Genomic DNA, 115,343 nt, shown 5'->3' with positions numbered 1-115,343 from the left:
TTTACAAGCCTTAAGAATTGATGTAAATTAAAAGGTCTTTCCAATTCTTCATCGTCATTATATCTATTGACAGCCATCAAGCATTCACCTCCTGCAATAAATTATCCATTGCTTTTTCACTCATCATCGTTCTATATTGTTCGATAAAATTATGGTAATATATGCCTTTCATTTTTAATAATTCTTTATGTGTTCCTCTTTCAACTATATATCCATTATCGAGTACGATTATCTCATCTGCATCTTTTACTGATGAGATTCTGTGGGCTATAATGAATGTTGTTTTGCCATAGGCTATATTTTTTATATTTTCTTGTATGAGCGATTCTGTCTCCATATCTACACTTGATGTAGCATCATCAAGTATTAGTATGGAAGGCTCTTTAAGTATTGCCCGCGCCAAAGATATCCTTTGCTTTTGGCCTCCAGACAAACCTACACCCCGTTCACCGACAATTGTGTTGTAACCATTTGGCATTTCTAATATAAAGTCATGGGCTTTTGCAGCTTTTGCAGCTTCAATTATTTCATCCATAGTAGCGTCAGGTCTTCCAAAAGCAATATTATTTTTTATGGTGTCTGAAAACAAGAATGTATCTTGCATGACAATTCCAATGCTACTTCGCAGTTTATATAAATCTATTTGCTTTATATCTATACCGTCAATTTTTATTTTTCCTTCAGTAGCATCATAATAGCGGCCAATTAAGTTAATAAGGGAGGTTTTTCCTGCACCTGTAGCACCCATTATAGCAATTTTTTTGCCTCTTTTGACATTTAAGTTTATATTTTTAAGTACATATTCTTCATCGTATTTCATAGATACGTTTTCAAAAACAATATTGCCATAAATTTTATCTACAGTGATTGGATTTTCTGGATTTTTAATTTGTGGTTCTTGGCTTAAAAGGTCAAAAATTCTTTCTCCTGATGTGTTTGCTTGCTCAAACATATTTAAAATATTTGGAAGGGCTCTAAGAGGCCAAATCATTGCCCAAAGGTAACCGTTGAATTGTACAAGTTCTCCAAGTGACATTTCATGTTGTTGAACCAAAAATCCACCAAACCAAATAAGAATTACAAAACTTATGTCACCTATGAACCACATTATAGGCGCATATTTACCTGATATGTATCCTACTTTTATATTTTTTACCATATTTTCTTTGTTGATGTTTTTAAATTTGTTTATTTCTGATAGCTCTTGTACAAATGCTTTTACTACCTTAATGCCAGTTATATTTTCCTGAATGGTCGTATTTAAAACAGCATATTCTTGCCTTATATCCTTAAAAGCACTTCTTAACTTTTTATTAAATATACCGGAAATATATATAAGAAATGGAGATAGACACAATGATAAAAGCGTTAATTTATAATTTATGGTAAACAATATTATAAGTGCTATTAAGAATGTTACAATGCTATTTATAAATTGCAAAAATCCCCCTGGTATAAAAACCCTAATGCCTTCAAGATCACCTGTAAGTCTTGACATAAGTTCGCCTGTTCGTGCTTTGTCGTAAAAACTAAAAGATAGCTCTTCTAAGTGTCTGTATAATTCTTGTCTTATAGAGGATACGGTTTTTTGAGAGGAAAACTCTACGAGCAATGTAAAAAGATAATTGAATAATGAAGTAATTAACGACAAAAAAATCATTAAGCTTACAAGTTTTATTAGCAAGGTTGTATCCTTTTTTAATAGCACTTTGTCAACGAGAAGCCTTTGTAAATATGGATTTATCATGCCTAAAATGATATTTGTGATAAGCAATGAAAGACTTAGATAAAAAAACTTACTTTGTGGCTTCATATACATGAAAAGCCTTTTGATGATATTCATAACCATGCTCCCTTCGTTTGATAGTTAAAATTATAAAAAATGTTTTAGCAAATTACCACTTCCTTTCTGTCTTTACTGAATTATACCACCGTATTAAAATCTATCAAGCTTTAAATATTAAAATTAATGTTTATGACAGCTAAATAGTGGTAATAAACTTTCATATTCTTTTATTTTAATTAATTTAAGTAAGTTTTCGCTATTGACTGGGAAGTTGTATATTTATAAAGTTTTGCAATGTTTATTTCACAATGTTTAACTGATGAATCATTTAACTTTAAAAATCTATTTCTCTTTTTTGTTTATTTTCTCAAAAATGATATAATATAGTTAATGAGGTAACCGTCTGCAAAATGCGGTTGCCCAAATGAGTTAAGGTTTAAACCATAACCGCTCTAAGCTTACAGGGCGGTTATTTTTTTAACTGTGCAATTTTCATATTTTCATCCTATATGGTATAATCATAGTAAAAAGCAAAATTAGGAGTGGATTAGATGATAGATAATAAAGAAATCAGGGAGGTCATACCCCACAGGTATCCGTTTTTGATGATTGATAAAGTGTTGGAGATTGAAGATGGTAAAAAAGCCGTAGGCATAAAAAACGTATCTGCAAATGAACCTTATTTTCAAGGGCATTTTCCGGGAAACCCCATTATGCCGGGGGTTTTGATTGTAGAGGCTATGGCGCAGCTTGGTGGAATAACCGTTATGCACGGGAAAGACAATAATAACATGATAGGGCTTTTTACAGGCATCAATAAGTGCAAATTCAAAAGAGTAGTAGTGCCTGGAGATCAGTTAAAGATAGAAGTTGAGATAATCTCGTCAAAATTAAATCTCATAAAGGCGAAAGGCGTTGCAACGGTGGATGGTGACTTAGCAGCCGAAGCTGAGATATCGTTTATGCTGGTGGAGAAAAATTAAATTGAAGGTGCGTTAAATGTCAACAGTCAAAAAAACTGCTAAAGCTGCAGGGCTTGTGATGGCTATAACATTGATAAGCAAAATAACTGGCTTTTTGAGAGAGGTAGTCATAGGATCAAAATTTGGTACAACAAAATACGTAGATGCTTACAATATGGCTCAGAACATACCGATGGTTTTGTTTGCTGCAATTGCGGCATCTATCGGTACTACAGTCATACCCCTTTTTTCCGAATACCTTACAAAGAAAGGAAAGGACAAGGCTTTTGACTTTATAAACAACCTTTTAAATGCTTTGATTTTATTGACAGTTATCTTTGCGTCAGTAGGCATAGTGATGGCGCCGATTTTAGTCAAAATAATGGCACCGGGATTTAAAGGTGATGTCTACCACGCTACATTGAAGCTTACGATGATTTTGATGCCTGTGATGGTATTTGTGTTAGTGTCAAATATCATAACAGGTGTTTTGCAATCACTTGACCATTTTTCTGTACCTGCAATGATAGGCATACCGTACAACATCATCATAATAGGTGTAGCACTTTTATACGGGGCTAAATACGGCATATATGGTGTAGCTGTGGCAACTGTGGCAGGTTCTGTCATTCAGGTTATAATGCAGCTTCCGGTCCTTTACAAGTTTGGCTTTAGGTACAGATTTGTGCTGGATTTGAAAGATGAAGGGGTAAAAAGAGTAATCATATTGGCAATGCCTGTTCTCATTGGAACATCAATACAAGTCATAAACACCTACGTTGACAGGATGATAGCGTCATACTTGCCATCAGGCAGCATTGCAGCCTTAAACTATGCAAATAGGCTTATAGGTTTTGACATATTTTCGATGGCAATAGCAATTGTAATATATCCGATGCTCTCAAAGCACTTTGCGGCTAACAACGTAGATGAGTTTAAAAAAGGCATAAAAATAGCAGTTAAAGCAATACTCTACATCATGATTCCAGTAACGGTAGGTGCTATAATATTTAGGTACCCTATTATAAGGATCTTGTTTGAGAGAGGGGCCTTTAACGAAAGATCAACTTATCTTACATCCATCGCCTTCATGTTTTTAAGTTTAGGTATGACAGCCAATGGGCTTAGAAATGTTCTAAGCAGAGGCTTTTATTCTTTAAAAGATACCAAGACGCCGATGGTAAATGGTGCAATTGCTGTTTTAGTGAATATAGGACTTAATCTCATCATCGTAAGGTACCTTGGATTAGGAGGACTTGCATTGTCTACGTCCATTGCAGCAACTTTAACATCGTTGATGCTTATGTATTCCTTGAAAAAGAAGATAGGTGCTATTGGTGGATATGAAATTTTAGCCTCCTTTTTAAAAGCAGTTATAGGCTCTGCTATAATGGGAGGATTTGCATATTTGACATTCAATCTTGTTATGAGACATTTGCCGGATACAAAAATTTACGAAGCTGTATCATTGGGAGCTGCCATTTTTGCAGGTTTTGTCGTCTATCTTGCAATTATAATGTTATCGGACAACTCCATGTTAGGCTATGTGAGAAAAGGGGCAAAAATGTTAAAAGGAAAATTAGCTGGTGATTAAAGGAGTGGTTTTACATGAAATCAAAGGTATACTATTACAACATGAGGTCTTTAAAGCCGTCAGGAAGTATCACATCAAAAGTATCAAGGCTTTTTGATGTAGCAGGATTTAAAAGCATTTTTAAAAAGGATGATTTGGTGGCGATAAAACTCCATTTTGGAGAAAGAGGAAATAATGCATACATAAATCCCATATTTGTAAGGCAAGTGGTAGACAAGGTTAAGGCCAACGGCGGTAAACCGTTTTTGACTGATTCTAATACACTTTACAAGGGAAGCCGCTCCAATGCAGTAGACCATTTGATTACAGCCATAGAAAATGGCTTTGCTTACGCTGTTGTCAATGCACCACTTATAATAGCGGATGGCTTGTTGAGCAAAGATGCAGATGAAGTAGAGATAAACAAGAAGCACTTTAAGACGGTAAAAATTTCGTCTAACATAGTCAATGCCAATTCCATGATCGTGCTTTCGCATTTTAAAGCGCATGAGATTGCTGGATTTGGAGGTGCTATAAAAAACCTTGCGATGGGATGTGCACCAAGGGCAGGAAAGCAGCAGCAGCATTCTACAGTAAGCCCAAAAGTAGGCAAAAAATGCACCGCCTGTCAAACTTGCATCAAAAATTGCCCGGAAGACGCTATATCACTAGTAGATGGCAAGGCTTACATAGATCCTGAAAAATGCATCGGATGTGGAGAATGTATTACAATGTGCCAGTACGACGCCATAAATCCACAATGGGGAACAGACATGGATGAGTTTGTGGAGAGGATGACGGAGTACGCCTATGGAGCCTATATGAATAAAAAAGGCAAAATAGCCTTTATGAACTTTGTAATGAATGTGACGCCATTGTGTGACTGCACACCGTGGAGCGATGCACCTATTGTACAGGATATAGGAATATTGGCGTCATTTGACCCTGTTGCAATAGATAAAGCCAGCTTTGACCTTGTAAACAGGCAAGCAGGAAATCCACATTCTGCATTAGGAGATGTAGGCAGAGGGCTTAATGAAGGTGATGACAAATTTGCCGCTATTCATCCTGAGACGAGAGGAGACATACAATTTAAGTACGGTGAAGAGCTTGGAATGGGTACCACAGATTATGAGCTGGTAGAATTAAAATAATGCAGATTTTCTGCATTATTTTTTTAAAAAAGTAAACAAATTTGTATACGATTATAGTATAATGTATATATAAGGTTAAAAAGGGAGAGGTCAATGATGGAAAAGTACATTATTATAATACCGGTTGCAGGGGTGCTGACGGTAGCATTGCTTTTTTTAATAATGCTTTCAATGATCAAGTTTTCTGACAAGTACATAAATAAAAAAGAAGAAAAAAAGAAAAAGGCAAGCTGAATTGAGGACAGTGATGTCCTTTTTTTATACAATAATAATATAGAAAGGTTTGATTAAGGTGAATATAGGATTTAAAAGAAATGAAATAGATGGCGTCGTCTTTTACACGATACCCGCATTTGAAAATACAGGAAAAGTGAAACATCTTTTTTCCACAAGAATAGGTGGTGTAAGTGGTGGACCTTACAGCTCTCTTAACTTAAGCCTTACAAGGTACGATGATAAAGAAAGCGTGTATGAAAATTTTAATCGTATATGCCATGTTGCAAATATCAATTACAACGATATGGTGTTTTCAAATCAAATCCATTCAGATGGCATTAGAATTGTCAATGAATCTGACAAAGGTAAAAACTTTGGGGAAAGCGATATAAAAAACGCGGATGCTTTGATGACCAATGAAAGAGGCATACCAATTGTGACATTTTATGCTGATTGCACACCTCTTTATTTTTTAGATCCTGTAAAGAACGTCATCGCATTAGCGCATGCTGGATGGAGAGGCACGGTGAAAGAAATTGGCCCTAAAACTGTCAAGACGATGGTAACTGCTTTTGGCTCTGATAAAAAAGACATACTCGCTGCTGTAGGTCCAGCTATAGGCTTTTGCTGTTATGAGGTAGGGAAAGATGTGGCAGACGAAATATCAAGATTAAATATCAACATAGATGATGTATTGTTGGACAAAGGCGATGGAAAGTGGATGTTAAACCTTGAGATGACAAACTACTATGAGCTTATAAACTGTGGGATAAAAGATGAGAACATAACTATATCAGGCCTTTGCACATCTTGCAATATCGACGAGTTTTACTCTTACAGGAGGGACAAAGGTATAACAGGCAGCATGGCGGCATTTATGGAATTGATATGAGAAAAAATACAAAAAAGGCTTAAGATTATTGTTAAAATAGCCGATAAACAATTTACGAGCAAAATTAATACATGAGGTGATAAGGCAGTGAAAAGTATAAGGATCAAGATTTTCTCATTGGTTACCCTGTTTATCGTCGTACCGCTTCTCATTACAGGCTATTTTTCTGTAAATGAAGCGCAGACAATTTTAAAAAGCAGAATAGACAAATCAAATCAAGCGGCTCTTTCAGTGCTTGACAATTACGTTGGAATGGTGAAGCAAAACGCGGAGATTTCACTTAATGATATTGCCAATTCCAGCGACCTTAAAAACTACATCAAAACCGGCGATTCAAGTAGCTTGTTGGATAAATTAAAAGGTGTAGAAGACAACAATTCGATCATATTAAACGCTTATTTTACAGCTAAAGACGGTAAGACCATCATCTACCCTGTTCAAGATGTAAGTGGCGTAGATCTCACTAAAAGGCCTTGGTATCAAGCTGCTTTAGATGCAGGAGGTGCTATTGCTTCTACTGAGCCTTACAAGGACATCCTGTCTGGCAAACCTGAGATAACCATGTCAAAAGCCATATTTGATGAAAACCAAAACTTAGCAGGAGTTGTCGGAATAGACATAGACCTATCGAAGCTTTCGGATGCCATAAGCAGCATAAAGATAGGAAATTCAGGATACTTTTACTTGATGACAAGTGATGGCACTGTCATATCCCATCCTGACAAAACTATGATGTTTACAAAGATTACAAAGTACAGCTTTGGCAAACAGCTTTTGTCCCTTAATAATAAGACGATGGAGTACACTTTTAACAACCAGTTGAAGTTTGCCAGCGTCAAGAAGCTAAGCGAATTTGGATGGATCGGCGTCGTTTCGACGACTATTCAGGAGCTAAATGTTGATACAAGCTCCATAAGGAATACGATGATCACTGTAATGATTATCTGCCTCATATTTGGGCTCATTTTGGCATTTATCTTTATTTCTACTTTGACAGGCGGCATCAGGAAAATATCAAAGACGATGGAGAAAGCGTCAAAAGGTGAGCTTGTGCTTAGCACTGATATAAAATCAAGAGATGAAGTAGGACTGCTTTCTAAAAGCTACAATGACATGATTGAAGGAATACGGTCATTGGTCATAAAGATAAAAAATGTTGCTGAATCTGTAAACAACATATCCAATAACATTGCATCGTCGTCAGAGCAAGTTTCGTCCACAATGCAAGATGTGGCCAGGGCGATAGAGCAGATAGCTGAAGGTTCATCGAATCAGGCTGAAAGTGCTCAAAGCAGCGCAAAAGCAACACTGGAGCTTGGAAAGCTTATAGATACGGCTATGAACGACTCCAACAATATTTTGGACGAAGTCACAAACATAAACATGATTTCGGAAAGCAGCAATGAGATAATTGAAAGCCTTTTAGCTAAGACGCAGCAAAGCATCGAATCCAACAACAAAGTAAGAGAGTCTACCCTTTTCTTAAGAGATAAATCAAACCAGATAGGAAAGATAGTTGATACAATAAGGCAGATAGCGGATCAGACTAATTTGCTGTCTTTAAACGCAGCTATAGAAGCTGCAAGGGCGGGAGAGGCCGGAAAAGGCTTTGCTGTCGTTGCTGATGAAGTGAGAAAATTGGCTGATGAGTCAAGCCTTGCTGCTAAAAGCATATCAGAGCTTATATCTGAGATACAAAATGACGTAAATGAAACGGTGGCAACGGTGGAAAATGCCAATAATATCGTCATGGAGCAAAGCAATTCCGTCAATAACACGAAAGAGATATTTGAAGGCATTATACAAGCCTTGAAGTTTGTGACAGACATGATAAACAGCCTGAACGACTCTTTAAAAGATATAGAAGCCAATAAGAACAAGATCGTTGATGCTGTGCAGGATATAGCTGCTGTATCTGAGGAAACTGCGGCGTCTACTGAGGAGATTTCGGCATCATCACAAGAGCAAACAGCTATAATTGAGGAGCTTTCAAGTACGGCAAATGAGCTTAAAGGGTATGCAGAGGAGCTTATGGAATCACTTAAGATGTTTAAAATAGAGTAAGTTTAAAAAAGAACAGGTGAGTAAAAAGACCTGTTCTTTTTATAATATGCTTTCTAAAAATGCTTTGTTTTGAAGTACCATAGGATTATTTGGGTCATACTTTCTCGCTTCTTCATTATGCATATATGATTTTTCTATGTCACCTAATCTGTAATAGCATATGCACAACTGAATATGTGGAAGCCATGTTGAACATGCTATATTTACAAAGCCTTGATTAGGTTTTTCGACTTTTGTCGCAAGCTCATACCAGAAAATAGATTGCTTTATCTTGTTTTCTTGTAAAAATTTATATCCTAATCTGCAACAGAATTCAGGCCTTGGCACGTCGTATTCAAAAGATTTAAAAAGCACTTTATCCCTTTTGTCTAAGTCTCCTAAAGCTTCATAGCAATCAGCAAGCTTTCCGAGAGAATACAGTATATCTTCCATCCATCCTTTCTTGGAGTCTATAAACATGTTGTAGTATTGGATGGCTTCAGTATATCTTTTGTGTTCGGCTAATTCATTTGCATAGTAAAACATGTCTCTTGGTGAAAAGTCTTTTTTGCTTTCAATCATCTTTTCGTAAATTTCAATGTTTCTATTCGGTGTATTTTTTACTTTACCATGCATAATTTGTATATCGCTATCGTAAATTTTTCCGTAGACCTCAAGGCATTCATGCACTGCGCCAATCCATTTGAAGTCCTTTGCTCTTTTTATAAGGCGATTTCTAATGCTTACAAAAGATGGACTGCCATTTGATGTTTTAGTCAAGACGTATTTCATCGTCACTGAGTCGATAGATGCGTTAAAATTGTTTTTAAGATTTATAAGTTTTTCTAAATCGCCTGGTTCTACATAATCATCTGCATCAAGCCATAATATATAATCCATTGTCGCTTTGCTAAATGAAAAATTTCTTGCTGCGCTAAAATCGTCTATCCACTTAAAATCAAATATTTTATCAGTAAATTTCTTTGCAATGTTTTTTGTTAAGTCAGTAGAACCTGTATCAACTATGATTATTTCATCTACCGCATCTTTTATGGATGTTAAGCACCTATCCAATGTCAGTTCTTCATTTTTTACTATCATGCACAGACTTATAGTTATACTTTGGAACATAGACATTCTCCTTATCTGATTTCAATAAATTTACATCTAAGGGGTGGCAAAACCAAACCCTTAGATGTCTTTTAATATCAGTCAAGCTTTAGCAATGTGATAGAAGCATTTACGACTCCAGAAGCTAAAGTCAAGGCGACGCCTGTGTTTCTCAAAGTCAAGACATCTCCAGCGGATACTGTTATTATAGCTTCACCTACTAATTCTGTCGCATTGATGATTGTGGAATACTGTGTTTGAGGTAATGGAGTGCCGTTTAATGTCAATACCATTGAATTCAAAATAGCTACTGAAGCTGTCGTAGTATATCCAATTCTATAGGTTCCGCCGACATCAAATGTTATAGGTGCGGTTCCTGCTGTGTGAGAGATGCCTACTAATGGTCCATTGCTATCAAATGTTACATCTCCACCAAGAATGACGGTGTTACCAGTTGTGTTGTAAATATATCCGTAAGCTGCTATTCCTGCACCAGTAGGACCAGTCGGGCCGGTAGGACCAGTAGGGCCAGTCGGGCCAGTAGGACCAGTAGGACCAGTCGGACCAGTAGGACCGGTTGGACCGGTAGGGCCAGTTGGGCCAGTCGGGCCAGTTGGACCGGTAGGACCAGTCGGGCCAGTAGGACCAGTAGGACATACAGGACATGGTTCATAAGTTATTTCAAGATATGGCTTATTTACATTGTTAGTTGATTCATATCCTATTATAGTGTCAACTACATTTTCTATTCCCTTTATGGTTATGCCAAAGTTTAAAGATGGTGTTAAGACCCATTTATATGCTAAGTTTGTTATATCAATTCCTATATAGCTTCCTACCATGCTGTCGGTAACAGTAAAACTATAAGGAGTTACGACGGTAAAAGGTGCCGTATTCCAAGTTACCGTCGATTGACTGAAGTTATTTAAGTTTTCATAGATTGTAATATTCTGTGGATACAGTACGCTGTCAGGCATATCTTTTCTGTTTACATAAAGATACAGTTTAGCATCTGTCATCACATTACCAGACGGTATAGCTCCTGATAAGTCAAACTTTAATAGAGTTCTGTAAGCATCTGGCATATTTCCAAACCTTAAATATTCGCCAGTAAATAGTGAAATAGAATTGCCGAAATTTTGAGTAGGAAAATACTGCGATATATAAGCATCGTCAGTAGGGTTAATTTGAATAGTTGGCAAAACAACCACCTCGTTTGGAATATTTTGAGCACGATTAAATATGATCGTGTTCTAAAACTAATATATGAAGTTGTATATTAGTTGTTACATATCAAATGTTATCGTAGTGTACTATCAAAATATGTTTTTCAAAAAACCAGTGGTATAATTATTTCAAAAGAAAAATTAAAAAGAGGGTGTGATTTTATGAACAATTTTGATTTTGTTTGTCCGACAAAGATCATCTTTGGCAAAGGGACTGAAAATAGAGTAGGCCAAGAGACAAAAAAATATTCAAAAAAAGTATTGTTTGTCTACGGCAGTGGCAGCATAAAAAAGACAGGTCTTTACGACAAAGTCGTAAAATCTCTAAAAGACAATGGTGTTGATTACATAGAATTATCAGGAGTAAAACCAAATCCAAGGCTTAGCTTGGTTTATGAAGGGATAAAGATTTGCAAAGAAAACGGCATTGACTTTATATTGGCTGTAGGTGGAGGTAGTGCCATAGACACTGCAAAGGCTATTGCTGTTGGTGCGCTTTATGATGGCGATGTGTGGGATTTCTTTGTAAGCAAAGCTGAGATTGAAAAGGCATTGCCATTAGGTGTAATATTGACATTGGCTGCAACAGGAAGTGAAGCCAGCGACAGTGCAGTCATAACAAATGAAGATGGTTGGTACAAGAAAGGTATACATTCTGATCTCATAAGGCCTCAATTTGCCATAATGAATCCAGAGCTTTTGTACACACTTCCTCGGTATCAGACGGCTGCAGGTGCAGCGGATATAATGGCTCATATAATGGAAAGGTACTTTACAAATGTCCGCAATGTAGATCTTACAGATAGGCTTTGTGAAGCAACGCTTAAGACAATGATAAACAATGTTCCAAGGCTTATTGAAAATCCTGAAGACTATGATGCGAGAGCTGAAGTGATGTGGGCAGGTACTATTGCACATAATGGACTGCTGGATACGGGAAGAATCGGTGATTGGGCATCACACAGGATTGAGCATGAACTAAGCGCAATCTACGATATAGCACACGGCGCAGGACTTGCTATAATATTCCCAGCATGGATGAAATACGTGTATAAACACGACTTGGACAGATTTGTCCAGTTTGCCGTTAAAGTTTGGGATGTAGACTTGACATTTACCGACAGAGAAGCGATAGCGCTGGAAGGTATAAAAAGACTTGAGGATTTCTTTAGAAACATTGGTCTTCCTGTCACACTGAAGGAGGCTAATATACCTTATGACAGGTTTGAGGAGATGGCTGACAAATGCACGTCAAATGGGACGGCAACCGTCGGGCAGTTTGTTAAACTTACGAAAGAAGACATAATAAACATATACAATCTTGCAAAATAACCCAATATATGTAAATATATCCTGATTATGCTATAAAAATAGCTATTCAGGATATATTTTTTTATATATTTGCGATTTTTTAATAAAATATTAATAATTTTCTTGTATAATAGAATATGTGTAAAATTATAAGGTGTTAAAATGGGAGAGAGAAATTGTATGAAAAAGATAATAGCTTATGTAATATTTCAAGTATTTTTGGCTGTTATAGTTATACCGATGTCCATATTTTACGGTCCTTTTACAAATATCAGAAATACTTTGGTAGCGACAGCTATGACTACATTTAGCCATAAGTACATTGCCACATTATTTTTGCCTCAAAGCAAAATTGACGCTATAATGAAGGAAATGACAAATATATCTACAGACAGCAGCAAAAGTAGTCTATTGAATTTCAAAAACAACCACGACACGACGATTGAAGTGAACGACATAAGCAGCAGCAGATTCAAAGGAAAGGTGATTTTAATTCACGATCCTACGAGAGTTGAAGTAGGCATATCAAGCAAGCTTCCTAAAGAAGGAGAGACAGTCAGTGAGATAGCGAAAGAAAATGGGGCTATAGCTGCTATAAACGCTGGAGGCTTTATTGGATACGTTGATGGTGCGTGGACTGGAAGTGGAGGAACGCCAGGCGGAATCATCATACACAATGGAAAGCTAATATACAACAATGCTTACAGCAAAGACGGTAAAATCGACCTTGCAGGATTTACAACAGACGGCAAACTGCTGGTGGGCAAATACACGTTGGACGAGATAAAAAAATTAAATTTAAAAGAAGCTGTAAGCTTTGGTCCTGCTCTCGTAGTCAATGGAAAGCCTATGATAAAGACTGGTGACGGTGGATGGGGTATTGCCCCAAGGACTGCAATAGGACAGAGGGCCGATGGCACAGTCATATTTTTAGTCATAGACGGAAGGGCAATATCCAGCGTCGGAGCCACATTAAAGGATGTGCAAAACATAATGCTGGATTATGGTGCCGTAAATGCCACAAATCTTGACGGAGGATCCTCAACCACCATGTACTACAAAGGAAAAGTCATAAACAATCCGTCAAATCCTTTAGGCGAGAGAATGGTTCCTACAATATTTTATGCAAAATAAGATGGAGGTATTATGAAAGCTATAAGAAGAATTTTTACGTGGATAGTGTTTCCATTGATAATAGAGATGGGAGTGCTTTTCTATATAAATAATGTATATCTATCTACAACAACTACGTTTCACATACAAAAAGTCAATACTGAGTCAGATACAAACGCGATGCAAAAGACCATGAAAGTTGCGGTACCTAACGATGGAGAAAGTGTGGAGGCTTCTTATGACGGAAGTTACGTTTCATATCTTTTAAACCATCAGATAATAGTCGTCGACACTAAGACGCAAGGCATAAAGAAGGTAATCGCAGCCAGCAACTATATACAGTACTACACATGGCTTAACGATAGAAACAGAATCATATATTTTTATAAGACGTATAGCCGTGGCAGTGAAGCGATACAGCTTGAGGCTTATGACCTTGATATAAACAACAAGATAAAGATAGACAAGCTTATATATGCTCCAAGAAACAGCCGTATAGAAAATGTCACATTGTCGCCTCTTACAAACATGATCTATATAAATGTGGTTGATGCCAATGGTTATAGCTATCTGTACCGTGTAGATATAATGGGCCAGATTACAAACTTTAGACTGCCAGTTAAGAGGATTACAAGAATGTACGAGCTTCAGAGAAAAGATGTCCTTTTATATGAGTCATCAAACGGGATAATAAGGGTCATCAAGAATGGCAGTGGCTACACATTTTTAAGTGGTGGTTTCTCGCTTATTGGCACTGACAACAATGACAATGTGTACGTAGGTAAATTAGACAGCGACAATAAAGTTGTGGAAATATACTACGGAACAATTGATAAAAGCTTCAAAAACTGGAGTCACATAAAGCTGAATCATGCAATTGATCCAAATCAGGTGTATATACTGCCTAAGGACAATGCTTTGACTGTCACTTTTGACGGTAAAGATTTGATTGACGTAAATACAGGTGAGACCATAACGGGAAGCGGCGATATACTGGGTATCAACGCAAATTATATAATCTACAAAAAGGATAATGATGTAATATTGAAATTGGAATAATGCCGAATGTTTCGGCATTTTTTTTTGTTAATAAATATGTTAATTTGTGGTATAATAGATTAAAAGGTTAGGGAGGCTAAATGATGGAGATGTTGAACATAAAAGAAAATTACAACTTTCTTGTGTGCGGAGATTCCATATCCAAAGGCGTGGTTCTCGATAAAATTAGGAACAAATATGTGGTTTTGAAGGATTCTTATGCAAATCTTTTAAATGGATGCTTAAAAGGAACTGTTGAAAACATATCGAAGTTTGGCAGCACCATATTAAGAGGCAAAGACAGGCTTAAAAAAGAGTTAGACAAGGTAAATCCTGATATTGTACTTTTAGAGTTTGGGGGGAATGATTGCGATTTTAATTGGGATGAGGTAGCTAAAGACCCTTACAAAGAACATCTGCCAAACACTGATTTCAATGTGTTTAAAGAGACATTAAGAGAACTCATAGATTCGCTTAAAAATGCCAACATAGCACCGGTTTTGCTTACGCTTCCTCCATTGGATGCAGACAGATACTTTAGCTGGATTAGCAAAGGCAATAAAGAAATGGCAAAAAACATATTGACGTGGCTTGGAAGCGTCACAAAGATATACTGGTGGCAGGAAAGATACAATTCTGCCATATTGAGCATAGCCTCAAGCACCGATACGAAGATAATAGATGTGAGAAGTGCGTTTTTAGATAGGCCTGATTACAGAAAGCTTTTATGTGAAGATGGAATACACCCGAATGAGGATGGTCACAAAGCGATTGCAGATAGGATAAAAGACTACGTTATGACATATTATGGTTTCCTTTTAAAATAACATCCTTATTTTACACTGCAAATGAAATCTATAAACTTCTTATGAAGATCTGACAAGTATTTGTCTTTATGATATATGATATTGAATTTTCTCGTGAATTTTATTCCTTCTATTTCTATTTTTATAAGCTTTGAACTTTTTAATTCTTCATTTAGAGCTAACTTTGATATTACTGAAACACCTAAGTTTGCTTCGACTGCCTTCTTTATTGCCTCGATGCTGTTTAGTTCCAGTTTAATGTCGTATTCTATGTTGTGGGATTTCATTGTATTTTCAAATATTTCTCTCGTGCCGCTGCCAACTTCCCTCATAATGAAATCAGCTTTTGACAAATCATCCATCTGGATGATATTCTTTTTTGCCCATTGATGTTCTTTTGAGCATATAAGGTATAGTTCATCATCTAACAAATGTTTTTTTTCGATGCTATCGGAGTGTATTGGACCTTCTACTATTCCAAGATCTATTTCGCTATTAAGTATCATATTTACTATTTCCGTTGTATTGCTTATGCAAAATGGCAATTCCACATTTGCATATAGTTTCAAAAATTTGCCGATTATTTTAGGCAACAAGTATGTGCCGACGGTTCTGCTGGCACCCAGCTTAAGCTTTCCTGCCTTGGTATCGGATATATTCTGTAATGTGTTTTCAGTTTCCATCAACAAGAGATTGATTTTTTTTCCGTAATCTCTTAAAATTTCGCCTGCATGTGTCAATACAAGCTTTTTGCCTATCCTATCAAAAAGCTTCACATTGTACTCTTCTTCCAGCTCGGAAATTGCCTGACTTATAGCTGGCTGTGTCATGTAAAGGTGTTTTGCGGCTTCAGACATGCTGCCGTACTCACATACAGATAAGAATATATTCAATTCTCTAAAATTCATAATAAATCACCAGCCATAAGCAATAACTTATATATTTTATAATATTATATTATTTTACTTATATAAAAGCAAGCATTACAATAAGATTTAGATGTAATGGCATTAAAAAGATAAAAGGAAGTGCGTTATCATGGTTTTAAAAGAAGGTAAAATAGGAAATATAAGATTGAAAAACAGATTTGTCATGCTGCCAACTGTCACAAATTTATCAAATGATGGATTTGTCAGTGAAAAAGAGATAGGCTATTACGACAGAAGGTCGAAAGATGTTGCTTTAGTCATAGTTGAGGCATCGTATGTAAATAAGTTTGGCAAGTTTTTCAAAAACCAGTTAGGGATAGACGACGATGATAAGATTGATGGGCTTAAAAAATTAGCAGATGTCATTCATGGCAACGGTGCAAAAGCTGCGGTGCAGATTGCTATGCACAACCCTAAATACAAGCCATCAGATTTTACTGTAGAAGACATAAAAGGGTTTGTGAAGGACTTTGTGAATGCTGCAAAAAGAGCGAAGAAAGCAGGGTTTGATGCTGTTGAGCTTCATTTTGCACATGGATGGTTTGTAAATCAATTCTTATCGCCAAATGTAAACACGAGAGATGATGAATACGGTGGAGATTTCGATGGAAGGGCCAAATTTGCATTGGAGATATTAAAGAGTGTAAAAAGTGAAGTTCAAGACATGGCAGTAATTTGCCGTATAAATGGAAGCGACTATACAAATGGCGGATTTGATATAGAAGAAAGTCTAAAACTTGCGAAGCTTTTAGAAAATTATGGTGCAGATGCAATAAATGTTTCATCAGGTGTAGGTTCTACGTCAGAATACCACATATCGCCAATGGGTATAGATGATAAACCACTTATAGACTACGCGAAGAAAATAAGAGATAGTGTTTCGATTCCTGTAATTGCTGCCGATAAGCTGGGTGCAGCAGACGATTGGGAAGCCATCATAAGAGATGGTTATGCTGACTTTATAGGCATTGCAAGAGGCCTTATAGGAGATCCTGATTGCGTTTCTAAATATATCAATGGGAAAGCTGATGAGATAAAATACTGTATCCACTGTAATCAGGCATGTATCGCATATATACAGAAAGGTCTTCCTGTATCATGCATGATGAACCCTGCTGTAGGCAGAGAAAAAGAGTTTGATGCGATCGCAGAAAATAAGCTTAATGTGGCTGTAATAGGCGGTGGTCCTGCTGGCATGTCCGCTGCTTTGTACTTGGCGAAAAAAGGACACAATGTGGAGCTATTTGAGAAGTCGGATGCACTGGGAGGACAGTTAAAAGTGGCAAAGGTGCCTCCGCACAAGTCTGAAATAGGAAAAGTAGTAGATTATCTTGAAACTGATTTAAAAAAGTACGGTGTAAAAGTCAATCTGAATCGAGAAGTTTCGTGCGATGAACTGAAAAATATGAATTATGACAAGGTAATAATTGCAACAGGCTCAATTCCAAAGGAATTGACGATTAAAACGGATGTAGTGCCTTATAAAGCCATAGATGTTTTAAGTGGTAAAATACCACAAGGGACGAAAATAGCTGTAATAGGCGGAGGTTTGACAGGGCTGGAGACGGCAGAATACCTTGCAACAATAGGTAAAAGCGTTACAGTATTAGAAGAGCTTGATGAAGTAGGTAAAGACATATACGCCATGAATAAGAAGCTTTTGATGGAAAGGTTGAAAAATCTCGGTGTAAGAATCGTAACAAACGCAAAAGTAGATGTGATAAACAATGGGAAAATTGTATACAATAATGGCGCTGAAGTCGCATCAGACGATGTGGTGATTGCAATAGGCAATAGCCCTGATGAAACATTTAAAAACTGCATAAGCGACAACATGATTTTTATAGGCGACTGCAAAGAAGTAGCAACAGCAGTAGAGGCAATAAGGGATGGCGCAGAAGTGTCACTTATAATTTGAAAAAGAAGGTGACGATTATGACGGTAGATAAAACCTGATGTATTTACTGATGAATTAATTAAGTTTTTGAATCAAGATTAAGTATGCAAAAATAAAGAAGTAATCATATGAAATAAATTTATTGTCATAAGAAGCTTTAAAATTTAAACCGCTTTGGATTGGGTTATACCAGAGCGGTCATTTTTTTTAAAATTTTTTTTGTTTTAAAGAAGGATTTTTTAAATTTGTGTAGAATATATAATATATAATGTTTGTTGGACAGACAAACGAATAGAAGGAGGAAATTTTATGAATAAATATTTTGAGAATGTATCTAAAATAAAATATGAAGGGCCAAAATCAAACAATCCCTATTCTTTTAAATTTTACAATCCTGAGGAAGTAATCGATGGCAAGACGATGGAAGAGCATCTCCGCTTTTCTATAGCTTATTGGCATACTTTTACTGCTGATGGAACAGATCAATTTGGCAAAGCTACCATGCAAAGACCATGGAACCACTATACAGATCCTATGGACATAGCAAAGGCTAGAGTAGAAGCAGCATTTGAATTTTTTGATAAGATAAATGCACCTTTCTTCTGCTTCCATGACAGGGATATTGCACCTGAAGGGGACACTCTTAGAGAGACGAACAAAAACTTAGATACAATAGTTGCCATGATAAAGGACTACTTGAAGACCAGCAAGACGAAAGTTTTGTGGGGTACTGCAAATCTTTTCTCAAATCCGAGATTTGTGCATGGTGCATCAACATCGTGCAATGCTGATGTTTTCGCATATTCCGCAGCGCAAGTCAAAAAAGCCCTCGAGATTACTAAGGAGCTTGGCGGCGAAAACTACGTATTCTGGGGTGGAAGAGAAGGATATGAAACACTTCTCAATACAGACATGGAGTTTGAGCTTGACAACTTTGCGAGATTTTTGCACATGGCTGTTGACTATGCAAAAGAAATCGGCTTTGAAGGCCAGTTCTTGATTGAGCCGAAGCCAAAGGAGCCTACAAAACACCAATACGATTTTGATGTGGCAAATGTATTGGCATTCTTGAGGAAATACGATCTTGACAAATATTTCAAAGTGAATATAGAGGCAAACCATGCGACATTGGCATTCCATGACTTCCAACATGAGCTAAGATATGCAAGAATAAACGGTGTATTAGGATCAATTGACGCAAATACAGGTGATATGCTTTTAGGATGGGATACAGACCAGTTCCCTACAGATATACGCATGACCACACTTGCCATGTATGAAGTCATAAAGATGGGCGGATTTGACAAAGGCGGCCTTAACTTCGATGCAAAAGTAAGACGTGCTTCATTTGAGCCAGAAGATCTTTTCTTAGGTCACATAGCTGGAATGGATGCTTTTGCAAAAGGCTTCAAGGTTGCTTACAAGCTTGTGAAAGATGGCGTTTTCGACAAGTTTATCGAGGAAAGATACGCAAGCTACAAAGATGGCATTGGCGCTGATATTGTAAGCGGAAAGGCTGACTTCAAGAGCCTTGAGAAGTATGCATTAGAGCACAGCCAGATTGTCAACAAATCAGGAAGACAAGAGCTATTGGAGTCAATCCTAAATCAGTATTTGTTTGCAGAATAATGAAACATGAGGGCAGCTTCATGCTTCATTAAAGCTGCCCTTAACAAAATCATGGAGGTAAATGTATGTATTTTTTAGGGATAGATTTAGGAACATCATCAGTTAAAATAATACTGATGAATGAAAGCGGTAATGTGATATCAAGCGTTTCAAAAGAATATCCTGTGTACTATCCAGAACCAGGCTGGGCAGAACAAAATCCAGAAGATTGGTGGAGTAGCACAAGGGATGGAATAAGAGAGATTATTGTAAAAAGCGGCGTAAATGGCTATGACATAAAAGGCATCGGCTTAAGCGGACAGATGCATGGATTGGTGCTTCTGGATAAAGACAATAACGTTTTAACACCGGCCATACTTTGGTGTGATCAAAGGACACAGGAAGAATGCGACTACATCACCGAAAAAATAGGGAAAGAAGGTCTTCTGAAGTACACTGGAAATAAAGCATTGACAGGCTTTACTGCACCAAAGATATTGTGGGTAAAGAAACACCTTCCGGATGTATATGAAAGAATCGCTCATATCCTTTTACCTAAGGACTATATAAGGTTTAAATTGACGGGTGAGTACGCTACAGAAGTTTCAGATGCATCAGGTACACTTCTCTTCGATGTGGAAAATAGAAGATGGTCAAAAGAAATGATAGACATATTCGAAATACCGGAAAAAGCCCTTCCTAAGTGCTATGAATCGACAGATGTCACAGGGTATGTCACAAAAGAAGTATCAGATTTGACAGGGCTTCATGAAGGTACTATCGTCGTAGGTGGTGGTGGTGACCAAGCCAGCGGCGCTGTTGGAACCGGTACAGTGAAAAGTGGCATAGTGTCCATCGCATTGGGTACTTCAGGCGTCGTATTTGCATCACAGGATAAGTACGCAGCAGATGATGAGCTTAGGCTTCACTCATTCTGTCATGCGAACGGCAAATGGCATGTGATGGGTGTAATGCTTTCGGCTGCATCATGCCTTAAATGGTGGGTGGATGATGTAAATAATTACAAGACTGATGTTATGACATTTGACGGACTCTTAGAAGAAGCAGAAAAGGTGAAACCAGGCAGTGATGGACTAATATTCTTGCCTTACCTTATGGGTGAGAGGACGCCATACAGCGATCCTTATGCGAGAGGTAGCTTTGTAGGTTTAACTATTACTCACAATAGAAGCCACATGACGAGATCTATATTAGAAGGTGTAGCATTTGGACTTAGGGATTCGCTGGAGCTTATAAAGGCTTTAAATATACCTGTAAATGAAGCCAGGGTAAGTGGTGGTGGCGCTAAAAGCAGGCTTTGGAGGCAAATACTTGCCGACATATTCAATGTAAGAATCGACATGATAAATGCTACAGAAGGACCTTCATTCGGTGCAGCCATAATGGCATCTGTAGGATATGGTCTTTACAAAAATGTAGATGACGCTTGCAATAGTTTAATAAAAGTTACAGATAGCGTATACCCAATCCAAGAAAACGTCGAAAAGTACAACAAGCTGTATCCAATCTACGTAAGCTTATATTCGAGGCTTAAAGGTGCATTTGAAGAAATTGGGAAGCTGAATTTGTAAAGTTTGACTTAAAATTGACAACTAAATTGTTGAAATAACAGATAAAATCGTCTCCCATCTTTAGATGGGAGACAATTGCTATTGGAGTATATATTTTAGAATTGAATAAAGTCATTGAAAATTCGTCAAATTGTTAAACTTTTGTACGTGTTTTTCGATTATTATGTTAAGGCCGTATCATTGAGAAAGCACATTTTAATATGGTATAATATGCTGGTGAAAACGAAGTATTGCAAGGTGATTAAATGATAACAGGTGATCAATTGCTGATAAAACAAATTAATAAATCCATCGTCTTAAACACTATCCGCAAAAAAGGCATAATATCCAGGGCTGACTTAGCAAATATTACAGGGCTTAATAAATCAACAGTTTCTTCTTTGGTTGATGAACTTATAAAAGAAGGCTTTGTAGAGGAAGAAGGGCCCGGAGAGTCAAAAGGCGGCAGAAAGCCTATAATGCTTATGATAAATAGCCTTGCTGGTTGCGTCATTGGTGTCGATCTTGATGTGAATTATATTCTCGTCATTTTGACAGACATACTTGCAAACATATTGTGGCAAAAGCGGATACATTTAAAGATCGGCGAAAGCAAGGAAGACATCATATCTAAGATGCTGGAACTTATAGATGAGGCTATAAAAAATTCGCCAAATACGGTGAAGGGAATATTAGGCATAGGCATCGGTGTGCCTGGTATTACAGATTATAAAAGAGGCGTTGTGCTAAAAGCTCCAAACTTGAATTGGGAAAATGTGGAGCTTAAAAAGATGGTAGAAGAGAGATTCAACTTAAAAGTGTATATAGACAATGAAGCTAATACAGGTGCTATAGGTGAGAAGTGGTTTGGAGGAGGCAGAAACGCCAAAAATTTTGTCTATGTCAGTGCAGGCATTGGCATAGGTACAGGAATCATAATCAATAATGAGCTCTATAGAGGCTCCAGTGGGTTAGCAGGCGAGATAGGGCACATGACAATTGATATAAATGACCACATGTGCAGTTGTGGAAACAGAGGTTGCTGGGAAAACTACGCATCCGAAAAATCTCTTTTCAGATATATAAAAGAAAAGCTTGAATCAGGACAGGAAGATGACTTTATAGACAGTGAAAATATTGATTCTCTTGATATAAACGATATTGCAGGTTATGCAGAGTTAGGAAGCAAGCTTGCTATCGATGCTATAAACGAAATTTCTAAGAATTTAAGCGTTGGAATTGTAAATATAGTTAATACATTTAATCCAGACTTGGTGCTTATAGGCAATACATTATCTGCTATTGGCGATATGTTGATAGACGCTGTCAAAGAGTACGTGAGAGAAAAATGTCTTGTATCAAGGTACAATGATGTTGCCATCGAGATATCAAAGCTTGGAATGCTGGAAAGAGCTATAGGCGCTGTTACACTTGTCATATCTGAAGTGTTTTCATATCCCGGATTGTAAAAGCGAGGTAAGGCATGTAAGTTCTTCCTCGCTTTTTTTGTTAATTATAGTATAATATTATTAAGACTATTGATAAAATCTTGAATATTTTTATCAATTGCGAGAGGAGAGATATGATGAAGATCACTTTTTTAGGTGCTGCGAAGGAAGTAACAGGTTCGTGCTATCTTGTGGAGACTGAAAAATCAAAATTTCTGATAGACTGTGGCATGTTTCAAGGAAGCGAAATAGAAGATGAGTACAACTATCAAGAGTTTGCATTTGATATTGAAGACATTGATTTCATGCTTTTGACACACGCTCATATAGATCACAGTGGAAGGATTCCACTTCTATATAAAAGAGGATATAGAAAAAAGATATACGCAACTAAAGGCACGGTAGATCTTTGTGAATACATGCTGCAGGACAGTGGGCATATACAGCAGATTGAAAACGAATGGAAAAACCGCAAAAGAAAGAGGGCGGGAAAAACGCTTAGGATGCCGCTTTACACTGCTGACGATGGAAAAGCGGCAATGCAGCTTTTTTACGGTGTCAATTATGATGAGATAATAGAGCCATCAGATGATGTAAAAGTAAAGTTCAATGATGCAGGACATATGCTGGGTTCATCTATATTGGAGATTTGGGTAAAAGAAGGTGGAAAAGAGACGAAGGTGGTTTTTTCGGGGGATCTGGGAAACAAAAATATACCGATTTTGAGAGATCCTGCGATAATAGATGAGGCAGATTATCTTGTGTGTGAATCCACATACGGTGATAGGCTGCATGAAGACGTAGGCGACAAAGCCAAAAAGCTTATGGAGATAATAAAAAAGACTATATCAAGAGGAGGCAATGTGATAATCCCATCATTTGCCGTAGGAAGGACACAAGAACTGTTATATGAGATACACAAAGATGAGGAACTTTACAAAAATGAGATAGAGTATATAAGTAAAGTGCCTGTGTACGTAGACAGTCCCCTTGCTACATCTGTCACAGACGTCTTTAGAAAGCATCTTGACTATTTCGATGATGAAGCCAGAAGATATGTGGAAAATGGTGATTATCCATTGGATTTTCCAAATTTGCATTTTACACATTCGGCAGAAGAATCAAAGGCGCTTAATGACCTTAAAGAGCCTGTCATAATTATTTCAGCCAGTGGCATGTGTGAAGCTGGCCGCATAAAGCATCACTTAAAGCACAATCTTTGGAGATCTGACAGCACAATAGTGTTTGTAGGTTACCAGGCTAAAGGTACCCTTGGCAGGAGAATATTAGAAGGTGAAAAGACTGTGAATATATTTGGAGAGGAAATAACAGTCAATGCGGAAATCCAAAACATAGAAAGCTTCTCTGGGCATGCTGATCAAAAGGGTATTATGGATTGGATATCGTCATTTAAGAAAAAGCCTAAGAAAATATTTATTGTTCACGGCGAAGATAGTGCTCAAAAAGTACTTTCAGAGAAGATAAAAGATGTGTTTGACATTGAAACGATCATTCCATCAAAGTACGATACGTATGACTTTGAGTCCGATGAAGTAAATGTAGCAGAGATTGCATTGCCTTCAGATGAGGAGATATTGAAGCAGATAGAAGAATTGAGGGCGGAAAATGATAAGATTCTGTCAAGGCTTAAAGACATCATAAGTCAAAATAGAGGAAAGGTGAAAGAAGTCGGCAGCGATTTGGCAGCAATGTCAGATGTATTGTCCAGATTAAAAAGAAGATTTAGCTAATTATTGTGCGCCATAGTGCGCACTTTTTTTATAGAAATAAATTTGTTTACATTAAATAAAAAAAGAAGGATTTTTAAATTTAATGTAGAATATATTATATATACCGGTTTCGTAAACTGGTTTCTAAAAAACAAATGTTGGTGATGACATGAGCAATGATAACTTTAAAATCACGATCGATTATGTGGCGAAAAAAGCAGGTGTCTCAAAGACGACTATCTCCCGGTTTTTAAACGGCCGATTTGAGTACATGTCAGATGCTACAAGGGAAAACATCAAAAAGGTCATAGATGAGCTTAACTATAGGCCCAATAATCTGGCTCGCAGCTTAAAATTGAATAGGTCGAATCTCATAGGCGTACTTGTGTCAGACATAGGTAACCATTTTTCGTCAATCCTTGTGAAAGGCATAGAAAAAGTCTTAAAAGAAGACGGATATAATTTAATAATAGCCAGCACAGATAATGATGCCACAAAAGAGCGAGAGTACATCTTATCACTTTTAGATAACAATATAGATGGGCTTATAATAAACACAGCAGGTGGTAATGACGAGTTTTTGATAGAACTGTCTAAAAAAGGCTTGCCTGTAGTATTAGCTGATAGAAGCATAAAAAATATGGTATTTGATACCGTTGTTGTCAACAACTACGAAGTTACGTCTGAGCTTATTTTGCACCTTATAAAAAATGGATATGAAAGAATAGGATTTTTTACTGAAAGGATAGGCGATATTAGCACCAGAACCGAAAGAAAGCAGGCATTTACAGATGTCTCAAAAAAATACGGAATAGATAACAACAATTTGATATTTGAAGTAGACGATGATTTAAGCAAAATTGAAGAAAATATAGTATCAATGATGAGAGACTATAGGAAGTGCAGGACGGCATTATTTGCCGTAAATGGTGTTGTGCTTTTAAATGTACTGCAAGTCATAAATAAGATTAATTTAAAGGTACCTGGTGATGTTGCCGTATGTGGTTACGACGATTGGGGATGGGCGTCCCTTATACCGCCAGGAATTACTACCATATCGCAGCCTACCTATGAAGTTGGCGTGGAATCAGCTAAAATGCTTATTGACAGGATAAGTAGAGGCGATGAATTTGAACCTAAGAAGGTTGTTTTGAAGGCAGAGCTTGTAATAAGGGGATCTACAAGATCTCATTAAATAAATATAAAGAAAGGATGATTTCTGTGAGTTTTAAGGAAATAAAAGAGAAAACAAAAGGCGGGATATTTTCAGTCATAAGGTGCAAAGATTATGAATTGGGGCTTAAAATGGCAGAGAAAGTCATAGAAAGCGGCATAAACATAATAGAGATAACCTACACTGTGGAAGGTGCAGGAAAGCTTATTAAGGAGCTTAAAAGGAAATACCCTGATAAGATAATAGGTGCAGGGACGGTATTGGAGTTAAGTCAGGCAGAGGAAGCTGTAGGAAATGGTGCAGATTTTGTGGTGACACCCTGCATTGTTGAGGAAGTTGCAGCATATTGCAAGGAAAATGATGTATTTTTCTCGATGGCAGCAGCTACAACTACGGAGATGTATAAAGCTTACAAAATAGGCTCAGAAGTCATTAAGCTTTTCCCTGGAGAATTTGTCGATTCAAAGATAATAAAATCTCTCAAAGGACCATTTCCATTTCTGGAGTTCATGCCTACAGGCGGCGTAAATGACGAGAATATAAATGAGTGGTTTGAAAACGGCGCATATGCAGTTGGCGTAGGCGGTTATCTGACAAAGGGAATAAACTTTGACAATTTGGATCTTTTAGAGGAAAGAGCAAAAAGGCTCGTAAATGCATTGAAGCAAATTGGATAAGTAGGTGATACATTTTGGCAAAGGTTTTATTGGCAGGAGAACCTATGGCATTGTTCATTGCAGATGAAGAAGGTACCCTTGACAATGTCAGCAAGTTTACGAAGGCATTGGCAGGTGCAGAAGCAAATGTGGCCATAGGTTTAAGCAGGCTGGGGCATAATGTTAAATACATTACGAAGCTTGGAAACGATCCTTTTGGCAAGTACATTTATAATAAATTGTTGGAAGAAAAAATCGACGTTTCATCGGTAAAATTTACTGATGAGTACCCGACAGGTTTTATGCTTAAATCAAAGACATCAAAAGGAGATCCAGACATATTTTACTTTAGAAAGGGTTCTGCAGCATCCCACATGACACCAAATGACATTGATTGTGATGCGAGTGAGATCAATCACATACACATTACAGGCATAACAGCAGCTCTTTCAAAAGACACATTGAATACTGTCTACAAAATGATTCAGATTGGAAAAGAAAATGGCATAAGGATTTCATTTGATCCTAATATACGAAAGAGCCTTTGGAAAAGTGAAGATGAGATGGTGGCAACGTTAAACGACATCGCATCTAATTGCGATATTGTAATGCCAGGCATAAAAGAAGGCTTGATTTTGACAGGTTCAGATGATGTTGATGTCATAGCTGATTTTTACTTAAGGCGAGGAGTTGATGCTGTCATTATAAAGATTGGCGACAGAGGAGCATATGTCAAGACAAAAGATGAGAGCTTTACTGTAAGTGGGTATAAAGTTGAAAAAGTAGTTGACACAGTTGGTGCTGGAGATGGATTTGCAACAGGTGTAATAAGCGGGCTGTTAGAAGGGCTTACGCTAAAAGATGCAGTAAAAAGAGGCAATGCAATAGGTGCGATAATAATTATGTCGCCAGGTGACAACGATGGACTTCCATATAGAGATACATTGGAAAAATTTATGAATGAAAATTAAATGTGAGTGTTATCAGATAGATAAATATACCGTCAAGACTAAAAGTCGAGGCGGTATTTTTGTTTTTAAAGATACAGTATAATATATAGTGCAAATTTGCCATAATTGATTTGAAAAATGTTAAGCTTTTCAAGCAAGACAAATGATAATATAATTGATAATGAAAGAGGTGATAATTATCATACTCAATGAAAGATGCACACATATACTAATAAAGCTTGTTAATTCAAGCCTCCCGGTCAAGATCACTGAACTGGCCAGTTCATTTAAGGTAAGCTCAAGGACGATAAGATACGACCTTGATGCAATTGATGAATTTTTAAAGTACAATAGTTTGCCACAATTGATAAGAAAACCAAATGTAGGTGTGAAATTTTCTGAATCATTGGAAGACAGAAAAAAAGCATTAGAGATTTTAGACGACGTAAGTATTTACCATTATGCGCTTTCGCAGAAAGAAAGGGTTAACATTATTTTAAGCAGCCTTATGGGACAGAAAGATTATACGACGATAAATACGCTGGCAGACAAATTATTGGTGTCAAGAAGCACTATAATAAATGACCTTGATAAGGTGAGGGAATGGCTTTTAGAGCATGGGCTTGAGCTTAAGTCAGTGCCAAAGTATGGATTGAAAGTCATAGGTGATGAAAAGAAACTTAGAAAAGCCGCTATAGAGCTTCTTACGGAAACGGTAGATATAGAAAAGGTGCTTGACATCGTAAAATCGCCTATGTACACGAAGATAAACGTAGGCATGGACAACGAAATAAAAAGGCTTTTTCAAAATATTGATATATCGTACATTGAGGAATGCATAAGAATTGCGGAAAATGAATTGGAGACGGTATTTTCTGATGCAGCCTTTACAGGGTTAGTTGCTCATATTGCAATCGCTATAAAGAGGATAGAGCTTGGAAGAGACATCATAATGCCTACAGAAGAATTAAAATCGCTGGAAATGACGAAGGAATTCAGCGTCGCTTCAAATATAGCCAAGATGCTTGAAAAGCATTTTAATGTCAACATACCTATAGACGAGATCGGCTATATAACTGTCCATCTATTGGGAAGCAATGTGACAAATAAAAAAAGCAACAAAGATAAAAATTGGCTTGAACTGGAACTTATTACGAAGAAAATTATAAGCAATGTAGAAAGAGAAGTAAATATAGACTTATCCAGAGATGTGCAGCTTTTTGAAGGGCTTTTAGAGCATGTAAGACCTACAATATACAGGTTAAGCCATGGCTTAGATCTGAAAAATCCAGTATTGGATGAAATAAAAAGGAATTACAGCAGGCTTTTTGAAATAGTGAAAGGTTGTCTAAAACCTTTAGAGGAATATGCAGGAAACAAGCTTAATGATGAAGAAATCGGTTATTTTGTGATGCATTTTGGTGCAGCGATAGAGAGGCAAAAATCACCGGTGATGAATAGAATGGATGTGCTTGTTGTATGCGGCACAGGAATCGGAACGGCAAAGATGCTGTCATCAAGGCTTCAATCGGTTTTCAATGTAAATATAAAAGGAACTGTTGCATACCATCAAGTAAAAGACCAATTAAAGAAAAAGCATGTTGATTTGATAGTGTCTACTGTTCCAGTGAATGCGGAAGGAATTAAGACTGTAGTTGTAAATCCCTTGTTAACTGAAAATGACATTGAGAAGTTGAAATTGTTTATAAGAAATGACAGGACATATGCAATTAAGTTAGACGATCTAATTGAAATTATTGAGAAGCATTGCAGTATTTTAAACAGGCAAAAACTGATCGAAGAACTTAAAGAATTCTTAGATATAGAAGATGTAAACGAAGAGAGAGGAGTTGCAGAACCATTGTTAAAAGACCTTTTGACAGAAAAGACGATAAAGCTGAATGTTGAAGTAAAAGATTGGGAAGAAGCAGTGCGGATTGGAGGTGAACTTTTAGAAAAAGAAGGTGCTATAGAGCATAGGTATATAGACGCAATGATAGATTCTGTAAAAGAGATAGGACCGTATATCGTCATTGCACCTGGTATAGCAATGCCACATGCAAGACCAGAATCAGGAGCTAAGAAAATAGGCATGAGCCTCATCACTCTTAAAAATCCAGTCAACTTTGGCAATAAGGAAAACGATCCAGTAAAAATAGTCGTATGCTTGTGTGCAGTTGACCATTCATCACACTTAAAAGCATTATCGGAATTGGTGGAATTGTTGGGGGATGATGAGAAAGTCGAATACATGCTAAAATGTGTTGATTCTAAAAATATTTTAGATTATATCAAAGATTGTGAGTTAAAAGGTGAGAAGCATGAAAAGTTTAGAATATATTGAAGTCATTAAGAATAAAATAGATAAAATTTTTATAGAACAAAGAGAAATATTGAATAAGATTGAAGATATTGTCGCTGATAGTATTTCAAAAGGATATACTGTAGACATATTTGGTTGTGGCCATTCTCATATATTTGCAGAAGAAACTTTTTATAGAGCCGGAGGATTAGCATGTGTAAATCCTATATTAGAACCAGTATTGATGTTACATGAGGGTGCAGAAAAAAGCAGTAAGTTAGAGCGTATGAATTATCTTGGAGAGATAATTTATGATAACTTTAATTTAAGAAAAGGTGATGTACTTTTTGTATTTTCGACTTCCGGTAGAAATCCCGTTAGCATTGATTTTGCCATAAAAGCCAAAAATAATGGTTTGACAACTGTAGCCATAACGTCACTAAAATATTCAAATGCATATTCTTCTAAACATATTAGTGGGAAAAAATTATACGAAGTTGTTGATTATTATATCGATAATATGTGTGATGTTGGGGATGCTTCAATTAGCATAGATGGGCTAAAAGTTAAAATAGGTCCAACATCGACCATAATTGGGGCAACGATCATAAATAGTATTTTTATTGATGTGGCTGAAAAATTAGCAACAAAGGGTGTTGATGTTCCTGTATTCATGAGTGGGAATATAGATGGTTCGGATGAATTTAATAAAAATTTGATAAATAAATATAGACCATTAATTAAAATGTTATAGTTTTTGTTAAATACGTTCTCAAGAGGTGTTGAATATGAATAAATTGAAAATATTAACGGTTTGTGGTGTTGGTTCAGGGACTAGCTTAATATTGAGGATGACGGTTGAGGATATTTTAAGTGAAAACGGAATAAAGGCTGAAGTCAGTGCATGTGATGCTGGAACAGCTGCAAGTGAGCCGTGTGATTTAATTTTGACATCTAAGGAAATAGCTAAAATTATCAGAAGAGATGATGTTCCTGTAGTGATTGTAGACAATTTTATAAATAAAAATGAGATAAGTGGCAAATTGATGCCATTTATTAAATAATTTTAATGAGGAGAGGAGTAAATATATGCAAGTTCTAAATTTTGTTGTTACGCAGATTTTCCAGCAACCAGCGATCTTCATGGCTTTAATAGCATTTATTGGTTTGATTTTGCAGAAAAAGAGTTTTAGTGACATACTTAAAGGGACATTGAAAACAGCCATTGGCTTATTGATCATGACATCTGCGGCCGGCATTATAACAAATACAGTAAATCCTTTAGCAACGATATTCAACCATATTTATGGTATAAATCAGGTAAATAATACAGGCATAGGCACAAATGAAGTTATTACAAAGTATGGTAGTGTTATTGGTTTAGTTATGCTTGGAGCATTTATCATAAATATATTAGTTGCTAAATTTACAAGATTGAAATATGTTTGGTTAACAGGACATTTACTATTTTGGATGTCCTTTGTATGGGTGGCAGTTTTGGTTGATGCTGGTGTAAAGGGAGCTGCTTTAATAGTATTTGGTATTATATTAATGGGGTTATATATTACTTTCATGCCAGCTTTAGCGCAACCATTTATCAGAAAAATTACAGGTGGAAATACATTTGCGTATGGTCACACGTCTACTATTGGCGCTGTTTTAGGAGGATATATTGGTGGCTTAGTAGGCAATAAAAAGAATGATACTGAAAATATAAAAATATCTGATAGCTTGGATTTTTTTAGAGATGTGACAATATCAACAGGACTGGTAATGACGGTAGTTTATTTGATAGCAGTTTTAATTGCAGGGCCTGTTTTTGTTGAGCAAAAAATAAGCAATGGTCAAAATTTTATAATTTACGCACTTATCCAAGGCTTAACATTTGGCGCGGGAATTACAATTTTACTTACTGGTGTCAGAATGTTTATAGCAGAAATCGTTCCTGCATTTAGAGGAATTACAATGAAATGGATACCAAATGCAATTCCAGCTCTTGATTGTCCCATGATTTTCCCTTATGCACCGACTGCAGTTATGATTGGTTTTATAACAAGCTTGATAGTAGGGATAATATCAATTTTAATATTAGGTTTTACTGGATATCCATGGGTTGTCTTACCTGCTATGATACCATTCTTTTTTGATGGCGGTCCTGCCGGTGTCTTTGGAAATTCGACTGGTGGTTTAAGAGGCGCAATTGTTGGTGGAATAATTGCAGGATTAATAATCATATTTGGTCAAGCATTTGTATTACCTGTTGTTGCACATACAATTACTGATTTTATGAGATGGGCTGGTGATACCGATATGGTAACACTTGGTTCTATTCTTGGATGGATTTTGAAAATTTTTGGAATATAATATGTGAAAGTAACAAAATGAAGCTGCTGATTAAAAGTCAGCAGCTTTTAATATTCAATACTTATCTGTGACAACACCTAATGATGATGCCTTTATAAAAGGTAAACCTCTAAGAGATTTTAAGGTTTCTGCAGTACCTGTTACGACGACGCCTTGTATCTTTAAATCTTCCTTCTTTATTTTTCCATTCTTGTCTTTTAGATTATCGTAAATCCTTTTAACTTCAGACTTGATGCCATTTACCTTATGAATATCTGTTTTAAGTTTTTCTAACTGATTTATATTGTTTTCGATTGCTCCTATAAAAAGTTCTTCTGGATTTTTTAATCTGTCTCCATTGCTGTCATAGACCTTTATGCCGTATGCGGCTTTTTCAGAACATACATCTGCTGGATTATCTACATCAATTGTCTTTCCGTCAGGAAGCTTTTGTTTATTTTTATGTGGTTCATGTGCTTCTTTTTCTTTGCTATTTAGATCGTCAACCCAATACCACGTTAAAGTTACGTTTTTTGGCATCATTTTATTTACTTCGTCGATGTTGTAGGCTTTATCAAAAGATAATGCCATCTCTATATATTTGTCATTTCCTATGTCCTCCAGTAGATTTAGATCATTTTTGTACATTTTGTATTTTACGTATGGATAGAAGAAAATCATTTCCCTTTGACCAAGTTCGTTGTACGTAGGTTTATTTAAACTGTCTTCATCAAAACTTTCTCCCCATACTATAGCCGGTGAATTGATAGCCTGTACGTCCACAGTGTTGAAAAGCCCATAGCTGTATTCCTGTTGACCTGTATAAACTACTTTGCCTTCTATTATCTTGTAAGTTGAATAAACTGTCTTGCCTCCAAAGATTCCTTCATATCTTATTGATTTTCCTATATACATGTCAGGAGCAGAGATATCGTTGAATACTGATAAGGCAAAACTTATATCAGAGCTTTCTGACTGTGTTACCTTGATTCCTATAAAGACGGTGTTTATTGAAACAATTAATATGACTATCAAACTTATAACTGTAGTTCTTAGAATAGAGCGCCATTTTGCTTTTTTAATTGCTTTATTAAATTTATCATTCTTTGTACTTTCAAAAATTTCATCAAGTTCTTTCTCATCATTATTTATATTTTTTTCATCTGCCATAATTCGATACCTCCCATAATTCTTTAAATTTGTTTCTTGCACGGTAAAGATATGTTTTTACTTTGTTTTCATCCAGATTTAAGATCTCGCCTATTTCTTTATAAGATAATCCAACAAAATACTTAAAAATCAAGAGGGTTCTATAGCTTTCCTTTAATAGACCAAGGACTTTATGAACGTTTGATTTTAATTCTTCATTAAGCACGTGTTCTTCTATCATTCCATCTGAATAGAGGCTATTAAGGATTTTATCATCGATACCGATTTCCTCCTTCTTTTTCCTATTGTACAGATTATAATATTTGTTTATTGATACTTTAAACAGCCATGGATAGATGTCGTCTGTGTTTATGGAGTCAACATACTCAACAACTTTGCAAATGGTATCTTGTACGATGTCTTCTGCATCTTCATAAGATGCACCGATTTTAATGAGATATTTGTAAATTATGGCCATCTTATCTATTAAGAAGTCTTCAAACCTCTCATCTTTCATGACTGACCTCCCCAGTATAATGTCTGATGCATTCTATATAACGGCGCCGTTTTTGTTCTTTCATTAATATAACAAAACAGATAAACAAATGTATACAAACTTTTAAAATTTATTTTATTAAGCAAACTATAAATAATAATGGCTAAATAATCCTTTACCTTCTTGACAATTAATTAACATACTGATATAATTTTCGTAGAATGCATTCGGTGAACATGTTCAATAAAATTAAGAAAAGAAGGGGACTTTTTATGGACAAAAAGTACAGCATTCTCTTTGATGAAGTGTCCATCGGAAGCTGTGTCATCAAAAATCGTTTTGCAATGGCTCCTATGGGACCATTAGGGCTTGGTGATTCCGAAGGTGGTTTCAATCAAAGAGGAATTGATTACTATGTTGAAAGAGCTAAAGGTGGTACAGGACTTATCATCACTGGCGTTACTTTTGTTGACAATGATATAGAAAAGCATGACATGCCTAATTGCCCATGCTCTACGCATAATCCAGTTCATTTCATTAGGACTGCTCGCGAGATGACGGAGAAAATACACGCTTATGGTTCTAAGGTGTTTTTACAATTATCTGGTGGATTTGGAAGGGTCACGATTCCTACAAATTTAGGAGAACATCCGCCTGTTGCGCCATCGGCTATCCCACACCGCTGGCTTGACAAGACATGCCGTCCTCTTACAAAAGAGGAAATTCGCAGGATAGTTGTGCAGTTTGGCAAAGGTGCCTACAATGCGAAGCGAGCAGGATTTGACGGCGTGCAGATACACGCGGTACACGAAGGATACCTTTTAGACCAATTTGCCATATCTATGTTTAACAATCGAACAGATGAATACGGCGGAAGCCTTGAAAACCGGCTGCGCTTTGCAAGGGAAGTCTTGGAGGAGATAAAAAGCACATGTGGCAGTGATTTCCCGGTGACGCTAAGGTACAGTGTAAAAAGCTTCATCAAAGATTGGCGTAAAGGTGGCCTTCCGGGTGAGGAGTTTGTAGAGAAAGGCAGAGATATCGAAGAAGGTATAGAGGCAGCTAAGCTTTTGGTTGAATACGGATACGACGCTTTGGACGTAGATGTAGGAAGCTACGATGCATGGTGGTGGAGCCATCCGCCAATGTACCAAGAAAAAGGCCTTTACATCCCATATGCAAAGATGGTAAAAGATGTAGTAGACGTGCCTGTAATATGCGCAGGACGTATGGATAATCCAGACCTTGCATCAGACGCTGTAAGAGATGGAGCATGCGACATAGTATCACTTGGCCGTCCACTTTTGGCTGATCCTGATTATGTAAATAAGCTTAAAGCAGGTGATACTGCTTCTATACGCCCTTGCTTATCATGTCATGAAGGATGTATGGGACGCATACAGGAGTATTCCGCATTAAACTGTGCAGTAAATCCACAGGCATGTCGCGAAAGCGTTGAGAGGCTTATACCGACACAGCACAAAAAGAAAGTCTTAATTGTAGGTGGCGGTGTAGCAGGATGTGAAGCAGCTCGCGTATTAGCACTTCGCGGACATGAGCCAATCGTGTATGAAAAAACTGATAGGTTGGGTGGAAACCTTATTCCAGGCGGCGTGCCATCATTTAAAGAAGATGATCATGCGCTGGTGGCTTGGTATGAGAATGAACTTAAGAAGTTAAACGTAGAAGTCCATCTAAATTCAGAATTAGATGCTGATGATGTCATTAATTTTGGCGCAGATGCAGTGATAGTCGCCACAGGTTCAAAGCCAAAAGTATTTTCACTGGGAGAAGGACCTTTATATACCGCTCAAGATGTGCTATTAGGCAAAGTTGATATAGGGAATGATGTTGTTGTAATTGGCGGTGGACTTGTAGGGTGCGAGACAGCGCTGTGGCTTAAAGATATGGGCAAAAATGTGACGATAGTTGAGGCGCTTCCAAAGCTTTTGGCTGTAAATGGCCCATTGTGCCATGCAAATAGCGATATGCTAAAAGAATTGATACCTTTTAAAGGAATAAAGACTATAACATCTGCAAAAGCTACTGCATATGACGGAAAGGTGCTTAAAGTGAATACGCCTGATGGTGATATAGACATCGCAGCAGATACAGTTATTCTTGCGGTTGGATATGCCCCGTCTGATTCTCTGTATAGAGAAATAAAGGATAAAATTTCAAACGTGTATCTTATAGGCGATGCCGGCAATGTTTCTAATATAATGTATGCAATATGGAATGCCTTTGAGGTTGCTAAAAATATAGATTAGAAGAACAGGAGAGAGATTGGTGCCAGAAAGTTTAACTTCCAGAGAAAAGCAGGCCATTGCCACTAAAAAGAGGATATACAGTTGCGGTGTAGAGCTTATAAAAAAACACGGGTATGACAACATAACTGTAAAAGACATAGCAGAAAAGGCCAATGTTTCTATAGGAAATTATTATCACTACTTTAGATCCAAATATGATCTTTTAGTGGAGATATTTAAGCATGGCGATGAATTTTTTGAGGCTGAAGTGCCGAAGATCTTAGAGGCTTATACAGACTGCAAGGATATATTGGTTCAGTATTTTCTCATATATGCCAAGCTTGCAATAAATGATGGAGTAGATATGGCAAGAAATCTGTATATTCCTACGAATAAGATGTTTTTAACACATGGGCGTTCTATGCAGAATATGCTTATTCAAATATTAAAAAATGAGCAGGAAAAAGGCAAGATACCCGGCACTTTTAACTGTGAGGAAATTACAGAGAAGCTATTTATTGTAGCGAGAGGTGTAATATTCGACTGGTGTTTAAAAGACGGAAAAACTGATCTTTTAGCTGAGATGGAAGACATAATATCCAGAATGGCAGAAAGCTATATTGAAAAGTAGAATAAAGATATTTCTTTTGGTTTACAAGTCATAAATTTGTGTTATAATAAAAAGCTAATATTATTTCTAACAGTTTAAGCGTTAGCTCGAAAATTTTGTACAAATCTATTTGGCGGTTTTGTTTCCGCCTTTTTTTTATTGGTGGACATTAGCTTTATCTCCCTTTCTTTGGAGGCTATGGCTATTAAGTGTAAGAGTATATTTCATTGTATTATTCCCTTTAATGCTATATAATGAAATATGGCATTATTGATAAGGGAGGAAAAAATGCAGATATTTATTGTTGTTTTAAATTACCTTTTGATGCTTTTAATAGGTCTTGTCGATAACATAAAAGGTCCTGTATTATCGCCAATTAAGTCGTTTTACAATGTTGATTATACGTACATTGGGCTTCTTCTGTTTATAGGAAGCCTTGGCTTTATCATAGCTTCGTTTGTTGGTGGGATGATTGTAAATAGATATGGCAGCAAGATGGCATTGTCCTTAGGACTTGTCTTTATCATCATAGGGATTTTAGGGTATTTTGCATCACCGATTTTCTTTGTGTTTTTGATTTTCTTCTTCTGCATGAATTTTGGCATAGGGATGCTGGAGATAGGCATAAATGCCACTGCTGCAGTTGCATTTTTGGTTAATCAGGCCATAATGATGAACCTTTTGCATTTCTTTTACGGCTTAGGTGCTACGATTTCGCCAAATGCGGCAGGAAGGCTTGTGGCTTTAAAGTATTCATGGCAAAGTATATATCTTTTTGGAGGCATTATAGCTTTTTTAATGCTTATTGTGGTTTTGTTTACGAGATTTCCTGGCACAGTTAAATATGTAGGTAGCGGTAAAGTAAAATATTTGGATGTACTAAAAGATAGGCATGTCATTTTGTTTTCAGTCATGTTAGGATTTTACATCGCATCAGAGGTCGGCATAGGCAACTGGGCTGTGACGTACCTTAAAGGATCTTACGGCATGAACAGCGTAAAAAGTTCTATGTACTTGTCGCTTTTCTTTGCTGCTTTTACAATAGGCAGACTTTTAGGCGGGTTTGTGGTTGAGAAAATAGGGTATATAAAAAGCATATTTATATTTGCATCATTAGCAGCATCTTTTGTGACCTTAAGCATGGTAAGTCAGGATTTATCGATTCTTCTGTCTATGGCAGGTTTATTTTACTCTATAATTTATCCTACGACTATGGCATTGGCAATGAAGAGCTTTAAAGAAAATACAGGTGTTGTCATAAGCGTCATAGTTACTGTAAGTTCGTCTATAAACATGGTAGCCAATTTTATAATAGGGAAGCTAAGCGATTTATTCGGCGTGTTTGTGGGATTTTCATTTATCGTAGTTTTTATGGTGCTGGTGATTGTAATGCTTAATGTTCTTCAGTCATCGCTTAAACTGTATTCTAAATAAAAAGCTCCCGATTGTGGGAGCTAAATTCATATCAGATTCACATTTTCAAGCAGTGTGCTGTCATCAAGTATTTCATTGGCTTTTCCTACAGCTTCTATCGAATGTGATTCATTCATTACAACGACTCTATCGGCAATGATTCTGGCTAAATCCAAATCGTGTGTAGATATTACAAGCGTCTTTCTTTCGTTTTTTAGGTCGCTTAACATTTTATAAAGCCATTTTCTCGACCTTGGATCGAGGCCATTTGTAGGCTCATCTAAAAGCAACACATCTGGATTTATTACCATTATTGATGCTAAAGCCACTTTCTTTTTTTCACCGCCACTTAACCTGTATGGCGGTCTGTCTTTTAATTTTGCGATGCCAAACGACTCAAGAGTATTTTCTACCATCGACTTTACCTTATCTGGATTTAATCCCATCTGCAGTGGAGCAAATGCTACTTCATCGAAAACACATGTGTTGAAAAGCTGGACGTCAGAGTCCTGAAAAAGGTAACCCACTTTTCTCCTAAAATGGTATTCTTGGTCGCCTTTCAGATCCAATATGGATTTGCCAAATGCCAATATATCGCCTTTATCTGGCTTTATCAAGCCATCCATTAATTTTAATAGAGTGGACTTTCCGGAGCCGTTGGCACCTAAAATTATTAGACTTTCTCCATTTAATACGCTAAAGTTCACATCAATAAGTGCAGGTTGTGGCTTTATATATGAGTACGAAACGCTTTTAAGTTCAAATACTATATCCAAAGTCTGCCTCCTTTTACAATAAAAGTTGCTGCAAAAAATGATATGTTGAACAATATCCAGATTGCATCAAAGATATCAAATTTAAAGTCGCTTATTGTCTTGTATTCGCCTTTGTATCCGCGAGAAATCATGGCACTGTAGACTTCGCTGCTTAAATGTTCAGATCTTATTAAGAGATTTCCCATTGACGATGCTACAAATCTTCTCTCGCTTTTGCCTTTAGACTTTCCTACGTTTCTGCTTTTTCTGGCAAGGTACATGTTTGACGCCACATCCAGGAAAAGAGTTATATACCTAAACGATATATCAAGTGTGGCAGAGAAAATTTTCGGCAACTTGAAGTATCTAAAGGCTTTTAAAATCTCCACCCACTTTGTGGACAGTATCAAAATGTATATGAAAGAAAGGGAGACAAAAGAGCGCATTATGAAAATCGATGCGCTTATAGCTCCGCTCCTTGTAATGTACAAGTTTTTGCCAATGTATATAAGCGGATTTCCTGGCTTCACAATGTTAAACAATGACGGTATTAATACGATCCCTGTGAAGATTACGGATACTGATGATACCCTGAATATATAGGACTTTATTGGCACTTTCGAAAGTATAGCAACAAAAATAGAGTATACAACCATCAAACACAGAAATTGCCATGAGCTGCTTAAATTGCATAAGAGGATCAAAAGCAATATAGATAAAAGCCGTACTCTCGTGTCCAGTGATTGCATAAGGCCGTGTTTTATGGCAATTTCGTCTGACTCAAACATATCTTGAAATGTACTTTGTATACTCAATACAGTCTTTTCGATGAAATTACTCATTTTTTCCCTCTTGTCTACCTATCATTTTGCTAAGGATAAAAAACACTATGGCAATTACTGCGATTCCTACGATAGCTGAGAATATGTAACCTATTGATTGCTGGAAAAAGTTTTTGTCAAAGCCAGGTATGCCGTAATCAGGGAATAAAGCCTTTACTGTATCTGAAAAGTGTTTCATTCCGCTTGGCACATATCCCACCATGTTTTTTATCTCATCTATGCCCCACTCACCCCATGCAGATCCTGGTGCTAAAAGTCCAATCGGTGTAAGCAGTATTATCACTATAGCAGCTATCAAAAGTTTCTTCATTTATTTTCACCCCTTAGCCTGTAAGAGAATTTATAAAGCATGTTGTCTTCACCAGCTTTAATAAGGTAGTAAACTACAAGTCCAGTTACCGCTGCCTCTACTAACCCGGCTACTGTAAGGTGCGCCAACATCATGGCAGGTATAGACTGACTAAGCCCGTATGGGAAGTATAAGGCACGACCGTCTGCTGTGTGAAAAAGCACAGGTTGAAGTCCTAATTCTATTGATGCGGCAAGTGCTGCTGCATTTATGCCTATGTATGCACCTATGGCAGACGATATCACCTTTCCTACTTTAAACTTTTGAAGCAGCATGTATACGCCGTATCCAACGAAAGGTGCTACGAATGCCATGTTAAAGCTATTTGCACCTAATGCTAATATGCCACCATCACCAAAGAACAACGATTGTATAAGAAGTGCGACTGTAAGAGAAATACTGGCTCCCCATGGACCTAATGCGATGGCCAAAAGCGTGGCGCCTACAGCGTGGGCTGTTGTACCACCAGGTATAGGCACGTTAAACATCATTATGGTGAAGGCAAAGGCTGAACCTATTGCCATTGTAGGTACGTCCTTCTTATCAAAAGTTTCATTTACTTTCTTTGTTGCCACAGCTAATACAGGTACCATTGCAGCACCCATAACAGCACAGGTGGAAGGACTTAAATATCCATCTGGTATATGCATAAAAACTCCCCCTTATAAATTTTTGCCTGTCGTCGTCATGACAAGCTTTCCATGCTTTACGCCTTTTGTGCTTATTATCTCGTCGGCTATAGCTGATATAGTCTTTGAAGTGCCTTTTACAACCATCACTTCTAGGCAATTGTGCTCATCAAGGTGGACGTGCATGCTGGAGATTATGTTTTCATGGTGTCCATGCTGAATGTCCACAAGTTTGTCGCTTATCTCCCTTACTTCATGGTTGTAGACATACGTGACAGTGCCGATTGATTCGGCGTCATCTGATTGGCAATGGTTTTCCACTATGTAATCTCTAATCAAATCTCTTATTGCCTCAGACCTGTTTTTGTAATTTTTTGACTCAATCAATTTATCAAACTGTGAAAGTAAATTCGCTTCCATCGAGACTCCGAAACGTGTAATTTCTTCCAGATGTATCATCTCCTTTTGTGTTACTTTTATAAAAATAATAGCACTAAATCGATTGATAATCAATAGAGATTTAGAATAATTCATAAATAAGCTTAATTGATACCTTTTTGTATAGATATGTTATAATATAAGGGGATTTGGATATAAAATACTGCTCACCTCTTCTACACCGTCAAGGAATTGCAGGAGCAAAGCGCGGAGGTGAGTATGTGAGTGAAAGTGTACAAATAACATTAATTTTTTGCACAACGATAGTAGCAATTGTGGGCATAGTAGCGATGGTAGTATACAATAGAGATAACATTGCGGTAAAAGTCCAAACAAAAGCAAACATAGTAGACAAGGCTAAGACAGAGTTTTCAGTAGAAATAAAAGATAAAGAAAATTAGATTATGCCCAAAAGCATAATCTAAAAATGCGTTTTATATCCAAATGACAATTTCCTGCAATTCCTTGCAATATATATTATAAACCAAAATCATTGAAAAATAAACAAATAATTTTTAAATATGAGGTATAAAATGGCGATAGTTATAATTTTGGTTTTAATTTGCGTAAGTGTTGTAGCAATATTAGGAATATGGGCGATAATAAAATACGGAAAATCCAGATGACGAATTTTACCACCATTTCAATAGTTGGCTAAGTTTGGTTTTGACAGAAGTAGTTTCTATAATGAAACAAAATGAGGAGGAGAAGATGGATATAAAGTCTTATGAAATAGAGATAGATGAGAAGTCTGTTTTAAGGTATTTGGGATACAAGGATTCCCAGCCTTATAAAGGTTTATTAGACAAAATCAGAAATGATATACATGATGCTTATGCTCTTATTGAGCCTATAGTTTGCTTTGACAGGGTTTCTTTTGAGTACGACAATGAAAATGATGCCATAAGGTTTCTAAGCGATGATGTGATAAATGAAAAGCACATAGTAGAAAGATTAAAAGGCGCAGAATATGTCATCATGGCTGTTGTCACTATTAAAGACGGCATTGAAAATGCATCATCAAGACTTTTTGATGATGGGAAGTATATGGATGGAATGATATACGATGCCATCGGAAATGCGGCATTAGATAAGCTTTGTGAGAAGTTTTACAGCGATGTGGCAAATTATGCGTCAAAAGAAGGGTATGTATTGACTGAGATGATGTTCCCTGGCGATGACAAGTGGGATATAGCGTCACAGAAGATTATATTCAAACACCTGGATGCATCTAAGATAGGTGTTACGTTGGATGAAAGTAACATGATGCATCCTGTAAAGTCTCTGTCCTTCATATTAGGAATAGGAAAAGATATTAAGTCATCATCGTCACACCACGATTGCAGCAAATGCGATTTTTTTCAGTGTATCTACCGCAATGAGAAAAAGATGTATCACACACTGAAAGTCAAATACAGAGATGAATACAAGGAAATTTTAGCAGAAGATGGTGCAAACCTTTTTAGAACATTGATAGATAATGGCGTGCCAGTGCCTAATTCATGTGGCGGTTATCACACTTGTGGAAAGTGCAAAGTTATAATAGATTATAAGCTTCCTGTGACTTCCGAGGAGATGAAAAATTTAAGCGATGTAGAGCTTGAAAAAGGCGTAAGGCTTTCATGCTTTGTAAATGTTGATAGAGATCTTTCTATCACAGTTTTAGATGAAGGAGAAATATCAGTCTTGACTGAAAGCGTTGAACTATTTGAAGTTGACAGTGTAAACCCGAGAGTCAAAAAAATCCCCATAAAGCTTGATACGCCTACACTGGATGACCAGAGAGATGATTTTAAGAGGATATGCGACGCATTAGGATTTGACGCAAAAATTCCACTAAGCGTATTGAAGGTGCTTCCAGGTGTATTAGATAAAAGTGGTTACAATGCCATTTGTGTGTTGAGAAAGAATGAGATCATATCCATTGAAGGCGCTGACTTTGTTGGCAGTTTATACGGCATATCTTTGGATATAGGCACCACTACAATCGCTGCATACTTGTACGACATTGCCACAGGGAAAATGATAGACGTCTTTTCAGGAACAAATCCACAAAGGTCCTATGGCGCCGATGTCATATCGAGGATAAATTACACAATCGCTAAAGAAGATGGGCTTTATAGATTGCACGTGGCGATGATTGAAGAAATCAATATGATAGTAGATTATTTTTGTGAAAGACAAGGAATTTCAAATGAAAATATATATGAAGTAGTGATGGTTGGCAATACTGTCATGATCCACTTGGCTTTAGGAGTACCTGCTGAGAATATCGCTAATTCGCCTTATATACCTGCGTTTACGTCATCGATTGAAGTGAAGTCGAAAGATTTGGGGATAGATATAAACAGAGAAGGATACGTTGTGACGCTTCCTATGGTTGCTTCATACGTAGGAGCGGATACAGTGGCGGCTGTACTTTCAAGCCGCATCAGTGAAAGTGATGATATCATTTTGCTGATAGATATAGGCACAAATGGAGAGATAGTGCTGGGGAATAAAGACTTTCTCATATCCTGTTCCGCTGCTGCAGGGCCTGCCTTTGAAGGAGCTGGCATCACTTTTGGTTTAAGCGGAGTAGAAGGTGCAATAGATCATGTGGATCTTGAAAGAGATCCCATATTTACTACTATTGGAGGAAAGGCGGCAAAGGGTGTATGCGGTTCAGGTATCGTGGATTTGGTGGCAGAGCTTTTTAAGCATGGAATAGTTGATAATACTGGAAGGATATTTGATAAAGATGAAGTGACAAGCGTAGTTGGTAAAAAGTTTTTAGATCGCATTGTGCAATACGACGATATGCCATCGTTTTTAATAGACGAGGCAGGTGGCATATACCTTACACAAAAGGATATAAGGCAGGTGCAATTGGCCAAAGGAGCTATACAGGCTGGAATCAATATTCTCATGAGAGAGATGAATATTGATAAAGAAGATATAAAAAAAGTTTACTTAGCAGGAGGGTTTGGCAGCTACATAAGCGTAGAAAGCGCTGCAGCAATAGGGCTTATACCAAAGGGATTAAAAGAAAAGGCAGTTCAAATAGGGAACGCAGCGGGGTTAGGAGCATCTTTTGCGCTTCTTTCTGATGAGATGCTTGAGAAATCTAAAGAGATAAGAGATAAGGTCAAGTACATCGAACTTTCAAATAACCCATATTTTCAAGAGGAATTTTTAAAATCCCTGTACTTTTAAAATCCCTCTTAATTTTTAAAAGTGTATTGACTACATGGTCAATTAGAGATATAATCAAATTGAAAATTGACCGAATGGTCAAAAGGAGGCGCTTTTATGAAAATCATTGAAGTTAATAACTTGACCAAGTATTACGGGAAATCGAGAGGCATAATCGATGTAAGCTTTGATGTGGAAGAAGGTGAAATCTTCGGCTTTATAGGGCCTAATGGAGCAGGGAAATCCACCACTATAAGGATACTTTTATCACTTATTTATCCCACATCTGGCAGTGCCAAGATTTTTGGCAAGGACTGCATAAAGTACGGCCCAGATATAAAAAAGGATATAGGATATCTGCCATCAGAAGTATTCTACTACGACAACATGAAGGTGATAGACCTTTTAAGGTATTCTGCAAGTTTTTATAATAAAGACTGCAGCAAAAGGATAAAAGAGCTTTCCGAACTTATGGATTTGGAGCTTAACAAAAGGATCGACGACCTTTCATATGGCAATAGAAAAAAAGTAGGCATAGTCCAGGGGCTTTTGCATGAGCCTAAACTGCTTATATTAGATGAGCCGACAAGCGGACTTGACCCGCTTATGCAGCAAAGGTTTTTCAATCTTTTAAAAGAGGAAAACAAGAAAGGTGTTACAATTTTATTTTCCTCTCATATACTAAGCGAAGTCCAAAAATTGTGCGATAGGGTGGTTATCATAAAGGAAGGCAAAATAGTGAGCCTTGAGAAGATAAGCACATTGAGGGAAAACAGCTATAAGAAAGTTTACGTTGAGGCAAACGCTCCTTTAAAGGCTGAGCATTTTAATATGGATGGTGTAAGCGATCTTCAGGTAAAAGACAGGACAGTCAGCTTTTTATTTAAAGGTGATATAAACAATATAATGAAAAAGATAGCAGAGATAAGCATATCAGATATCGCCATTGAAGAACCTAGCTTAGAAGAAATCTTCATGCACTACTACACTTAAGGGGGTGTCAATATGAACGTATTTTTGTACGAGTTGAAATCAAAAACAAAGTCTTTAGCCGTATGGTCTATATCATTAGCTTTTGTGGCAGTTTTTTTACTTTCCATGTATCCTACGTTTTACAAGAATGCGTCTTTGTTTAAGGATGTATTAGAAGGCTACCCTGTAGCTGTGAGGAAGGCTTTTGGCATTTCCATAGACGATATAATTAAGTTTTTAGGCTATTATTCTTATGTGTTTTCTTATGTGGTGCTTTTAGGCGCCATACAAGCCATGAATTACGGTGTTGCTGCAATATCAAAGGAGATTAAGCTTAAGACGGCTGATTTTCTCATGACAAAACCTGTAAAGCGAGGATCTATTTTGACGTCAAAGATTTTATCATCCATCGTCATACTTCTGATTACAGATGCCGTTTACTTTTTATCTGCATTTATCATGGCAAAATCAGTGACGAAAGAGCCCTTTAACATCAAACTCTTTTTCATGATTTCTGTCACACTTTTGTTTGTAGAGATGATATTTTTATCGCTGGGGGTTTTGTTGTCATCAGTTGTGAAGAAGATCAAGTCTACAACTTCTATATCTTTAGGAGTGGTATTTGCATTTTATGTAATTGGCATGATTCAGGCTATTTTAAACGACGACAACATGAAATATTTGACGCCTTTTAAATATTTCGATTTAAACTACATCATGAAGAATTCTTCCTACGACGTTCATTTTTCCATCATATCTTTGCTTATAGTCGTTGTGTCGATTTTTTTAAGCTATGTCTTTTTCCAAAAAAGAGACATTTACGCAATGTAAGGGGGGATATAGGTGAATATTTACATTAAAGAGATGAAATCCAGCGTTAAGTCGTTGATTATATGGTCTTTGGTTATGATTGCCTTTGTAGCTTCGTCGATGGGAAAGTACGCTGCCAGCTCGTCTATATCTGGTCAATCTCTTAACGACATGATTTCAAAGATGCCTGACGCGCTAAAATCCATGTTTGGCAGTGGAAATTTTGACTTATCGAAAGCTATAGGTTTTTACGGTGCCATGTTTATATACATCGTATTGATGGCTGCTTTGCACGCTTCACTGATTGGCTCTAATATACTTTCTAAAGAGGAAGATGATAAGACTGCGGAATTTTTGATGTCAAAACCTGTACCGAGAGCAAATGTTATTACGTCAAAGCTTTTTGCTGCGCTTACAAATATAATCATTTTCAATGCTGTTACTTTCGTTTCGTCTTTGTACTTTGTGGGATACTACAGCAAAGGTGAAGACATTAGCGGTGATGTGCTAAAATTGATGTTGGGGGTATTTGCACTGCAGCTTATATATGTTTCATTGGGATTGTATTTTTCAGGTTTTTTAAAAAATCCCAGATTGTCTTCGCCTATTACTATAGGTGTGATGCTGGCAACGTATATTTTATCTCTTGCCATAGATATAGACAATCATCTTTCTCGCTTAAAGTACCTTACGCCTTTTAAGTATTTTGACGCAAAGAATTTGATGAATGGAAAAGGATTTGAGATAATATACGTTGTAATATCTGCTTTGATTGTGGTATTGTGCATTGGCGGGACTTATGTTTTCTATCAAAAGAGGGATTTGAAAATTTAGTTTTAGGAAGGGATCTTTTTGTACGAAAGCTTTGAAAATCTAAGCGATGAAAAGAGGAACAGAATAATTGAAGCAAGCCTAAGAGAGTTTTCCGAAAAAGGCTATATGAGGGCTTCTACAAACGAAATTGTCAAAAATGCTGGAATATCAAAAGGACTTCTTTTTCACTACTTTAAGAGCAAAAAGAATTTATTTTTGTATCTTTTTGATCGCATCGTAGATGAGTTTGTTGCTGCTTTTTATGAATTCATAGATGATTCGTCTTCAGATATATTTGACAGGCTCATGAGCTGGACAATGGTTAAATTCAGATTGTATTACAAAAAGCCTTTGGAGTATAGATTTTTAACAGTATCTATTTATGATTCGCCAGAAGAAATAAAAGATGACATAATGAAAAGATATGAGAGAATAAGCAGTGAAGTCATGAAGAAGTTTATGGGAAATTTAGACTTGTCGCGATTTCGAAAAGATGTAGATATTAGTAGGTCTTTAAGCTTTATCATGACGTCTATTGAAGCCATTGGCAACAATTATATAAAGATGTATAATCACGACATTGACAGACTTATTGCGGATAAAGATAAAATCATTGATGATTTAAAAAGTTGCATAAACATGCTTAAGTATGGTATATATGAGAAGTGACTAAATAAAATTGGGTGGTTGATACACCTGATTTTTTTGCCTTTAAATAGGTACTGGATTTTTTCTTCAAAAGTGATACTATTAAGACGTACGGAATTATGAGAAAAGGAAGTGCTTAATTATGAGTTTACATGATGACATAATGAATTTCGTCAGTAATGCTGGTGGAGACATAGGTGTTTCTGTAAAAAATCTGAAGACTGGAGAAATGATAGGCGTAAATGAAGAAATGATGTTTCCATCTGCCAGCACGATAAAAATACTTATCATGGCACAGATATATAAGATGGCTAAAGAAGGGTATATAAGACTGACTGACAATATCGTTTTATCTGACTTTATGAAAACAGATGGCAGCGGGATTTTGTACCAGTTAAATAGCAAGCACAAATTCACCATAGAAGAACTTATAACACTGATGATCATTATAAGTGACAACACTGCCGCAAATGTTTTGATCGATATAGCAGATATGAAAAACATAAATAAGATGGCAGAAGATTTAGGTTTGTTTCATACTAAGATACAGAGAAAGATGATGGATTTTGAAGCTATAAAATCTGGGAAAGACAACTATACATGTCCAAAGGATATGACGCGCCTTTTAGAGCAGATGTACTCTGGAAAAGTTGTAGATGAGGAGTACAGCATCAAGATGATAGAAATTTTAAAGAAGCAGCAGGAATTTGGGAGGCTTAACTTGTACCTGCCAGATGATGTATTGATTGCTCATAAGCCTGGGGAACTTAAGTCATTAGAGCACGATGTAGGGATAGTGTTTTTAAAAGATTGCGACTACATAATAAGCGTGATGACAAACAACATGAATACGAATCTTGATGGGAGAATGGCTATAGGGAAAATATCAAAGATGGTTTACGACGAATACGTAAAATTATAAAGCAGCTAATCTCGCTGCTTTATTTTGTCAAGATTCTAAGGGAGTTAAGCACTGCCAGCACAGTTACCCCCACATCCGCAAATACTGCTTCCCACATTGTTGCAAAACCCAATGCTCCTAAGGTGAGAACAGATAATTTAACGCCTAATGCAAAAATTATATTTTCTAAAACAATTTTATGAGTTTTCTTTGCTATTTTTATGGCGTCAACCAATTTATAAGGCTCGTCTGTCATCAGCACCACGTCTGCCGCTTCTATAGCAGCATCAGTGCCGATTTTTCCCATTGCAATTCCGATGTCTGCTCTTGTTAAAGCAGGAGCATCATTTATCCCATCTCCAACAAAAGCTACTTTGCCTTTTAAATCAGTATTGCTGCACAGCTTATCGACGACATTAACTTTTTCATCAGGCAGAAGCTCTGAGTAAACACCATCAAGTCCTAACTCATTTGATATATATTCGCTTATTTCTTTTTTATCTCCGGTAAGCATTATGAGTTTTTCTACACCTAAGCTTTTAAGTGCTTTTACAGTATCTTTGGAGTCTTTTTTTATTGTATCAGATATGACGATGTATCCTGCATATTTTCCGTCTACTGCTATGTGGACAGCACTGTACGGTCTGACATCCTTACATGCTATATTATGACTTTTCATCAATTTTGAATTTCCTATAAGGATTTTCTTATCATCGATAATAGTTTTTATGCCATTGCCGGCAAGCTCAACATAATCTTTTATTTTTCCTACATCAATTTTGCTGCCGTAAGCATTTATGATAGATGATGCTATGGGATGATTTGAGTAATATTCTCCGTATGCAGCATATTTAAGCAGTTCATCGCTTTTAAATGGGTCTTCCGCACAGATTTCTGTCACTTTGAAAGTGCCTTCTGTCAATGTGCCGGTTTTGTCGAAAACTATTGTTTTAACATCATTTAAAGCTTCTAAGTAATTGCTGCCTTTTATAAGGATACCGCTTTTTGATGCGGCACCGATGCCGCTGAAGAAGCTTAATGGTACCGATATGACAAGGGCACATGGACATGATATAACTAGGAATACCAGCGCTCTGTAGATCCAATTTGAAAGGTTCTCGTTTAAAATTATAGGAGGGATTGTAGCTATAAATAAAGCGGATAAGACAACGGCTGGTGTATAATATTTTGCAAATTTCGTTATAAAGTTTTCGGCTTGTGCTTTTTTATTGCTGGCATTTTCTATCAAATCAAGAATCTTTGATACAGTTGATTCTTTAAAGTTCTTTTCGACTTTGACGGTGAGAAGGCCGCTTTTGTTTATAAAACCGCTTAATACATCAGAACCGATGGTAACTTCCATTGGCAAATATTCTCCTGTCAGTGATGATGTATCTACAAATGATTTGCCATCTATTACTTTTCCATCCAGCGGTATTTTTTCACCTGGCGTTACTAAGATGATATCGCCTATGTTTACTACTTCTGGCGGTACCTTTTTTATATCATTTTCTATCTTTAAGTTTGCGTAGTCAGGTCTTATATCCATCAAATTTTTTATTGATTTTCTAGAATTGTCTACAGCGTAATCCTCAATAAGTGTTCCTATTTGATAGAAAAACATGACGGATACGCCTTCTTCGTACTTTCCAATAGCAAAGGCACCTATTGTGGATATGCTCATGAGAAAATTCTCATCAAATAACTGACCTTTCAAGATTTTTTTGATAGACAATGCAATTATTTCTCCACCTGAAATAATGTAGCTTATGAAGAAAAGGGAGAACTTCGCGTATTCAGGAAGTTTAAAAATAACAGGTAAAATAAATAAAACTGCTGCAGATAATAATTGCACGATTTTCCAATTAAAGCGGATGTCTTTGTCTTTTGCGATTTTGCTTTCAGAATCAGAAATATGAATATTTGGCTCCACATCTTTTACGACTTTCTTTATAATTTTGTTTATATCATTTATATTGTTTATATCTTCCAATTCAACAGTCAATTTTGTATTTACAAGATCTACATTGGCATTGCATATTCCATCTATCTTTTTTACATTATCTTCTATTTTTGCTGCGCATACAGCACAGTCTAATCCTTCTAACAGGAATGTCTTCTTTGAGCCTTTCATGCTATTTGATTCCAACACTATCCCTTCTTTCATATAAATTTAAGCCAAATAAAGGCTATTCTTCTATATGGCTAAAACCCTGGTCAAATATCTTTATGACGTGGTCATCTGCAAGAGAGTAGTAAGCGACTTTGCCTTCTTTTCTGTATTTTACAAGTTTGCTTTGCTTTAATATCCTTAACTGATGAGATACTGCAGATTGATTCATGCCAAGTGTTGCTGCAATATCGCATACGCACATTTCGGACTTTAACAAAGCACACAATATTTTTATCCTTGTTGTATCGCCAAATATTTTAAAAAGCTCAGCAAGATCGTACAATTTTTCTTCTTCAGGCATTAGCTTTTTTACTTTGTCAACAATGTCTTGGTGTATTACAGTTATTTCACACACGTCATTGTTGCTTTTATTGTCTTTCATAAAAACACCTCTATAATTGAATATATGAATATTTGTTCATATATATTTTATAATTTATCTCAATTTGTGTCAACTTGTTTTGTTAGTTAGTATGAGAAAATCATATATTAAACTGTCATATGCTCATTATGGTTTAATGTGATGCTGTGCTATAATATATTTTAGTAATTCAGTTATGAGGGATAAAGATGATGCGCAAGATAATCCATGTTGATATGGATGCTTTTTTTGCATCTGTGGAACAACATGATAACCCAAAGCTTAGAGGAAAACCTGTAATAGTAGGCGGGCTATCTGGCAGAGGTGTTGTATCTACATGCTCTTATGAAGCGAGAAAATATGGTGTTCATTCGGCTATGCCTATGTACATGGCTAAGACTTTATGCCCACACGGCGTTTTTTTGCCAGTAAGATTTCAGCGGTACAGAGAAGTGTCTGAAAAAGTATTTGATATTTTATATGAAGTGACTGATATTGTGGAGCCGCTGTCGATTGATGAAGCATACCTGGATGTGACTGATATCGACAAAAATCCAGAAGATATTGCCAAGGAAATAAAAGAGAAAGTGCACAATGAGACAGGTCTTACTGTATCTGCAGGCGTTTCATACAACAAATTTCTTGCCAAGATTGCGTCGGATTGGAATAAACCTGATGGGCTTATGGTCATAACTGAAGACATGGTGCCTGACATATTGAGACCTTTAAGCGTATCGAAAGTTTACGGTATTGGGAAAAAATCGTCGGAAAGGCTTAAAAAAATAGGCGTAGAGAAAGTGGATGATTTGCTTAAATTAAGCCAGGATGAGCTTACGAATATATTTGGAAAGTACGGCAAAGAGATATACGACAGGATAAGAGGCATTGATTCAAGACCTGTTGAAACGTACAGGGAAACGAAATCGATAGGTAAAGAGACGACACTTAAAAAAGACACCAGCGATGTAGACTTGCTTTTAAGGTATTTAAGAGGATTTGCCGACATAGTATCATCAGAGCTTAAGAGTGAAGGGCTTTACTGCAGGACTGTAACCGTAAAGATAAAGACTTCGAATTTTATTGTCCACACAAGAAGCCGTACATTAAATGAATACATAGATTTGCCTGATGATATTTATTCTGTAGCTGAGGCCATATTTAAAGAGGCTAAAATAGTACAACCTGTAAGACTTATAGGACTTTCTGTGTCAAACTTAAGTGCCGTGAAGATAAAGCAGTTGTCGCTTTTTGACTTGGACGTCAAGAGAAATTTGAAGATCGATAAGATAGTGTATGATGTGAATAAAAAGCTTGGAGGATATTTTGTAAAAAGAGGAAGCGATATATAGGGGGGTCAAAATGGAGAAAGCTGAACAGCGATTTAGCCTTCAAAAGGAAATATTGGAGCTGGCATGGCCTTCTATAACTGAACAAATGCTTATAATGATGGTTGGCATGGTATCAACCATATTTGTAGGCCACATAAGCACAGCGGCTATAGCGGCAGTAGGAATGATAAATACTTTGGTGTTTTTCTTTCAATCTATCTTTGCAGGGCTGTCAACAGGGTGCACGGTAATCGTTGCTAGGCTAATAGGAGAAGATGACGATGAAAATGCAAAGCTTGCTGTTATGCAGGCGCTTGTAATGTGCATAATCATTTTTATTTTGTTTACCGTTTTCGGATACATCTTTGCTGTCCCACTGATAAAATTGTTTTTTGGTTCTGTAGCAAAAGATGTATTTGAGCTGGGGCTTATGTATTACAAGATTATTCTTTTGGGCATGCCATTTGTAATAATAGATATTGTATTAGGCGGTGCGCTAAGAGGTGCAGGTGATACAAGGACGCCCATGTACATTACGGCTACCATAAACTTGATAAGCCTAATATTAAATTCCCTTACGGTATTTGGAGTAAATATCGGTGGACATCAGCTTATACCTGCTTTTGGAGTAAAAGGTTCTGCCATGTCTGTCACCATAGCCAGGGTCATAGGTGGTTTTATACAGCTTTATGTTCTTTACTTTGGAAAGAGAAGGATCAATTTAAGCATAAAAGACGGCGTGAAGCTTAATTTTCCTATGATGTTAAGGATTGTGAAAGTTGGCGTCCCTGCGTCCTTAGAGCAGCTTATAATGCAAGGCGGATTTTTGATAATGCAGGTTATAGTTTCTACAATGGGCACTGCGTCTATTGCAGTGTACCAAATAGGCATGAATGCCAATGGCCTTGCATTTATGCCTATATTCGGATTTCAACTGGCAGCTACTTCTTTGGTTGGAAGAAGCTTGGGGGCTAGAAAGATGATGTTGGCGGAGACGTACGGAAAACTGTCGAATAAAATAGCTGTGCGGATAATAACGGTCATAGGTATAATCATGTTTATCTTTGCACGTCAGCTTGCCGCGCTTTATTCAACAGATCCTGAAGTCATAAGGATGGGGTCTGTAGTAATAAGGATATTTGCTGCAATTGAACCGATGCTTGCCATAATGAATGTATTGTCTGGCGTTTTAAGGGCAGCGGGAGATCTGGTGTATATAGTCGTGACGGCATTTATAGGGCTTTGGCTTTTTAGGATTGCCATAGGGTACGCTTTAGGCAAGTGGATGGGCATGGGTATATATGGCATATGGATAGGGATATGCTTTGACTTCGTTGTTCGTTCTTTCATGTACACATATAGGTTTAAGCAGGGAAAGTGGAAATATCTCATGGTATAAATAATGATGTTGCAAATTTGTTAAAATAAATTTATTATAAAAGTATAATTAAGCTGGGAGTTGATTTTGTGGATATATTTATTGAAAAGCTTGTAAAAAAACAAAAGACATCTAAGGACATGCTGAAAGCTTTGGGACTTATTTTACTTTCATTGGTAGTTGTTTTTTTCATAATACCACTTATACCTTTTGTGAAAGGTTTCCTCATCTTTTTTATCGTTGCCATACCTTTTTTTGCTTACTACGTGATTAAATCACAAAACATTGAATACGAGTACGCATATACCAACGGTGAGCTGGATGTAGATAGGATAGTAGCTGAAAGCAGAAGGAAAAGACTTTTAAGTGTTGACTGCAAAGACTTTGAGATTGTAGCAAAGGTGTCAAGTGACAAGTATTCAGATGAGTACAGAAAGATACCAAACAAGGTGGAAGCCGTAAGTTCGATGACATCACCCGACGTGTACTTCGCTGTCTTTGAAAATAGCGGCAAAAGGACGATTCTCTACTTTGAACCTAATGATAAGATGATAGAAGCTATGTGGAAGTACATACCAAGGAAGTTCTTTAAATAAACTGGAGGAATGCAAATGCCCATAAATGTAGTATTGGTTGAGCCGGAGATACCGCAAAATACAGGTAATATAGCAAGGACTTGTGTCCTTACAGGATCTAAGCTTCACTTAGTAAAACCGCTTGGTTTTTCTCTAAGTGAGAAGTATTTAAAAAGGTCTGGACTTGATTATTGGCCATACCTTGACTTAAAGGTGTACGAAAATTTAGAGGAATTTTTAGAGTCTACGAAAGGATGTAAATATTATTTAGCTACCACAAAAGGCAAACACTTTTATCACGAAGTAAAGTACGAAGATGAGTCTTACATCCTTTTCGGGAAAGAATCAGCAGGCCTTCCTCAGTGGCTTAGAGAGAAGTACGAAGATGACTGCATAAGGATACCTATGAACGAGGTAAAGGCGGAAAGGTCTTTAAACTTGTCAAATTCCGTAGCAATTGTAGTTTATGAAGCTTTAAAACAATTGGGTTTTCCCAATATGTATTGATATAAAGTGCAGCTAAAATCAGTGTTTCTTTATTAAGCGCCCGCAAAATACTAAAAGAAATGCTTTAGCTGCTATTTATTTTTTATATTTTTAATTTATGAATAATAGAATTATTACTTGCGAATTCAAGTTTGTCATAATATTACTACTACTATTTAATGGGAATAGGTTGAATTTATCCTACATTAGGATATAATAAAGGTAGGAGGTGTATAAAGCATGAAGATTAATACAGAAAACATGGTTTCTATCACGGAGGCTAATCAAAACTTTTCGAAAGTTGCAAGGTTAGTAGATAAAAATGGTGTTGTGGTAATTTTGAAAAACAATGTTCCGAAATATGTTATAACAGAGTTTAAAGAATATAAAGATGAGCAGATTGCAAAAAATGAAGATATAGAAAGCATTGCAATCCGATTAATTGCCAAGCACCGTAGTGCTTTTGAGGAATTAGCTAAATGATACGGTTAAGTGTACCACAGATTGTACTAATGCACAGTATTCTGATTCGTGAGACGGGTGGAATTGACGGAATTCGTGACAGCGGGCTTCTGGACCTTGCTGCTAACGCACCTTTTCAAACTTTTGACGGCGTTTATGTATATTCATCCCTTGAAGAAAAGGCTGCACGACTTGGTTATTCAATAATACGAAATCATCCTTTTATAGATGGAAACAAGCGTATAGGAATGCTTGCTATGATGGTCTTTCTTGAATTGAATGGTGTACAGCTTAGTTGTACGGATCAAGATATTATTAATGCAGGTTTGCAGCTTGCCAGTGGAGAAATGGATGACAAAGGGTTATTGGAATGGATATTTCAACATAGATAGTTTATGCCAATCGAACTTTATAAACAATGCAGGTGGACTAATTTCTTGGACAGTTCACCTGCATTGTTTGTAATATAATATCAACGGAATAATGTTTTTACTGGTAGTGTGTCTACATCCTGTAGATTTTTACAACTCTTTCTTCATCTAAAACTTCGTATATTATTCTATGCTGAATGTTTGTAAAACATAGAAAAATCTAATGTGTGCTGATAAAAAAAGCTGGGCTATCGTATGATAATCCAGCTTTAGCTTTAACCTTTCAATGCCAAAAGAATTTTATTCACTTCTTTTGCAACTTTGTCAAATTCTTCAGGGGTCAATGACTGTGCACCATCTGAAAGGGCCATGTCGGGATGCGGGTGCACCTCTATGATGAGTCCATCTGCTCCAACTGCCACGGCAGCCCTTGATAATGGCGCTATAAGGTCACGCCTGCCTGTGCCGTGACTTGGATCGACTATTACAGGAAGATGTGATAAATTTTTTACTGCAGCCACAGCATTTAAGTCAAGAGTGTTTCTTGTGTACGTCTCAAATGTGCGTATGCCTCTTTCACAAAGTATGACATTGGGATTTCCTTCTTTCATGATGTATTCTGCTGCATTAAGCCATTCTTCTATAGTCGATGACAAGCCACGCTTCAGTAAAACCGGCATGTTTGACTTGCCTATCTCTTTTAAAAGCTCGAAATTCTGCATGTTCCTTGAGCCTACTTGCAGTATATCTGCGTATTGTGATACTTTTTCTATGTGGGAGCTGCTGACTATCTCTGTTATAGTGACCATACCTGTTTCTCGCCCGACGGCATTTAGTATCTTAAGCCCTTCTTCTTCTAATCCTTGGAAAGAATATGGTGATGACCTTGGCTTGTATGCACCGCCTCTTAAAACTTTTGCACCTGATTTTTTGACTGCTTTGGCAGCTTCAAGCATTTGCTCATAGCTTTCTACTGCACATGGGCCTGCCATCATGACGAAACTGCCTCCGCCGATGTCTACATCTTTGACTCTTACGACAGTGCTGTCAGGCTTTGCAGACCTTGACACAAGCTTATACGGTGAAGAAATCCTGACGACGTCGTATACGCCTTCCATTGATGATATAGGCTTATCTTCCAGGACTTCCACATTTCCGATGACGCCGATTATAGACCTTTCGGCGCCATTTACTACGTGCGTCGATAGATTGAATTTATTTACGTATTCGCAGACATTTTTTATATTCTCTTCTGTGGCATTTTCTTTCATTATAATGACCATCAAATCAACCCCTTTTAACATATTATCTTATAAAAAAAATCTCTCATCCCAAAGGACGGAGATTTTCCGCGGTACCACCTTTATTAACCATGAAAGGTTCACTCTAAGAGTACAATCATACTCCCTTCTTTTTAACGGTAGAAGACTCCGGCATCACCTACTATGGTTTCAGATCGCAACTTAAGAGGGAACTTCAATATGTTTAAGATATCCGGCTTCCACCATCCCGGACTCTCTATAATCCTCCACATACCTACTTTCCTCTTTCATCGTCTTTCACTCAAATTATTGTAATAATAATACAACAAAAAGACCCTTGTGTCAATAAAATTTTTTACTTTAAATTACTAAAATGTTTTTACACCTCTTTTATATTATGCTAAAATATCTATAAAAAGATATAAAAAGGAGCGATATACATGAGAATTGTAAGAATAGATGATGAAGGAAAGAAGTATGGAATAGTAGATGGTGAAAATATTTTTACAATAGATGGGAGTTTGATTAAAAGTTTAAAGATTGACGATGTGAAGCTTCTGCCGCCATGCGATATGACAAAGGCTGTATGCGTCGGATTGAATTATGGAGATCACATTGAGGAGATGGGGGACAGGCGCCCTGATGAGCCTACTCTATTTATAAAGCCTGCAACTGCAGCGATAGGGCCTGATGATTACATAGTGATTCCTGAAATGTCAGAGAGAGTTGACTACGAAGGAGAACTGGCTGTCGTCATAAAAAAGGCGGCGAAGGATGTTTCAGAAGATGATGCATTAGACTATGTACTTGGCTATACAATCGCAAATGATGTCACAGCCAGAGATCTGCAGTCAAAAGACGTCCAGTGGACGAGGGCAAAGTCATTTGATACGTTTTTGCCTATAGGGCCATGGATTGAAACCGATTTAGACCCTTCAAACTTAGAGATAAAAACATACGTAAATGGCGTATTGAAGCAGCACAGCAACACAAAGCACCTTATATTCAATGTACCTAAGCTTGTATCATTCATATCCCATGTCATGACATTAAATCCTGGCGATGTAATACTTACAGGAACCCCATCGGGAGTGGGACCGATAAAGTCAGGGGATGTGGTCACAATTGAAATTGAAGGAATAGGCAAGCTTACAAATAAAGTCAAGTAAAGGGGATACACATGAAGTTTTATTTTTGCGGCGGAGCAAGTGAAGTAGGTGCATCCTGCTATTTGGTGAATATAGACGGGAAAAATATTTTATTAGATTGTGGCATAAGGATGTCGTCAAGTAAGGACAACCTTCCTGATTTTCAGCTTATCCAGGAAAATGGCGGTGTCGATGTGATATTGATAAGCCATGCTCACATGGATCACATTGGCGCACTGCCTATAATATCAAGAATTTACCCTGATGCCAAGATATACATGACACATGCTGCAAAAGATTTGACAAGGGTACTTTTGTATGACAGCTTGAAGATAATGGAAAGAGAAGCGGAGATACCTGCTTATGCTGAGATACACGTAAAAGAAATGTTAAACAGGATAATATGCCATACGCCTGGGCATACATTTTCACCTTTTTTAGATTCTGATTTAAAGGTGACATTTTACAGTGCCGGCCATATAGCAGGTGCAGCGTCAATATACATAGTCGGAAATGAGGGAAGCTTTTTTTACTCAGGTGACTTCTCAAGATTTAGGCAGAATGCGATAGAAGGCGCTTCCATACCTAAATTAAGGCCTGATGTAGCTTTTTTTGAATCTACGTATGGTGACAAGCTTCATGCAAATAGAGAATTAGAAGAATCAAGGCTTGTTGAGAAGATAGGATCTGTAGTAAAAAATGGCGGAAAGGTGTTGATACCTGCCTTTGCCTTGGGTAGAGCTCAGGAAATAATCCTCATACTTAAAAAGGCTATAAATAAAGGCATGATAAGTACAAAGGTTTACGTAGATGGCATGGTAAAAGATATATGCAGGATTTACAAGTTAAATCCAAACTACTTAAGGGAAACTCTGGCTAAGAAAATTTTTAAAGGCGGAGAAATATTTTTTGATGACAATGTAATGCCAGTTGACAAATTTGAAATGAGGGAAGAAATCATAAAAGAGCCATGCGTTATAGTATCAAGCTCAGGAATGCTTACAGGCGGTCCCAGCCAGTGGTATGCTGAAAAACTGGCAGAAGATGAAAAAAATCTGATAGCCATAACAGGGTATCAAGACGAGGAGTCGCCTGGAAGAAGGCTTTTGGAGCTTACGGATGAGAAAGACGATGATAAAAAGCTTAAATTGGCGGATAAAGAAATACCGGTAAAATGTGCGGTTGACAAGTTTGGACTTTCGGCACATGCTGACATGAGCGAGATACTGTCGCTTGTAAATTTCCTTTATCCTAAAAAAGTGTTTTTAATCCATGGCGATCCAGATACGATAAATTTTTTAGGAAGAGAGATACAAAAAGACATTAAAACAGATGTGTACATGCCACAAAATGGCGATGTGCAGGAGATTGATATACAAAATCCGCGAAAACAGCTTAAAAGAAATCCATATCCTTCAATGAAAATGGAAGAAGCTTTAAACGAAATCAATATAGAAAAGCTTTGGAGATTTGTACTTGACAGAATCGGTGCAGATGCCGCATTATCTGTAGAAGATATAGGGGGAATATGGGGTTGTATAGGGGATACTGATGCTTTAAAAGATTTATTAAATAACTCATTATATTTCCAACCTGATAAAAAGATGATGTTTTTATATCACGCTATATCAGAAGAAGAACTAAAATCAGAAAAAGATGAAGGCCCTATGGAAGTGAATCAGATGCTGTCGTTAGTTGATGAATACTTTAGCAGAGAAACGGGACTTTACAAAAAAGGCGCCAGATTTGATGAGAAGATAGCTATTTTGTACTTTGATTTTCCAGATGTAGCTAAAAATAAGTATTCAGATTTATTTAAAGAATTTGAGGAGAGGACAGGGTGGAAAGTCGAATTAAACGAAAATGTAAACACATCGGCCATAAATGATGTGATATATAAGCTTATGCCAAATGTTACTATTAACAAAGTATCCTACAAAGGCGCAGACAAGTTAGTATCTGTAAAGATCGACGGAGAAATTGAAAATATTGAAGAAGTGAAAGATAAATTTTACAATGAGACGGGACTTAAGCTCGTTATTAATGGACAAGACGCGCCAGTTGATACAATTCGCCTTGTCGATACAGGTGATGATAAACTGGAGCAGAATGAAGCACTTAAGATCATAGACGAGGTGTTTAGGGATTTGCCTCATAAGCCTTATAAAAAAAGCATAAAGACATTAAATGGCATCAAGTATATTGAGCTATCATTCATATCTAAGGTAGTCGGTGAAAGGTACAAAGGAAAAATAGATGAACTTATAAAGAGGACTGGCTGGCAGATCTTAGTAGGAAATGGGTGCAATCAGATAGAAGTCATAAATATTGCAAAGAGAGTATTTGGAGAAATGGGAGTTAAGCTTAAGAAAAATCCAAGCGTGTATTTAGATGACATGACGATTGGCATATCAATAGATGGCGATGCAGATGATGAGATTATTAAAAAAATAGATGACATGCTGTACGACATGACAGGCTTGAGACTTAGGTAAATATAAATTGTAAAGGAAGGTTTGAGATGGGTTATAAAGAGATCTCATTAAAATACGGAAAAGGTGCAGTAAATGTAAAAGTAGATGAAAATATGTCTACAGTGCTGTATCCTGAGGACTTACCCGGCGTTGAAAATCCTGTGGAAGAAGTATCGATGTCGCTTAAAGATCCAATTGGTAAAGCGCCTTTATCTGATTTGGTTAAGGACAAAAAAGATGTCGTAATATTAGCCAGCGACATAACACGTCCGTCGCCGTCTCACATTCTAATACCGCCTATAATCGATGAATTAAACAAGGCTGGTATAAGTGATGACAGCATAAAAATCGTTTTTGGGCTTGGATACCATAGAAAGCATACAGATGATGAAAAGAAGACGCTTGTTGGTGAAGAAGTGTTTAATAGGATAAAGTGCATCGACCATGATATAAATGACTGCGTATACGTTGGCACTACAAAAAGAGGTACGCCTGTAGAAGTCTTTCGTGAAGTATACAATGCAGATTTCATCATAGCTACAGGCAACTTAGAGCTTCACTATAAGGCAGGGTACAGCGGAGGACATAAAGCGCTGCTACCTGGTGTTTGCAGCAAAAATACAATAGAAAGAAATCACGTTCTCATGTTTTCAGAAGGAGCGATGCCAGGCAAAATCGATGGAAACCCTATGAGAGAAGACATCGAAGAAGGAGGAAAGCTGGCCGGCGTCGATTTTATAGTAAACGCAGTCTTAAATAGCCACAAAGAGATAGTGAAAGTAGTGTCAGGGGATCCCATAAAAGCTCACAGAGAAGGCGCTAAATACATCGATAAGATGTACAAAAGAGTTATTCCAGAAAAAGCTGATATTGTTGTAGCATCTTGCGGAGGATACCCAAAAGACATTAACCTTTATCAAGCGCAAAAAGGCCTTGACAACGCCCAATATTCTGTAAAAGACGGTGGAACTATAATATTGGTAGCGGAATGCAGAGAAGGGCTTGGAGAGAAGCTTTTTTCAGACTGGATGGTAAATTCATCATCTGTAGATGAGCCATTAAAGTGGATAAAAGAAGAGTTCAGGCTTGGAGCGCATAAAGCCGCTGTAATCTGCGAAGTATTAAAAAGGGCTGATATCTACCTTGTGTCGTCTTTTGACAGCAGCTTTACTGAAAAGATATTCTTTAAATATGCAAAGACTCCGCAGGATGCACTTGATGAAGCTATTAAAAAATATCACGATCCTAAGGTACTTGTTCTTCCATACGCAAATTCCACGCTGCCATACGTGGAGAATTGATAATAAAAGCATCAACTGTATTCAAAGCTCATGTGGTAGGAACGAAAAAAATAATTTATTGTAATGATGATTTAAGGCGAATGAATTTCGAAATGTATGCATTGAAAGATTATGCAAAATTGAATGAGGAAAGAGCTGAAATAATTGATAAATTATTTTATGTCAGGAGGATGAGCTTTATGAGATATACAGATGGAAAGGTGCATGACATCACTATTGCTTATATCGGTGGTGGCTCAAGAGGATGGGCGTGGAATTTAATGACCGACTTAGCAAAGGAAGAGAGCATTTCTGGTACAGTAAAGTTATATGACATAGATTATGATGCAGCACGTGATAATGAGATAATAGGTAATTCCCTATCAATGAGACAAGACGTTAAAGGCAAATGGCTTTATAAAGCCTGTGAGACATTAGAAGAGTCACTAAAAGGTGCTGATTTTGTCATAATATCTATTTTGCCAGGTACGTTCGATGAGATGGAATCTGATGTTCATGCACCAGAAAAGTATGGCATTTACCAGTCAGTAGGTGATACAGTAGGACCTGGTGGAATAGTCAGAGCTTTAAGGACAATTCCGATGTTTGTTGATATTGCCAATGCGATTAAAGAGCATTGTCCTGATGCGTGGGTCATAAATTATACAAATCCTATGACGCTTTGTGTCAGGACATTATATGAAATTTTCCCTCAAGTTAAAGCTTTTGGATGTTGCCATGAAGTTTTTGGCACACAAAAGCTATTATCTCGTGCTTTGCAGGATATAGAAGGTATTGAAAATGTTCCAAGGGAAGATATAAAGATAAATGTCTTAGGTATAAATCATTTTACATGGATCGACAATGCAATATACAAAGAAATAGATTTAATGGATGTTTATAGACAATTTGTGAATAAGTATTATGAAAGTGGATTTGTCAGCGATGCTAACAATAATTGGATGAACAATTCGTTTGTATCTGCAGAGAGAGTAAAATTTGATCTGTTTTTAAGATATCGAGTGATAGCTGCAGCGGGTGATAGACATCTGGCGGAATTTGTGCCGGGATATTGGTATTTAAAAGATCAAGAGACAGTCAGAGAATGGATGTTTGGCTTAACGACTGTAAGTTGGAGAAAAGAAGACTTGAAGCGCAGGCTTGAAAGAAGTAAAAGGCTTAAGACAGGCGAGGAAAAATTTGAGTTAAAGGAAACAGGTGAAGAAGGCGTTAGGCAAATTAAAGCGCTATTAGGCTTAGGTGATTTAGTGACTAATGTCAATATTCCCAACTATGGACAGATTGAAGGAATACCATATGGTGCGGTAGTTGAAACAAACGCTTTATTTTCAGGAAATAAACTAAAGCCTGTATCATCAGGGAAATTGCCTGACAATGTAAATGGCCTCGTGCTAAGGCAGGTATACAACCAAGAAACGACGTTAAAAGCTGCTTTAAAGAAAGATTACGACTTAGCTTTTAGTGCTTTTGTAAATGATCCGCTTGTTACAATATCTTTAAAAGATGCGAAAAAATTATTTAATGAAATGCTTGAAAATACGAAAAAATATTTAGATGGATGGAAAATAAAAGGATAACATCTTTATAATTACGGCTATTTATTGTAAACTAAAATTGATGATCCTCCTTAAAAGAGCCGATACTATGCGATCGGCTCTATTATATTGCCCAAAAAATTTATAGAAAATTTATAAAATAGCTTGTCTAACTACTTTATGTTGGACACATACTGTGGTATACTAAGATAAAATATCAAATTTTTAACAAGAAAGGGGGATAAATACGGAAAGCCTATTGACATTATGGATTTCAATAATGATAATTGGTATAGCTATTGACCTTATTACAAGCAACTTCATATTTTTTAATTTTTCAATGGGAGCTTTTTTTGCAATATGTGCGGATCTATTAGGAGCTAATACACCGATTCAGATTTTTGCATTTCTCGCAGTAGGAATTGTTTCACTCATTTTTTCGTTTAAATACTTGAGAAAGAAATTTAAAAACATACCAAAGACTTATCCATATGAAAACCAGTATATAGGTAGGACCATAGAGATAAAAGACGATATCGGCAAGACTGGTCAGGTATTTTTTGAAGGCATATATTGGACTGTCAAATCTGATGTGCCCCTAAAAAGCGGTGACAACGCGGTTATAACAGGTATATCTGGAAATAAATTAATTGTAAAGAGATTGGAGGAATAAAAGTGTTTATTTTGTTTATAATATTGCTTCTTCTCATATTTATTGCTGCTGTAGCGTCCATAAAAGTCGTTCAAACAGGTTATGTTTACGTCATTGAGAGATTGGGACAGTTTTACAAGGTGTTGGAGCCGGGTTGGCATTTTGTGATACCTTTTGTTGATTATGTACGGGCGAAAGTATCTACAAAGCAGCAGATATTGGATATTGAGCCGCAAAACGTCATTACGAAGGACAATGTGAAAATATCTGTCGATAATGTAATATTTTATAAGGTAATGAGTGCAAAAGATGCCATATACAACATAGAGAACTACAGATCAGGTATAGTCTATTCTACAATAACAAACATGAGAAACATCATTGGAGATATGACGCTTGACGAAGTTTTGTCAGGCAGGGACAAGATAAACGCAGAGCTTCTTAAAGTGATTGATCAGCTTACAGACGCATACGGCATAAAAATACTGTCTGTAGAGATAAAGGATATTACTCCGCCAGATGAAATAAGGCAAGCGATGGAAAAGCAGATGAAAGCAGAAAGAGATAAGAGAGCTACAATACTTCAGGCAGAAGGTGAGAAACAAAGTGCCATAGCTGTCGCTGAAGGTCAAAAGCAGGCAAAAATTTTGCAGGCAGAGGCTGAGAAGGAAGCAAATATCAGAAAGGCTGAAGGCTTAAGGCAGTCGCAGATATTAGAGGCGGAAGGCAAAGCGAAGGCCATTGAGGCGATTGCTGAAGCACAGGCAAAGGCCATTGAATTGGTAAATAAGGCCATATTAGAGTCAGGTACAAATGAGACTGTCATAGCATTAAAGCAAATAGAAGCATTGCAGGAGATGGCAAAGAATCCTGCCAATAAGCTTATTATTCCTGATAAATTGGTTGGAACATTAGGAAGCATAACGGCAGTTGCAGATCTCATTAAAAATCAATAGCTTTCTACACCTCGAGTTTACTCGAGGCTTTTTCATATGATTTGGTTTTTTTAAGGTTAAGCTATAAAATGTATAATGTAAAAAATATTGCGGAGGGATGAAACATGACTATTAAAGATGTGCCTTACGATATGTACTTAAAAGAGGTGAATCAAAAGCTTACGTCAAGAGGCATATTTTTGACTACTAAAGAGAATAAGTTAAATACCATGATAATTGGCTGGGGAGGAATAACTTATTTTTGGGGGAAACCTGTATTCTTAGTTGCAGTGAGAAAGTCCCGCTTTACGTACAATCAAATCGAAAAATCAGGTGAATTTACGATTAGCGTGCCTTTAAATGAGGACTTAAATAAAGCCATTGCATTTTGCGGCACAAAATCAGGTAGGGATTTTGATAAGTTTAAGGAGTGCAATCTTACACCTATTCCATCACAAAAGATTGAGACTCCTATAATAGGCGAGTGTTCACTTCACTATGAATGTAAAGTCATATACAAACAGGAGATGATAAAGGAAAATCTGGATGCTGATATTGATAAAAGATGGTATCCAGATTACCATACGTTTTACTTTGGCGAAATTGTTGCATCATACATAAAAGAATAGTCAAAGCAGTGCCATTAAAAAGATTGCATAGAAAATGATGCCTGATATCAAAACAAATGGGCTTAAACTTTTTTTGTTGGATGCATATAAGAGGCTTATATATGATGATATAAGTGATAACATGGTTGTAAGCATAGTAAGCCCAGTCAAATGCCATTCTGTAAACATCATGCCTATGGCGACAGGCACAGATGATTGAAATACCATTGCCCCTGTTATGTTTAAAAGGGCAAGGGTATCTTTTTTTTGACCTATCCATAAGACAGAGTTAAGCTTTTCTGGAAGCTCGGTTGCTATAGGCGTTATGATTAATGACAGTATGGCTGGAGGAATCCCTGCTATCGCAGATAATTGTTCTGTGTACTTTATAAATATGTGGGCGCCATAGGATATTCCCAAAAGGGAAAGTATAAGCTGCAAAAGGATGAGATGTACAGTAGGCGTTGAATGAAAATTGGCCGAGAAGTACAAATTTTTTACATCATTTATGCTTTCATCATTGGATGAAAATGTGCGGATGACGTAAACGAAGTATGAAACAAGTATAGCAATTGATACAATGTTTTTAATATCTATGTAGTTATTCACTATGGAAGTGATGACGGCTAAAGAGTACATGGTTATAAAATACGACATGTCTCTTTGAAATCCAGTCAGCGAAGGGGTTATTTTTAAAGATCTCTTGTGAAATAAAGCGTATATTATTGCAGATGCACCTGTGACAAAGAAGCCAAGTGTCGACAGCATGAAGGGAGCGCCGACTATCGCACCAACACCTATTTCTTCTGATGCTTGGCCATTGTGAAATATGATTGCAATTACAGGTATAATCGTCTCTGGCATTGCTGTTCCTACAGCGGCAAAGATGCTTCCGATTATTCCTTGATTTAAGTTAAACTTTTTGCCTAACCATTCTACGGCATTTGTAAAATAAGCGCACGAAATCAATATAAACGCCAGGCTCATTAAAAGCATGATTGTAAGCAAAGCCAATATAAACAGCTCCTTTTATTTATGAATAAGCGTAAGACTACACTAAATTATAATTTGGAATGAGAGATTATATTCATGGAAAATATTATTAACGCTCACAAATTCCGCTTACTATATATCATCGATTCTCTTCGCTTGTTTGGCTAACGCCGTCTATGCGTTGTTAGGCTTAGCTTTCGCTCATACGCCAAACTGCGCTTCGCTCATCGTGATATATTACGTAAGCTTCATTAATCGTTCGCTTTTAATAATATTTTTCATAACAATGTTTATTGGTTCATGGAATATTAGTTTAATAAAAGCTTGAAAGAATTCTCCCATTCTCCTATAGGTGGGAGATGAATTTCTATTGTTTTCCATAACATTATATGTTATAATCTTATCAGAAGTAAAAAGTAAACTGGTGATATAATGCTAATATTAGATAATAATAATCATTCAGTATTCTTACTGTATTATCATCTTATAATGGTTGTAAAATACAGAAGAAAAGTAATAGACGATAACATATCAAATAGATTAAAGGAGATATTTGAGAATATATCATCCAATTATAATATATCACTGCAAGAATGGAATCACGATAAAGACCATGTACACATACTTTTCAAAGCAGAACCTAATTCTGAAATATCAAAATTCATAAATGCTTATAAAAGTGCATCATCTAGACTCATAAAAAAAGAATATCCGCAGATAAAACAAAAACTTTGGAAAGAATATTTTTGGTCAAGAAGTTACTGTCTTCTTACAACTGGTAGTGCACCTATAGAAGTTATAAAACAGTATATAGAAAGCCAAGGTGAGAAAAGATGATGACATGTCAGCATTTTTTCATAGAACCCACAAAAGAACAAGAAGAAAAGCTTTTTTATACATTGTATTTATGTCGCAAATTATACAACTATTCACTGGATCAAAGAATAAAACATTACAAACAATATGGCAAAGGACTTACATATAAAGAACAGCAGAACATGCTTCCAAAATATAAAAAAGAACATCCAGAATACAAATTAGTACAGTCGCAAATATTACAGGATGTGTTGAGAAGATTAGATAGAGCATATAAAAACTTCTTTGACAAAAGAGCCAAATATCCTAAATTCAAAGATAAATATCACTACACATCAATAACACTTCCACAATGCGAAACAAAAAGAAACTTTGGGAAAGAAGGATATGTATACATAAAAAATATAGGGCATATAAAAATCAAAGCACATAGAAACTTTGATCCAACAAAAGTCAAAACAATAAACATAAAATACCATGCAGGAAAGTGGTATATAAATCTGTCAGTTGAAGTAGAAGAAGAAAAAGAAAAAACAGTCATAAGAGAAAAAGCAATAGGAGTAGACAAAGGAATAAACTCAATAGCTGCAACATCAGATGGAGAGTTATACTCAAATCCTAAATGGCTACAAAAATCAGAGAAGAAACTAAAAAGACTGCAAAGACAATTATCAAGAAAAAAGAAAGGAAGCAAAAACAGAGAAAAGCAAAAGAAAAGATTAGCGAAACTTCATGAAAAAGTAGCGAATCAAAGAAGGGACTATCTACATAAGATAAGCTATAACATAGTAAAACATAATGACATCATATGCGTTGAAGATTTGCAAGTAAAAAATATGATGAAAAATCATAAACTTGCAAAATCAATAGCAAATGCAGGATGGGGAATGTTAGACAAATATCTCCAGTATAAAGCAGAAAAAGAAGGAAAAATCTTCGTAAAAGTAGATCCAGCATATACATCACAAAGATGTTCAAAATGTGGGAAAATAGAAGAAAAAGACTTATCAGTAAGAATACACAAATGCGAGTGCGGATTAGAGATAGACAGAGATATAAATGCAGCGATAAATGTGCTGCATGAGGGATTAAGACAATTGAGAATAGCTGTATAAAAACGCAACAACATTTTTCGTAGGGAAGGTTCCTCCCGAAGTTACGCCTATGGAGATTGTGTAAGACCTGCTGTGAATAGCAGTAGGCAACGGTCTATGAAGTAGGAAACTCCAGCCTCTATAGGATGGAGTAGGTTCACTAGTAGATTTAAGACAGCTAAATTTTTGTTTATTTTTTTAAGAATTATGCTATAATATAAATAGAGAGGCAGCCGTCCGCAAAATGCGGTTGCCCGAGAGCGGTTTTAAAAAATCTTAAACCGTCCTGGTATCAGCAGGGCGGTTATTTCCTCTTAAAATCGAGGACTGCTATAATTAACATTCCAAACATTATCATTAAAGACAACGTTTGATATGTATTCATCATAGCAACCACCTCCTTATGAGGAGAGTGGCAACCGCACCCTGCTTATCCGACTACCTCAAGTATAATTATAGCATATATAAATGCATTAGGCACTCATCAATTTGAGTGCTTTTTTGTTTGCTTCATTAAAACCGCATATATTGCGATAGATTGTAAAAATAAGATTGACATTTTGTATAAAAAAGTATATTATATACTTAAGAAGTGCACTCGGTTGCACATACATGCGATTAACATATAGCTGATTTTTCTTACTTAGTTGATTTAATTGTGCTTTTTATTTTTTGATAAGGGTGATGATATGTCGGAGATTAGATATGATATTGTTACAGGCAAGATAGCAGTTATTTCTACTGAAAGAGGTAAAAGGCCTCACGATTTTAAGAAGGCAGATGTCATAAAGAATAGCGGAGTATGCCCATTTTGCCCTGGAAATGAAACTATGACGCCACCTACGCTTGTAGAGTTTCGTGGGGAGGATGGCATGTGGACATTAAGAGGATTTAACAACAAGTTTGCGGCTTTTAAAAAAGATGTGAATGTGGCTAAGCATGAAGGTGAATTGTACAAGGCAGACGATGGGTATGGTGTGGCAGAGATTATCGTTGAAAGCCAGCATCATGATATGACTTTGGGGCAGATGGAAGTAGAAGGCATTGAGAACATCATGAAGGCACTCATCTTAAGATACGATGATATTGCGAAGGATGAGAAGATTAAGTACGTTCAGATGTTTAAAAACTTTGGTGCAAACGGTGGTGCTTCCTTAGAACATGGACATTGGCAGATTATGGGCGTATCATTTGTACCTGAGGTTTTGGAGAGAGAGCTAAAAGGCGTTGAAAGGCATGAGGCAGATACCGGAAGATGCCCTTACTGCCACATCATCGATGAAGAAATGAAAGAAAAGGCAAGAATCGTTGCCGAAAATGATAAGTTTATAGTTATATGCCCTTATGCATCGCAATTTGCGTATGAATCATGGATACTTCCTAAAAAACACGTCAAGGCTTTTAACGAGATGGACGACGATGACATACGAAGTCTTTCATCATTACTTAAATCGCTTATAAAGAAGTATGAGGATCTTTTTGACAATCCGCCGTACAATATAGTCATTCATACAGTGCCACATCATGATAGACGGGATTTTCATTGGCATGTAGAGATATTGCCAAGGCTTACCACATTTGCGGGATTTGAGCTTGCAACAGGAGCATATATAAATCCTACGCCGCCAGAAGAAGCAGCTTCAATCTTAAGGTTAGATTAATTGAAAGGAATGGTTTATGTGCACATTGAAGAAGGAGATTTTGATGGTTTCTTGTCGAAGATAGATTATATTGTAAAAACCATCAAAGATGACAAGGTTCAAGAATTCAGATGGTTTCAGGAGAAAGCCTCTTATATAAAAGACAAGACGCTTTTTGACTATGCTATATTAGGTATTGATAGATCGTTTATTATTATTGCAGCACTTATAGATTTTATTTTTGAAACCATAAGTGGCGAAGAAAAAAAATCTCGGTATTATTTTCCTATTATTGTAAGAAAGAATGTTTTAAGTGATAGCTGTCTTGCTGCATACAATGATGGCAATTGTGTGTACGGCGTATATGATGCTGTTGATGATGTGGAGTACATCAGATGCTTAGATGATATATTAAGAGGTGGAAAAGAAATTGAGTTTAAATCAGGCAGTCGACTTAAGCCTTACATGATTTTAAATCACGACATATACAGTTCAAAAAGATTAAACAACAAGTCCAGCAATAGCCTTACATTGCTTAGCAAAAATGAGATAGTGAAGACTTTTAGGAGAATGGCTAATGGAATGAATCCCGATCTTGAAATGACTTACATGCTTAGAAAATATGGTTTTAACGATGTGCAAGATATTAGAGGGTATTTTTTGTACGACGATGGGAAAGGCACCATATACACTCTTTCGATGTTTTCGCAGTACATCGAAAATGTTGCTGACATGTGGCAGTACACTCAGGAGTACTTGAAGGAGTTTGTGAAGAAGTACGATGGTAGCGACTTTGTAAGCTTTGTATACAAAAATTGCAGCGATTATATAGGCGAAGTGAAGAAAATATCGAAGCTTATTGCCAATATGCACATTAAGCTGTCACTTATTAATGAAGGCAATTTTGGTGTCTTAGAGCCTAATGAGTCTAACATAGATGAGATTACAAATCAGATAATATCTAATTTTAATTTGCTTTTGGATTACATGAAAAATCAGGATTACAGTGAAGATGTTGAAAGCCTTATAAACGAAATAATTACTGACAAGAATTTGTTACTGGAAAGCATCGAGAATATTAGATCTTTAGCGCCATACTTTGGCAAATATTTAAGATGCCATGGCGATTTGCACTTAGAGCAGCTTTTAAAGAAAGAAGACGGTTATATACTTATAGATTTTGAAGGAGAGCCTACAAAACCTATTTCTGAGAGAAGTAGGCATATGTCCCCTTTAAAAGATGTGGCTGGCATGATAAGGTCATTTAACTATGCTGCTTACTCACAGTTTTTTGAATACAAGGAAAATGGTAAAGGTGGTATTGATTTAGAAAAGGTAGAAAATCTTTTGTCTACATGGGCAACCGTTATAACAAACGTGTTTGTTGATAACTATGTAAATCTAATCAATGAACACGACGCAGATTTAATACCTGATGAAAAATACATTACTGCCATTTTAGCCTTGTTTAAGCTGGATAAGGCTGTGTTTGAAGCGATTTATGAAGTCAACAACAGGCCATCTTGGTTTAAGATACCCCTAAAAGGCATTATCGAGTGTATAGATGAATTAAAAAATATTTCAAGTTTGGAGGTATACAATGGGTAATTTGAAGGTCACTTTATTTACAAATGAATTTCCGCCTAATATTTACGGTGGCGCAGGTGTCCATGTGGATTATTTGACGAGGGAATTGTCAAAGCTTATGGATGTTGATGTCAGATGCTTTGGAGATCAAGACAATCATTTTGAAAACATGGAAGTAAAAGGCTACAGAGAATGGGAGATGTTGAAAAAAGCTTCTGACGATAAATTTAAAAAAGTGTTGGGACCATTGACAACAGATATTGCCATGGTAAGCGATGGGATTTCGTCAGATATTGTTCATTGTCACACATGGTACACCTTTATGGCAGGCTTTCTGGCAAAGATGCTTTACGATATACCGCTTATTGTCACCATTCATAGCTTGGAGCCTCTAAGGCCTTGGAAGGAAGAGCAGCTTGGAAATGGGTATCACTTAAGCACATGGATGGAGAGAACAGGTGTTGAGGCGGCAGACAAGATAATAGCTGTATCTAATGATTCTAAAAAAGATATCATGAAGTGCTACAATGTGCCAGAAGATAAGATTGAGGTTATATACAATGGAATAGACTTAAACCAGTACAAGAAGACGGATTCAAACATGGCAAGAGAAAAATACGGAATAGAGGGAAGGTACATCTTATTTGTAGGAAGGATATCAAGGCAAAAGGGAATAATTCATCTTATAGATGCTGTAAAATATTTGCCACAGGATGTAAAAGTCGTATTGTGCGCTTCATCACCTGATACACAGGAAATCAAGGAAGAGATGGAGGAAAAAGTCAAGCTTTATGAAAACATCATCTGGATTGACAAGATGGTTTCAAAGGAAGAAGTCATAGAGCTTTACAGCAATGCCGATGTTTTTGTATGTCCATCAATATACGAGCCTTTTGGCATTATAAATCTTGAGGCAATGGCTTGCAGCACGCCGGTTGTTGCCAGCGCTACAGGTGGAATAAAAGAAGTAGTCGTAGATGGGGAAACTGGATTTTTAGTGGAGCCTGGCAATTCACATGAATTAGCGGAAAAAATCAATATTCTTCTTGATGATAGGGATTTAGCTGCTTTATTTGGTGCAAACGGCAGAAGGAGAGTAGAAGACATGTTTAGCTGGGAATCAATTGCAAAAAAGACTTATGACCTTTACAAAAATGTCATAGAGAATTACAAAAAATAAATGGATTTTTTGAGAGCCTAAAGGCTCTTTTTTATTGTGTCATTTGCTTTTAAATTTTGCGATAAAGATGTATACTATTATATAGAAATTTTTGATTGGAAGGTAATTATGGAGAACACTAATATCTTATACAGCTTAATAATAGATTACGGTTATTTGGCATTGTTTCTGTCATTGCTGGTTGAAGGCACTGGTATGCCAGGACCTGTGGAGATACTCTTCCTGGCGGCAGGTTACCTTATATCAAGAGGTCAGATGAGCTTTTTGGCTGTAGTTTTGATTGCAGCGTTAGGGAATGTGTCGGGGAATGTATTAGCGTACATAATAGGTGCCAAATCAGGCAGGACTTTTGTAGAGAAATATGGCCATTTTTTAAAGATAACTGTTAAAGACTTAGAAGGCATGGACCGTTGGTTTTCAAAATATGGTGGTGTTACTAACCTTTTAGGGCGTCTCATAGGATTGCCAAGGACGCCTGCCATCTGGGCTTCAGGCATAACAAGGATGGACTTCAAGTCGTTTTTTGTGTTTTCTGCCATCGGCGATCTTTTATGGTCACTTTTTTGGACGTCTGTTTCGTATTTAGTGTCGATGCAGATTTTAAAGATAGACTTAATCGGTAGGACGTACCCGTGGTGGGGTTATTTGTTAATGCTTGTAGGCTTTATCCTATTTATGTACGTCGTTTGGAGGATATTTTTATGGATGAAAGAAAGATACTTGACATAGAGATAAAGATAGTGAGGGACGTAAAGACTCTTTTAAGCATCAAGGATATATGGCATCAACTGGAGGAAAATTCTAAGGTTTATCCTTTTAACACTTTTGAATGGGTTGTAAATTGGTGGAAGTATTTCGGTGGCGGCAAAAAGCTGTGGATTCTTTTGATAGTTGGCGATCAAGGCCCTATTGGAATAGCTCCTTTTATGATGACATTTGGTGAGATGGGGCTTCCTGTAAAGAGGATAAAATTCATAGGCTCTAATAACAGCGATTACCTTGACTTCATAGTGAAATACGGATATGAAGATATTTTTTATCGCTCACTTATAAAGTATTTGGAGTCGACAATAGACAGGTTTACAGTGTTAGACTTGGAGCACCTTCCAGAGAGCAGCGGCATATATCCGTATATAATGGATAGCTGGCTTTACTACGATTACGATGTTCAAGATGTATGCCCATACATAAAGTTGCCGGCAACGTGGGATGAATACTTGGCATCCCTTGACGGCAAATTTAGAAGAAATATAAAGTACGAGATCAAGAGATTTTTCACAAAGTGCGATGGAAGTTTCATGTGCGTGGCAGATGAAAATGAGATAGATGATTCGATGGATAGACTAATAGAGCTGCATCAGGCAAGGTGGAGAAAACGACATATGCCGGGTGCATTTTATTCTAAAAGGATCAGGGATTTTCACAAAGCTTTGGCATTTGACTTTTTCAACAGGGGTATTTTAAGCTTGTTTGAATTAAAAGACAATGATAAAATCGTCGCAAGCTTATTAAGTTACCATGTAGGTGGGAAAAGGTATTACTACATAAGCGGCTACGATTTGGATTACAGCAGATTAAGCGTTGGAGCTGTAACATTAGGTTTATCGATAAAGCGCTCAATAGAAGTTGGAGATGAAGTCTACGACTTCTTAAGGGGAGATGAAAAGTACAAAGAAGATTGGACTAATGATAAAAAGAGAAACATGAGGCTTGTCGCTTCATATCCTTCTATTGCAGGCAGGTTTTGCCTTTATTATATAATTGCTGAAAATAAAATAATAAACAAGATAAAAGATAGGTTCAGTCATGACTGAACCTATCTTAATAAAATGTATTAAGGTAAGAGGCAAAGTTAATTTGTCGCTTTAGCGTATTTTAAGCTTATTGGATCTGTGTAGGCAGGTACTACGATGTTTTTAGATGTCTGTATGTCCACTTTTATTCCATAATATTTAAGAGTATCTACAATGCCGCCTTTAAGATTTAGTGAAGCTTCTAATGTGTCAGGATTTCCAATCGCCTTTATGACGTATGGAGGAGCATATCTTGTAGAATTTATGTTGATGGTAGGACCTACACATCTTATTTCAGATGTAGCTATAAGCCTTTGGTCATTTATAGATATGGCTTCAGCTCCGCCAGCTTTTAGCTCGTTTACTACTTTTATCAGGTCTTCATCGTGTACCAAAAACATGTTTGGGTCTTCTCCATCTTTTGGCTGAAGGTCGCTGTCGTTTAAAGTGACTATGACTCCTGGACCTGTCATGGCAGTAAAACCTGCAAGCTCTTTATACTTTTCTACATCTTGTGACAGAGCATTTAAAGTCGCTTCGTATTTTGATGATGAGCTGTTTAATTCATCAAGCTTTTTATTAAGATCTGCCACTTGCTGTTTTAAGGCATTTCTCTCGTCAGTCATGTTCTGCAGTTCGCTGCTTAGCTCATCAACATTTACGCTGCTTCCGCGAGATGTATCTGCTGCAGTCTTTACACTGCCTTGTATAGTCTTAAATTCCATTGATATCATAAAGCCCATTATTAAAAACACCATGACAAAAGAAACAACTTGAAAAACCTTACCCTTCATTTTTTCATCCTCCCCATGGGCTGATATATCCACTTATGAAAACTTCATTTTCATTCTATATATAATAATATCACGTATAAAGATAAAATTTATTAAAAAAATATTAATATTGTGTTACAGATTAGTAATAAATTCATTTTCTTTTGAATCATTGATCTTCTTCGTTTACTTTATTTTCTTCAGTCGCATTTTTTAAAGCCAATATCTCCTCTAAATCTTTGTTGTACTTGTCGATTTTAAGCATAGTGCTTTTGTATGCCAATATGTCTTCTTCGTTTTTCTGTATGCATTTTATCAAAGATTTCTTCACGCTGTCAAAGAGAGTGTCGTAGCTCATGTAGTCGTGTATGTCTAAATCCTCTATTTTTTCTGTCACCAACTGGTCATTTTCCACTTTATAAAGGTAAAAGCTTCTGTCTGATTTTAAGATTATTTTTTCGTCTATGCCTTTGTCGTAGATTATGATTCCTTCCCCTGTGGCAAATGTTTTGCCGCTGTAGCTTCTTAATGTCACATTTTCATTGGCTATGTATTTTTTTAATGTCAGCAGTATTTCTTTTACCTCTCTGATGGATTTGCCCAATACTTCTTGCATCTTTTTGCTGGCTTCTTCTTTGTCTTTTTCGCTTTCTGTAAGTCTTTCCATCAATTTTTTTATCTCATCTATATCGCTCATTTAAACTCAATCCTTTCACAAAACATTCATATACTTACTTCTAATATTCCACTTGTGTTTATTTTTAAACGTAAATAATTGTTATCAATAAGGACAAAATAAGATTAAAATTTAGACAATTTCACCAAAACTATGTTATAATATTATTAAAGGAAAATATATATTATTTAGGAGGCGATGTAATGAGTAAGGTAGCCATAATAGGATCTGGTTTTGTCGGTGCAACATCGGCATTTACACTGGCATTAAGTGGGACTGTGACAGATATCGTGCTTATAGATTTAAACAAGGACAAGGCTATAGGAGATGCACTGGACATAAGCCACGGCATACCGCTAATACAGCCTGTAAATGTGTATGCAGGCGACTACAAAGATGTGGAAGGGGCGGATGTAATAGTTGTAACAGCAGGTGCTGCTCAAAAGCCAGGTGAGACGAGGCTTGACCTTGTAAAGAAAAATACAGCCATATTTAAGTCCATGATACCTGAGCTTTTAAAGTACAATGACAAAGCCATATATTTGATTGTGACAAATCCTGTAGACATACTGACGTACGTTACATACAAGATTTCTGGACTTCCATGGGGCAGAGTTTTCGGTTCTGGCACCGTTCTTGACAGCTCAAGGTTTAGATACCTTTTAAGCAAGCACTGCAATATAGATCCGAGAAATGTCCACGGAAGGATAATTGGCGAGCATGGAGATACAGAGTTTGCAGCGTGGAGCATAACAAACATATCGGGTATATCATTTAATGAGTACTGCAGCATATGTGGGCGCGTCTGCAACACGAATTTTAGAAAAGAAGTGGAAGAAGAAGTCGTAAATGCCGCTTACAAGATAATAGACAAAAAAGGTGCTACATACTATGCTGTTGCAGTTGCAGTAAGGAGGATTGTGGAGTGCATCTTAAGAGATGAAAATTCCATTCTCACAGTATCATCTCCATTAAATGGACAGTACGGCGTGAAGGATGTCTCATTAAGCTTGCCGTCTATCGTAGGCAGGAATGGCGTTGCCAGAATTTTGGACTTGCCTTTATCTGACGAAGAAGTGGAGAAGTTTAGGCATTCAGCAAGTGTCATGGCAGATGTCATAAAGCAATTGGATATATGATCAAATATTTATGAGGCTTTACATCCATGTGATGAAGCCTCTTTTCATGTATATAAGGGATGCAATGTGGAAAATCTAATAACGGTGATGCAAAATGCAGAATATGAGCCCGCAGGAGATTATATCGAGTGCCTTTAAAAAGGCTAAAAATTACGAAGATGTGATACACAAAAAGGCAAAAGATTACGGCAAAAACATATCAGATAGTCAAGTTAAAGGAGTATTGAAACAGATAGAGATTACTGCCTTAAACCATGTAGACAAGATTGTTGCTGCTGAAAAGACGATGCGGATAGATTCCCTTGTAAAGAAGAATATGTCTTATGATATGATGGACGCTTTACAGGATATAGAGAAGGATTTGATAAATCAGCAGATGTTCTACAACGAAAATCTCGTAAACATAACTAATCCGTATGTGAGGCAGATATTTACCCAGATGAGGGATGATGAGATGCGATTTATTACTATCATACAGCAGAACATAGAATCTTTAAAATCAAAGCCGACTGAGCCCAACAGCATAGTATATACGACGCCGAGGGAAAATAAATGAAAGTAGCTATTATAGGCGCAGGTTCTGCAGGCTTAACTGCAGCTATAAGGCTTGAATCTTATGGGATAAAGCCTGATATATTTGAGAGAAAATCGAAAGTCGGCGATGCTTTTAATCATGTAGCAGGACTTTTAAATGTCATAAATAGGCCAATAGACGATCCTTTAGAATACTTAAAAAATAACTTTGATATAGCCATTGCGCCGCTTAACAACATAGACAAGATTGTGATGCATGGCCCAACTGTCACTCGCACAATTAAAGGCAGAAGACTTGGATACTTTATGCTGAAAGGGCAAGGAGAATTATCTGTAGAAAGCCAGTTATACAAGAAATTAAAGGCGAATGTCAATTTTGATGTCCACGCAGACTACAAAAATCTAAAGGAAGTTTATGATTATGTCATTGTGGCGACTGGAAATCATCAGATACCAAATGAGTTAGGATGTTGGCAGACGCTGGTTGATACAAGGCTTAAAATAGCCGAAGTAATCGGTAAATTCGACCCAAATGCGCTTATAATGTGGATGAACACAGTCTACTGCAAAAGCGGTTATGTATACCTTGCTCCTTTTGACGATAAAAGAGCGGTTTTAGCACTTATAGTTCCTTACATCACAAAAGAGGAAATAGACAGGTATTGGGAGATGTTTTTAAAAATAGAGAAGATCGGATATGACGTAGTAAGTGTTTATGACTATGAGCATATATCAGGCAATGCGTTTCCACATACGTACGAGAACATGTACTTTGTAGGTAATGCAGGAGGGGCCATCGAGCCATTCTTGGGTTTTGGCCAGTTTGCATCAATTTTAGGTGGTGCTTTGGCAGCAAAAAGCATTGCAACAGGCTGCAATTTTGAAAATGAAATGGTGTATCTTACAAATGCAAATTTAAAGCTTTTAGAGTTTAGAAAAGCCATCGACACGGTAGATAACGATAAGATAGACAGGCTTATAAAGTTTTTGACAACGCCACTTATAAAGCAGCTTATTTACGATACAAATTTTAACATAATAAAATATTCTTCATTCATAATACGATACGCCGTCAATGAATTATTTAAGTTTTAATGTTGATAAAAATTACATGAAAGGAATTTTAGGCTATGAAGGTTGCCATAATAGGAGCAGGAATATCAGGGCTTGCATGTGCTCATGAGCTTGAAAGGCTTGGAATAACGTGTGTGATTTTTGAGAGAAAAAATGCTATAGGGACGATTCAGCCTAACATTGGCTCATTTTTAAACATGGAAGATAGGCCGATTAAAGATCCAGTTTACTACTTTAGGCGTACCTATGGCATATCATTGACACCTGTTGAGAAGATGACAAAGATCATCATGCATTCTCCAATGTACACGTCAACAGTAAAAGGAAATCATGGGTATTTCGTCTTAAGAAGCAAAGATGCGGATTCACTTGACAATCAGTTGGCAAGAGGTGTGAAGTCAAAGGTAAACTTTAATGCAGACCCTGATTACAAAGAGCTATCAAGAGAATTTGACTTTGTAGTCGTAGCCACTGGTAATTCTGGGATACTGGAAAAGCTTACAGAGTGGAGGACTACCGTTACTACATGGATAAAAGGTGCCACAATCTTAGGGAATTTCGAACCACATACGGCAGAGATGTGGTTTAACACTGATTACGCAAGATCTGGGTACGGATACATCATGCCTTTTGATAAGACTAAAGCATCTTTAGTTCTTATAACAACCTATGCACAGCACGGTGAGTTAGACAGTTTATGGCAGCTTTTTTTAAAAACTGAGAGATTTAGCTATGAGATGGTGGAGACTTATGAATTAGAGCTAAATACAGGTATTGCTAAAGAGCACAAAATCGACAATGTGTATTTCGTTGGAAATGCCGCTGGATTTTTAGATCCGCTTTTAGGGCTTGGAGCATTTCACGCTTTAGAAAGCGGTATTTACGCTGCAAGATCGATTGCAACAGGTGAAGACTATGAAAAAATGGTCAAAACTATAACTGATAAGGTACAAATGCTTTCAGATTACAGAGATAAACTGGATAAATTCAGTAACAGCGATTATGACAGAATGGTTAAGATATTAGGCATGCCACTTGTTAGGCATATAGTGTATAACACAAATATAGATGTGATAAAATACGGGCACACGATGCTAAAGTTTATAAAGTAAAAGCTTAAAAGGCGTCAAAAACCTTTTAAGCTTTTTTTTCATAGATTCCAAAGAGATAATCCAGTGTAGTCGTCATCGACCCTTTCTAAGTTGTTTTCGCCATAGTCTACGATGACAAATTCAGCAGCAAATATTTTTGTGCCTTCCATGAGATGACCGCCGAAGGCATTTCCGTTTTCGTCAGCAAGAATTATATGTACATGTGGAAATGGTTTGCCGTCTTTTAAGGATATATTTCCTATGGCACTCAGTATTTCCATGTGCTCGTTTTTCTCGATAAATTTGTATTCCTTTGTAGATTGGTTAAAGTAGCCGAACCGGGCCTTTTTTACCGCGCCTATAATCCTTATCTCACCAGATCTTATATTCTCATTTGTTATGAAAGTCGTTATCTCCTGCAAAAGATCGTTATCGTACTTAAAGCGACCCATAAACCTTCTTTTTACATCTATATTAATATGACCCATACAAAAACCTCCTTAATTGAATTTATGCGTATCAATTCTTATACATATTATACCACAGCATATTCTGAAAAAATATGTCAATGAGTCTTTTTGTGAATATAATAGTACAAAAATTAAATGAAAGGTTGTGTTACAATGCCATATTGCCCATCGGGAAGGTATTACACTGTAGAGCCTGGGGATACGTTGTGGCTTATATCTCAGAAAATCAATAGGCCTGTAGACGACATTATAAAAGTAAATCCTGGTATAGATCCAAATAGATTGATGGTAGGACAAATAATATGCTTGCCGTCAATAATACCTTATGGCAAGACGACAGAATGTCCAACAGGCATATATTGGGAGGTAGCACCTGGAGATACCCTTTATAAAATCGCAAAAACCGTAGGTACTACTGTCGACAAAATTCTTGCATTAAATCCGTATATAGATCCAAATAACCTTATGGTAGGCCAGGTGATATGCTTGCCTTCACCAGGATAAAATTAATATGGGCAAAGTAGCATATACATGACAAAAATTCATTTAAACTGAAGAGTTAAATTTTAATCATTGTATAAATTTTAAAATTAATTAATGTATAATTGTATAAATTAATTAATGATTGTATAATGTAATTAGAGGAGGTGCTTAATATGATAGTTAATGCCACAGAATTCAAAACAAGAGCAGGAAAATACTTGGATATTGTGGGAAAAGAGGATATAATAATAACACGAAATGGTAAAGAAGTAGCAAAATTAGTGCCTATAAGAAAAGATGGCACTCCAAATGCTGATTTTTTATATGGTTTATTATCAAATTGTGAAAATAAAGATGCAACAAAAGAACAAATTAGAGATGAAAGGATAAATGAGAAATACAAATAACCTTACCTAAATGGCGAGCCGCTGTAAGTGAATTTGTGAAAAAACACAAGTTTTGCTGTATTGATAAACAAAGAGAGGGGGCAAAGCACATTCATCTCCATAGATAGTATTGCATGATTGGAGATGGATGTGCAAACTAATGAAAATATTGATTGATACGAATGTTATACTTGATGTATTACTAAAAAGAGAGCCTTTTGCTAAAGATGCATATACTATATTTAAAATGGCAGATGAAAAGGTCGTAACAGCTTATATATCTGCATTTGCAGTTACGGATATATATTATTTTATCAATAAAAATCTCAATCATGATACTTGCATAAAAGCCATTAAAGCATTATTTAATATCATGAATGTGGTGAGTGTAGCAAAGCAAGATATAGAAAAAGCGATGACCTTTTCAGAATTTAATGATTTGGAAGATGCTTTACAACTACAATCGTTAAAAAAGGTTAAAGGCAATTTTATAATAACGAGAGATGAAAAATTTCAAAGGTTGACTGATAAGGCAATTTCACCCGGAGATTTTGTACAAAAGATATTGAAAAATTTTAAAGACGAAAGAATGCCGGAATAAATTTTCAAATTTCAATCATAGTAATTTCAAATAAAAAAATTTTTAACATTAACTTGACAATCATCATTGGCAGTTATATAATTAAATTAAATAAATGTTAACGTGAACAAAAATTTCGTGGGAGAGCTGATTTTATGAAGAATTTTATGGATGAAGATTTTCTGTTAGACAACGAAGTTGCTGTTAAACTATTTCATGACTATGCGTCAAAGATGCCTATATTTGATTTTCACTGTCATTTGAATCCTAAAGATATTTACGAAGACAAAAAATTTAAAAACATCACGGAAGTTTGGCTATATGGCGATCACTATAAATGGAGACTTATGAGGAGCAATGGTGTCGATGAAAAGTACATTACAGGCGATGCTGATGATTACAGCAAATTTTTAGAGTTTGCAAAGACTATGCCTATGGCTATCGGCAATCCTGTTTTTCATTGGACACATTTGGAGCTTCAAAGGTACTTTGGAGTTAATGAGCTTCTAAATGAGAAAACAGCTCCAATGATATGGGAAAAAGTCAATTCAGTATTAAGTAGCAGCGAATTCAGCGTCAGAAATATCATTAAGAATTCAAACGTAAAGATACTGTGCACAACAGATGATCCCACAGATAGCCTTGAATATCACAAGCTTTTGAGAGATGACGAAAGCTTTGATGTAAAGGTTTTGCCCGCATTTAGACCAGACAAGGGTATAAATATTGACAAGGACGGTTTTAGAGATTGGATCAAAAGGCTTGGAGAAGTTAGCGGGAAAGATATTGAAGATTACGAAGATTACTTAGATGCTTTAAATTCAAGAATAGAGTACTTTGACAGCTTAGGATGCAGATTGTCAGACCACGCCCTTGACTTTGTGTTTTATGAGGAAAGCACAAAGGGCAAAGTGGATGAAATATTCAAGAAAGCTTTAGAAGGCGAAGAACTTTCTAAATTTGAAATTGACCAATACAAGACAAGTGTTCTTCAGTTTTTGGCAAGAAAGTATAAGGAATTCGGATGGGCTATGCAGCTTCACATTGCAGCTTTAAGAAATACAAACACCAGGATGTTTAGAAAGTTAGGGCCTGACACTGGATATGATGCAATAAATGATGTAGATATAGCACAAAAAGTGGCGAAGCTTTTAGATTCATTAGATTTAACTGGATCTTTGCCGAAGACCATATTGTACACATTAAACCAAAAGGACAACTACGTTTTGGCAACCATCATGGGGTGTTTCCAAGGTGAAGGGATTCCGGGGAAAATGCAATTTGGCTCTGCGTGGTGGTTTAATGACAACATCGACGGAATGAGAGAGCAGATGAGGACACTGGCAAATGTAGGGCTTTTAAGTAAATTTGTTGGAATGGTAACTGATTCAAGAAGTTTTCTCTCATATCCAAGGCACGAATACTTCAGAAGGATACTGTGCAATTTGATTGGCGAATGGGTAGACAGAGGCGAAGTGCCTTACGACTTAAACTTGTTAGGGAAGATAGTTCAGGACATATCCTACAATAATGCAGTCAATTATTTTGGAGTATAGTCTTCTATAATGAATGTGGAAGGTGCTTGAGATGAGCGTTACAATAAAGGATATAGCAAAACTTGCGAATGTATCACATACTACGGTTTCCAGAGCTTTAAACGACAGTCCGCAGATAAAAGAGGAAACAAAGGAGAAGATAAAAGAAATCGCAAAAAAGCTTAATTACGTACCTAATTACAACGCTAAAAGCCTTGTTCTCAATAAATCATATAACATCGGCTTGTTCTTTTCTACAATTTTCAAAGGAACATCCCCAAGTTTCTTCTATGAAACTGTAAGGGGTGTAAACAGCGCGATCAAAAAAAATTATAATCTCATCATAAGAGGGATAGACGAGTATAAGGATTACTCGTCTATCGAAAAAAACCGTTTTGATGGAATCATACTTACAAGCCAAAGCGAAAGCGATAATGAATTTATGTACTACGTCATGAGAAAAGGTATACCTTTGGTTGTTTTAAACAGGGAAATCAATGAAAAATCTGTAGTCAATATACTGAGTGAAGAGAAGACAGGAGCTTACAATGCAGTGAAGTACCTGATTGAAAATGGACATAAGGATATAGCCATAATTGAAGGCAAAGAAGGCTTTAAATCTACTGTTGACAGAAAAGACGGCTTTTTGAAGGCACTTATTGAAAGCAAGATACTTATTAACAATGATTACATCGTAAGTGGGGAGTACGACATAGAAAGCGGCTACAGCGCTATGAACAAACTTTTAAAGTTAAAGAAAAAACCGACAGCCGTTTTTTGCTCCAACGATGATATGGCAGTAGGTGCTATAAAAGCCATATATGAAAAAGGCCTTAAGGTTCCTGACGATATTTCAGTTGTTGGCTTTGATGACAGTGAATTTTGTAGATATATAATACCTGCTCTTACAACAGTGAGAAAGCCCATAAAAGATGTCAGCCAAAAAGGTGCAGAGATATTGATGACTATGATTGAAAATGATGAAAACAGCGGAGAAAAGATATACGTGCCTACAAAGTTAAAGATAAGAGATTCTGTAATAGCCATAAAATAATTTTTGCATAAATCCAGTTAACGTGTGCAAAACAGTTTATATGAAAAGCTTTAATCAGAAATTGCTGCTGGAAATTAAAAAGTCATTTGGAGGATTGAAAGCTTTGAACAAAGTTGAAAAGTTTATAGATAACTACATTAAAGATTACAAAAGTTACAAGCCATCGTGGAATTACGAAGATGGCTGTGTGCTAAAAGGTGCACTTGATCTGTACAGTGCAACAGATGATGAAAAGTACAAAACATTTGTATTAAAATACCTTGATGAATTTATAGAAAAAGACGGCAAGATAAAAGGCTACCACATGGAAAATCACCATTTAGACGATGTAAATTCAGGCAAAGTGTTATTTGACGTGTACAAAATGACAGGAGATGAGAAGTACAAGAAAGCCATAGAGACGATTTTTAATCAAATTAAGACACAGCCAAGGACAAATGAAGGGAATTTTTGGCATAAAGATATATACCCTTATCAAGTTTGGCTTGATGGGCTTTACATGGTGATGCCTTTTTACATCAAATACATCAAAAATTTTGGCGACTTTCATAGTTTATCTGATATTGTAAGCCAGTTTGGCAATGTGAGAAGGCTTATGTATGACAATGAGAAAAAGCTTTACTATCATGGATATGACGAAAGTAGAAAAGAAGCATGGTCAGATAAAAAAACTGGTGTTTCTCCAAACTTTTGGGGAAGAGCTGAAGGTTGGTTTGTCATGGCTCTTGTTGATGTGCTGGAAGAGATGGATGAAAGAATGGAGTCTGAAAAAGATCTTCTTCTTAAAATATTCAACGAAGCAATAGATGGACTCATTATTTATCAAGATGAAGAAACAGGTATGTGGTATCAAGTTTTGGACAAAGGCGGCGAAAAAGGAAATTATCAAGAAACATCCGCAACGCTGATGATTTCGTACAGCATACTGAAAGGTGTGAGATTAAACCTTTTGCCGAAAAACTATAAAGACAGTGGCGTAAAGGCATTTGAAGGCACAGTCAATAAATACCTCGTAGAAGATGAAGGGGAATTGATGCTTGGAGGTATATGCTCTGTTGCAGGGTTAGGCAACAATCCATACAGAGATGGAAGCTATGACTACTATATATCGGAAAAAGTCGTATATGACGACCCTAAAGGCGTAGGAGCATTAATGATGGCATACAGTGAAATAATTAAAATAAATCAAATCTGTATTTGAAAGGGGTGATAAAGGGAGGTCAAAATCAACATCTTTGTATATGCAAAAATAAAAAAATTTTTTAAGGAGGATCATCTATGAAAAAACTAGTAGCATTAGCACTTGCGGCAGCTCTAGGTATTTCCACATTACTTACAGGATGTGGCTCATCAGGTAATTCGACGAGCCAGAAGAACACAAATAGTAGTACAAAGACATCTGAAAGCCAGCCAGCAAAACAAGTAACACTGAGATTTTCATGGTGGGGCGATGACACAAGACATCAGGCAACTTTAAATGCTATAAAGCTTTTTGAGCAAAAATACCCCAATATAAAGATACAGGCAGAGTATGCTGGTTGGGATGGCTACCTTGACAAACAGACAACACAAATGGCAGGTGGCACTGCTGCAGACATAATGCAGATAAACTGGAACTGGTTGCCACTATTCTCTAAAGACGGCAATGGTTTTTACGATTTAAACAAGCTGTCAAGCGAGCTGGGTTTAGACAATTATTCTAAGGATATTTTGGCTACAGGAACCGTTAACGGTAAACTAAATGGCATACCGGTAGCTATGACTGGAAGAGTTCTGTATGTAAATAAGACCATGTACGACAAATACGGTGCTACGATACCTAAAACATGGGATGACCTTATCAATGATGCTTCGAAGTTCCCAAGTGGCAGTTACCCAATTGTAACAGGTTCTTATGATTCTTGGCTTTTAGCTATGACTTATGCAGAACAAGAGACAGGAAAACCTTTCTTGACAACAGATGGCAAGCTTAATTTCACTCAAGACGATATAAAGACAGCATTGTCGTTCTACAAGACTTTATTAGACAAAAAAGTCACTACTCCGATTCAGTCAATAGCTGCAGAAGGTGGAAATGGACTTGCACCAATAGCACAGCTTCCAAGCTTCTTAAATGGCAAATTTGCAGGCTTGTTTGAATGGACAAGTGCAATATCAAAAGAAGCTACTCCAATAAAACAGAACAACATGGAGCTTGTGACAGCAGGACTTCCTATGAATTCCGATGCTAAGACATCAGCGGCTATATTAAAGCCATCAATGCTTTTTGCCATCAATAAGGATTGCAAATATCCAAAAGAAGCAGCTACATTCTTGAATTTCATCTTGAATGATCCACAAGGCATAGAAGCTATGGGCACAAATAGGGGCATACCTGTAAGCAAGGCTGCTTTGGATACACTTAAAAAAGACGGAAAGATATCAGGCTTAGAGTATGAAGGATTGCAGATATTGGAGTCAAAGCCAGGATTGCCATTAAGCCCATATCTGGAAGATCCAAAGCTTCAACAAGTATACGATCAGACCATAGACAAGATTTCTTACAACCAAGAAACAGTTGATCAAGCTGCAAAAGAGATGTATACAAATCTTCAGAATGTGCTAAGTCAAATAACAAAATAAAACACTGTGGTCAATTTGTGGAACTACAGAGAGAAAACTGTAGTTCCACGCATTTAATTAATTGCATCCACTTTGTATTGATAGGAGGGTTCAAATGGAAAATAAGCGCATAGGGCTTTTATATATACTGCCGTGGCTTATCGGTCTTGTGATATTTACCATATATCCGTTTGTGACATCTTTAATATTAAGTTTCACGAATTACAATATTATTAATGCACCGCAATTTATCGGTATTCAAAATTACGTCAATATGTTTCATGACAGCACATTCTGGACGTCATTTACTGCAACACTGGAGTATGTTGTAATTACAGTACCGCTAAAGCTTATATTCTCGCTTTTTATAGCTTTTATCTTGAATTACAAGCTAAAAGGCATCAATTTTTATCGTACAGCGTATTATGTACCATCGATTCTCGGTGGAAATATTGCTATAGCTGTTTTGTGGAAGTTTGTATTTGCAAATACAGGGCTTGTAAATCAGGTTTTGGGAGTATTTGGCATAAAACCAGTAGGTTGGTTTTCCACAGGTTTAGGAGCGATATTTACTATAAGCGCTTTAAGGGTATGGGAATTTGGCTCTACCATGGTTATTTTCTTGGCAGGTTTAAAGGACATACCGCAAGAGCTTTATGAGGCAGCGGCAGTTGACGGTGCAGGCAAGATCAAAACATTCTTTAAGGTCACCATACCGCTTTTGACACCTATAATATTTTTCAACTTGGTAATGCAGTTAATACAAGCTTTCCAGGAATTCAACGGACCTTACATGATAACGCAAGGTGGTCCTCTGTATAAGACGTATCTTTTGCCAATGATGATTTACGACAACTCATTTAAGTTCTTCAATATGGGATATGGCAGCGCTATATCGTGGTTCCTCTTCATAATAATAATGATATTCACAATGTTCGTATTTTCATCGTCGAAGTACTGGGTGTTTTATTCAGATGAAGGAGGAGGCGAGTCATAATGAACAATGAGACAGCATTCAATAATGTAAACCTTAGGATGGATAAGGGGTATAGAAAGAGAGAGTTTAGGAGGAAAGTTAACTTAGCAATTAGATATGCGATACTGACAATTGGCGCAATTATAATGCTGTACCCCATTGTCTGGCTTGTAGGAGCGTCATTTAAGACAAACAGCGAAATCTTTTCGTCAATAAGCTTCATACCAAAAAGGATAGATTTTACGCCGTATATAAAAGGATGGAAGACAGGTACTCAGTATACATTTGCAACGTACTACTTGAATACTTTTAAGTACGTCATTCCTAAAGTGATTTTCACAGTTGTTTCATCAGTATTGACAGCGTATGGCTTTTCAAGATTTAATTTTCCGTTTAAAAAGCCTTTGTTTGCGATACTGATTTCAACGATGTTTTTGCCACAGATCGTTTTAAGGATACCGCTATATCTTTTATGGAAGCAATTGCATTTACTGGACACGTTTGTTCCTCTGTATGCAAATGACATATTTGCGGCAGAAGCGTTTTTCGTGTTCATGATTATACAGTTTATGAGGGGAATACCAAAGGAGCTTGATGAAGCTGCAAAGATAGACGGATGTAATTCATTTACGATACTGACGAGGATATTGCTGCCTGTGATTACGCCAGCCATTGTGTCTGTAACCATATTTCAGTTTATGTGGTCTATGAATGACTTCATGGGACCTCTTATCTACATTTCAACTGTCAGCAAGTACCCTGTCTCAATAGCTTTGAAAATGGCAATGGATGCTACGTCAGGCAACTTCGAGTGGAACAAGATAATCGCAATGTCGGTTATAGCTCTTATACCTTCAATTGTGGTATTCTTCTCGGCTCAAAAGTACTTTGTTGAAGGTATATCTACAAGCGGATTAAAAGGATGATTCTTTAAAGAAAGAGTGATTCGATTGAAAGAACTAAATGTCATATCAGTTACATCTACCACAATTTCGTTTGAATTGAAAGGTTCAAAGCCTTATTATTTAGAGAAAAAGTATCAGTTGTACGTTAATTCAGATTATATGGGCGATGTGGATAGGAGTGTGTGGACGGTAAAAAATTTAAAGCCAAACAGTCAATACGAAATTACACTAAAGAACGAAGAAACAAAAGAAAGATTGACTGCGTTCCAACAGACAAAACCCGAGACAGCGTATATAAACGTTAAGGACTTTGGTGCTGTTGGTGATGGAAAGCGTCTTGATACTTTTTCTATACAAGCAGCCATAATGGCGTGCCCTGATGGAGGAAGGGTATATTTTCCTGAAGGTGTTTACTTGACATACCCGATTTTTTTAAAAAGCGATATAACGATAGAATTAGGTAAAGGTGCTGTGTTATTAGGAGCAAAAGAGAGGGAAATGTACCCTATCCTTCCAGGTGAAATAGACAGTGAAGAATTTCAAAATAGCTATTTAGGATCCTGGGAAGGGGAAGCAAACGATATGTTTGCAAGCCTTATAACTGGTATCTCTGTGGAAAATGTTAATATAATAGGCGATGGAGTCATAGATGGCAATTCCAGTTTTGATACATGGTGGTACGACGCGAAGGTTAGAAGAATCGCATGGAGACCGAGGACGGTTTATTTAAACAAGTGCAAAAATGTATTGATAGAAGGCATCACAATAAAGAATTCGCCGTCGTGGACGATACATCCCTTGATGTCGCAAAACCTTAAATTTGTGAATTTGAACATCGAAAATCCGAAAGATGCACCAAATACTGATGGTCTCGATCCTGAATCGTGTAAAGATGTCCTCATTGCAGGCACCAGATTTTCTGTTGGCGATGACTGCATTGCCATAAAATCAGGCAAGTTGTCTGTAAGCCAAAGGCTTCCTATGCCGTCGGAAAATCTTTATATAAGAAACTGCCTTATGGAATACGGTCATGGTGCTGTCGTAATAGGAAGCGAGATGTCAGGCGGTGTAAAGAATGTCCATGTTGAGAATTGCATATTTAGAAAGACAGACCGCGGCATACGCATAAAGACCAGAAGAGGTAGAGGCAAGACCGGAATCATAGATGAGATACACGCATCAAACATCAGAATGGAAGGGGTTTTGACGCCTTTTACCATAAATAGCTTTTATTTCTGCGATGCTGATGGTAAGACTGAATACGTGTGGAGCAAGGAAAAGCTTCCTGTAGATGACAGGACGCCATATGTCGGCAATATTTATCTAAAAGATATAACATGCATTGATACTCAGGTTGCAGCAGGATACATGTATGGCCTTCCTGAGAGGAAAATTGAGAGAGTTGATATGGAGAATATCTATGTAAGCTTTGATTTAAACGCTAAGCCTGATTATCCTGAGATGCTTAGCTTTGTAGAAGAAATGTGTAGAAATGGATTTTACCTTAACAACATTAAAAACCTTAGGTTGAAAAATGTTGTAGTAGAAGGTGCTTTGACAGAGCCTTTTACAAAGTTAAATATTGACAATGAAATTCAATGAAATATTTTTTTTAAAGTAAAATGTTCACGTGTGCTAAAATCGAGCTAAGGAGGAAGAAAATGATGAGGTTATCGTCGAAGATTTATAAAGATTATAAAAGATATCCAGAAAAGGTAGTACAGTTTGGAGAAGGGAACTTTCTAAGGGCATTTGCAGACTGGATGATTGACGAAATGAATGAAAAAGGTGTTTTTAATGGCAGCGTCGTCGTTGTACAGCCTTTAAGAGGTGGATTGGTGGATAAATTAAATGAGCAGGATGGACTTTACACCCTTATACTTCAAGGTATAAAGGATGGAAAGGCTAAAAGGACTTATAAGGTCGTAAATAGCATAAGTAGAGGTATTAATCCGTATGATGACTACGAGGCTTTTCTAAAGGTGGCTGAAGTAGAAACCATAAGATTTGTGATTTCCAATACTACAGAGGCAGGCATCGCATTTGATGAAAATGATACGTTTGATGCTATTCCACACAACAGTTTTCCTGCAAAACTTACTGCTTTCATGTATAGAAGGTATAAATATTTTAATGGCAGAAGTGACAAAGGGCTTATAATTCTTCCTTGTGAACTTATTGACAGAAACGGTGAAAAGTTAAAAGAGATGGTTCTTAAGTATATAGATCATTGGAATCTTGAAAAAGGATTTGCCGACTGGGTTTTGAAGTGGAATGTTTTTTGCACAACCCTTGTAGATAGGATCGTGACAGGATATCCAAAAGACGATGCTGCAGAAATTGAAAAGGAATTGGGCTATGAAGATAGCTTGATAGACGTAGGGGAATTATTTCACTTGTGGGTTATAGAGGGACCTAAATGGATTGAAAAAGAGTTTCCGGCAAGTGAGATAGGCTTAAATGTAAGATTTGTAGATGATGTAACGCCGTATCGCGACAGAAAAGTGAGAATCCTAAATGGGCTTCACACAGCTATGGTACCTGTGGCGTATCTTTATGGGATTGATACTGTTGGAGAAGCCATGGAAGATGATGCTGTAGGAAAATTCATTAAAGACGTGGCTTACAATGAGATCATGAAGACATTGGATTTGCCGGATGATGAAGTTAAGGAGTTTATTGGGGAAGTGTTTGATAGGTTTAAAAATCCTTACGTCAAGCACTACCTTATGAGCATTGCTTTAAATTCCATGTCAAAATATGAGACGAGGGTTTTGCCTTCACTTCTTCAGTACGTAAAAGCATATGGAGAACTGCCTAAAAAACTGGTATTTTCCCTTTCCGCATATATAGAGTTTTACAAAGGGAAAAGAGGCGACGAAGTCATACCATTAAGCGACGATCCTGACATACTAAAGATGTATCAAGATCTATGGAAAGACTTCGATGGCAGTTATGAAGGAATAAAAAACATTGTAACAAATGTTTTGTCGTACGATAAAGTGTGGAAGATGGATCTAAATGAAGTAGCTGGGTTAAATGATGCTGTTACTGAGTATCTTTATTCGATTGAGAAGAATGGAATAAAGGATTCATTAAAAGAGGTGCTAAAGTAACCATGAAAGATTTCATAAAAATAAATCCTTCAGACAATGTGGCTGTCGCTTTGAGAAATTTGAAAAAAGGCGATGTTATTTCGTTAGGCGATAAGAGATTAGTTATTGCTGATGATGTGCCAAAAGGCCATAAGTTTGCTTTAACGGAGATTAAAGAAGGACATGATGTTGTAAAGTACGGTTATCCCATAGGACATGCACTTTCAGATATACCTGAAGGTGCATGGGTTCATACTCACAATATTAAGACGAACTTAGGGGATATTTTAAATTACGTTTATGATAAAAAAGAAGCTGTCGTAGCTAAAGAACATGAAGATACTATGACATTTAAAGGCTACAAAAGGAAAACGGGCGCTGTCGGCATAAGAAATGAGCTTTGGATCGTACCTACGGTAGGCTGCGTAAATGGCATAGGAGAGATGATAATAGAGAGATTTAAAAGAGAAGTCAAAGTTGAAGGAATTGATGACATCCAGATATTTAAGCACAGCTATGGATGTTCACAACTTGGAGATGACCATATAAACACAAGGAAAATTTTATCAGATATAGTGAAGCATCCAAATGCCGGCGGTGTTTTGGTTTTGGGTTTAGGCTGTGAAAACAACAACATACCTTCTTTTAAGGAAAGTTTAGGTCAGTACGATGAGGAAAGGGTGAAGTTTCTCATCGCCCAAGAAGTTGATGATGAGATTGAAGAAGGAGTCAAGCTGTTAGGCGAACTGTATCAGAAGATGAAAGACGATGTAAGAGTTGATGTAGACATAAGTCAATTGATTGTTGGGCTTAAATGTGGCGGCTCTGACGGATTTTCAGGCATCACCGCAAATCCCTTGTTAGGTGCATTTACGGATTTTATGGTATCTCATGGAGGCAGTGCGGTATTGACAGAAGTACCGGAGATGTTTGGCGCAGAGCAGATTCTCATGGAAAGGTGTCATGATGAAGATGTCTTTGACAGGACCGTCAACATGATAAATGGGTTTAAGCAGTACTTTTTAGAACATCACCAGCCTATATATGAAAATCCATCACCTGGAAACAAAGCTGGTGGTATAACCACTTTAGAGGAGAAATCATTAGGCTGCGTTCAAAAGGGTGGAAAATCAATCGTAGTGGATGTCTTAAATTATGGGGACACAGTGAAAAAAAGAGGACTTAACCTTTTATACGGGCCTGGCAACGACCTTGTATCTTCTACTGCTTTAGCTGCATCAGGATGTCATTTGATACTTTTTACAACAGGAAGAGGAACTCCGTACGGCACATTTGTGCCTACTGTAAAGATTTCTACTAATTCAGAGCTTTACAGGAAAAAGAAAAGCTGGATTGATTTTAACGCAGGAACACTTGTTGAAGACGAAGTGATGGATGTCGTTTTAGATGAACTGGTACACTACGTTTTAAAAGTAGCCAGTGGTGACAAAGTCAACAATGAGAAGAATAATTTCAAAGAAATCGCTATTTTTAAGTCAGGTGTGACATTGTAAATTTAAAAGCAAAGGTGAAAGATGTGAGAATATTTTACTACATTTTGGCATCTGATATTCTTCCTATATTCTTGATAATATTTATAGGATATGTCCTTGGCAGCAAATTTAAGTTAGACGTAAATTCTTTTAGCAAAATAAATTTTTATGTTTTTGTTCCGGGATTTATATTTGTAAATATTTATACTACTAAGATACCATTGGACATGATGAAAGTGTTGGTATTTGCCATATCTATGCTTCTGGCAAATGTGGCAATCGGCAGCATCATAGCTAAGTTTAGAAACTATGACAAAGGCTATAAAAATGCCTTTAGGAATTCCATCATGTTTTACAATTCCGGCAATATAGGGCTGTCGCTTATAACACTTGTGTTTACTACGGGACCGTATTTGATACATGGAAAGACTCCTTACGCCAACATGGCGATTACCGCACAGATAATGGTGCTTTTGATACAAAACATATTTACAAACAGCATAGGATTTTTTCTGGCCAGCAGTGCATCTATGGACTTTAAAGACAGCATGAAAAAGATATTTTCTATGCCAACAATTTACGCAATTCCAGCGGCCTTGCTTTTAAAACTGTTGCCTGTTGATTTGACAAAAATACCAATATGGCCTGCTGCTGAGTACATCAAAAATGCTTTTGTGCCTTTTGCACTTATATCTTTAGGCGCTCAACTTTCGTATACAAATATAAGCTTTAAAAACAAGGAAGTCTATTTATCAGCAGTCACAAGGCTATTGGGTGGCCCTATAATCGCATTTCTTTTAATAAAGATATTCGGTTTTTCTGGCGTTGTGGCACAGGCATTGATGATATCATCTTCTACTCCTTCCGCAGTAAACACTGCTTTAATTGCCGTAGAATTTGATAATTGCAAAGACTATGCGTCGCAGTTGGTCATGGTTTCAACACTGCTTAGCACTATCACTTTGACTTTGGTCATTTATGTGTCAAGGGTTATATTTCCAGTTTGAATTTAGCTAAAAGGATGTTAATAGATGATTATCAAGAAAGACATACTCAAACTTATTGGACCTATAATAACGGAGCAGACGTTTATAAGCTCTATGGGCATAATAAATACAATATTGGCCAGCAGACTTGGAAAAGAGGCAATTTCATCTATCGGGATGGCTGATTCTATAAATAACATTTTAATAGGATTCTTTTCGGCTCTTGCAGTTGGTGGAACTGTCGTTGTAGCACAGTATGTGGGGCAGAAAAATCAAAAGGCGGCAAATGAAGCCAGCAAACAGATAATGTATTCAGGTGAGCTTATAACCATATTTATTACGATTCTCATATGGATTTTAAGGCATCCTATAGTGCTTTTGCTTTTTGGCAAAGCAGAAAAAATCGTATTTGACAATACTATATTGTATTTAAGCATAAGCCTTGTAACATACCCATTTATAACAGCTCAGTTGGTAGCATTTGGGGTATTAAGAGGTGCTGGCGACACAAAGACACCTATGTATATAAACGTGTTTATAAATGTCTTAAACGTCATATTAAGTTACGCATTCATATATGGCATAAAGATGATTAATCTCAAAGGCTTAGGTGTGGAAGGTGCTGCAATAGGCATAGGATTGTCCAGACTCATTGGTGCTATAGTAGCATTGTACATCTTGATTAAGGGTACAAGTGTTGTGAAGCTTTACGATTTGCGCCATTACAAACCTGACATGAAAATGCTTAGATCTATCTTTAACATAGGACTTCCTGCCGGCCTTGAGTCGCTTCTATTTAGCGGTGGCAAATTGATAACGCAAGTATTTGTTGTGCTTTTTGGCACTGCATCAATTGCAGCAAATTCCATAGGTTTTTCTGTGCAACAGATATTCAATATTCCCGGCAACGCTTTAAGCATAGCTTCTACTATAGTCGTAGGACAGGATATGGGCAGTGGCGATCCTGTAGCCGCAAAAAAGTCCCTTTACTACATGACGTGGCTTGCCAGTATATGTATGGGTATACTTGGTGCAGTGTCGTTTCCTTTTGCAAGATTTCTTGTATCTATATACACCACAAATCAGGACGTCATAGATATCGCTGTGAAAGTCGTTAGACTTAATTTAGCTTGTATGGTTTTATGGTCATTGTCATTTGTGCTGCCTGCAGGCTTAAAAGGTGCAGGAGATGCCAAGTACACATTGATGACATCTATAATAGGCATGTGGGCTTTTAGGATAGTTTTAGGATATGTACTTGGAGTAGTGATGAAATTTGGACTTGTAGGAGTATGGATAGGCATGTTTACAGACTGGGCAGTAAGAGGGACTCTTTACCTTATAAGGCTTAGGGGTACCAAGTGGCAAAAAGCAATTGTGTAGAGGTGCATTTCATGAATTTAGGAATAAGAGCGCATGATCTAATAGGATTATCTTTGGAAAGACTGCCTGAAGAGGTTTCGAAATTGGGACTTTCTTCGGTTCAATTGGCTTTAAATAAATCATTTCCAGAACTTAACATTAAAAATGGAAGTCTGACACCAGGCTTGGCTAACTATATATGCAGCCATTTCAGAAGTCATAACATTCAAATTGCAGTGTTGGGCTGCTATGTAAACATCATTCATCCAGATTTAAGCGAAAGGAGGTTGTTATTGGAGCTTTTTAAAGAACATTTAAGGTATGCAAGGGATTTTGGTTGCAGCATTGTTGCTACAGAGACAGGCAATGTGCATGAGAAGATGGGATACACGACTGATAATTTCACAGAAGATGCTTACAATGAAGTGGTGAAAAGCGTATCTGAATTAGTTGAGGAAGCTGAAAAATTTGGAGTCATAGTGGGCATAGAGCCAGGTGTCAACCATCCCATATACTCTCCCAAAGTCATGAGGAGGCTTATAGATGATGTAAAGTCCAGCAATTTGCAAGTCATATTTGACCCGGCCAACCTTTTGACTGAGGAAAATTACAAAAGCCAAAAGATTATTTTTGAAGAGGCCTTTAGATTGTTTGGAGATAGGATTGTAGCAGTACATGCGAAAGATTTTTCGATGAATGAAGGAAAGTTTGAATTTGTGCCTGTAGGTGAGGGACTGCTGGATTACGAAACAATATTCAAGTTTTTAAAGTACGCAAAACCGTATATAAACATCTTGATGGAAAACACAAAAGGCACATTTATAAAAAGTGGGATTTCGTATCTTAAGGGTAAATACGAAATCGTAGTCCAATAATACCACAAAAACCACATAAAAATTTTTGGATTTTAAGGAGGAATTGTTGGTTTTACGTCGAATATATGTTAATATAGAGTTAGAAAAAGTTATTCGTTCTTTTTGATAATAAATGATGAGTTTAAGATAGATGATAATTTGTATAGGATGGTGTCATATGCTGGCTTCCACGAGAAGAAATAAGATAAAAGAAATACTCATGAAGGAAAAATCTGTAAAAGTATCAGAGCTTTGTGAGATGTTTCAAGTGTCAGATGAGACCATAAGACGGGACTTAGATGAGCTTGAAAAAGAAGGGCTTATAGAGAGAAACTACGGCGGTGGCGTGCTAAAGAAAAACATCGTTGTTCCTCCACTCTTATTCAGGATGGAAGAAAACATCGAAGAAAAAGAGAAGATAGCCAATAAAGCAATAGATGCGATTAAAGAGGGAATGAGCATTTTTCTTGATGCAGGGTCTACTACTTATCAGTTAGCACGGTATATTAACTACAAAGGCTTAAAGAATATCACGATCATAACCAATGGACTTAACATAGCTGCCGAACTTGCAAGAAACACAAATATAACTTTACACGTGACAGGCGGAAATCTTAAAAACGTCAATTATTCTTTAATAGGTCCAGATGCTGTAGAGTACGTAAAAAAGTACAATGCTGACATTGCCTTCCTCGCAGCAGCGGGAGTGTCGTTAGAAAAGGGATTTACCACGTCTGATATCTTTGAGGCAGAAGTCAAAAGGTCTATGATTGGATCTTCAAGAACATCGATTGTCGTCGTCGACAGCAGTAAATTTGGCAAAGATGCTATGGTGTCATTTTGCAATATAGGTGATGTTGATAGGGTTATAACGTCAGGAGTGCAAAACATGGATGTGATAGATGATTTGAAAAATCATGTTGTAATAGATTTGGCTAATTAGCATGTTTTTCGATTTGAAAGGAGAGATGAGAAATGGTTGGAAATGTATCATCCGTGCTTAAAGAAAGCGGGTTTCAGATATATCCAGATTCTTTAAGGAAGCTTGGTGAAAACACATATATATTTGTAGTGAAAAAGCAAAAGGAAAAAATGATCGGCATACTGTCTAATGACGAGTTGAAGCTTAAAGAACCATACTTTTCAGAGAATAAGAAAATAAGCGACAGCCTCCAATTTAATGTTTATCCTTTTACCTTCGATAACTATGTGACATTAAACGGCAGGTTTCACATAGGGCCTACTATATGCAGGGAAAATGCCTCATTTGGCACAGGTGACAGGCTTGGGATGGCGACGGCAGCACAGCTTGATGCTTTAAAAAAATTCAATGTATTCCCTATTTTGGCGCAGCAATCCCCAAGAGAGCTTGTAAAGACAAACAGGAACTTTAAAGATGTGCTTTTAAAAGTAGTGTTAGGTGTCTTGGAGACAGGATATATAGGCCATTATGGGGCTGATGCAGACCATATAAAGGATGAGAAGTACCTTTTAGAAGGCATAGATGCTGGTTACACCATGTACACGCTGGACTTAAGTGAACAGCTTTTTGATGTAAGCGGTGCAACGTCATCAGAAATCAAAGAAAAGGCAGAAACATTGTCAGATGTAAGCAGAAAGATTGTGGAAGATTTTTCAGGCAAATCTCTAAATGTGGGTTTTGGTGGTCATTTAGTCTCAGAAGACGAGCTTTTAAAGTCTGCTGTAGCCTATGAGACTGCAATGAAGTTTGTGGAGAAAGTAAATGGCATCTTAAAAGAAAAACTTAACGACTTTGACCTTGAAATCTCCATCGATGAAGGCGGAAAAGTGACGACTTTGGAGGATCACCTTTTTGTAGCAGAGTATCTCCATCGGAATGGCATCGACTTTTTTAGCATTGCACCTAAATTTCCTGGTGAATTTGAAAAGGCCATTGACTACGTAGGAGACGTAAATGAATTTGAAAGAGAGCTTAAAAAACATTACGATCTTACTAAGTTAATAGGCGGTTATAAGCTTAGCTTACATTCAGGCAGCGATAAATTTAGCATTTACAAGATTTTTAGCAAGACAACTGAGAAGAATTTTCACATAAAGACGTCTGGCACAAGTTGGCTACAGGCTGTAAATCTCATTTACAAATCTGACAAGGAGTTCTACAGAGAACTTTACAAGATAGCTTTATCAAATCTGGAAGAAAGCAAAAAATCGTACAAGGTTTTGATTAAAAAGGATGACTTTAAAGATGAACCTGAGCTTGATAATCCAGAATTTATGATTAGACCAGAGATAAAGCAGCTTTTTCACATATCCTTTGGTGTTTTGCTTGACTTAAAGGGGAAAGAGATTAAAGACATGCTTTACGATTATGAAGAAGAACATTATAAAATGGTTTCTGATAACATAGAAAACCATTTGAAAGAAATATTCTATGAAAAATAAATCTTAGGAGGAGAAAAAATGGGTGTGAAAATAGCGATTGTAAATTCCAGCAGTTTTGGCAGGAACTTTCCTGAGCATTTGGAGAAGTTAAAAAAGTTTGGGGCAGTTGACAGATTTCAATTTCCTTACGACATGCACGGCAAAGAACTGGCAGAGAAGCTTATGGGATATTCTATCATTGTAGCCAGCGTCAAGCCTTACTACGATAAAGAGTTTTTTGAGCACAAGGATAAGACGCTTTTAATTACAAGGCATGGCATTGGGTATGATAATATCGATATAAAAAGTGCTCAAGAGAAAGGCACATACGTCACAAAAGTCGATGGGTATGTTGAAAGAGAAGCTGTAGCAGAATCGGCAGTTACATTGCTTCTTGATGTTGTTAGAAAAGTAAGAGCAGCTTCATTAAAAGTAAAAGATGGCAAGTGGAGTGAAAGAGCTAGCTTCATGGGCGCAGAGCTAAGGGACAAAGTCATAGGCATAATAGGTATTGGCAATATAGGCAGCAGAGTTTGTGAAATACTCAGGTATGGGTTTAATGCAAAAGTTATAGCTTACGACCCGTACGTGCCATCTGGTTTGATACGTGAAAGAGGTGCTGAGCCTGTAGAGACATTAGAAGAACTTTTAAAAGCAGCAGACATGATATCCTTAAATGCATCTCTTAATAAAGGCAATTACCACATGCTATCATTTAAGCAATTTTCTATGATGAAAGACGGTGTCTACATTGTAGATACAGCCAGAGGCGAGCTTATAGACAACGAGGCTTTGATGAAAGCTCTCGACGATGGAAAAGTGGCAGGTGTTGGATTAGACGTTGTAGAAAACGAGCCTATAGACGAGAATCATCCACTTTTGAAATATGAGAATGTGGTGATAACGCCTCACATATCTGCTTACACAAGAGAATGCTTAAAAGGCATGGGCGACAAAGTTGTATCAGACATAGAGAAAGTATTGAATGGTCAAGAGCCTGACGGAGTGATAAAATTATAGTCGTGGAGGATTAATATGGATAGGGGATTAGCTCTTTGTATAGATATAGGCACCACAAATCTTAAAGCAGGTGTTGTAGACAAGGAAGGAAATGTGCTAAACCTTTATAGGTGTGAGATACCACTTTTTAAAGGCGACGACGGGAAAGCGGAACACGATCCTGAAGTCTTGTTTTCTACTTTTGTAAAAGCGGCTAAAGAAGCGTCGAAAGGCTATGAGGATGCGATTTCTCTTGTCATACCGTCTACGTACATGTTTGGCCTTGTACCTGTCGATGAGAATTTAGAGCCATTGACAGGCATAATGACGCTTCTTGATACAAGGTCGAAAGAAACTTACGAAGAATTGCTAAACGATATTGACGTAAATGAGATGTACAAAAGGACTGGATTTGCTCCTACGTTCCATGCGCCGCTTTTTAAAATATATTGGCTTAAGAGAAAGAGAAGAGATATTTTTGAAAAATCAAAATACTTTTTAAGCTCAAAAGACTACATCATATCAAAGCTTTTAAATAAGCCGTATACAGAACCTAGCATATCATCTGCCACAGGAATGATGAATATAAATACCCTTAAATGGGATAGCTACTCACTTGGTGCCTTAGGCATAGACGAGGATAGACTTCCTGAGATTGTGCCTTCAGATGTGATTTTAGCTGACCTTCCCGACAAATCGAAAGAGCTTTTAGGGTTGAATGGGGATGTAAAACTGCTGCCTGGCGTGTACGATGGTGGCGCTGTAGGAATAGGCATTGGAGCATTTGACGATGGAGTTGGCGCAATAAACATAGGCACAACAGGAATGTTTAGAGTTGCGTATCCAGAAGCCGTTTTAGATAAAGAAGATTTAATGAGGCTTCAAACTTACTACCTTTCATCAGGAAAGTGGTTTGTAGGAGCGGCTATCAACAATGCAGGCATAATTTTAAGGTGGCTTAGAGACAATATCTTTAACATGAGTTATGATGAATTGACAAAGGAAGCATTAAGTGCTGATACGTCCAATCTGTTTTTCCTGCCTTATATCACAGGAGAGAGGGATAAAGAAATTGGCAACATAGCTTCTGGCGTCTATTTTGGATTGAAAAACAGTCACACAAAAGGGCATTTGATAAAAGCAGGTTTAGAAGGCGTTGCATATTCATTGAGAATGCTTTTTGAGGCAGTAAAAGACAATAATATAAATATAAAAGAGATAAGAGCTGGAGGTGGTGGTACAAACTCTGAGCTTTGGATGGAAATTTTCTCATCTGTATTGGGACTGCCTATAAAGGTGTCAAATGTGGAAGAACCTGAGCTTTTAGGCTCGGCTTTGTTGGGATTTTGTGCATTAGGAGTCTATAAAGATGTATTAGAGGCAACTTACAAGATGGTGAAGATTAAGAAAGTGTTTATGCCTCAAGAGGAAAAGGTACAGCAGTATGAAAAGGGATTTCAATTCTTTAAGCTTATGACAAGAGATCTTAAAAACTTGTTTGAGGTTCACAACAAACTATAAAAATTGGAGGTAAGAGAAATGAACAATATAGGATTGATAGGCCTTGCAGTAATGGGACAGAATTTAGCTTTAAACATAGCCAGAAAAGGTTATAGCCTTTCTGGTTACAACAGATCACATGAGACGACTGAAAAATTCGTTAAAGAAAAAGTAAAGGATGAGAAAATCTATCCGTACTACGACATAAAGTCATTCGTTGAGTCTTTGGAAAAGCCCAGGAAGATAATACTCATGGTGAAGGCGGGAAAGCCAGTAGATGACGTGATTCATGAGCTTTTGCCATACCTTGATGAAGGAGACCTCATAATAGACGGCGGTAATTCCTACTTTAAAGATACTGACAGAAGGATAAAAGAGCTAAAGGACAAAGGAATACATTACTTAGGCATGGGTGTATCTGGCGGAGAATTTGGCGCATTAAATGGACCGTCACTTATGCCTGGCGGAACAAAAGAAGCTTATGAAATGGTAAAGGAGTTGCTTCTTAAGATAGCAGCAAAGACTGATTCTGGAGAATGCTGCACATATGTTGGCAATGATTCTGCAGGGCACTTTGTAAAGATGGTGCACAATGGAATAGAATACGCTATAATGCAGTCAATATCAGAAGTGTACGACGTAATGAGAAAAGTCTTAAAGCTCACCAGTGAAGAAATCGGAGATATTTTCGAGAAGTGGAATAACGGAGAGCTTAATTCATTCTTGATGGAAATATCTTATAAGATAATGAAGCACAAAGACGACAAGACAGGTAAGCCTTTGGTAGAGCTCATACTTGATGAAGCAGAGCAAAAGGGAACAGGCAAGTGGACCGCAGAGACGTCTCTTGATTTAGGCATTCCTACGCCATCTTTAAATCTTGCTGTTGTCGGCAGAACTCTTTCCTTCTTTAAAGATGACAGGGTAAAGCTTTCGAAAATGGTCAATAGAAACTATCCTGAAAATGCCTTAAATAAAGACGAAGTCGTAGAAGATTTGAAAAATGCGCTGTTGTTCTCAGTATTTTCATCTTTTTCGCAAGGCGTGTGGCTTATATCAGAGGCGTCAAAAGTTTACGGCTACGGCATAGATTTAAAAGAAGTTTTGAGAATCTGGAAAGGTGGTTGCATCATAAGGGCAAGGCTTCTGGACTTTTTGATGGAGATAATCTCAGAAGACAATGATAACTTGCTTCTTAACCCGAAATCTGTGAAATTCTTAGAAGAAAAAATAGATGCAGTTAAGAAGGTGACAAAACTTGCTAAAGATAATTACATCCCTATGCTTACAGTAAATGCTTCTCTTGACTATTTCTACAGCATGTCAGAGGAAAACCTTCCTGCTAATTTGATACAAGGGCAGAGGGATTTCTTTGGTGCACACACTTACAAGAGGATTGACATGGATGGAATATTCCACACCGAGTGGCAGCAGGATTAAATATGAGGGGGATTAATTTATGAAATTGAGAAGGGCTGAGCTAAAAGATAGAAAAAAATGGGAAGATGCAGGCATAAAGCTTCCAAAGTTTGACGTAGAAAAGATGATCGATGTTACATCGAAAAGGCCTACATGGATTCACTTTGGTGCAGGCAACATATTCAGAGGGTTTATAGCAATGCTTATGCAAACCCTCTTGAACAAAGATCTTATAGACACAGGAATAATTGCAGTTGAATCTTACGATTTTGAAGTCTCTGAGAAAATATATAAGCCTTACGACAATTTGGGATTGAGAGTCATCATGAATGCCGATGGCACACTGGAAAAAGAAGTCGTAGGAAGCATTGCCGATATTGTAATGGCAGATCCATCAAACGAAGCTCAATGGGTTAAATTAAACGACATCTTCAAAAATCAATCATTGCAGATAGTAAGCATGACAATAACAGAGAAAGGCTATAATCTTAAAGATTTCTCAGGCAATTTTATAAAAGAAGTCACAGAAGACATTGAGGCAGGTCCTGAAAGGCCGAAAAATGTAGTGTCAAAGCTTACATCTCTGGTTTATTCAAGGTACAAAGCAGGTGGGCATCCATTGGCACTTGTAAGCCTTGATAACTTTTCTGGAAATGGCGAAAGACTTAAAAGTGCAGTGATGACTATAGCAGAGGAATGGTCGAAGAAAGGTTATGTGGAAGATGGATTTATTAAATACTTAAACGATCCATCGAAGGTTTCTTTCCCGCTTAGTATGATTGATAAAATCGTTCCAAGGCCACATGAGATAGTCAAGAAATCTCTTGAAGACAGTGGCTTAGAGGATATGGACATAATAACAACTTCGAAAAATACCGTAATTGCGCCTTTTGTTAATGCGGAAAGAGCTCAATACCTTGTCATAGAAGACAAATTTCCGAATGGGCGAATGAAATTAGAAGAAGCTGGGGTCATCTTAACTGATAAAGAAACCGTAGAAAAAGTCGAAAGGATGAAAGTCACCACATGCCTAAATCCGCTTCACACAGCATTGGCTATATACGGATGCCTTTTGAATTACAAGACGATTGCTGATGAGATGAAAGATAGTTGTCTTAAAAAGCTTGTTGAAAAAGTGGGATATGTGGAAGGCATGCCTGTTGTCATAAATCCTAAAGTGCTTGACCCAGAAGAATTCATAAAAGAAGTAATCGAAGTAAGGCTGCCAAATCCGTACATGCCTGATACACCTCAGAGAATTGCCACAGACACATCGCAAAAGATGGGTATAAGATTTGGAGAGACGATAAAATCATACATGCAAAGAAGCGATCTTGATGTAAAAAGCTTAAAGTATATACCGTTAGTCATAGCAGGATGGTGCAGGTATTTGATGAGTATTGACGATAACGGCAATGAAATGGCACTAAGTCCAGATCCACTTTTAAATGATTTGAAATCCCATGTGTCAAATATAAAGCTTGGGGACGTAGAATCAGTTAAGGACAACCTAAGACCGATTTTATCAAACAAGCAAATATTTGGACTCGATTTATACGAAGCAGGATTAGGCGAGATGGTAGAAAGCTACTTTAAAGAGCTTATATCTGATACTGGCGCAGTGAGAAATACCCTTAAAAAATACCTTGAATGCTAAAATAAGATGGATAGTGCAGAGGACATTTCTTCTGCACTTTTTATTTGAGGAAAAATAAATTATAATAAAAGAAAAAATGATTAGATACATCATTTGAAAAAGGGTGGACTGGTTTGGTTAACATAAGAGATGTAGCAAAATACTGTGGAGTCTCAGCCATGACTGTATCGAGAGCATTGAATAACAGCGGTCAAATATCAAAAGAAACGAAAGAAAGAATATTGAAAGCTTGTGAAGAATTAGGATACAGGCCTAATTTTGCTGCCAGAAGCCTCGTCACAAAGAAAACCAACATGATAGGGCTCATTATACCTGATATAACAAATCAATATTATTCACAGGTAAGCAAAGGCGTCAGCTCATATCTAAGCCTTCATGGTTATGGGCTTTTGCTTTGCAATAGCGACAGAAAAAAAGAAGAGGAAAAAAGGTATCTCGACTTTTTGGCAGGAGGCAGAGTTGACGGCATAATTATTTTCCCTGTAAAGCCAAAGAAAGAAGATTATGAAAAAATTTTAAAGGAAGTACCGCTTGTTATGGCAGATAATTACGTGGATGGGCTTAATGCGAACTTTGTCGGCAATGATAACTATCATGGAGCATCAGAGATAATACGGCACATGGTAAAACAAGGATTCAAGAAGATTGGGGTTATACTTGGACCAACAAGCTCCAGTGCTTCAAATGAAAGGTTGAGAGCATACAAAGATGTGCTGGCGGAAAATAACATGGAATATCAGAGCGATATTATCTTAGAAAGTGACGCTACTTTTGATGATGGATTTAACTTGGCAAAAGTTCTAATTGAAAAAGGCGTTGACAGCATATTTGCGATAAATGATACCGTTGCTTTAGGAGTCATAAAATATTGCTATTTAAACAATATTAAAATACCAGATGATATAGGTATTGCAGGGTATGACAATATTCAGCAATCGTCTATGTTGCCTGTTCCATTGACTACGGTGGATCAAAATGGAAGTCGAATGGGTAAAGTAGTTGCAGAAACAATGTTGAATCTATTAACAGGTGGCGCGACAATTTCGAAGAAAATAATTCTCAAACCACAGCTTGTGGTAAGAAAATCTTTAAGGGAAAGTTGATAGTGTCATTGACTATTTCCAAAATAAAGAGTATACTTTATTTAGATGTTACGTTAACGGTAACAGAAAAATCAGGAGGGATTTTTATGGAGATAAGGTATGCAACTCATTATGAAGACGTTAAGCACTATGATACATCTGAATTGAGAAGACATTTTTTAATTGAGAATCTATTCGAGACAGGTAAGATTAATATGATCTACAGCCATGTAGATAGGATAATTGTGGCAGGCGTTGTACCGATAAATGAGGTGCTTCGCCTTGAGACAAGCAAAGAATTAGGGACAGATTATTTTTTGGAAAGGAGAGAGATGGGCATAATTAATATAGGCGGAACGGGCATCGTGAATTTAGATGGCAAAAAGTATGAGCTGAAAAATAGCGATGGCCTGTATGTAGGCATGGGGGTAAAGGAAGTAAGCTTTGAAAGCGTAGATGCTTCAAAGCCTGCAAAGTTTTACATCAATAGCGCTACAGCCCATAAGAGTTATCCTACAGTTAAAATAGGCTTAAACGATGCAAATAAAGTAAAAGCAGGCACTGATGAGGAGTGCAATAAGAGAACTATAAATCAGTACATCCACCCTGCGGTATGCCAAAGCTGTCAATTAGTCATGGGCATGACTATATTAGAACCTGGTAGTATATGGAATACAATGCCGTGCCATACCCATGACAGAAGGATGGAAGTCTATCTTTATTTCAATATAGACGAAGATAATGTTGTATTTCACTTTATGGGCACGCCAAATGAGACAAGGCATATTGTCGTCAAAAATGAGCAAGCGGTCATATCACCCAGCTGGTCGATTCACTCAGGCGTAGGTACAAAGAATTACACATTTATATGGGGAATGGTAGGCGAGAATCAGACATTCACTGATATGGATACTATACCTACAAAAGATCTAAGATAAGGAAGGGGTTAATTATGTTTAGCATTAATGACTTTTCAATGGACTTTTTCAGATTGGACGGAAAAGTAGCAATCGTGACAGGTGGGAATACAGGATTAGGACAAGGATATGCGGTGGCATTGGCAAAAGCCGGAGCTGATTTATTCATAGTTACTCATAATAATCGCTTTGATGAAACGAGAGAGCTTATCGAAAAAGAAGGGAAAAAGGTAGAATTCTTTCAGACGGATTTATCGATTAGAGAGAATATAAATGCAGTTGTAGATAAATGTCTTGAGGTTTATGGCAAGATAGACATACTTGTAAACAATGCAGGTACAATAAAAAGATCTCCTCTGCTTGAATACAAAGATGAAGATTGGAAGGCTGTTTTAGACATCAATCTAAATGCAGTGTATTATTTAAGCCATGAAGTGGCTAAGGTAATGGTTAAACAAGGTGGAGGGAAAATCATAAACATAGCTTCAATGCTTTCGTTTCAAGGCGGAAAATTTGTGCCGGCGTATACAGCATCAAAGCATGGCGTCGTGGGAATTACAAGGGCTTTTGCAAATGAATTGGCGGATAAAAACATACAGGTAAATGCAATAGCCCCAGGATATATTGAAACCAACAATACTGCTCCAATAAGAGCTGATGAAAGCAGAAATGCCGAGATACTTTCAAGGATACCTGCAGGAAGATGGGGTCATCCGTTTGATGTGATGGGAGCTTTAGTATTTTTGGCAAGTAAAGCTTCAGACTATGTAAACGGACACGTATTGGCTGTCGATGGCGGCTGGCTTGTAAGGTGATAGGAAAATGGCATGGCAAAGTGCCGTTCTTTTTTTAATACGCTTTATAAAAATTTTTAATTAACAATAAGTTTGCGTCATATGTATACAAATCACAGGTGTCTCCAGATGTAGAACCTGTATTGGAACCTGTGACATTTTGGGCTAGAGGTGAAAGAAGTATCGGTGGTGTTATACCGCTTGTTATATTTACTAATTGCGATTATATTGAGTTGCAATATGGCAGTAAGACAAAAATAGATAAAATATTTCCGAAAAAAGACGAATATAAAGGTATACCATATCCACCAGTGATAATAGATTATTCAATTATAAAGCCTGAAGAAGTAGGTTCTTGGGGCATGAAATGGGAAGACTTATATTTAAGAGGATTTTATAAAAATAATGTGGTTATCGAAAAAAAATACTCAACCGAACCTGTCCCAACTGAATTGTGTGTTATGCCAGATGATTTTTTGCTTGATGCTTCTCAAAAAGATGCAACTAGAATTGTAGTAAAAATACTTGATCAGTACGGAAATCTTTTGCCATTTATTAATGAAGTAATTAAAATAGAAATAGAAGGACCTGCGAAGCTTCAGGGGCCAAATGAAGTAGCACTTATAGGTGGGGCAATAGCATTTTGGGTTGAAACTATAAATGAATCGGGTGTAATTAATATAAAAGTAAGGTCTAGGTCTTTAGGAGAAAAAAATGTAATGGTAAAAGTCGAATAAGAAGGTGGGTTAAGTGAAAATATACTATAATGAAACAGAAAGAGAATTTCATCTACAGAACGATTATATAAGCTATATAATAAAGATAATGAAAAATAATCAGCTTGGACATTTATATTTTGGGAAGCGATTAAATCATAGAGAATCTTTTGGGCATCTTATGAATGTATTGCCAAGAGCATATACCGCGTATGTTTTTAAAGACGATTTTAAGTTTTCTTTAGATTTGTTAAGACAAGAATATCCATCTTATGGAACGACTGATTTTCGAGAGCCTGCATATCAAGTAAAGCAGGAAAATGGGAGTATAATAACGAATTTTGAGTATCAAAATCATAAAATATACAACGGAAAGCCAGAACTTGATGGGCTTCCCTCAACTTACAGTGAAAATGATTCTGAAGCACTAACACTGGAGATATGGCTAAAAGATAGTCTAATTAATATGGATCTAATATTAATATATACAATTTTTGAAGAGTATGCAGTAATAACAAGAAGTGCTAAATTTACAAACAATGGAAAACAGAAGTTAAAATTGATGAGAGCAATGAGCATGAGCATTGATTTGCCAGATGCTGATTACGATATGCTTCATTTATCAGGCGCATGGGCACGAGAGAGATACATTAAACATCGCAAACTTCAACCGGGAATACAATCAGTATCCAGCATAAGAGGTGCAAGCAGCGCTCAGCAGAATCCCTTTATAGCTTTAAAACGTCCTTGGACTACTGAAGATGAAGGAGAAGTATTTGGATTTAACTTAATATATAGTGGAAATTTCCTTGCACAGGTAGAAGTTGACTATGATAACGTGACACGCGTTATTATGGGTATACATCCTTTTAATTTTGGCTGGGTTTTAGATTCTGGCGAAAGCTTCCAGACACCTGAAGCCGTTATGGTTTATTCTGATAAAGGATTAAATGGCATGAGTCAAATTTTTCATAAACTTTATAGAAATAGACTAGTAAGAGGGAAATTTAGGGATGGAATTCGACCAATACTTATTAATAATTGGGAAGCTACTTATTTCGATTTTAATGAAGAAAAAATATTGGAACTTGCAAAAGCAGCAAACGAATTAGGAATAGAACTTTTTGTATTAGATGATGGATGGTTTGGAAATAGAAATGATGATTCTTCTTCACTTGGAGACTGGTTTGAAAATAAAAAAAAGCTTCCAAATGGTATTAAAGGCTTAGCGGATAAGATAACGGCAATGGGGCTGAAGTTTGGACTTTGGATTGAGCCAGAAATGGTTAATGAAGATAGTAATCTTTTTAAACAACATCCGGATTGGATAATCAAAGTGCCTGGAAGAAAAGTCTCTCACGGTAGAAATCAGTATGTCCTTGATTTTTCAAGAAATGAAGTCGTAAATTACATATATGAGATGATATCAAAAATATTGCGGGAAGCACCTATTTCTTATGTAAAATGGGATATGAATAGAAATATTACAGAACCATATTCTGTTGTGCTTCCTCCAGAAAGGCAAGGAGAAGTATTTCATAGATATATATTAGGAGTATATTCTCTTTATGAAAGGTTGACATCTGAATTTCCAGATGTATTGTTTGAATCTTGTGCTGGTGGTGGAGGTAGATTTGATCCAGGAATGCTTTATTATGCACCTCAGGCATGGGCAAGTGACAATACAGATGCAATTGAGCGATTAAAAATACAGTATGGTACTTCTATTTGCTATCCAATAAATTCTATTGGTTCACATGTTTCGGATGTACCTAATCATCAAGTAGGTCGAATTACTCCAATAGAAACAAGAGCTAATGTGGCTTATTTTGGTACATTTGGTTATGAACTTGATTTGAATAAACTAACGGATAAAGAGAAAGAAAAGATAAGACAACAAGTAAAATTTTTCAAAAAGTATAGAGAATTAATTCACAAAGGAATTTTTTATCGAATAAATAGTCCTTTTGAAGGTGATGGAAATATAACATCATGGATGGTTGTTTCTGAGGATCTTAAAGAAGCAATTATAGGATATTATCAAGTATTAGCACAACCAAATCAAGGTTTAAAAAAATTGCGTCTTAAGGGACTTAATACAAAGTATTTGTATAGAATTGTAGGTAGTTCAGAATGTTATTATGGTGATGAATTGATGTATTCTGGATTACCTTTAGATAATTTTTATCTTGAAATATTTAATAGAGATAAAGGTGATAGTGCAGATTTTAGATCAAAGATTTATGTGATAAAAGCTGAATAACAATAATAAAAATTTTTATTTTAAAACTTCCTTTCCAGTCATATTTTTTTCTTTTTTTACAAACAATATTGATTGGGGAGGCGCATATTATGAATGGAAGAACTACGAGTTGGGTTGTTACTGGCGTTGGAGCGGCTGTAACGGCTGCGGGACTTATGACAGGTGGAATGCTGGGTGCTGGAATTACTGGCTTTGGATTGGCTCACGTAGTATTAGGAGTTTTAGACATGTTTAGGCCGACAGTGCAAAGATAGCACAATATCTCCTCAGTTTTTTTGCTGAGGAGATTGTTTTTATTGCGATAAAATTTCGAATGCGAATATTGTCCAAAAATTTAAAAAATGATTGACAAATCAATTTTATTGCTGTATAATGATAAAAAAGTAAAAGATTTTTCGATGATCAGGAATAGTAGCTTAAGCGACTAATACAAGCGAGTCAGGGATGGTGTGAGCCTGATTATTATAGCTTTAGCGAATGGGCCTGTGAGATGCGAGGTGAACTGTAGTAGCCGAGCCGGTAAACACCGTTATATGTGATGCACATGTTGGTGTGCTTAGAGATAAGACATATTGTCTTAAGAAGGGTGGCACCGTGGAAGCGTAGCCTTTCGCCCCTACATTTGGGGTGGAAGGCTTTTTAATTTGCATTTTTTTAAGGAGGGAGGTGAAGAGTGTGGATACAAGAAAGACATTGAGGGAGTTTGTACTTTGCGCACTGCTTATGGCTATTGGTGTAGTACTGCATTTTATCACACCTGCTTTCATGTTAAATATGAGGCCAGATTTTATGCTTTCAATGCTTTTCATATCACTGATGATCGTTGACGATCTAAAAATCAATTATGTAACAGCGATCATCGCAGGAATATTGACGGCATTGACAGGATCTATGCCTGGAGGTCAGATTGCAAATCCAATCGATAAACTTGTCACAGCAACAATCATAATTTTGATGCTTAAAGTGTTGAGAAATAGAGCAAATGAAGGAATTATCGCTGGAGTAGTTGGTATCATAGGGACAATCATTTCAGGTTCCGTTTTTTTAGGAGTTGTTTCACTTGTAGCAGGGCTTCCAGGACCATTTTATCTATTGATGTTGACGGTTGTAATACCTACAGCAGTAGTAAATACTATAGTTACTGTCATTGGATACTACATCATAAAGAAAGTCTCCAAGTCCACACTTGCTATAAATAAATAGCACTTTGACACATATTAATCCTCGAAAGAGGATTTTTTGTTTTTTGTAGAATAAAATATTGTGTGACATTGACTTAATATGTGACTATTGAAAAATTTCAATCCCTGTTGTAATATTTAGGGGTAGGGGGCAAGAAATAATTATGAAAACGTTGCATAGCATCTTTAATTTCTTTAAGAAAAATATAATATTGATATTGATAACGCTAATTGCAGTATTAAGCATTTTTTTATATAAATTTCAGCAGATCGAGGAACCTGTTTTAGCAGGTAAACCATTATATCACTTTTATTTAGTAGCACAAAATTCGGTGGATCCGTTTTGGAAGGAAGTGCAAAAAGGTGCGGAAGATGCTGCAAAATACTATAACGTCGCTGTCGAATTTAATGCTCCAAAGTTTAATAATATTAACGAAGAATTGGAGTTTCTCGATATAGCAGTTTTATCAAAAGTAGATGGTATTATAACACATGTTTCATATGATGGGGACTTCAATACGCTGATAGATGAAGCTTATGCAAACAATATACCTGTTGTTACAATTGAAAATGATTTAAAAGACAGCAAAAGGAAGTCTTTTGTAGGTGCCAACAGCTTTATTTTGGGAGAAGAAGCTGGAAAGCTTATGAAACAGTCTACAGGAGGCAAAGCCAATATAGCTGTTATCATGAGCAATGATGTAGGAAATGATACAACAAGCCAGAACTTAAAACTGAATGGATTCTTAAGCATTATAAACAGTGTACCGGGTATGAAAGTTTCAAAGGTATATACGTCACAGTTAGGTGCTTTAAGTGCAGAAGAAATAACTCAATCCATCATAAATAGCAACGATGGTATAAATGCTTTGTACATTACAGATTCTGTGGATACAATTGGTGCCGCACAAGTGGTGGTGGATTTCAGCAAGGTAGGTGAAGTATCTATAGTTGGATATGGAGATACGCCTGATATATTAAGGTACGTTGACAAAGGCATAATTTATGGTACAGTGGTGAGCGATCCATATAAGATGGGTTATGAAAGCATTAAAGCCATGATTGAGATCAAAAAAAATAACGATGTTTCTACTTTTATAGACACAGGCGTAAATATAATAACTAAAAACAATGTAAAAGAGTATGAGGATAAGATAAAACAAAAAGATTAGTAGGTGTTATGGTGAATAAGAGTTTATTTCAGTTTAAAGGTATAAGAAGAAAAATATTTGCACATCTTTTGATAACTACACTTATTATGGGGATTACAAGCATATACTCTTATTATAATGCGAAAATTGTAATAGACAGGTTAAAGTCTATTTTTACTGATTATGTCTACTTAAACAGCCTTAACAACGACATAAATTCTCTGGAAACAGAAGTTGAAAAGTATCTTTCTACAAAATCTTCCGATTCGCTTCTAAATTATTACACCATTAGCAACAAGCTAAACAATAGTGCTGAAGACATGATAAGCATAGCAACATATGATAATGACAGCCTCATGCAAAAGGACATTGGCAATATGATAATAAGCCTTCTATCTGAGACAGATAAAGCTGTAAATGCCAAGAGAGGCAGAATAAGTAGCGAATATATAGAGTATTTCACAAGAGCAAATAAAATAAATGATTATATAAAATTGTACATCAATAATTTAATGTACAATAAACTTCAAGAAGGTACGATAAAGTACAACAAAATATCTAAGAATATGGTTTTTATAAGCTTTTTAAATATTTTTCTGATAGTTATATCTGTGGTTTTAAATATCGTGTTAGCGATTATATACACATATAGGATAACAAAGCCGATTTCAGAGTTATCTGACACAGCAATGAGGATTTCAAAAGGAGATTTTGACATAGATCCAATTAAAATAAAGACAGACGATGAAGTTAATATCTTGGCTGATGCTTTTAACAATATGGTTACTAACATTAAAAATTATATAGATGAGATAAAAATGCAGGCTAAAGTAGAAAAGCGTCTTAAAGAACAAGAGATGCAGAACCTTAAGATGAAAAATATCTTGAGAGAATCGGAGTTGAAGGCACTTCAGTCCCAGATAAATCCACATTTTTTATTTAATACTTTAAATGCCGCATCACAAATCGCTATGATGGAGGGCGCAGAAAAATCATCTGAATTTATAGAAAAGGTGGCGGATCTTTTTAGGTACAATCTTAGAAAACTTGATAAACCAGTTACGCTGAAAGAAGAAATAGACAATGTGTTTAATTACATGTACATTCTAAAGACAAGATTTGGCGATAAGGTGGAATTTCAGGCGGACATAGATGAGAAACTTTTAGATGTAAAGGTGCCTTGTACAATTGTTCAGCCTGTTGTTGAAAATGCATTCATTCATGGTATAGAAGACATGGATGGAGATGGCCATATAAAGATAGAGATTAAAAGAGTAGGAGAAAGTATTCATATTGATGTCATAGATGACGGTATGGGAATGCCTAAGGAAAGTATTGAGAAGATTCTGGCTGCGGATGATCCTGACAATGATGAGAATAAGCATGTCACAGGCATTGGAATGCACAATGTGATAAACCGCTTAAGGCTATACTACAATAAGCCCAATATAAGTGATGTCATAGAGATAGAAAGCCGCATAGGATATGGAACAAGGGTGACTTTAAAGATTCCTGATGGAAGGGGTAGTGCAGCATGATAAAAATACTTATAGCAGATGATGAGCAGATAGTGGTGGATTCTGTAAAATTTATCATTGATAATAACTGTGAAGATGTGGAAGTTGTAGGTTTTGCAAAATCGGGAAGAGAAGCCATAGAAAAAGCTCACATGTTAAAGCCTGATGTTGTATTCATGGACATAAGAATGCCTGGCATAGATGGCATAGAGGCAATTAAGAGAATTAAGGAAAGCCACAATGATATAGAGTTTGTCATAATCACAGCTTATGATTACTTCAACTATGCAAAAGAAGCAATAAACCTAGATGTGGTAGACTACCTTTTAAAACCGCTAAATAAAAATAAGGTCATAGATACCGTCAAAAAAGTTAAAAGATTGATAGAAAAAAAGCGCGAAGATATGGCAAAAGAATTGGAAATGAAGGAAAAAATGACAGCGATACTGCCTTATATTGAAAATGAAATGATATATTCCTTATCATCGTCTAATTTTAAGCAGGAAGATATTGATTTTTATGGAAATATATTTAATATTAAATTAGATATGGGTTTTGCCGTAGTCGTCTTGCTTGATAAAGATAGCACAGATTCGGATATCTTTATGGGAAATGTTAAAGTGCACGAAAATCTGATGTACCTTAAAGAATATATAAAAAGTTTAAAAGATTGCCTTGCAACTATTTTGCTTGACAGGATAATAGTCTATGTTCCTACAGTAGCTTATGATGATCTATATATAATTAAAAATGATTCAATTAGCTTTTGTGAAATGATTTTAAAAGAAACGAGAAACCTTGAGATAGGAGTCAGAATAGGCATAGGCAGACCATATGAGACAGCTTATTTTTCGAAGTCATATGATGAAGCTTTATTCGCCATAAAGACAGGTTCTGACGCTATAACACATTTCGACGACATTAAGCTATCTGAAGCAAAAGAACTTGGTTTAAATTATGATACGGCTGAGCTTGTAGAAAATATCATATCCAATAGCATTGACGGAGCTTTAATTAATGTCAACAGCATTTTTCAAAAATTGCAACATAACTATGAAGGTAGTGTAGAACAGATTAAATCGAAGGTCTTTAGCCTTCTTATTGAAGTTATGACTAAAATCAACACGTACTGTGATGTTACGTCAGTATTAGAAGAAATTTTGATTATCGATATTTTAAAGACTGACGAAATAGATAGCCTAAAAGATATGTTTTCAAAATTTATATCAAACGTTATAACGAAATTGCACAGAAATAGGGAGAAATACTACACGGGACTTATTGCGAAGGCTATTGATTATATAAATAAAAATTACCATAAAGAGGTAAAACTTTATGATGTGGCCCAGATGCTAAGCATAAGCTATCACTATTTCAGCAAGATGTTTAAAGAAGAGACAAAGTGCAATTTTGTTGATTACATCACTCGAGTAAGAATA

General features: G+C 36.7%; 107 protein-coding genes and 2 other annotated features (2 of these 109 cut by a window edge). Of the genes, 87 read left to right on the top strand and 20 right to left on the bottom strand.

The genetic code is table 11. The annotated features are described in order from the left end of the window. Both JJQ93_RS08995 and JJQ93_RS08990 read right to left on the bottom strand, forming a co-directional pair. Nucleotides 1-77 carry the 5' end (the start) of an ABC transporter ATP-binding protein gene (locus JJQ93_RS08995; RefSeq protein WP_274894084.1) on the bottom strand. Its footprint begins 1,702 nt before the window's first position, so the window shows 77 of its 1,779 coding nt (coding positions 1-77); its start codon is at nt 75-77; its stop codon lies beyond the left edge, outside the window. After that, nucleotides 77-1,843 carry an ABC transporter ATP-binding protein gene (locus JJQ93_RS08990; RefSeq protein ID WP_274893535.1) on the bottom strand — a complete coding sequence of 589 codons (1,767 nt, stop codon included), beginning with the start codon at nt 1,841-1,843 and terminating at the stop codon, nt 77-79. Before JJQ93_RS08990 ends, JJQ93_RS08995 begins: the two co-directional genes overlap by 1 nt. A gap of 497 nt (nt 1,844-2,340) precedes the next feature. On the opposite strand from JJQ93_RS08990, the gene fabZ reads away from it, so the two are divergent. The 6 genes from fabZ to JJQ93_RS08960 all read left to right on the top strand — a co-directional run bounded on the left by fabZ (nt 2,341) and on the right by JJQ93_RS08960 (nt 8,647). After that, nucleotides 2,341-2,769, top strand: coding sequence for a 3-hydroxyacyl-ACP dehydratase FabZ (gene fabZ, locus JJQ93_RS08985; protein WP_274894083.1), 429 nt, complete (start codon nt 2,341-2,343; stop codon nt 2,767-2,769). Between the two features lie 16 nt (nt 2,770-2,785). Next, entirely contained in the window at nt 2,786-4,342 is a 1,557-nt protein-coding gene (murJ, locus tag JJQ93_RS08980) for a murein biosynthesis integral membrane protein MurJ (protein ID WP_274893534.1), read from the top strand. Between the two features lie 14 nt (nt 4,343-4,356). After that, entirely contained in the window at nt 4,357-5,475 is a 1,119-nt protein-coding gene (locus JJQ93_RS08975) for a DUF362 domain-containing protein (protein ID WP_274893533.1), read from the top strand. A 96-nt stretch (nt 5,476-5,571) separates the two neighbouring features. Then, nucleotides 5,572-5,709: a hypothetical protein gene (locus JJQ93_RS08970; RefSeq protein ID WP_168170199.1), complete on the top strand. Its 138-nt coding sequence runs from the start codon at nt 5,572-5,574 to the stop codon at nt 5,707-5,709. 58 nt (nt 5,710-5,767) lie between these two features. Continuing rightward, complete coding sequence (gene pgeF / locus JJQ93_RS08965; protein ID WP_274893532.1) at nt 5,768-6,583, top strand: peptidoglycan editing factor PgeF; 816 nt, start codon at nt 5,768-5,770, stop codon at nt 6,581-6,583. Nucleotides 6,584-6,670: 87 nt separating this feature from the next. Next, on the top strand, nt 6,671-8,647 hold the full coding sequence (locus JJQ93_RS08960; RefSeq protein ID WP_274893531.1) for a methyl-accepting chemotaxis protein: 1,977 nt from the start codon (nt 6,671-6,673) through the stop codon (nt 8,645-8,647). A 39-nt stretch (nt 8,648-8,686) separates the two neighbouring features. Here JJQ93_RS08960 and JJQ93_RS08955 read toward each other — a convergent pair whose 3' ends face one another. Next, on the bottom strand, nt 8,687-9,757 hold the full coding sequence (locus tag JJQ93_RS08955) for a tetratricopeptide repeat-containing glycosyltransferase family 2 protein (RefSeq protein WP_274893530.1): 1,071 nt from the start codon (nt 9,755-9,757) through the stop codon (nt 8,687-8,689). Between the two features lie 77 nt (nt 9,758-9,834). Then, on the bottom strand, nt 9,835-10,947 hold the full coding sequence (locus tag JJQ93_RS08950) for a DNRLRE domain-containing protein (RefSeq protein WP_274893529.1): 1,113 nt from the start codon (nt 10,945-10,947) through the stop codon (nt 9,835-9,837). A 177-nt stretch (nt 10,948-11,124) separates the two neighbouring features. On the opposite strand from JJQ93_RS08950, the gene JJQ93_RS08945 reads away from it, so the two are divergent. The 4 genes from JJQ93_RS08945 to JJQ93_RS08930 all read left to right on the top strand — a co-directional run bounded on the left by JJQ93_RS08945 (nt 11,125) and on the right by JJQ93_RS08930 (nt 15,251). Next, the gene (locus JJQ93_RS08945) at nt 11,125-12,294 is read left to right on the top strand and encodes an iron-containing alcohol dehydrogenase (protein WP_274893528.1); all 1,170 of its coding nucleotides are present in this window, start codon (nt 11,125-11,127) and stop codon (nt 12,292-12,294) included. Between the two features lie 159 nt (nt 12,295-12,453). Further along, on the top strand, nt 12,454-13,407 hold the full coding sequence (locus JJQ93_RS08940) for a phosphodiester glycosidase family protein (RefSeq protein WP_045412181.1): 954 nt from the start codon (nt 12,454-12,456) through the stop codon (nt 13,405-13,407). A 12-nt stretch (nt 13,408-13,419) separates the two neighbouring features. Continuing rightward, complete coding sequence (locus JJQ93_RS08935; protein WP_045412178.1) at nt 13,420-14,445, top strand: hypothetical protein; 1,026 nt, start codon at nt 13,420-13,422, stop codon at nt 14,443-14,445. A gap of 83 nt (nt 14,446-14,528) precedes the next feature. Continuing rightward, nucleotides 14,529-15,251 (top strand): SGNH/GDSL hydrolase family protein, encoded by a 723-nt coding sequence (locus JJQ93_RS08930; RefSeq protein ID WP_274893525.1) that lies wholly within the window; start codon nt 14,529-14,531, stop codon nt 15,249-15,251. 5 nt (nt 15,252-15,256) lie between these two features. On the opposite strand, the gene JJQ93_RS08925 is transcribed toward JJQ93_RS08930, so the two are convergent. Then, nucleotides 15,257-16,138: a selenium metabolism-associated LysR family transcriptional regulator gene (locus tag JJQ93_RS08925; protein ID WP_274893523.1), complete on the bottom strand. Its 882-nt coding sequence runs from the start codon at nt 16,136-16,138 to the stop codon at nt 15,257-15,259. Nucleotides 16,139-16,268: 130 nt separating this feature from the next. On the opposite strand from JJQ93_RS08925, the gene JJQ93_RS08920 reads away from it, so the two are divergent. The 12 genes from JJQ93_RS08920 to ulaA all read left to right on the top strand — a co-directional run bounded on the left by JJQ93_RS08920 (nt 16,269) and on the right by ulaA (nt 31,859). Further along, the gene (locus JJQ93_RS08920) at nt 16,269-18,077 is read left to right on the top strand and encodes an NAD(P)/FAD-dependent oxidoreductase (protein WP_274893522.1); all 1,809 of its coding nucleotides are present in this window, start codon (nt 16,269-16,271) and stop codon (nt 18,075-18,077) included. Between the two features lie 288 nt (nt 18,078-18,365). Then, on the top strand, nt 18,366-19,685 hold the full coding sequence (gene xylA, locus JJQ93_RS08915) for a xylose isomerase (protein WP_085113082.1): 1,320 nt from the start codon (nt 18,366-18,368) through the stop codon (nt 19,683-19,685). 65 nt (nt 19,686-19,750) lie between these two features. Next, nucleotides 19,751-21,256, top strand: a complete 1,506-nt coding sequence (gene xylB, locus JJQ93_RS08910; protein ID WP_274893521.1) for a xylulokinase — start codon at nt 19,751-19,753, stop codon at nt 21,254-21,256. Between the two features lie 245 nt (nt 21,257-21,501). Then, nucleotides 21,502-22,704 (top strand): ROK family protein, encoded by a 1,203-nt coding sequence (locus JJQ93_RS08905; protein ID WP_350494223.1) that lies wholly within the window; start codon nt 21,502-21,504, stop codon nt 22,702-22,704. A gap of 116 nt (nt 22,705-22,820) precedes the next feature. Then, nucleotides 22,821-24,434, top strand: a complete 1,614-nt coding sequence (locus JJQ93_RS08900; RefSeq protein ID WP_274893519.1) for an MBL fold metallo-hydrolase RNA specificity domain-containing protein — start codon at nt 22,821-22,823, stop codon at nt 24,432-24,434. A 148-nt stretch (nt 24,435-24,582) separates the two neighbouring features. Beyond that, nucleotides 24,583-25,608 (top strand): LacI family DNA-binding transcriptional regulator, encoded by a 1,026-nt coding sequence (locus tag JJQ93_RS08895; protein ID WP_274893518.1) that lies wholly within the window; start codon nt 24,583-24,585, stop codon nt 25,606-25,608. Nucleotides 25,609-25,634: 26 nt separating this feature from the next. Beyond that, nucleotides 25,635-26,264 carry a bifunctional 4-hydroxy-2-oxoglutarate aldolase/2-dehydro-3-deoxy-phosphogluconate aldolase gene (locus JJQ93_RS08890; protein ID WP_274893517.1) on the top strand — a complete coding sequence of 210 codons (630 nt, stop codon included), beginning with the start codon at nt 25,635-25,637 and terminating at the stop codon, nt 26,262-26,264. A 14-nt stretch (nt 26,265-26,278) separates the two neighbouring features. Beyond that, nucleotides 26,279-27,214, top strand: a complete 936-nt coding sequence (locus JJQ93_RS08885) for a sugar kinase (RefSeq protein ID WP_274893515.1) — start codon at nt 26,279-26,281, stop codon at nt 27,212-27,214. Between the two features lie 160 nt (nt 27,215-27,374). After that, nucleotides 27,375-29,537 (top strand): BglG family transcription antiterminator, encoded by a 2,163-nt coding sequence (locus tag JJQ93_RS08880; protein ID WP_274893514.1) that lies wholly within the window; start codon nt 27,375-27,377, stop codon nt 29,535-29,537. Then, complete coding sequence (locus JJQ93_RS08875; protein ID WP_085113075.1) at nt 29,515-30,249, top strand: sugar isomerase domain-containing protein; 735 nt, start codon at nt 29,515-29,517, stop codon at nt 30,247-30,249. The genes JJQ93_RS08880 and JJQ93_RS08875 overlap by 23 nt, the downstream gene beginning before the upstream one ends. Before the next feature lie 34 nt (nt 30,250-30,283). Continuing rightward, nucleotides 30,284-30,559: a PTS sugar transporter subunit IIB gene (locus tag JJQ93_RS08870; RefSeq protein ID WP_274893513.1), complete on the top strand. Its 276-nt coding sequence runs from the start codon at nt 30,284-30,286 to the stop codon at nt 30,557-30,559. Nucleotides 30,560-30,584: 25 nt separating this feature from the next. Beyond that, entirely contained in the window at nt 30,585-31,859 is a 1,275-nt protein-coding gene (gene ulaA / locus JJQ93_RS08865; RefSeq protein ID WP_274893512.1) for a PTS ascorbate transporter subunit IIC, read from the top strand. Nucleotides 31,860-31,913: 54 nt separating this feature from the next. Here ulaA and JJQ93_RS08860 read toward each other — a convergent pair whose 3' ends face one another. Then, a complete protein-coding gene (locus tag JJQ93_RS08860) occupies nt 31,914-33,008 on the bottom strand; it encodes an anti sigma factor C-terminal domain-containing protein (protein ID WP_274893511.1) in 1,095 nt (364 codons plus the stop codon). Then, nucleotides 32,998-33,504: an RNA polymerase sigma factor gene (locus JJQ93_RS08855; RefSeq protein ID WP_274893510.1), complete on the bottom strand. Its 507-nt coding sequence runs from the start codon at nt 33,502-33,504 to the stop codon at nt 32,998-33,000. The genes JJQ93_RS08860 and JJQ93_RS08855 overlap by 11 nt, the downstream gene beginning before the upstream one ends. A 251-nt stretch (nt 33,505-33,755) precedes the next feature. Here JJQ93_RS08855 and JJQ93_RS08850 point away from each other — a divergent pair, with 251 nt between their 5' ends. From JJQ93_RS08850 to JJQ93_RS08840, 3 genes are all read left to right on the top strand, one after another. After that, entirely contained in the window at nt 33,756-35,753 is a 1,998-nt protein-coding gene (locus JJQ93_RS08850) for an oxidoreductase (protein WP_274893509.1), read from the top strand. Between the two features lie 19 nt (nt 35,754-35,772). Further along, nucleotides 35,773-36,363, top strand: coding sequence for a TetR/AcrR family transcriptional regulator (locus JJQ93_RS08845; RefSeq protein WP_274893508.1), 591 nt, complete (start codon nt 35,773-35,775; stop codon nt 36,361-36,363). Between the two features lie 267 nt (nt 36,364-36,630). Beyond that, nucleotides 36,631-37,776: an MFS transporter gene (locus JJQ93_RS08840; protein ID WP_274893507.1), complete on the top strand. Its 1,146-nt coding sequence runs from the start codon at nt 36,631-36,633 to the stop codon at nt 37,774-37,776. Between the two features lie 26 nt (nt 37,777-37,802). On the opposite strand, the gene JJQ93_RS08835 is transcribed toward JJQ93_RS08840, so the two are convergent. Genes JJQ93_RS08835 through nikR form a run of 5 tightly spaced genes read right to left on the bottom strand, consistent with a single transcriptional unit; the run spans nt 37,803 to nt 40,789 of the window. Beyond that, nucleotides 37,803-38,531 (bottom strand): energy-coupling factor ABC transporter ATP-binding protein, encoded by a 729-nt coding sequence (locus JJQ93_RS08835; protein ID WP_274893506.1) that lies wholly within the window; start codon nt 38,529-38,531, stop codon nt 37,803-37,805. Then, nucleotides 38,522-39,352, bottom strand: coding sequence for a cobalt ECF transporter T component CbiQ (gene cbiQ / locus JJQ93_RS08830; protein WP_085113068.1), 831 nt, complete (start codon nt 39,350-39,352; stop codon nt 38,522-38,524). Before cbiQ ends, JJQ93_RS08835 begins: the two co-directional genes overlap by 10 nt. Further along, a complete protein-coding gene (locus tag JJQ93_RS08825; protein WP_085113067.1) occupies nt 39,345-39,662 on the bottom strand; it encodes a PDGLE domain-containing protein in 318 nt (105 codons plus the stop codon). Before JJQ93_RS08825 ends, cbiQ begins: the two co-directional genes overlap by 8 nt. Then, the gene (gene cbiM / locus JJQ93_RS08820; RefSeq protein WP_274893505.1) at nt 39,659-40,351 is read right to left on the bottom strand and encodes a cobalt transporter CbiM; all 693 of its coding nucleotides are present in this window, start codon (nt 40,349-40,351) and stop codon (nt 39,659-39,661) included. The genes JJQ93_RS08825 and cbiM overlap by 4 nt, the downstream gene beginning before the upstream one ends. Before the next feature lie 12 nt (nt 40,352-40,363). Next, nucleotides 40,364-40,789: a nickel-responsive transcriptional regulator NikR gene (gene nikR, locus JJQ93_RS08815; RefSeq protein WP_274893504.1), complete on the bottom strand. Its 426-nt coding sequence runs from the start codon at nt 40,787-40,789 to the stop codon at nt 40,364-40,366. A gap of 200 nt (nt 40,790-40,989) precedes the next feature. Here nikR and JJQ93_RS08810 point away from each other — a divergent pair, with 200 nt between their 5' ends. From JJQ93_RS08810 to JJQ93_RS08780, 7 genes are all read left to right on the top strand, one after another. Beyond that, nucleotides 40,990-41,169 (top strand): hypothetical protein, encoded by a 180-nt coding sequence (locus tag JJQ93_RS08810; RefSeq protein ID WP_274893503.1) that lies wholly within the window; start codon nt 40,990-40,992, stop codon nt 41,167-41,169. Nucleotides 41,170-41,479: 310 nt separating this feature from the next. After that, on the top strand, nt 41,480-43,963 hold the full coding sequence (locus JJQ93_RS08805; protein WP_274893502.1) for an ASKHA domain-containing protein: 2,484 nt from the start codon (nt 41,480-41,482) through the stop codon (nt 43,961-43,963). 96 nt (nt 43,964-44,059) lie between these two features. Next, complete coding sequence (locus JJQ93_RS08800; RefSeq protein WP_274893501.1) at nt 44,060-44,935, top strand: ABC transporter ATP-binding protein; 876 nt, start codon at nt 44,060-44,062, stop codon at nt 44,933-44,935. Nucleotides 44,936-44,947: 12 nt separating this feature from the next. Beyond that, nucleotides 44,948-45,745 (top strand): ABC transporter permease subunit, encoded by a 798-nt coding sequence (locus JJQ93_RS08795; protein ID WP_274893500.1) that lies wholly within the window; start codon nt 44,948-44,950, stop codon nt 45,743-45,745. A 12-nt stretch (nt 45,746-45,757) separates the two neighbouring features. Further along, nucleotides 45,758-46,558 (top strand): ABC transporter permease subunit, encoded by an 801-nt coding sequence (locus JJQ93_RS08790; RefSeq protein WP_274893499.1) that lies wholly within the window; start codon nt 45,758-45,760, stop codon nt 46,556-46,558. Between the two features lie 18 nt (nt 46,559-46,576). After that, nucleotides 46,577-47,206: a TetR/AcrR family transcriptional regulator gene (locus JJQ93_RS08785; protein ID WP_085113059.1), complete on the top strand. Its 630-nt coding sequence runs from the start codon at nt 46,577-46,579 to the stop codon at nt 47,204-47,206. A 121-nt stretch (nt 47,207-47,327) separates the two neighbouring features. Next, nucleotides 47,328-48,107 carry a serine hydrolase gene (locus tag JJQ93_RS08780; RefSeq protein ID WP_274893498.1) on the top strand — a complete coding sequence of 260 codons (780 nt, stop codon included), beginning with the start codon at nt 47,328-47,330 and terminating at the stop codon, nt 48,105-48,107. A 19-nt stretch (nt 48,108-48,126) separates the two neighbouring features. Here JJQ93_RS08780 and JJQ93_RS08775 read toward each other — a convergent pair whose 3' ends face one another. Both JJQ93_RS08775 and JJQ93_RS08770 read right to left on the bottom strand, forming a co-directional pair. Further along, on the bottom strand, nt 48,127-50,220 hold the full coding sequence (locus JJQ93_RS08775) for a heavy metal translocating P-type ATPase (RefSeq protein ID WP_085113123.1): 2,094 nt from the start codon (nt 50,218-50,220) through the stop codon (nt 48,127-48,129). A 55-nt stretch (nt 50,221-50,275) separates the two neighbouring features. Beyond that, a complete protein-coding gene (locus JJQ93_RS08770; RefSeq protein WP_085113057.1) occupies nt 50,276-50,641 on the bottom strand; it encodes an ArsR/SmtB family transcription factor in 366 nt (121 codons plus the stop codon). A 188-nt stretch (nt 50,642-50,829) separates the two neighbouring features. Between JJQ93_RS08770 and JJQ93_RS08765 the strand changes: the two genes are divergently transcribed. The 6 genes from JJQ93_RS08765 to JJQ93_RS08740 all read left to right on the top strand — a co-directional run bounded on the left by JJQ93_RS08765 (nt 50,830) and on the right by JJQ93_RS08740 (nt 55,241). Then, nucleotides 50,830-51,969 (top strand): DNA polymerase IV, encoded by a 1,140-nt coding sequence (locus tag JJQ93_RS08765; protein WP_085113056.1) that lies wholly within the window; start codon nt 50,830-50,832, stop codon nt 51,967-51,969. Nucleotides 51,970-51,979: 10 nt separating this feature from the next. Beyond that, nucleotides 51,980-53,347, top strand: a complete 1,368-nt coding sequence (locus JJQ93_RS08760) for an MATE family efflux transporter (protein ID WP_085113055.1) — start codon at nt 51,980-51,982, stop codon at nt 53,345-53,347. A gap of 68 nt (nt 53,348-53,415) precedes the next feature. Further along, entirely contained in the window at nt 53,416-53,922 is a 507-nt protein-coding gene (locus tag JJQ93_RS08755; RefSeq protein WP_085113054.1) for a DUF6106 family protein, read from the top strand. A gap of 15 nt (nt 53,923-53,937) precedes the next feature. Beyond that, the gene (trmL, locus tag JJQ93_RS08750; RefSeq protein WP_013788852.1) at nt 53,938-54,408 is read left to right on the top strand and encodes a tRNA (uridine(34)/cytosine(34)/5-carboxymethylaminomethyluridine(34)-2'-O)-methyltransferase TrmL; all 471 of its coding nucleotides are present in this window, start codon (nt 53,938-53,940) and stop codon (nt 54,406-54,408) included. A gap of 219 nt (nt 54,409-54,627) precedes the next feature. Further along, complete coding sequence (locus JJQ93_RS08745; RefSeq protein ID WP_085113053.1) at nt 54,628-54,870, top strand: type II toxin-antitoxin system Phd/YefM family antitoxin; 243 nt, start codon at nt 54,628-54,630, stop codon at nt 54,868-54,870. Next, nucleotides 54,867-55,241: a type II toxin-antitoxin system death-on-curing family toxin gene (locus JJQ93_RS08740; protein WP_085113052.1), complete on the top strand. Its 375-nt coding sequence runs from the start codon at nt 54,867-54,869 to the stop codon at nt 55,239-55,241. The genes JJQ93_RS08745 and JJQ93_RS08740 overlap by 4 nt, the downstream gene beginning before the upstream one ends. A 254-nt stretch (nt 55,242-55,495) precedes the next feature. Here JJQ93_RS08740 and aroF read toward each other — a convergent pair whose 3' ends face one another. Next, complete coding sequence (gene aroF, locus JJQ93_RS08735; RefSeq protein ID WP_085113051.1) at nt 55,496-56,503, bottom strand: 3-deoxy-7-phosphoheptulonate synthase; 1,008 nt, start codon at nt 56,501-56,503, stop codon at nt 55,496-55,498. 48 nt (nt 56,504-56,551) lie between these two features. Then, nucleotides 56,552-56,782 (bottom strand) — a binding site (T-box leader). Between the two features lie 140 nt (nt 56,783-56,922). Between aroF and JJQ93_RS08730 the strand changes: the two genes are divergently transcribed. From JJQ93_RS08730 to JJQ93_RS08700, 7 genes are all read left to right on the top strand, one after another. Further along, on the top strand, nt 56,923-57,651 hold the full coding sequence (locus JJQ93_RS08730) for a fumarylacetoacetate hydrolase family protein (RefSeq protein ID WP_085113050.1): 729 nt from the start codon (nt 56,923-56,925) through the stop codon (nt 57,649-57,651). An 11-nt stretch (nt 57,652-57,662) separates the two neighbouring features. Continuing rightward, nucleotides 57,663-60,125, top strand: a complete 2,463-nt coding sequence (locus tag JJQ93_RS08725; protein WP_274893494.1) for an MBL fold metallo-hydrolase RNA specificity domain-containing protein — start codon at nt 57,663-57,665, stop codon at nt 60,123-60,125. Nucleotides 60,126-60,151: 26 nt separating this feature from the next. Next, nucleotides 60,152-61,405, top strand: a complete 1,254-nt coding sequence (gene larAH6 / locus JJQ93_RS08720) for a nickel-dependent malate racemase, LarAH6 family (RefSeq protein ID WP_274893493.1) — start codon at nt 60,152-60,154, stop codon at nt 61,403-61,405. A 179-nt stretch (nt 61,406-61,584) separates the two neighbouring features. Next, nucleotides 61,585-62,982 (top strand): family 4 glycosyl hydrolase, encoded by a 1,398-nt coding sequence (locus JJQ93_RS08715; RefSeq protein WP_274894082.1) that lies wholly within the window; start codon nt 61,585-61,587, stop codon nt 62,980-62,982. A gap of 217 nt (nt 62,983-63,199) precedes the next feature. Continuing rightward, nucleotides 63,200-63,613 carry an NfeD family protein gene (locus JJQ93_RS08710; protein ID WP_274893492.1) on the top strand — a complete coding sequence of 138 codons (414 nt, stop codon included), beginning with the start codon at nt 63,200-63,202 and terminating at the stop codon, nt 63,611-63,613. Between the two features lie 2 nt (nt 63,614-63,615). Beyond that, nucleotides 63,616-64,548, top strand: a complete 933-nt coding sequence (locus JJQ93_RS08705; protein WP_085113174.1) for an SPFH domain-containing protein — start codon at nt 63,616-63,618, stop codon at nt 64,546-64,548. 104 nt (nt 64,549-64,652) lie between these two features. Next, a complete protein-coding gene (locus JJQ93_RS08700; protein ID WP_274893491.1) occupies nt 64,653-65,156 on the top strand; it encodes a flavin reductase family protein in 504 nt (167 codons plus the stop codon). On the opposite strand, the gene JJQ93_RS08695 is transcribed toward JJQ93_RS08700, so the two are convergent. Further along, on the bottom strand, nt 65,157-66,149 hold the full coding sequence (locus tag JJQ93_RS08695; protein WP_503010164.1) for a sodium:calcium antiporter: 993 nt from the start codon (nt 66,147-66,149) through the stop codon (nt 65,157-65,159). 411 nt (nt 66,150-66,560) lie between these two features. Between JJQ93_RS08695 and tnpA the strand changes: the two genes are divergently transcribed. Both tnpA and JJQ93_RS08685 read left to right on the top strand, forming a co-directional pair. Then, a complete protein-coding gene (gene tnpA, locus JJQ93_RS08690) occupies nt 66,561-66,965 on the top strand; it encodes an IS200/IS605 family transposase (RefSeq protein WP_274892474.1) in 405 nt (134 codons plus the stop codon). Beyond that, complete coding sequence (locus JJQ93_RS08685) at nt 66,962-68,059, top strand: RNA-guided endonuclease InsQ/TnpB family protein (RefSeq protein WP_274893490.1); 1,098 nt, start codon at nt 66,962-66,964, stop codon at nt 68,057-68,059. The genes tnpA and JJQ93_RS08685 overlap by 4 nt, the downstream gene beginning before the upstream one ends. 283 nt (nt 68,060-68,342) lie before the next feature. Here the strand turns inward: JJQ93_RS08685 and JJQ93_RS13025 are convergent, their stop codons facing one another. Next, entirely contained in the window at nt 68,343-68,423 is an 81-nt protein-coding gene (locus JJQ93_RS13025) for a putative holin-like toxin (protein WP_223814574.1), read from the bottom strand. Nucleotides 68,424-68,727: 304 nt separating this feature from the next. On the opposite strand from JJQ93_RS13025, the gene galT reads away from it, so the two are divergent. From galT to JJQ93_RS08660, 5 genes are all read left to right on the top strand, one after another. Then, a complete protein-coding gene (gene galT, locus JJQ93_RS08680) occupies nt 68,728-69,699 on the top strand; it encodes a galactose-1-phosphate uridylyltransferase (RefSeq protein ID WP_274893489.1) in 972 nt (323 codons plus the stop codon). 9 nt (nt 69,700-69,708) lie between these two features. Beyond that, entirely contained in the window at nt 69,709-71,286 is a 1,578-nt protein-coding gene (locus JJQ93_RS08675) for a hypothetical protein (protein WP_274894080.1), read from the top strand. Beyond that, entirely contained in the window at nt 71,279-72,445 is a 1,167-nt protein-coding gene (gene glgA / locus JJQ93_RS08670; RefSeq protein WP_274893488.1) for a glycogen synthase, read from the top strand. Before JJQ93_RS08675 ends, glgA begins: the two co-directional genes overlap by 8 nt. Nucleotides 72,446-72,553: 108 nt before the next feature. After that, nucleotides 72,554-73,174, top strand: a complete 621-nt coding sequence (locus tag JJQ93_RS08665) for a DedA family protein (RefSeq protein WP_085113169.1) — start codon at nt 72,554-72,556, stop codon at nt 73,172-73,174. Continuing rightward, complete coding sequence (locus JJQ93_RS08660) at nt 73,147-74,259, top strand: GNAT family N-acetyltransferase (protein ID WP_274893487.1); 1,113 nt, start codon at nt 73,147-73,149, stop codon at nt 74,257-74,259. Before JJQ93_RS08665 ends, JJQ93_RS08660 begins: the two co-directional genes overlap by 28 nt. A 38-nt stretch (nt 74,260-74,297) precedes the next feature. Here the strand turns inward: JJQ93_RS08660 and JJQ93_RS08655 are convergent, their stop codons facing one another. Beyond that, a complete protein-coding gene (locus JJQ93_RS08655) occupies nt 74,298-75,032 on the bottom strand; it encodes a DUF881 domain-containing protein (RefSeq protein WP_085113167.1) in 735 nt (244 codons plus the stop codon). 148 nt (nt 75,033-75,180) lie between these two features. Next, nucleotides 75,181-75,708, bottom strand: coding sequence for a hypothetical protein (locus tag JJQ93_RS08650; protein WP_274893486.1), 528 nt, complete (start codon nt 75,706-75,708; stop codon nt 75,181-75,183). 182 nt (nt 75,709-75,890) lie between these two features. Here JJQ93_RS08650 and JJQ93_RS08645 point away from each other — a divergent pair, with 182 nt between their 5' ends. The 4 genes from JJQ93_RS08645 to JJQ93_RS08630 all read left to right on the top strand — a co-directional run bounded on the left by JJQ93_RS08645 (nt 75,891) and on the right by JJQ93_RS08630 (nt 79,546). Continuing rightward, a complete protein-coding gene (locus tag JJQ93_RS08645) occupies nt 75,891-76,826 on the top strand; it encodes an L-lactate dehydrogenase (protein ID WP_274893485.1) in 936 nt (311 codons plus the stop codon). Nucleotides 76,827-76,920: 94 nt separating this feature from the next. Then, nucleotides 76,921-77,382, top strand: coding sequence for a DUF2383 domain-containing protein (locus tag JJQ93_RS08640; protein WP_274893484.1), 462 nt, complete (start codon nt 76,921-76,923; stop codon nt 77,380-77,382). Beyond that, entirely contained in the window at nt 77,379-78,455 is a 1,077-nt protein-coding gene (locus tag JJQ93_RS08635; protein ID WP_274893483.1) for an FAD-dependent oxidoreductase, read from the top strand. Before JJQ93_RS08640 ends, JJQ93_RS08635 begins: the two co-directional genes overlap by 4 nt. 35 nt (nt 78,456-78,490) lie before the next feature. Further along, entirely contained in the window at nt 78,491-79,546 is a 1,056-nt protein-coding gene (locus JJQ93_RS08630) for an NAD(P)/FAD-dependent oxidoreductase (RefSeq protein ID WP_274893482.1), read from the top strand. A 38-nt stretch (nt 79,547-79,584) separates the two neighbouring features. Here JJQ93_RS08630 and JJQ93_RS08625 read toward each other — a convergent pair whose 3' ends face one another. Beyond that, nucleotides 79,585-80,013, bottom strand: coding sequence for a PPC domain-containing DNA-binding protein (locus tag JJQ93_RS08625; protein WP_013788801.1), 429 nt, complete (start codon nt 80,011-80,013; stop codon nt 79,585-79,587). 117 nt (nt 80,014-80,130) lie between these two features. Here JJQ93_RS08625 and JJQ93_RS08620 point away from each other — a divergent pair, with 117 nt between their 5' ends. The 31 genes from JJQ93_RS08620 to JJQ93_RS08470 form a co-directional block, all read left to right on the top strand. Then, complete coding sequence (locus JJQ93_RS08620) at nt 80,131-80,499, top strand: LysM peptidoglycan-binding domain-containing protein (RefSeq protein WP_274893480.1); 369 nt, start codon at nt 80,131-80,133, stop codon at nt 80,497-80,499. Nucleotides 80,500-80,651: 152 nt separating this feature from the next. Further along, nucleotides 80,652-80,885 carry a type II toxin-antitoxin system Phd/YefM family antitoxin gene (locus JJQ93_RS08615; protein WP_274893479.1) on the top strand — a complete coding sequence of 78 codons (234 nt, stop codon included), beginning with the start codon at nt 80,652-80,654 and terminating at the stop codon, nt 80,883-80,885. 139 nt (nt 80,886-81,024) lie between these two features. Further along, a complete protein-coding gene (locus tag JJQ93_RS08610) occupies nt 81,025-81,465 on the top strand; it encodes a type II toxin-antitoxin system VapC family toxin (protein WP_274893478.1) in 441 nt (146 codons plus the stop codon). A gap of 134 nt (nt 81,466-81,599) precedes the next feature. Continuing rightward, entirely contained in the window at nt 81,600-83,000 is a 1,401-nt protein-coding gene (uxaC, locus tag JJQ93_RS08605) for a glucuronate isomerase (RefSeq protein WP_274893477.1), read from the top strand. A 31-nt stretch (nt 83,001-83,031) separates the two neighbouring features. Further along, nucleotides 83,032-84,033, top strand: a complete 1,002-nt coding sequence (locus JJQ93_RS08600; RefSeq protein WP_274893476.1) for a LacI family DNA-binding transcriptional regulator — start codon at nt 83,032-83,034, stop codon at nt 84,031-84,033. 40 nt (nt 84,034-84,073) lie between these two features. Next, complete coding sequence (locus tag JJQ93_RS08595) at nt 84,074-85,234, top strand: glycoside hydrolase family 88/105 protein (RefSeq protein WP_274893475.1); 1,161 nt, start codon at nt 84,074-84,076, stop codon at nt 85,232-85,234. Between the two features lie 77 nt (nt 85,235-85,311). Further along, complete coding sequence (locus JJQ93_RS08590) at nt 85,312-86,655, top strand: ABC transporter substrate-binding protein (protein ID WP_274893474.1); 1,344 nt, start codon at nt 85,312-85,314, stop codon at nt 86,653-86,655. 94 nt (nt 86,656-86,749) lie between these two features. Further along, entirely contained in the window at nt 86,750-87,631 is an 882-nt protein-coding gene (locus tag JJQ93_RS08585; protein WP_274893473.1) for a carbohydrate ABC transporter permease, read from the top strand. Then, nucleotides 87,631-88,536 carry a carbohydrate ABC transporter permease gene (locus JJQ93_RS08580; protein ID WP_274893472.1) on the top strand — a complete coding sequence of 302 codons (906 nt, stop codon included), beginning with the start codon at nt 87,631-87,633 and terminating at the stop codon, nt 88,534-88,536. The genes JJQ93_RS08585 and JJQ93_RS08580 overlap by 1 nt, the downstream gene beginning before the upstream one ends. 24 nt (nt 88,537-88,560) lie before the next feature. Then, nucleotides 88,561-90,117: a glycoside hydrolase family 28 protein gene (locus tag JJQ93_RS08575; RefSeq protein ID WP_274893471.1), complete on the top strand. Its 1,557-nt coding sequence runs from the start codon at nt 88,561-88,563 to the stop codon at nt 90,115-90,117. 62 nt (nt 90,118-90,179) lie between these two features. Further along, nucleotides 90,180-91,631, top strand: a complete 1,452-nt coding sequence (locus JJQ93_RS08570) for a tagaturonate reductase (protein ID WP_274893470.1) — start codon at nt 90,180-90,182, stop codon at nt 91,629-91,631. Nucleotides 91,632-91,633: 2 nt separating this feature from the next. Continuing rightward, nucleotides 91,634-93,124, top strand: a complete 1,491-nt coding sequence (locus tag JJQ93_RS08565; protein WP_274893469.1) for a UxaA family hydrolase — start codon at nt 91,634-91,636, stop codon at nt 93,122-93,124. 14 nt (nt 93,125-93,138) lie between these two features. Beyond that, entirely contained in the window at nt 93,139-94,110 is a 972-nt protein-coding gene (locus JJQ93_RS08560) for an AEC family transporter (RefSeq protein WP_274893468.1), read from the top strand. 24 nt (nt 94,111-94,134) lie between these two features. Further along, complete coding sequence (locus JJQ93_RS08555; RefSeq protein WP_274893467.1) at nt 94,135-95,472, top strand: MATE family efflux transporter; 1,338 nt, start codon at nt 94,135-94,137, stop codon at nt 95,470-95,472. 11 nt (nt 95,473-95,483) lie between these two features. Beyond that, nucleotides 95,484-96,326, top strand: a complete 843-nt coding sequence (locus tag JJQ93_RS08550) for a sugar phosphate isomerase/epimerase family protein (protein ID WP_274893466.1) — start codon at nt 95,484-95,486, stop codon at nt 96,324-96,326. Nucleotides 96,327-96,483: 157 nt separating this feature from the next. Then, nucleotides 96,484-97,248 (top strand): DeoR/GlpR family DNA-binding transcription regulator, encoded by a 765-nt coding sequence (locus JJQ93_RS08545; protein WP_274893465.1) that lies wholly within the window; start codon nt 96,484-96,486, stop codon nt 97,246-97,248. A gap of 32 nt (nt 97,249-97,280) precedes the next feature. Further along, complete coding sequence (locus JJQ93_RS08540) at nt 97,281-98,729, top strand: tagaturonate epimerase family protein (protein WP_274893464.1); 1,449 nt, start codon at nt 97,281-97,283, stop codon at nt 98,727-98,729. 18 nt (nt 98,730-98,747) lie between these two features. Beyond that, nucleotides 98,748-99,728, top strand: coding sequence for a D-isomer specific 2-hydroxyacid dehydrogenase family protein (locus tag JJQ93_RS08535; RefSeq protein WP_274893463.1), 981 nt, complete (start codon nt 98,748-98,750; stop codon nt 99,726-99,728). 15 nt (nt 99,729-99,743) lie between these two features. Further along, complete coding sequence (locus tag JJQ93_RS08530) at nt 99,744-101,228, top strand: gluconokinase (protein WP_274893462.1); 1,485 nt, start codon at nt 99,744-99,746, stop codon at nt 101,226-101,228. An 18-nt stretch (nt 101,229-101,246) separates the two neighbouring features. Beyond that, entirely contained in the window at nt 101,247-102,647 is a 1,401-nt protein-coding gene (gene gnd, locus JJQ93_RS08525; protein WP_274893461.1) for an NADP-dependent phosphogluconate dehydrogenase, read from the top strand. A 19-nt stretch (nt 102,648-102,666) separates the two neighbouring features. Continuing rightward, nucleotides 102,667-104,283 (top strand): mannitol dehydrogenase family protein, encoded by a 1,617-nt coding sequence (locus tag JJQ93_RS08520; protein ID WP_274893460.1) that lies wholly within the window; start codon nt 102,667-102,669, stop codon nt 104,281-104,283. Between the two features lie 113 nt (nt 104,284-104,396). Continuing rightward, nucleotides 104,397-105,386, top strand: coding sequence for a LacI family DNA-binding transcriptional regulator (locus JJQ93_RS08515; protein WP_274893459.1), 990 nt, complete (start codon nt 104,397-104,399; stop codon nt 105,384-105,386). Nucleotides 105,387-105,472: 86 nt separating this feature from the next. Beyond that, nucleotides 105,473-106,303: a 5-dehydro-4-deoxy-D-glucuronate isomerase gene (kduI, locus tag JJQ93_RS08510; protein ID WP_274893458.1), complete on the top strand. Its 831-nt coding sequence runs from the start codon at nt 105,473-105,475 to the stop codon at nt 106,301-106,303. A 14-nt stretch (nt 106,304-106,317) separates the two neighbouring features. Next, nucleotides 106,318-107,097 carry a 2-dehydro-3-deoxy-D-gluconate 5-dehydrogenase KduD gene (gene kduD, locus JJQ93_RS08505; protein WP_274893457.1) on the top strand — a complete coding sequence of 260 codons (780 nt, stop codon included), beginning with the start codon at nt 106,318-106,320 and terminating at the stop codon, nt 107,095-107,097. A 98-nt stretch (nt 107,098-107,195) separates the two neighbouring features. Further along, a complete protein-coding gene (locus tag JJQ93_RS13020) occupies nt 107,196-107,813 on the top strand; it encodes a hypothetical protein (RefSeq protein WP_274893456.1) in 618 nt (205 codons plus the stop codon). Nucleotides 107,814-107,826: 13 nt separating this feature from the next. Beyond that, nucleotides 107,827-110,055: an alpha-galactosidase gene (locus tag JJQ93_RS08495; RefSeq protein WP_274893455.1), complete on the top strand. Its 2,229-nt coding sequence runs from the start codon at nt 107,827-107,829 to the stop codon at nt 110,053-110,055. Between the two features lie 89 nt (nt 110,056-110,144). Next, the gene (locus tag JJQ93_RS08490) at nt 110,145-110,309 is read left to right on the top strand and encodes a hypothetical protein (protein ID WP_013788773.1); all 165 of its coding nucleotides are present in this window, start codon (nt 110,145-110,147) and stop codon (nt 110,307-110,309) included. Nucleotides 110,310-110,444: 135 nt separating this feature from the next. Continuing rightward, nucleotides 110,445-110,676, top strand: a binding site (T-box leader). Nucleotides 110,677-110,730: 54 nt separating this feature from the next. Then, complete coding sequence (locus JJQ93_RS08485) at nt 110,731-111,258, top strand: tryptophan transporter (protein ID WP_274893454.1); 528 nt, start codon at nt 110,731-110,733, stop codon at nt 111,256-111,258. Between the two features lie 142 nt (nt 111,259-111,400). Continuing rightward, nucleotides 111,401-112,408 (top strand): substrate-binding domain-containing protein, encoded by a 1,008-nt coding sequence (locus tag JJQ93_RS08480; protein WP_274893453.1) that lies wholly within the window; start codon nt 111,401-111,403, stop codon nt 112,406-112,408. Nucleotides 112,409-112,419: 11 nt separating this feature from the next. Further along, on the top strand, nt 112,420-113,925 hold the full coding sequence (locus tag JJQ93_RS08475; protein WP_274893452.1) for a sensor histidine kinase: 1,506 nt from the start codon (nt 112,420-112,422) through the stop codon (nt 113,923-113,925). Further along, on the top strand, nt 113,922-115,343 hold the 5' portion of the coding sequence (locus tag JJQ93_RS08470; RefSeq protein ID WP_274893451.1) for a response regulator. The gene runs 174 nt beyond the window's last position; the window shows 1,422 of its 1,596 coding nt (coding positions 1-1,422); it begins with the start codon at nt 113,922-113,924; its stop codon lies off the right edge, out of view. Before JJQ93_RS08475 ends, JJQ93_RS08470 begins: the two co-directional genes overlap by 4 nt.

Origin of the sequence: Thermoanaerobacterium sp. R66, assembly GCF_028895185.1 — a bacterium.
GTDB lineage: Bacteria > Bacillota > Thermoanaerobacteria > Thermoanaerobacterales > Thermoanaerobacteraceae > Thermoanaerobacterium.
The sequence above is the reverse complement of the archived record's forward strand: the minus strand, read 5'-3'. Positions and strand labels throughout refer to the sequence as shown.

What these genes read in the sequence shown, in the direction of transcription:
- ulaA (WP_274893512.1), top strand. Translation starts at nt 30,585, where the DNA reads ATGCAAGTTCTAAATTTTGTTGTTACGCAGATTTTCCAGCAACCAGCG.
- uxaC (WP_274893477.1), top strand. Translation starts at nt 81,600, where the DNA reads ATGAAGAATTTTATGGATGAAGATTTTCTGTTAGACAACGAAGTTGCT.
- JJQ93_RS08760 (WP_085113055.1), top strand. Translation starts at nt 51,980, where the DNA reads ATGGAGAAAGCTGAACAGCGATTTAGCCTTCAAAAGGAAATATTGGAG.
- JJQ93_RS08905 (WP_350494223.1), top strand. Translation starts at nt 21,502, where the DNA reads ATGATAACAGGTGATCAATTGCTGATAAAACAAATTAATAAATCCATC.
- JJQ93_RS08565 (WP_274893469.1), top strand. Translation starts at nt 91,634, where the DNA reads ATGAAAGATTTCATAAAAATAAATCCTTCAGACAATGTGGCTGTCGCT.
- JJQ93_RS08935 (WP_045412178.1), top strand. Translation starts at nt 13,420, where the DNA reads ATGAAAGCTATAAGAAGAATTTTTACGTGGATAGTGTTTCCATTGATA.
- JJQ93_RS08940 (WP_045412181.1), top strand. Translation starts at nt 12,454, where the DNA reads ATGAAAAAGATAATAGCTTATGTAATATTTCAAGTATTTTTGGCTGTT.
- JJQ93_RS08860 (WP_274893511.1), bottom strand. Translation starts at nt 33,008, where the DNA reads ATGGCAGATGAAAAAAATATAAATAATGATGAGAAAGAACTTGATGAA.
- larAH6 (WP_274893493.1), top strand. Translation starts at nt 60,152, where the DNA reads ATGGGTTATAAAGAGATCTCATTAAAATACGGAAAAGGTGCAGTAAAT.
- cbiQ (WP_085113068.1), bottom strand. Translation starts at nt 39,352, where the DNA reads ATGAGTAATTTCATCGAAAAGACTGTATTGAGTATACAAAGTACATTT.
- JJQ93_RS08900 (WP_274893519.1), top strand. Translation starts at nt 22,821, where the DNA reads ATGAAGATCACTTTTTTAGGTGCTGCGAAGGAAGTAACAGGTTCGTGC.
- JJQ93_RS08775 (WP_085113123.1), bottom strand. Translation starts at nt 50,220, where the DNA reads ATGAAAGGCTCAAAGAAGACATTCCTGTTAGAAGGATTAGACTGTGCT.
- JJQ93_RS08520 (WP_274893460.1), top strand. Translation starts at nt 102,667, where the DNA reads ATGAAATTGAGAAGGGCTGAGCTAAAAGATAGAAAAAAATGGGAAGAT.
- JJQ93_RS08945 (WP_274893528.1), top strand. Translation starts at nt 11,125, where the DNA reads ATGAACAATTTTGATTTTGTTTGTCCGACAAAGATCATCTTTGGCAAA.
- JJQ93_RS08660 (WP_274893487.1), top strand. Translation starts at nt 73,147, where the DNA reads ATGGATGAAAGAAAGATACTTGACATAGAGATAAAGATAGTGAGGGAC.
- JJQ93_RS08640 (WP_274893484.1), top strand. Translation starts at nt 76,921, where the DNA reads ATGCAGAATATGAGCCCGCAGGAGATTATATCGAGTGCCTTTAAAAAG.
- JJQ93_RS08580 (WP_274893472.1), top strand. Translation starts at nt 87,631, where the DNA reads ATGAACAATGAGACAGCATTCAATAATGTAAACCTTAGGATGGATAAG.
- tnpA (WP_274892474.1), top strand. Translation starts at nt 66,561, where the DNA reads ATGCTAATATTAGATAATAATAATCATTCAGTATTCTTACTGTATTAT.
- kduI (WP_274893458.1), top strand. Translation starts at nt 105,473, where the DNA reads ATGGAGATAAGGTATGCAACTCATTATGAAGACGTTAAGCACTATGAT.
- aroF (WP_085113051.1), bottom strand. Translation starts at nt 56,503, where the DNA reads ATGGTCATTATAATGAAAGAAAATGCCACAGAAGAGAATATAAAAAAT.
- cbiM (WP_274893505.1), bottom strand. Translation starts at nt 40,351, where the DNA reads ATGCATATACCAGATGGATATTTAAGTCCTTCCACCTGTGCTGTTATG.
- JJQ93_RS08675 (WP_274894080.1), top strand. Translation starts at nt 69,709, where the DNA reads ATGGTTTATGTGCACATTGAAGAAGGAGATTTTGATGGTTTCTTGTCG.
- JJQ93_RS08615 (WP_274893479.1), top strand. Translation starts at nt 80,652, where the DNA reads ATGATAGTTAATGCCACAGAATTCAAAACAAGAGCAGGAAAATACTTG.
- xylA (WP_085113082.1), top strand. Translation starts at nt 18,366, where the DNA reads ATGAATAAATATTTTGAGAATGTATCTAAAATAAAATATGAAGGGCCA.
- JJQ93_RS08880 (WP_274893514.1), top strand. Translation starts at nt 27,375, where the DNA reads ATGAAAGAGGTGATAATTATCATACTCAATGAAAGATGCACACATATA.
- JJQ93_RS08990 (WP_274893535.1), bottom strand. Translation starts at nt 1,843, where the DNA reads ATGAATATCATCAAAAGGCTTTTCATGTATATGAAGCCACAAAGTAAG.
- JJQ93_RS08825 (WP_085113067.1), bottom strand. Translation starts at nt 39,662, where the DNA reads ATGAAGAAACTTTTGATAGCTGCTATAGTGATAATACTGCTTACACCG.
- JJQ93_RS08620 (WP_274893480.1), top strand. Translation starts at nt 80,131, where the DNA reads ATGAAAGGTTGTGTTACAATGCCATATTGCCCATCGGGAAGGTATTAC.
- JJQ93_RS08625 (WP_013788801.1), bottom strand. Translation starts at nt 80,013, where the DNA reads ATGGGTCATATTAATATAGATGTAAAAAGAAGGTTTATGGGTCGCTTT.
- JJQ93_RS08920 (WP_274893522.1), top strand. Translation starts at nt 16,269, where the DNA reads ATGGTTTTAAAAGAAGGTAAAATAGGAAATATAAGATTGAAAAACAGA.
- JJQ93_RS08870 (WP_274893513.1), top strand. Translation starts at nt 30,284, where the DNA reads ATGAATAAATTGAAAATATTAACGGTTTGTGGTGTTGGTTCAGGGACT.
- JJQ93_RS08630 (WP_274893482.1), top strand. Translation starts at nt 78,491, where the DNA reads ATGAAGGTTGCCATAATAGGAGCAGGAATATCAGGGCTTGCATGTGCT.
- trmL (WP_013788852.1), top strand. Translation starts at nt 53,938, where the DNA reads ATGCCCATAAATGTAGTATTGGTTGAGCCGGAGATACCGCAAAATACA.
- JJQ93_RS08895 (WP_274893518.1), top strand. Translation starts at nt 24,583, where the DNA reads ATGAGCAATGATAACTTTAAAATCACGATCGATTATGTGGCGAAAAAA.
- JJQ93_RS08745 (WP_085113053.1), top strand. Translation starts at nt 54,628, where the DNA reads ATGAAGATTAATACAGAAAACATGGTTTCTATCACGGAGGCTAATCAA.
- JJQ93_RS08780 (WP_274893498.1), top strand. Translation starts at nt 47,328, where the DNA reads ATGAGTTTACATGATGACATAATGAATTTCGTCAGTAATGCTGGTGGA.
- glgA (WP_274893488.1), top strand. Translation starts at nt 71,279, where the DNA reads ATGGGTAATTTGAAGGTCACTTTATTTACAAATGAATTTCCGCCTAAT.
- JJQ93_RS08600 (WP_274893476.1), top strand. Translation starts at nt 83,032, where the DNA reads ATGAGCGTTACAATAAAGGATATAGCAAAACTTGCGAATGTATCACAT.
- JJQ93_RS08855 (WP_274893510.1), bottom strand. Translation starts at nt 33,504, where the DNA reads ATGAAAGATGAGAGGTTTGAAGACTTCTTAATAGATAAGATGGCCATA.
- JJQ93_RS08970 (WP_168170199.1), top strand. Translation starts at nt 5,572, where the DNA reads ATGGAAAAGTACATTATTATAATACCGGTTGCAGGGGTGCTGACGGTA.
- JJQ93_RS08770 (WP_085113057.1), bottom strand. Translation starts at nt 50,641, where the DNA reads ATGAAAGACAATAAAAGCAACAATGACGTGTGTGAAATAACTGTAATA.
- JJQ93_RS08730 (WP_085113050.1), top strand. Translation starts at nt 56,923, where the DNA reads ATGAGAATTGTAAGAATAGATGATGAAGGAAAGAAGTATGGAATAGTA.
- JJQ93_RS08610 (WP_274893478.1), top strand. Translation starts at nt 81,025, where the DNA reads ATGAAAATATTGATTGATACGAATGTTATACTTGATGTATTACTAAAA.
- JJQ93_RS08715 (WP_274894082.1), top strand. Translation starts at nt 61,585, where the DNA reads ATGAGATATACAGATGGAAAGGTGCATGACATCACTATTGCTTATATC.
- nikR (WP_274893504.1), bottom strand. Translation starts at nt 40,789, where the DNA reads ATGATACATCTGGAAGAAATTACACGTTTCGGAGTCTCGATGGAAGCG.
- JJQ93_RS08805 (WP_274893502.1), top strand. Translation starts at nt 41,480, where the DNA reads ATGGATATAAAGTCTTATGAAATAGAGATAGATGAGAAGTCTGTTTTA.
- JJQ93_RS08480 (WP_274893453.1), top strand. Translation starts at nt 111,401, where the DNA reads ATGAAAACGTTGCATAGCATCTTTAATTTCTTTAAGAAAAATATAATA.
- JJQ93_RS08545 (WP_274893465.1), top strand. Translation starts at nt 96,484, where the DNA reads ATGCTGGCTTCCACGAGAAGAAATAAGATAAAAGAAATACTCATGAAG.
- JJQ93_RS08490 (WP_013788773.1), top strand. Translation starts at nt 110,145, where the DNA reads ATGAATGGAAGAACTACGAGTTGGGTTGTTACTGGCGTTGGAGCGGCT.
- JJQ93_RS08665 (WP_085113169.1), top strand. Translation starts at nt 72,554, where the DNA reads ATGGAGAACACTAATATCTTATACAGCTTAATAATAGATTACGGTTAT.
- kduD (WP_274893457.1), top strand. Translation starts at nt 106,318, where the DNA reads ATGTTTAGCATTAATGACTTTTCAATGGACTTTTTCAGATTGGACGGA.
- JJQ93_RS08555 (WP_274893467.1), top strand. Translation starts at nt 94,135, where the DNA reads ATGATTATCAAGAAAGACATACTCAAACTTATTGGACCTATAATAACG.
- JJQ93_RS08740 (WP_085113052.1), top strand. Translation starts at nt 54,867, where the DNA reads ATGATACGGTTAAGTGTACCACAGATTGTACTAATGCACAGTATTCTG.
- JJQ93_RS08635 (WP_274893483.1), top strand. Translation starts at nt 77,379, where the DNA reads ATGAAAGTAGCTATTATAGGCGCAGGTTCTGCAGGCTTAACTGCAGCT.
- JJQ93_RS08585 (WP_274893473.1), top strand. Translation starts at nt 86,750, where the DNA reads ATGGAAAATAAGCGCATAGGGCTTTTATATATACTGCCGTGGCTTATC.
- JJQ93_RS08535 (WP_274893463.1), top strand. Translation starts at nt 98,748, where the DNA reads ATGGGTGTGAAAATAGCGATTGTAAATTCCAGCAGTTTTGGCAGGAAC.
- JJQ93_RS08725 (WP_274893494.1), top strand. Translation starts at nt 57,663, where the DNA reads ATGAAGTTTTATTTTTGCGGCGGAGCAAGTGAAGTAGGTGCATCCTGC.
- JJQ93_RS08800 (WP_274893501.1), top strand. Translation starts at nt 44,060, where the DNA reads ATGAAAATCATTGAAGTTAATAACTTGACCAAGTATTACGGGAAATCG.
- JJQ93_RS08975 (WP_274893533.1), top strand. Translation starts at nt 4,357, where the DNA reads ATGAAATCAAAGGTATACTATTACAACATGAGGTCTTTAAAGCCGTCA.
- JJQ93_RS08550 (WP_274893466.1), top strand. Translation starts at nt 95,484, where the DNA reads ATGAATTTAGGAATAAGAGCGCATGATCTAATAGGATTATCTTTGGAA.
- JJQ93_RS08925 (WP_274893523.1), bottom strand. Translation starts at nt 16,138, where the DNA reads ATGAATTTTAGAGAATTGAATATATTCTTATCTGTATGTGAGTACGGC.
- JJQ93_RS08795 (WP_274893500.1), top strand. Translation starts at nt 44,948, where the DNA reads ATGAACGTATTTTTGTACGAGTTGAAATCAAAAACAAAGTCTTTAGCC.
- JJQ93_RS08765 (WP_085113056.1), top strand. Translation starts at nt 50,830, where the DNA reads ATGATGCGCAAGATAATCCATGTTGATATGGATGCTTTTTTTGCATCT.
- JJQ93_RS13025 (WP_223814574.1), bottom strand. Translation starts at nt 68,423, where the DNA reads ATGAATACATATCAAACGTTGTCTTTAATGATAATGTTTGGAATGTTA.
- murJ (WP_274893534.1), top strand. Translation starts at nt 2,786, where the DNA reads ATGTCAACAGTCAAAAAAACTGCTAAAGCTGCAGGGCTTGTGATGGCT.
- JJQ93_RS08955 (WP_274893530.1), bottom strand. Translation starts at nt 9,757, where the DNA reads ATGTTCCAAAGTATAACTATAAGTCTGTGCATGATAGTAAAAAATGAA.
- JJQ93_RS08700 (WP_274893491.1), top strand. Translation starts at nt 64,653, where the DNA reads ATGACTATTAAAGATGTGCCTTACGATATGTACTTAAAAGAGGTGAAT.
- JJQ93_RS08570 (WP_274893470.1), top strand. Translation starts at nt 90,180, where the DNA reads ATGAGGTTATCGTCGAAGATTTATAAAGATTATAAAAGATATCCAGAA.
- JJQ93_RS08875 (WP_085113075.1), top strand. Translation starts at nt 29,515, where the DNA reads ATGAAAAGTTTAGAATATATTGAAGTCATTAAGAATAAAATAGATAAA.
- JJQ93_RS08530 (WP_274893462.1), top strand. Translation starts at nt 99,744, where the DNA reads ATGGATAGGGGATTAGCTCTTTGTATAGATATAGGCACCACAAATCTT.
- JJQ93_RS08840 (WP_274893507.1), top strand. Translation starts at nt 36,631, where the DNA reads ATGCAGATATTTATTGTTGTTTTAAATTACCTTTTGATGCTTTTAATA.
- JJQ93_RS08930 (WP_274893525.1), top strand. Translation starts at nt 14,529, where the DNA reads ATGGAGATGTTGAACATAAAAGAAAATTACAACTTTCTTGTGTGCGGA.
- JJQ93_RS08540 (WP_274893464.1), top strand. Translation starts at nt 97,281, where the DNA reads ATGGTTGGAAATGTATCATCCGTGCTTAAAGAAAGCGGGTTTCAGATA.
- JJQ93_RS08850 (WP_274893509.1), top strand. Translation starts at nt 33,756, where the DNA reads ATGGACAAAAAGTACAGCATTCTCTTTGATGAAGTGTCCATCGGAAGC.
- JJQ93_RS08655 (WP_085113167.1), bottom strand. Translation starts at nt 75,032, where the DNA reads ATGAAGGGTAAGGTTTTTCAAGTTGTTTCTTTTGTCATGGTGTTTTTA.
- JJQ93_RS08590 (WP_274893474.1), top strand. Translation starts at nt 85,312, where the DNA reads ATGAAAAAACTAGTAGCATTAGCACTTGCGGCAGCTCTAGGTATTTCC.
- gnd (WP_274893461.1), top strand. Translation starts at nt 101,247, where the DNA reads ATGAACAATATAGGATTGATAGGCCTTGCAGTAATGGGACAGAATTTA.
- xylB (WP_274893521.1), top strand. Translation starts at nt 19,751, where the DNA reads ATGTATTTTTTAGGGATAGATTTAGGAACATCATCAGTTAAAATAATA.
- JJQ93_RS08650 (WP_274893486.1), bottom strand. Translation starts at nt 75,708, where the DNA reads ATGAGCGATATAGATGAGATAAAAAAATTGATGGAAAGACTTACAGAA.
- galT (WP_274893489.1), top strand. Translation starts at nt 68,728, where the DNA reads ATGTCGGAGATTAGATATGATATTGTTACAGGCAAGATAGCAGTTATT.
- JJQ93_RS08645 (WP_274893485.1), top strand. Translation starts at nt 75,891, where the DNA reads ATGAGTAAGGTAGCCATAATAGGATCTGGTTTTGTCGGTGCAACATCG.
- JJQ93_RS08595 (WP_274893475.1), top strand. Translation starts at nt 84,074, where the DNA reads ATGAAAAGCTTTAATCAGAAATTGCTGCTGGAAATTAAAAAGTCATTT.
- JJQ93_RS08685 (WP_274893490.1), top strand. Translation starts at nt 66,962, where the DNA reads ATGATGACATGTCAGCATTTTTTCATAGAACCCACAAAAGAACAAGAA.